At 66.8% G+C, this 112035-nt stretch carries 122 protein-coding genes and 1 pseudogene (2 of these 123 only partly in view); 60 read left to right on the plus strand and 63 right to left on the minus strand.

From position 1 onward, the window contains the following. From NCO8_RS11055 to NCO8_RS11075, 5 genes are all read right to left on the minus strand, one after another. Positions 1-1480, minus strand: the 5' portion of a protein-coding gene (locus tag NCO8_RS11055) for an ATP-binding cassette domain-containing protein (RefSeq protein ID WP_067638690.1). Its footprint begins 365 nt before the window's first position; the window shows 1480 of its 1845 coding nt (coding positions 1-1480); it begins with the start codon at positions 1478-1480; the stop codon falls past the left edge of the window. A gap of 9 nt (positions 1481-1489) precedes the next feature. Continuing rightward, the gene (locus NCO8_RS11060; RefSeq protein ID WP_067638692.1) at positions 1490-2659 is read right to left on the minus strand and encodes a type III polyketide synthase; all 1170 of its coding nucleotides are present in this window, start codon (positions 2657-2659) and stop codon (positions 1490-1492) included. Positions 2660-2728: 69 nt separating this feature from the next. After that, positions 2729-4195, minus strand: a complete 1467-nt coding sequence (locus NCO8_RS11065; RefSeq protein ID WP_133734137.1) for a fatty acid desaturase — start codon at positions 4193-4195, stop codon at positions 2729-2731. Between the two features lie 214 nt (positions 4196-4409). Then, positions 4410-5201 (minus strand): LppX_LprAFG lipoprotein, encoded by a 792-nt coding sequence (locus NCO8_RS11070; RefSeq protein ID WP_084457119.1) that lies wholly within the window; start codon positions 5199-5201, stop codon positions 4410-4412. A 225-nt stretch (positions 5202-5426) separates the two neighbouring features. Further along, positions 5427-5825 (minus strand): hypothetical protein, encoded by a 399-nt coding sequence (locus NCO8_RS11075; protein WP_067638695.1) that lies wholly within the window; start codon positions 5823-5825, stop codon positions 5427-5429. Positions 5826-6063: 238 nt separating this feature from the next. On the opposite strand from NCO8_RS11075, the gene NCO8_RS11080 reads away from it, so the two are divergent. Further along, complete coding sequence (locus NCO8_RS11080) at positions 6064-6711, plus strand: HAD family hydrolase (RefSeq protein WP_067638696.1); 648 nt, start codon at positions 6064-6066, stop codon at positions 6709-6711. On the opposite strand, the gene NCO8_RS11085 is transcribed toward NCO8_RS11080, so the two are convergent. Further along, on the minus strand, positions 6708-7979 hold the full coding sequence (locus tag NCO8_RS11085; protein ID WP_157104869.1) for an NsdA family TPR-like regulatory protein: 1272 nt from the start codon (positions 7977-7979) through the stop codon (positions 6708-6710). The genes NCO8_RS11080 and NCO8_RS11085 overlap by 4 nt on opposite strands. Positions 7980-8165: 186 nt before the next feature. Between NCO8_RS11085 and NCO8_RS11090 the strand changes: the two genes are divergently transcribed. The 3 genes from NCO8_RS11090 (at position 8166) to NCO8_RS11100 (ending at position 10305) form a co-directional block, all read left to right on the plus strand. Next, on the plus strand, positions 8166-8453 hold the full coding sequence (locus NCO8_RS11090) for a hypothetical protein (RefSeq protein WP_157104870.1): 288 nt from the start codon (positions 8166-8168) through the stop codon (positions 8451-8453). A gap of 169 nt (positions 8454-8622) precedes the next feature. Further along, positions 8623-9102: a DNA-directed RNA polymerase subunit beta gene (locus NCO8_RS11095; protein ID WP_245655310.1), complete on the plus strand. Its 480-nt coding sequence runs from the start codon at positions 8623-8625 to the stop codon at positions 9100-9102. Positions 9103-9483: 381 nt separating this feature from the next. Beyond that, positions 9484-10305, plus strand: a complete 822-nt coding sequence (locus NCO8_RS11100; protein WP_157104871.1) for an SAM-dependent methyltransferase — start codon at positions 9484-9486, stop codon at positions 10303-10305. Between the two features lie 128 nt (positions 10306-10433). Here the strand turns inward: NCO8_RS11100 and NCO8_RS11105 are convergent, their stop codons facing one another. Next, positions 10434-10772 (minus strand): hypothetical protein, encoded by a 339-nt coding sequence (locus NCO8_RS11105; RefSeq protein ID WP_067639994.1) that lies wholly within the window; start codon positions 10770-10772, stop codon positions 10434-10436. A 363-nt stretch (positions 10773-11135) separates the two neighbouring features. On the opposite strand from NCO8_RS11105, the gene NCO8_RS11110 reads away from it, so the two are divergent. Continuing rightward, complete coding sequence (locus NCO8_RS11110; protein ID WP_067638704.1) at positions 11136-11546, plus strand: DUF4189 domain-containing protein; 411 nt, start codon at positions 11136-11138, stop codon at positions 11544-11546. A 358-nt stretch (positions 11547-11904) separates the two neighbouring features. Continuing rightward, positions 11905-12081 (plus strand): hypothetical protein, encoded by a 177-nt coding sequence (locus tag NCO8_RS31255; RefSeq protein ID WP_157104872.1) that lies wholly within the window; start codon positions 11905-11907, stop codon positions 12079-12081. A 206-nt stretch (positions 12082-12287) separates the two neighbouring features. On the opposite strand, the gene NCO8_RS11115 is transcribed toward NCO8_RS31255, so the two are convergent. Beyond that, positions 12288-12518, minus strand: coding sequence for a DUF7677 family protein (locus NCO8_RS11115; RefSeq protein WP_210739952.1), 231 nt, complete (start codon positions 12516-12518; stop codon positions 12288-12290). A 182-nt stretch (positions 12519-12700) separates the two neighbouring features. Here NCO8_RS11115 and NCO8_RS11120 point away from each other — a divergent pair, with 182 nt between their 5' ends. Further along, positions 12701-13156, plus strand: a complete 456-nt coding sequence (locus NCO8_RS11120; RefSeq protein ID WP_157104873.1) for a hypothetical protein — start codon at positions 12701-12703, stop codon at positions 13154-13156. Between the two features lie 190 nt (positions 13157-13346). On the opposite strand, the gene NCO8_RS31260 is transcribed toward NCO8_RS11120, so the two are convergent. After that, on the minus strand, positions 13347-13889 hold the full coding sequence (locus tag NCO8_RS31260) for a hypothetical protein (protein ID WP_157104874.1): 543 nt from the start codon (positions 13887-13889) through the stop codon (positions 13347-13349). Between the two features lie 247 nt (positions 13890-14136). Here NCO8_RS31260 and NCO8_RS11125 point away from each other — a divergent pair, with 247 nt between their 5' ends. The 3 genes from NCO8_RS11125 to NCO8_RS31265 all read left to right on the plus strand — a co-directional run bounded on the left by NCO8_RS11125 (position 14137) and on the right by NCO8_RS31265 (position 15337). After that, positions 14137-14466 (plus strand): hypothetical protein, encoded by a 330-nt coding sequence (locus NCO8_RS11125; protein ID WP_157104875.1) that lies wholly within the window; start codon positions 14137-14139, stop codon positions 14464-14466. Next, complete coding sequence (locus tag NCO8_RS11130; RefSeq protein WP_067638711.1) at positions 14463-14732, plus strand: hypothetical protein; 270 nt, start codon at positions 14463-14465, stop codon at positions 14730-14732. The genes NCO8_RS11125 and NCO8_RS11130 overlap by 4 nt, the downstream gene beginning before the upstream one ends. A gap of 131 nt (positions 14733-14863) precedes the next feature. Further along, a complete protein-coding gene (locus tag NCO8_RS31265) occupies positions 14864-15337 on the plus strand; it encodes a hypothetical protein (RefSeq protein ID WP_157104876.1) in 474 nt (157 codons plus the stop codon). A gap of 28 nt (positions 15338-15365) precedes the next feature. On the opposite strand, the gene NCO8_RS11135 is transcribed toward NCO8_RS31265, so the two are convergent. From NCO8_RS11135 to NCO8_RS11160, 5 genes are all read right to left on the minus strand, one after another. Then, the gene (locus NCO8_RS11135) at positions 15366-15638 is read right to left on the minus strand and encodes a hypothetical protein (protein ID WP_067638713.1); all 273 of its coding nucleotides are present in this window, start codon (positions 15636-15638) and stop codon (positions 15366-15368) included. Positions 15639-15860: 222 nt separating this feature from the next. Further along, the gene (locus tag NCO8_RS11140; protein ID WP_067638714.1) at positions 15861-16427 is read right to left on the minus strand and encodes a hypothetical protein; all 567 of its coding nucleotides are present in this window, start codon (positions 16425-16427) and stop codon (positions 15861-15863) included. A gap of 610 nt (positions 16428-17037) precedes the next feature. After that, positions 17038-17418 carry a hypothetical protein gene (locus NCO8_RS11150; protein WP_067638718.1) on the minus strand — a complete coding sequence of 127 codons (381 nt, stop codon included), beginning with the start codon at positions 17416-17418 and terminating at the stop codon, positions 17038-17040. A gap of 120 nt (positions 17419-17538) precedes the next feature. Then, complete coding sequence (locus NCO8_RS11155) at positions 17539-17868, minus strand: hypothetical protein (RefSeq protein WP_067638719.1); 330 nt, start codon at positions 17866-17868, stop codon at positions 17539-17541. A 161-nt stretch (positions 17869-18029) separates the two neighbouring features. Next, on the minus strand, positions 18030-18725 hold the full coding sequence (locus NCO8_RS11160) for a TetR/AcrR family transcriptional regulator (protein ID WP_210739953.1): 696 nt from the start codon (positions 18723-18725) through the stop codon (positions 18030-18032). Positions 18726-18804: 79 nt separating this feature from the next. Here NCO8_RS11160 and NCO8_RS11165 point away from each other — a divergent pair, with 79 nt between their 5' ends. Further along, positions 18805-19710, plus strand: a complete 906-nt coding sequence (locus NCO8_RS11165) for an alpha/beta fold hydrolase (RefSeq protein WP_067638720.1) — start codon at positions 18805-18807, stop codon at positions 19708-19710. Positions 19711-19985: 275 nt separating this feature from the next. Beyond that, a complete protein-coding gene (locus tag NCO8_RS11170; RefSeq protein WP_067638722.1) occupies positions 19986-20711 on the plus strand; it encodes an aspartate/glutamate racemase family protein in 726 nt (241 codons plus the stop codon). 738 nt (positions 20712-21449) lie between these two features. Here the strand turns inward: NCO8_RS11170 and NCO8_RS11175 are convergent. Then, positions 21450-21845 (minus strand): VOC family protein, encoded by a 396-nt coding sequence (locus tag NCO8_RS11175; RefSeq protein WP_174550316.1) that lies wholly within the window; start codon positions 21843-21845, stop codon positions 21450-21452. Positions 21846-21871: 26 nt separating this feature from the next. Then, a complete protein-coding gene (locus tag NCO8_RS11180) occupies positions 21872-22528 on the minus strand; it encodes a hypothetical protein (protein WP_245655311.1) in 657 nt (218 codons plus the stop codon). 78 nt (positions 22529-22606) lie between these two features. Between NCO8_RS11180 and NCO8_RS11185 the strand changes: the two genes are divergently transcribed. Further along, the gene (locus NCO8_RS11185; RefSeq protein WP_167353270.1) at positions 22607-23185 is read left to right on the plus strand and encodes a hypothetical protein; all 579 of its coding nucleotides are present in this window, start codon (positions 22607-22609) and stop codon (positions 23183-23185) included. Continuing rightward, positions 23185-23661: a hypothetical protein gene (locus tag NCO8_RS11190; RefSeq protein WP_067638725.1), complete on the plus strand. Its 477-nt coding sequence runs from the start codon at positions 23185-23187 to the stop codon at positions 23659-23661. The genes NCO8_RS11185 and NCO8_RS11190 overlap by 1 nt, the downstream gene beginning before the upstream one ends. 117 nt (positions 23662-23778) lie before the next feature. On the opposite strand, the gene NCO8_RS11195 is transcribed toward NCO8_RS11190, so the two are convergent. Then, positions 23779-24609 carry an SAM-dependent methyltransferase gene (locus NCO8_RS11195; protein WP_067638727.1) on the minus strand — a complete coding sequence of 277 codons (831 nt, stop codon included), beginning with the start codon at positions 24607-24609 and terminating at the stop codon, positions 23779-23781. Between the two features lie 148 nt (positions 24610-24757). Between NCO8_RS11195 and NCO8_RS11200 the strand changes: the two genes are divergently transcribed. Together NCO8_RS11200 and NCO8_RS11205 are read left to right on the plus strand one after the other, a co-directional pair. Continuing rightward, positions 24758-26329 carry a serine/threonine-protein kinase gene (locus NCO8_RS11200; protein ID WP_067638729.1) on the plus strand — a complete coding sequence of 524 codons (1572 nt, stop codon included), beginning with the start codon at positions 24758-24760 and terminating at the stop codon, positions 26327-26329. Beyond that, complete coding sequence (locus NCO8_RS11205) at positions 26326-27525, plus strand: DUF7373 family lipoprotein (protein WP_157104878.1); 1200 nt, start codon at positions 26326-26328, stop codon at positions 27523-27525. The genes NCO8_RS11200 and NCO8_RS11205 overlap by 4 nt, the downstream gene beginning before the upstream one ends. Position 27526: 1 nt before the next feature. Here NCO8_RS11205 and NCO8_RS11210 read toward each other — a convergent pair whose 3' ends face one another. Next, positions 27527-28018, minus strand: a complete 492-nt coding sequence (locus tag NCO8_RS11210) for a glutathione peroxidase (protein ID WP_245655313.1) — start codon at positions 28016-28018, stop codon at positions 27527-27529. Positions 28019-28180: 162 nt separating this feature from the next. Between NCO8_RS11210 and NCO8_RS11215 the strand changes: the two genes are divergently transcribed. Further along, on the plus strand, positions 28181-29668 hold the full coding sequence (locus NCO8_RS11215; RefSeq protein ID WP_067638739.1) for an FAD-dependent oxidoreductase: 1488 nt from the start codon (positions 28181-28183) through the stop codon (positions 29666-29668). 143 nt (positions 29669-29811) lie between these two features. Beyond that, the gene (locus NCO8_RS11220) at positions 29812-31401 is read left to right on the plus strand and encodes a GMC family oxidoreductase (RefSeq protein WP_067638741.1); all 1590 of its coding nucleotides are present in this window, start codon (positions 29812-29814) and stop codon (positions 31399-31401) included. A gap of 43 nt (positions 31402-31444) precedes the next feature. Here the strand turns inward: NCO8_RS11220 and NCO8_RS11225 are convergent, their stop codons facing one another. Then, entirely contained in the window at positions 31445-31789 is a 345-nt protein-coding gene (locus tag NCO8_RS11225) for a DoxX family protein (protein ID WP_067638743.1), read from the minus strand. Between the two features lie 111 nt (positions 31790-31900). Here NCO8_RS11225 and NCO8_RS11230 point away from each other — a divergent pair, with 111 nt between their 5' ends. Then, complete coding sequence (locus tag NCO8_RS11230; protein ID WP_067638745.1) at positions 31901-32755, plus strand: sigma-70 family RNA polymerase sigma factor; 855 nt, start codon at positions 31901-31903, stop codon at positions 32753-32755. Positions 32756-32807: 52 nt separating this feature from the next. Here the strand turns inward: NCO8_RS11230 and NCO8_RS11235 are convergent, their stop codons facing one another. Continuing rightward, entirely contained in the window at positions 32808-33284 is a 477-nt protein-coding gene (locus NCO8_RS11235; protein WP_067489449.1) for an HAD-IIIC family phosphatase, read from the minus strand. A gap of 263 nt (positions 33285-33547) precedes the next feature. Between NCO8_RS11235 and NCO8_RS11240 the strand changes: the two genes are divergently transcribed. Further along, entirely contained in the window at positions 33548-34720 is a 1173-nt protein-coding gene (locus NCO8_RS11240; protein ID WP_439268638.1) for a PucR family transcriptional regulator, read from the plus strand. A gap of 59 nt (positions 34721-34779) precedes the next feature. Here NCO8_RS11240 and NCO8_RS11245 read toward each other — a convergent pair whose 3' ends face one another. Together NCO8_RS11245 and NCO8_RS11250 are read right to left on the minus strand one after the other, a co-directional pair. Continuing rightward, positions 34780-35955 (minus strand): esterase/lipase family protein, encoded by a 1176-nt coding sequence (locus tag NCO8_RS11245; protein WP_067489443.1) that lies wholly within the window; start codon positions 35953-35955, stop codon positions 34780-34782. A 307-nt stretch (positions 35956-36262) separates the two neighbouring features. Continuing rightward, positions 36263-37606, minus strand: coding sequence for a lipase family protein (locus tag NCO8_RS11250; protein ID WP_067638751.1), 1344 nt, complete (start codon positions 37604-37606; stop codon positions 36263-36265). A gap of 338 nt (positions 37607-37944) precedes the next feature. Here NCO8_RS11250 and NCO8_RS11255 point away from each other — a divergent pair, with 338 nt between their 5' ends. The 4 genes from NCO8_RS11255 (at position 37945) to NCO8_RS11270 (ending at position 40024) form a co-directional block, all read left to right on the plus strand. Further along, positions 37945-38196 (plus strand): hypothetical protein, encoded by a 252-nt coding sequence (locus tag NCO8_RS11255; RefSeq protein ID WP_067638753.1) that lies wholly within the window; start codon positions 37945-37947, stop codon positions 38194-38196. 67 nt (positions 38197-38263) lie between these two features. Then, on the plus strand, positions 38264-38746 hold the full coding sequence (locus NCO8_RS11260; RefSeq protein ID WP_067638755.1) for a DUF2599 domain-containing protein: 483 nt from the start codon (positions 38264-38266) through the stop codon (positions 38744-38746). Between the two features lie 33 nt (positions 38747-38779). Continuing rightward, complete coding sequence (locus NCO8_RS11265) at positions 38780-39436, plus strand: SDR family oxidoreductase (protein ID WP_067638758.1); 657 nt, start codon at positions 38780-38782, stop codon at positions 39434-39436. Between the two features lie 348 nt (positions 39437-39784). Further along, positions 39785-40024, plus strand: a complete 240-nt coding sequence (locus tag NCO8_RS11270; RefSeq protein WP_067638759.1) for a hypothetical protein — start codon at positions 39785-39787, stop codon at positions 40022-40024. A gap of 57 nt (positions 40025-40081) precedes the next feature. Here NCO8_RS11270 and NCO8_RS11275 read toward each other — a convergent pair whose 3' ends face one another. Both NCO8_RS11275 and NCO8_RS11280 read right to left on the minus strand, forming a co-directional pair. Then, positions 40082-40966: a Sco1979 family transcriptional regulator gene (locus NCO8_RS11275; RefSeq protein WP_067638760.1), complete on the minus strand. Its 885-nt coding sequence runs from the start codon at positions 40964-40966 to the stop codon at positions 40082-40084. Between the two features lie 18 nt (positions 40967-40984). Beyond that, positions 40985-41218 (minus strand): DUF397 domain-containing protein, encoded by a 234-nt coding sequence (locus NCO8_RS11280; protein WP_370465698.1) that lies wholly within the window; start codon positions 41216-41218, stop codon positions 40985-40987. 351 nt (positions 41219-41569) lie between these two features. On the opposite strand from NCO8_RS11280, the gene NCO8_RS11285 reads away from it, so the two are divergent. From NCO8_RS11285 to NCO8_RS11305, 5 genes are all read left to right on the plus strand, one after another. Beyond that, positions 41570-41803 carry a hypothetical protein gene (locus NCO8_RS11285; RefSeq protein WP_067638762.1) on the plus strand — a complete coding sequence of 78 codons (234 nt, stop codon included), beginning with the start codon at positions 41570-41572 and terminating at the stop codon, positions 41801-41803. A gap of 89 nt (positions 41804-41892) precedes the next feature. Then, positions 41893-42327, plus strand: coding sequence for a CBS domain-containing protein (locus NCO8_RS11290; protein ID WP_067489418.1), 435 nt, complete (start codon positions 41893-41895; stop codon positions 42325-42327). Between the two features lie 49 nt (positions 42328-42376). Beyond that, positions 42377-43606 (plus strand): heavy-metal-associated domain-containing protein, encoded by a 1230-nt coding sequence (locus NCO8_RS11295; protein WP_067640004.1) that lies wholly within the window; start codon positions 42377-42379, stop codon positions 43604-43606. Continuing rightward, the gene (locus NCO8_RS11300; RefSeq protein ID WP_067638764.1) at positions 43603-44994 is read left to right on the plus strand and encodes an alanine racemase; all 1392 of its coding nucleotides are present in this window, start codon (positions 43603-43605) and stop codon (positions 44992-44994) included. Before NCO8_RS11295 ends, NCO8_RS11300 begins: the two co-directional genes overlap by 4 nt. Beyond that, positions 44991-46298 (plus strand): pyridoxal-phosphate dependent enzyme, encoded by a 1308-nt coding sequence (locus tag NCO8_RS11305; protein ID WP_067640007.1) that lies wholly within the window; start codon positions 44991-44993, stop codon positions 46296-46298. The genes NCO8_RS11300 and NCO8_RS11305 overlap by 4 nt, the downstream gene beginning before the upstream one ends. On the opposite strand, the gene NCO8_RS11310 is transcribed toward NCO8_RS11305, so the two are convergent. After that, the gene (locus NCO8_RS11310) at positions 46299-47789 is read right to left on the minus strand and encodes a condensation domain-containing protein (RefSeq protein WP_245655314.1); all 1491 of its coding nucleotides are present in this window, start codon (positions 47787-47789) and stop codon (positions 46299-46301) included. Between the two features lie 225 nt (positions 47790-48014). Between NCO8_RS11310 and NCO8_RS11315 the strand changes: the two genes are divergently transcribed. The 3 genes from NCO8_RS11315 (at position 48015) to ligD (ending at position 50578) form a co-directional block, all read left to right on the plus strand. Then, positions 48015-48380, plus strand: coding sequence for a cold-shock protein (locus tag NCO8_RS11315; protein ID WP_067638768.1), 366 nt, complete (start codon positions 48015-48017; stop codon positions 48378-48380). 123 nt (positions 48381-48503) lie between these two features. Next, entirely contained in the window at positions 48504-49583 is a 1080-nt protein-coding gene (locus tag NCO8_RS11320; protein ID WP_208115386.1) for an ATP-dependent DNA ligase, read from the plus strand. Then, the gene (gene ligD, locus NCO8_RS11325) at positions 49580-50578 is read left to right on the plus strand and encodes a non-homologous end-joining DNA ligase (protein ID WP_067638770.1); all 999 of its coding nucleotides are present in this window, start codon (positions 49580-49582) and stop codon (positions 50576-50578) included. Before NCO8_RS11320 ends, ligD begins: the two co-directional genes overlap by 4 nt. A 1-nt stretch (position 50579) precedes the next feature. On the opposite strand, the gene NCO8_RS11330 is transcribed toward ligD, so the two are convergent. Continuing rightward, positions 50580-51278: a hypothetical protein gene (locus NCO8_RS11330; protein ID WP_067638772.1), complete on the minus strand. Its 699-nt coding sequence runs from the start codon at positions 51276-51278 to the stop codon at positions 50580-50582. 126 nt (positions 51279-51404) lie between these two features. Then, a complete protein-coding gene (locus NCO8_RS11335) occupies positions 51405-51950 on the minus strand; it encodes a TetR/AcrR family transcriptional regulator (protein ID WP_245655316.1) in 546 nt (181 codons plus the stop codon). Between the two features lie 234 nt (positions 51951-52184). Between NCO8_RS11335 and NCO8_RS11340 the strand changes: the two genes are divergently transcribed. Next, positions 52185-53615 carry an SDR family oxidoreductase gene (locus NCO8_RS11340; protein ID WP_067640009.1) on the plus strand — a complete coding sequence of 477 codons (1431 nt, stop codon included), beginning with the start codon at positions 52185-52187 and terminating at the stop codon, positions 53613-53615. A 71-nt stretch (positions 53616-53686) separates the two neighbouring features. Further along, positions 53687-54061 carry a DUF2784 domain-containing protein gene (locus tag NCO8_RS11345; RefSeq protein ID WP_067638773.1) on the plus strand — a complete coding sequence of 125 codons (375 nt, stop codon included), beginning with the start codon at positions 53687-53689 and terminating at the stop codon, positions 54059-54061. On the opposite strand, the gene NCO8_RS11350 is transcribed toward NCO8_RS11345, so the two are convergent. Further along, a complete protein-coding gene (locus tag NCO8_RS11350) occupies positions 54042-54788 on the minus strand; it encodes a thioesterase II family protein (protein WP_157104879.1) in 747 nt (248 codons plus the stop codon). The genes NCO8_RS11345 and NCO8_RS11350 overlap by 20 nt on opposite strands. Positions 54789-54809: 21 nt before the next feature. Further along, a complete protein-coding gene (locus tag NCO8_RS11355) occupies positions 54810-55379 on the minus strand; it encodes a TetR family transcriptional regulator (protein ID WP_067638776.1) in 570 nt (189 codons plus the stop codon). A gap of 109 nt (positions 55380-55488) precedes the next feature. Between NCO8_RS11355 and NCO8_RS11360 the strand changes: the two genes are divergently transcribed. Genes NCO8_RS11360 through NCO8_RS11370 form a run of 3 tightly spaced genes read left to right on the plus strand, consistent with a single transcriptional unit; the run spans position 55489 to position 58652 of the window. Further along, positions 55489-56700 carry an FAD-dependent monooxygenase gene (locus tag NCO8_RS11360; protein ID WP_067638778.1) on the plus strand — a complete coding sequence of 404 codons (1212 nt, stop codon included), beginning with the start codon at positions 55489-55491 and terminating at the stop codon, positions 56698-56700. A gap of 27 nt (positions 56701-56727) precedes the next feature. Next, positions 56728-57768 (plus strand): nucleoside hydrolase, encoded by a 1041-nt coding sequence (locus NCO8_RS11365; protein WP_067638780.1) that lies wholly within the window; start codon positions 56728-56730, stop codon positions 57766-57768. Next, positions 57765-58652 (plus strand): amidohydrolase family protein, encoded by an 888-nt coding sequence (locus NCO8_RS11370; protein WP_067638782.1) that lies wholly within the window; start codon positions 57765-57767, stop codon positions 58650-58652. Before NCO8_RS11365 ends, NCO8_RS11370 begins: the two co-directional genes overlap by 4 nt. Before the next feature lie 39 nt (positions 58653-58691). Here NCO8_RS11370 and NCO8_RS11375 read toward each other — a convergent pair whose 3' ends face one another. The 5 genes from NCO8_RS11375 to NCO8_RS11385 all read right to left on the minus strand — a co-directional run bounded on the left by NCO8_RS11375 (position 58692) and on the right by NCO8_RS11385 (position 61188). Beyond that, entirely contained in the window at positions 58692-59324 is a 633-nt protein-coding gene (locus NCO8_RS11375; RefSeq protein WP_067638784.1) for an NAD(P)-dependent oxidoreductase, read from the minus strand. 95 nt (positions 59325-59419) lie between these two features. Next, the gene (locus NCO8_RS32870) at positions 59420-59575 is read right to left on the minus strand and encodes a response regulator transcription factor (protein WP_312032649.1); all 156 of its coding nucleotides are present in this window, start codon (positions 59573-59575) and stop codon (positions 59420-59422) included. Continuing rightward, entirely contained in the window at positions 59563-60048 is a 486-nt protein-coding gene (locus NCO8_RS11380) for a response regulator (RefSeq protein WP_312032640.1), read from the minus strand. Before NCO8_RS11380 ends, NCO8_RS32870 begins: the two co-directional genes overlap by 13 nt. Further along, positions 60045-60470: a sensor histidine kinase gene (locus NCO8_RS32875; protein ID WP_312032651.1), complete on the minus strand. Its 426-nt coding sequence runs from the start codon at positions 60468-60470 to the stop codon at positions 60045-60047. Before NCO8_RS32875 ends, NCO8_RS11380 begins: the two co-directional genes overlap by 4 nt. Next, positions 60352-61188, minus strand: coding sequence for a sensor histidine kinase (locus NCO8_RS11385; RefSeq protein ID WP_312032641.1), 837 nt, complete (start codon positions 61186-61188; stop codon positions 60352-60354). Before NCO8_RS11385 ends, NCO8_RS32875 begins: the two co-directional genes overlap by 119 nt. Before the next feature lie 252 nt (positions 61189-61440). On the opposite strand from NCO8_RS11385, the pseudogene NCO8_RS11390 reads away from it, so the two are divergent. Next, a pseudogene (locus NCO8_RS11390) lies at positions 61441-62938 on the plus strand (multicopper oxidase family protein). Here the strand turns inward: NCO8_RS11390 and NCO8_RS11395 are convergent. The 6 genes from NCO8_RS11395 to NCO8_RS11420 form a co-directional block, all read right to left on the minus strand. Then, on the minus strand, positions 62932-63411 hold the full coding sequence (locus NCO8_RS11395) for an SRPBCC family protein (RefSeq protein WP_067638785.1): 480 nt from the start codon (positions 63409-63411) through the stop codon (positions 62932-62934). The pseudogene NCO8_RS11390 and the gene NCO8_RS11395 sit on opposite strands and share 7 nt — an antisense overlap. Further along, a complete protein-coding gene (locus NCO8_RS11400) occupies positions 63408-63773 on the minus strand; it encodes an ArsR/SmtB family transcription factor (protein ID WP_067638787.1) in 366 nt (121 codons plus the stop codon). Before NCO8_RS11400 ends, NCO8_RS11395 begins: the two co-directional genes overlap by 4 nt. Before the next feature lie 101 nt (positions 63774-63874). Beyond that, positions 63875-64189: a hypothetical protein gene (locus NCO8_RS11405; protein ID WP_067638789.1), complete on the minus strand. Its 315-nt coding sequence runs from the start codon at positions 64187-64189 to the stop codon at positions 63875-63877. 189 nt (positions 64190-64378) lie between these two features. After that, on the minus strand, positions 64379-65428 hold the full coding sequence (gene meaB, locus NCO8_RS11410) for a methylmalonyl Co-A mutase-associated GTPase MeaB (protein WP_210740067.1): 1050 nt from the start codon (positions 65426-65428) through the stop codon (positions 64379-64381). Positions 65429-65603: 175 nt separating this feature from the next. Next, the gene (gene scpA / locus NCO8_RS11415; RefSeq protein ID WP_067638791.1) at positions 65604-67868 is read right to left on the minus strand and encodes a methylmalonyl-CoA mutase; all 2265 of its coding nucleotides are present in this window, start codon (positions 67866-67868) and stop codon (positions 65604-65606) included. Continuing rightward, the gene (locus NCO8_RS11420; RefSeq protein WP_067638793.1) at positions 67868-69739 is read right to left on the minus strand and encodes a methylmalonyl-CoA mutase family protein; all 1872 of its coding nucleotides are present in this window, start codon (positions 69737-69739) and stop codon (positions 67868-67870) included. Before NCO8_RS11420 ends, scpA begins: the two co-directional genes overlap by 1 nt. 119 nt (positions 69740-69858) lie before the next feature. Between NCO8_RS11420 and NCO8_RS11425 the strand changes: the two genes are divergently transcribed. The 6 genes from NCO8_RS11425 to NCO8_RS11450 all read left to right on the plus strand — a co-directional run bounded on the left by NCO8_RS11425 (position 69859) and on the right by NCO8_RS11450 (position 76633). Then, entirely contained in the window at positions 69859-70548 is a 690-nt protein-coding gene (locus tag NCO8_RS11425) for a TVP38/TMEM64 family protein (RefSeq protein ID WP_067638795.1), read from the plus strand. A gap of 214 nt (positions 70549-70762) precedes the next feature. Beyond that, complete coding sequence (locus NCO8_RS11430) at positions 70763-72187, plus strand: condensation domain-containing protein (RefSeq protein ID WP_067638797.1); 1425 nt, start codon at positions 70763-70765, stop codon at positions 72185-72187. Between the two features lie 2 nt (positions 72188-72189). After that, positions 72190-73446 carry a glycosyltransferase gene (locus tag NCO8_RS11435; RefSeq protein ID WP_067638799.1) on the plus strand — a complete coding sequence of 419 codons (1257 nt, stop codon included), beginning with the start codon at positions 72190-72192 and terminating at the stop codon, positions 73444-73446. Then, positions 73443-74396, plus strand: coding sequence for an ATP-binding cassette domain-containing protein (locus NCO8_RS11440; protein ID WP_067638801.1), 954 nt, complete (start codon positions 73443-73445; stop codon positions 74394-74396). The genes NCO8_RS11435 and NCO8_RS11440 overlap by 4 nt, the downstream gene beginning before the upstream one ends. 23 nt (positions 74397-74419) lie before the next feature. Beyond that, the gene (locus NCO8_RS11445; protein ID WP_067638803.1) at positions 74420-75238 is read left to right on the plus strand and encodes an ABC transporter permease; all 819 of its coding nucleotides are present in this window, start codon (positions 74420-74422) and stop codon (positions 75236-75238) included. Between the two features lie 15 nt (positions 75239-75253). Next, positions 75254-76633 (plus strand): hypothetical protein, encoded by a 1380-nt coding sequence (locus tag NCO8_RS11450; RefSeq protein WP_067638805.1) that lies wholly within the window; start codon positions 75254-75256, stop codon positions 76631-76633. Between the two features lie 11 nt (positions 76634-76644). On the opposite strand, the gene NCO8_RS11455 is transcribed toward NCO8_RS11450, so the two are convergent. Then, on the minus strand, positions 76645-77073 hold the full coding sequence (locus tag NCO8_RS11455; protein WP_067638806.1) for a DUF779 domain-containing protein: 429 nt from the start codon (positions 77071-77073) through the stop codon (positions 76645-76647). Between the two features lie 613 nt (positions 77074-77686). On the opposite strand from NCO8_RS11455, the gene NCO8_RS11460 reads away from it, so the two are divergent. The 7 genes from NCO8_RS11460 to NCO8_RS31825 are packed head-to-tail and all read left to right on the plus strand — an operon-like array spanning position 77687 to position 85754. After that, on the plus strand, positions 77687-78736 hold the full coding sequence (locus tag NCO8_RS11460) for a 3-oxoacyl-ACP synthase III family protein (protein ID WP_067638808.1): 1050 nt from the start codon (positions 77687-77689) through the stop codon (positions 78734-78736). Between the two features lie 8 nt (positions 78737-78744). Beyond that, the gene (locus NCO8_RS11465; protein WP_067638810.1) at positions 78745-79641 is read left to right on the plus strand and encodes a hypothetical protein; all 897 of its coding nucleotides are present in this window, start codon (positions 78745-78747) and stop codon (positions 79639-79641) included. After that, the gene (locus NCO8_RS11470) at positions 79638-81284 is read left to right on the plus strand and encodes a fatty acid CoA ligase family protein (RefSeq protein ID WP_067638811.1); all 1647 of its coding nucleotides are present in this window, start codon (positions 79638-79640) and stop codon (positions 81282-81284) included. The genes NCO8_RS11465 and NCO8_RS11470 overlap by 4 nt, the downstream gene beginning before the upstream one ends. After that, positions 81281-82324 carry an NAD-dependent epimerase/dehydratase family protein gene (locus NCO8_RS11475; protein WP_067638813.1) on the plus strand — a complete coding sequence of 348 codons (1044 nt, stop codon included), beginning with the start codon at positions 81281-81283 and terminating at the stop codon, positions 82322-82324. Before NCO8_RS11470 ends, NCO8_RS11475 begins: the two co-directional genes overlap by 4 nt. Before the next feature lie 46 nt (positions 82325-82370). Then, entirely contained in the window at positions 82371-83537 is a 1167-nt protein-coding gene (locus NCO8_RS11480) for a peptide synthetase (protein WP_245655317.1), read from the plus strand. Continuing rightward, positions 83534-85615, plus strand: a complete 2082-nt coding sequence (locus NCO8_RS11485; protein WP_067638819.1) for an MMPL family transporter — start codon at positions 83534-83536, stop codon at positions 85613-85615. Before NCO8_RS11480 ends, NCO8_RS11485 begins: the two co-directional genes overlap by 4 nt. After that, entirely contained in the window at positions 85608-85754 is a 147-nt protein-coding gene (locus tag NCO8_RS31825; protein ID WP_167353271.1) for a hypothetical protein, read from the plus strand. Before NCO8_RS11485 ends, NCO8_RS31825 begins: the two co-directional genes overlap by 8 nt. On the opposite strand, the gene NCO8_RS11490 is transcribed toward NCO8_RS31825, so the two are convergent. After that, positions 85751-86443, minus strand: coding sequence for a 2'-5' RNA ligase family protein (locus NCO8_RS11490; RefSeq protein WP_067638821.1), 693 nt, complete (start codon positions 86441-86443; stop codon positions 85751-85753). The genes NCO8_RS31825 and NCO8_RS11490 overlap by 4 nt on opposite strands. A 122-nt stretch (positions 86444-86565) precedes the next feature. Between NCO8_RS11490 and NCO8_RS11495 the strand changes: the two genes are divergently transcribed. Next, a complete protein-coding gene (locus NCO8_RS11495; protein WP_067489284.1) occupies positions 86566-86907 on the plus strand; it encodes a hypothetical protein in 342 nt (113 codons plus the stop codon). Between the two features lie 26 nt (positions 86908-86933). Here the strand turns inward: NCO8_RS11495 and NCO8_RS11500 are convergent, their stop codons facing one another. Further along, positions 86934-87305, minus strand: a complete 372-nt coding sequence (locus NCO8_RS11500; protein WP_067489281.1) for a YybH family protein — start codon at positions 87303-87305, stop codon at positions 86934-86936. A 410-nt stretch (positions 87306-87715) separates the two neighbouring features. Further along, positions 87716-88477: a 3-hydroxyacyl-CoA dehydrogenase gene (locus tag NCO8_RS11505; protein ID WP_067638824.1), complete on the minus strand. Its 762-nt coding sequence runs from the start codon at positions 88475-88477 to the stop codon at positions 87716-87718. 69 nt (positions 88478-88546) lie between these two features. Between NCO8_RS11505 and NCO8_RS11510 the strand changes: the two genes are divergently transcribed. Next, positions 88547-89143, plus strand: a complete 597-nt coding sequence (locus NCO8_RS11510) for a TetR/AcrR family transcriptional regulator (RefSeq protein WP_067640013.1) — start codon at positions 88547-88549, stop codon at positions 89141-89143. A gap of 48 nt (positions 89144-89191) precedes the next feature. Here the strand turns inward: NCO8_RS11510 and NCO8_RS11515 are convergent, their stop codons facing one another. From NCO8_RS11515 to NCO8_RS11535, 5 genes are all read right to left on the minus strand, one after another. Further along, a complete protein-coding gene (locus tag NCO8_RS11515; protein WP_067638826.1) occupies positions 89192-89995 on the minus strand; it encodes a HEAT repeat domain-containing protein in 804 nt (267 codons plus the stop codon). A gap of 78 nt (positions 89996-90073) precedes the next feature. After that, entirely contained in the window at positions 90074-90460 is a 387-nt protein-coding gene (locus NCO8_RS11520) for a hypothetical protein (RefSeq protein WP_157104881.1), read from the minus strand. Next, the gene (locus NCO8_RS11525; RefSeq protein WP_157104882.1) at positions 90450-90755 is read right to left on the minus strand and encodes a hypothetical protein; all 306 of its coding nucleotides are present in this window, start codon (positions 90753-90755) and stop codon (positions 90450-90452) included. Before NCO8_RS11525 ends, NCO8_RS11520 begins: the two co-directional genes overlap by 11 nt. 107 nt (positions 90756-90862) lie before the next feature. Beyond that, positions 90863-91318 carry a hypothetical protein gene (locus NCO8_RS11530; protein WP_167353272.1) on the minus strand — a complete coding sequence of 152 codons (456 nt, stop codon included), beginning with the start codon at positions 91316-91318 and terminating at the stop codon, positions 90863-90865. A gap of 210 nt (positions 91319-91528) precedes the next feature. Then, positions 91529-92098, minus strand: a complete 570-nt coding sequence (locus NCO8_RS11535) for a hypothetical protein (RefSeq protein ID WP_067638837.1) — start codon at positions 92096-92098, stop codon at positions 91529-91531. Between the two features lie 86 nt (positions 92099-92184). On the opposite strand from NCO8_RS11535, the gene NCO8_RS11540 reads away from it, so the two are divergent. After that, a complete protein-coding gene (locus NCO8_RS11540; protein WP_067638838.1) occupies positions 92185-92907 on the plus strand; it encodes a VIT1/CCC1 transporter family protein in 723 nt (240 codons plus the stop codon). Between the two features lie 435 nt (positions 92908-93342). Here the strand turns inward: NCO8_RS11540 and NCO8_RS11545 are convergent, their stop codons facing one another. From NCO8_RS11545 to NCO8_RS11570, 5 genes are all read right to left on the minus strand, one after another. Next, complete coding sequence (locus tag NCO8_RS11545; protein WP_157104883.1) at positions 93343-93648, minus strand: hypothetical protein; 306 nt, start codon at positions 93646-93648, stop codon at positions 93343-93345. Positions 93649-94082: 434 nt separating this feature from the next. Beyond that, the gene (locus tag NCO8_RS11555) at positions 94083-94934 is read right to left on the minus strand and encodes a sterol desaturase family protein (RefSeq protein ID WP_067638843.1); all 852 of its coding nucleotides are present in this window, start codon (positions 94932-94934) and stop codon (positions 94083-94085) included. A gap of 43 nt (positions 94935-94977) precedes the next feature. After that, a complete protein-coding gene (locus NCO8_RS11560) occupies positions 94978-95742 on the minus strand; it encodes a helix-turn-helix transcriptional regulator (protein WP_067640015.1) in 765 nt (254 codons plus the stop codon). An 11-nt stretch (positions 95743-95753) separates the two neighbouring features. After that, positions 95754-96893, minus strand: a complete 1140-nt coding sequence (locus NCO8_RS11565; protein ID WP_067638845.1) for a serine hydrolase domain-containing protein — start codon at positions 96891-96893, stop codon at positions 95754-95756. A gap of 46 nt (positions 96894-96939) precedes the next feature. Beyond that, a complete protein-coding gene (locus NCO8_RS11570; RefSeq protein ID WP_245655318.1) occupies positions 96940-97731 on the minus strand; it encodes a helix-turn-helix domain-containing protein in 792 nt (263 codons plus the stop codon). A gap of 316 nt (positions 97732-98047) precedes the next feature. Between NCO8_RS11570 and NCO8_RS11575 the strand changes: the two genes are divergently transcribed. Together NCO8_RS11575 and NCO8_RS11580 are read left to right on the plus strand one after the other, a co-directional pair. Next, entirely contained in the window at positions 98048-99355 is a 1308-nt protein-coding gene (locus NCO8_RS11575) for a hypothetical protein (protein ID WP_084456933.1), read from the plus strand. Further along, entirely contained in the window at positions 99352-100680 is a 1329-nt protein-coding gene (locus NCO8_RS11580) for an outer membrane protein assembly factor BamB family protein (protein WP_067638850.1), read from the plus strand. The genes NCO8_RS11575 and NCO8_RS11580 overlap by 4 nt, the downstream gene beginning before the upstream one ends. 89 nt (positions 100681-100769) lie before the next feature. Here NCO8_RS11580 and NCO8_RS11585 read toward each other — a convergent pair whose 3' ends face one another. Further along, the gene (locus NCO8_RS11585) at positions 100770-101348 is read right to left on the minus strand and encodes a GNAT family N-acetyltransferase (protein WP_067638852.1); all 579 of its coding nucleotides are present in this window, start codon (positions 101346-101348) and stop codon (positions 100770-100772) included. A gap of 113 nt (positions 101349-101461) precedes the next feature. On the opposite strand from NCO8_RS11585, the gene NCO8_RS11590 reads away from it, so the two are divergent. Beyond that, complete coding sequence (locus NCO8_RS11590) at positions 101462-102022, plus strand: TetR/AcrR family transcriptional regulator (protein ID WP_067640017.1); 561 nt, start codon at positions 101462-101464, stop codon at positions 102020-102022. 254 nt (positions 102023-102276) lie between these two features. Here the strand turns inward: NCO8_RS11590 and NCO8_RS11595 are convergent, their stop codons facing one another. After that, complete coding sequence (locus NCO8_RS11595) at positions 102277-102780, minus strand: GNAT family N-acetyltransferase (protein ID WP_067638854.1); 504 nt, start codon at positions 102778-102780, stop codon at positions 102277-102279. A gap of 62 nt (positions 102781-102842) precedes the next feature. Further along, positions 102843-104153 (minus strand): DUF1254 domain-containing protein, encoded by a 1311-nt coding sequence (locus tag NCO8_RS11600; protein ID WP_067638856.1) that lies wholly within the window; start codon positions 104151-104153, stop codon positions 102843-102845. 312 nt (positions 104154-104465) lie between these two features. On the opposite strand from NCO8_RS11600, the gene NCO8_RS11605 reads away from it, so the two are divergent. Then, complete coding sequence (locus tag NCO8_RS11605) at positions 104466-105092, plus strand: TetR/AcrR family transcriptional regulator (RefSeq protein ID WP_067638858.1); 627 nt, start codon at positions 104466-104468, stop codon at positions 105090-105092. Positions 105093-105165: 73 nt separating this feature from the next. Here NCO8_RS11605 and NCO8_RS11610 read toward each other — a convergent pair whose 3' ends face one another. The 6 genes from NCO8_RS11610 to NCO8_RS11630 form a co-directional block, all read right to left on the minus strand. Continuing rightward, positions 105166-105510: a thioredoxin family protein gene (locus tag NCO8_RS11610; RefSeq protein ID WP_067638860.1), complete on the minus strand. Its 345-nt coding sequence runs from the start codon at positions 105508-105510 to the stop codon at positions 105166-105168. Between the two features lie 198 nt (positions 105511-105708). Continuing rightward, positions 105709-105882 carry a hypothetical protein gene (locus NCO8_RS31830; RefSeq protein WP_167353273.1) on the minus strand — a complete coding sequence of 58 codons (174 nt, stop codon included), beginning with the start codon at positions 105880-105882 and terminating at the stop codon, positions 105709-105711. A 569-nt stretch (positions 105883-106451) separates the two neighbouring features. Continuing rightward, positions 106452-106952, minus strand: coding sequence for a hypothetical protein (locus NCO8_RS11615; RefSeq protein WP_157104884.1), 501 nt, complete (start codon positions 106950-106952; stop codon positions 106452-106454). Positions 106953-107094: 142 nt separating this feature from the next. Then, positions 107095-108441, minus strand: coding sequence for a lipase family protein (locus tag NCO8_RS11620; protein WP_245655319.1), 1347 nt, complete (start codon positions 108439-108441; stop codon positions 107095-107097). Between the two features lie 323 nt (positions 108442-108764). Beyond that, positions 108765-109940: a GDSL-type esterase/lipase family protein gene (locus NCO8_RS11625; RefSeq protein WP_067638864.1), complete on the minus strand. Its 1176-nt coding sequence runs from the start codon at positions 109938-109940 to the stop codon at positions 108765-108767. Then, positions 109937-110533: a TetR/AcrR family transcriptional regulator gene (locus NCO8_RS11630; RefSeq protein ID WP_157104885.1), complete on the minus strand. Its 597-nt coding sequence runs from the start codon at positions 110531-110533 to the stop codon at positions 109937-109939. The genes NCO8_RS11625 and NCO8_RS11630 overlap by 4 nt, the downstream gene beginning before the upstream one ends. A gap of 207 nt (positions 110534-110740) precedes the next feature. Here NCO8_RS11630 and NCO8_RS11635 point away from each other — a divergent pair, with 207 nt between their 5' ends. Both NCO8_RS11635 and NCO8_RS11640 read left to right on the plus strand, forming a co-directional pair. After that, positions 110741-111421: a TetR/AcrR family transcriptional regulator gene (locus NCO8_RS11635; RefSeq protein ID WP_067638869.1), complete on the plus strand. Its 681-nt coding sequence runs from the start codon at positions 110741-110743 to the stop codon at positions 111419-111421. Continuing rightward, positions 111418-112035 carry the 5' portion of an alpha/beta fold hydrolase gene (locus tag NCO8_RS11640; RefSeq protein ID WP_067638870.1) on the plus strand. The gene runs 264 nt beyond the window's last position, so the window shows 618 of its 882 coding nt (coding positions 1-618); it begins with the start codon at positions 111418-111420; its stop codon lies off the right edge, out of view. Before NCO8_RS11635 ends, NCO8_RS11640 begins: the two co-directional genes overlap by 4 nt.

Below are 112035 nucleotides of genomic sequence, written 5' to 3' on the forward strand. Positions count from 1 at the left end.
GATGGAAATCGGTGAACACCGCGGACGAGTTCTGCCGGAACCATTCGATGTTGTCGTGGTCGATCCTCTCCCCGTTGAGCGACAACGACCCCGTGCGCGGCACATACAGACCGGTGATGATCTTGGCCAGCGTCGACTTCCCGCTGCCGTTACCGCCGACGACGAAGGTGATCTGGCCCGGCTCGAAGACCAGGTCGATCGGCCCGAGCCGGAACCCGCCCTCACCGGACTCGTCGAGCTCGGGCGGCGGACCCAAGGGCACCGGCCGTACATCGCTGGCGCCGTGGTCGACCCAGTTCTTGCCGTTCACATCGGGACCGGCGGAGGGCCGCGCGCCGGGATGCGCCGGGTGCGGAGCACCGGGGTGCCCGTTGCCCCCGCGCGGCGGAACACCGGGACGCGGCGGATGCGCCGGCATCCCGCCCGGGTGTGTGCCGGGCGGCGGTGGCACCGGCGACGGCGCCTCGGAGCGGTACACGTAGGTCACGTCCGACAGTTCGAGCTTGGCCTGTCCCACCGGCGGACGCTCGACGTAGGGCAGTTCGTCCTCGTTGTGCATCGTCGTCATCGACAGGTTCATCGCCCGGATCTTGGCAAGCGCCACGTCACCGCGCAGCAGATCGGGAATGCGGTGCATGAAGTTCTGCATCGGCATCGCCAGGAACGTGGTGACCAGCACGTACCCGAACATCGTCTCGCGCGGCAGGTCGAGCACCGCGGCGAGGACGAACAGGATCAGCGCCATCGTCGCCAGCTGCAACGCCTGACCGAAACCCTGTGCGTAGGAGAACTTCGACCCGGCGTCGGTGTTCTGGTCGCGCAGGGTGCCCGCCGAGCCGAGCAGATGCCGGTCCATGAAGTCGCGGCGGCGGCCACGGTGCAGTTTGAGTTCCTTGATGCCGAGTGTGACGGCCTGGAAGGAGCGCAGCAGCGCGTCCTCGTTCTCCCGAGCCTCACGGTAGATCCCGCGTACCCGCTTGAGAACCATTTCGACACAGGCGATCCCGACCAGCGTACCGGCCACAGTGACGGCGAAGATCGGCCCCGACACCACTGCCAGGAACACGAAGCAACCCACGATGGTCGCCACGTCGACGCAGATCGCCGGAATGGCGGTGACCGCCTGCGACAGCGAACGCACGTCCTCGGTGAGCGTCGCCATCAGACGATGCATACCGAGCCGTTCCAGGTGTTCCAGTGGAGCGGCGACGATCCCGGAGCTCAGATCGCTGCGCAACCGGTAGATGGCGTCCTGCGACAGCCGGATCAGCAGCACCTGCGAGAGCACGCCACTGACCAGGATCACCAGGCCCGTCAGCACGAACCGGGTGATCAGGTCGTCCGGCGGCGGTTTCGGCGAGACCGCCGCGTTGATCAACGTCACCAGATAGGTGTTGGCGGCGCCGCAGATCAGGCCCGCGACCACCACGGCCGCGATCCTGGCCGGCGACAGCGCGGCGAGAAAACGGAGCAATTGCATGATGGACTCTCAGCTGCGGATGACATCGAACACGATGCCCTCGAGGGTGACACCGGGCGCGAACGAGAACGCCACCCCGGTGGAAATAGGTGCCGCCGAATCGGATTCGCCGATCATGCGTTCGAGCACGAAGATCAGCGACACACTCAGCATGTTGCCGTGCTCGGCGAGCACAGCCCAGCTCGGCGCGGCCGTCTCCGGCGCGATGCCGAGCGAACGCGCCGATTCCTCGATGATGCGCGGACCACCGGGGTGGATCGCCCACAGGTCGACATCGGCCTTGTCGAGACCGTTGCGCGCCAGCACCTGCGTGACCACCGGGTCGACACCGCGGTAGATGTAGTCGGGCAAGCTCGCCGCCAGCTCGCAGGTGATGCCCGCGTCCTTCACGCCGAGCACGATGCCGTCTTCGGCGTCGTCGAACAGGTGGCTAAAGCTGTCGCGGATCACGACACTGCCGGGCGCCAGCGGCTGGTGCACCTGGTTGGCGCCGATCACCACCGCACCGCACCCGTCGCCGAAGAGGCTGTGGGTGATCACGTCGTTGACGTCGTCGTCGAAAACGGCGTTCACCGAGCTCAATTCGATGCACAGCACCATCGACTTCTTGTCCGGATGCGCCCGCACGAAGTCCACGGCGGTCCGGATACCGTTCATCGCGGCGGCGCAGCCCATGAAGTTCACGATCATCCGGTTGACCGTCGGCGACAGGCCGAGTTCCTTGACGACCGCGACGTCCACGCCCGGGGCGATGAATCCGGTGCTGGTCACGAAGATCAGCTGACCGATCTCCTCGGCCGGGTTCGCCAAACCGGCCACCGCCCGGCGGGCCACGTCGACCGCGAGCGGCGCCGCGTGCTCGAAGAACAGATTCATCCGCTCCCGGATGGTGCCGGGGCGCCTGCTGAATTCGAGGAAATCGGGTGCGAGTGGATCGATGGCCAGATGTCGGGTGTCGATCCTGGTCTTCTCGTAGATCCGGGGAATGCGCTGCCGCTGAACGGGGTCGGAGAAGAGTTCCGCCACGCGTCCGGCGTTGACAGCCTGCTCGACCACTCGCCGCGGCGAGCCCGTCGCCACGGCCTCGATCACACCGACGGTCGTGGGCGGCGTCGGCGGTAGCAGATCGTGCCCGCGATCGACGTCGGCCGTCTTCAGCGGACCGTGTGGTCGACGCACACCTTCATCAATGGAAACAGACACGGGCACAATTCCTTTCGAGACAGAGAAGACGTGGCAGCGGCCGGGTCAGACGGTTCCGATGCCGGTGAAGCCCTGCACCGTGTAGGTGACGCAGGTCTTCAACGCTGTGGGTGCGCAGTGTTCACGCACCAGTCCCCACCGGTTCTGCTTGGCCTCGTCCGAGGGCGCGAGCAGATAGGTCCGGCACAGCTTGGGAAGTCGATCACCGAAGAAGCTCTTCGCGGGCAGCCATTCGACCCCGAATTTCGCGGCTTCCTCACGCACCACGTCCTCGGTAGCGATATTGGCGAAACCGCTGCGCTGGAACGGAAGGACGTGATGGACGCGGTGCGAGCTCAAGCCCGCCGACAGGAAGCAGTCGACGTACTTGTTGCCCACCACGGTCAGGTCGTAGGCCTGCTCGAGCTGGTTGACACCCCAGTCCTCGGTCTCGGTGTGCAGTTCCTCGGTCGGCACCTCGAAGTCGTGGCTCGCGACGACCATGAAGGTGCTGATCCACAGGGTGATCACGAATTGCAGTGCCCAGGCGAGCAAGTCGCCCGCGACGGCGAAGGCCACGAACTCGGCGACCAGCAGGAACCGCATGCCGAACGATCCGATGAAGTGCGGCAGCGCACCGCGCCAGGTGCCGTACATGTCCTTGATGCCGACCTTGCGGGTGAGTCGGCAGACATCGAGCAGGCGAATGATCATGCCCGTCAACAGATGCCCGAACTTGTGCACGGTGTGGATCGGCACCCGGTACAGGCGCGGGACCTGCATCATCATGGTGAAGACGTTCTTCTTGATGTCGACTTCACTCTGGGTATGCGGGTGGTGCAGCAGGGCGTGGCCGTCGGCGGTGACGAAAGACAGTGCGACATAGTTCATGTCGAAGGCGTTCACCGCGTACTTGTTCCAGCCCTTCTGCGCGCGGTGGATCGCGTAGTGGCCGAAGCCGGCCAGCGAACTGCGCAGCAGCACCATCGCGATCACGAAGACCGGCAACGGCATCCAGCTGGTGTCGTAGAGCCGCAGACCCTGCACCGCGAAGTAGGCGAAGATCAGGAACGCGACCACGATGTCGAACAGGCGATCCATGCGCTTCAACCGCGCGGCCAGCTCCGGTTCCTTGATCCGGGCCTTCACCGCGTGCAGCAGGTCGTTCTTGTCGTCGAACTTGTACTTCGGGGTGTCGTCCCAGCTGTTGAAACCCTCTTTGAAGAGGAAATCCGGGGCATTGTTCTTCGGGTGGATGTCCTCGGGCGTGGCATTACGATTGAGGCTGTAACGCTCGATCATCCGCGCGATTTTTTCCGGATCACGATGGTAGGAACCGATGATCGAGGTGATGTCGCGGTTTTTCGTTCGGCCGATGAAGAATTCACCGCCCGGATGCTTGGAGATCCACTCGCTCAGGTCGTAGGCTTTGCCGTTATACACCCACACGTTGTTGACGGGCGGTCGCCCTCCGGGGCCGGGTGGTGGCGGGAGCTCGCGCTCCTGTTCATCAGGTCGATCATCGATCGTCATCAGTGCTTCCTTCGTGTCCGAACGGCGGTCGATGCGTGTGCCTGCCGACCAGCGTCCCGACACGTATAGTCCTTGCGGCGCCTTGCATCTCGCTGAAAGTTCTCTTATCGGCCGACCCAACGACACACCGGTCCGGGTCGGCGGAGCGGCACGATGTGCCGGATTCCGCGATCCCGGACCGGTGTGGGCTGTCGGGTGCGTGTGCGGGTGAGGATCAGCCCGCGGGCTTGACGATGTTCACCGGCTTGGCCCAGTTGGACAGGCCGACGGTGACCTCGCCCTGGTCCTTCTTCACCACGGCTTGAACCAGATTCGGGCCCTCACCGGTGGAGGCGGCCTCCGAGGGCTTGGTCGAATCCGAGGCGGGCGGGGCGACGTCCTGGATCCACACGGTGATCGGCATGGTGCCGGCGTTCTGGCCGATGCGGGGCACGATCGGGTCGATCACCGCGGCGTCGATGGTGCCGCTGACCTTGACGGTGTTGATGCCGTCGATGACCTCGCGGGCCTCGGCCTTGGGGTTCTGGATGTTGGCGATCACGTTCGCGATGCCCTTGTCCTTGTCCAGGATGACGCCCGGATCGTAGACCTTCTCGGCCGGACCGGCGGGCACGTAGCGACCGCTGACCTCGGTGTAGAGAACCTTGTCCACCACAAGGAATTTCGCCTCGGTGAACGGGTCCTCCGGCTTGATCTTGACCTTCGCCTCACCCATCGCGGCACCCGTGCCCTGGGTCTCGTTGGTGACGTCGGCCGAGACGGTTTCCACCGGCAGGTCGGGCAGGTTCTTCACGTCGATGTTCAGGTGGACGGTGCGCAGGGTCTGAGTGGTCTTGGCCGACTCCTTTACGATCTGCGCGCCGTCGGGCAGTGCGCCGGTCGGCGGAGCCGCGGTGGTGGTCGAGTCGTCGGTCGAGCAGCCGGTGACGAGGGCGGCGCACAGTGCGGCGGCCGCGACGACCGCGGTCACGGCGGACCGGCGACGCGGGGTGCGGTGCGGTGTGATGTCGATCAAGGTTCATCCCCTGGAGATGGTCGTAATTCGCTTGGTGAGGCAGCCGAAGCTGCCGTCGCCTGCGACATACTAAGCAGACCATCGGACATCTCGCGCTCCCCCGCGGTGATCGTACCCGAGGATTGCATTTTCGTGAGTTATCTAGTTGTGCTAACGATTTCGGGATCGAACAGCATCGCTGGACTCCCAGGCGGAACGCGAATGCTCTGCGGGCTGTTACCGATCAGTTCTCGGCAGAGGTGAGGTGTCGGCGACGGTTTGTTTCCCCTCGCCGGACCCGACACGACGCGGCATCATCTTCGGCCGGGTACCCCGCGCCGAATCCCCCGACCGCTTGCGCCGCGACGCCGCGAGGTCGATGACATCTGCCTCGTGTGCGGGGCTGCCGTCGACGGGATGCTGCGACTCCGCGTCGGCCGACCACGTTCCGGTCTCAGCTTGCAATTCCGCCCGGGTGACCGGGCGGGTGGGCGCCGGATCGTAGACGGGCGGTGAGTACCAGGGGCGACGACGCGGATCATCGAGGTCCTGCGGGCTGTGCCGTGGTCGTCTGGGCAGCCGGACGACTTTCGAGGCCGCGCCCTCGGCACTGGATCTGCCCTCGGTGCCCTTCACATCTACTCTCTTCCGACGCAGCGGCTGTGCTGCGCAGCGAATCGCCTGGCAACCACACAGGTGGTCTCCGCAGCCTACCGCATGCGCGACGCGTCATCGAGGCGCCCTTCGCCGGATTCCTCAATGCCCGGCGGCGACGTATTCGTGAGGTGAATAGACAGCGGCAACCAGACTTCGTTGGACCTTAGACTGGCGCCGGCAAAGTCGGCACCGCGCCGAGGTCGGAGTAGGAGTTGTGGTGATTCGGGCTGTTGTGTTCGATGTCGGCGAGACCCTGGTGGACGAGACAAGGGAGTATGGCACCTGGGCGGACTGGTTGGGAGTACCCCGCCATACCTTCGTCTCGGTGTTCGGGGCCGTAATCGCCCAAGGCCTGGACTATCGAGAGACCTTCCAAGTGTTCAAGCCGGGTTTCGATCTCGACCAGCAGCGACAAGCCCGTGCGGATGCAGGTCAGCCGGAGTGGTTCGGCGAGGACGACCTGTACCCGGATGTTCGCCCGGCACTGTCTGCTCTCCGTGCGATGGGTATCTGGGTGGGCATCGTCGGAAACCAGACGGTGCGGGCGGGTGGTCTGCTGCGTGGGCTTGACCTGCCAGCCGACTTCATCGCGACCTCTGATGATTGGGGCGTGGCAAAGCCTGATGTCGCGTTCTTCGACAAGGTTGTCGAGGTCGCCGGTTGCCCCGCAGAACAGATCATCTACGTTGGCGACCGCATCGACAACGACATAACCCCGGCCACGAAGGTCGGGATGCGGACCGCCTATATTCAGCGCGGGCCGTGGGGCTGGATTCATAAAGACCGTCAGGACGTCAAGGAGCTTTCGGACTGGCGCATTCTCAGCCTGTCCGAACTCCCTGACATCGTGAAGGCTGAGAGCTAGCCGGAGAGCGAGTTGACGGTTGTATGCCAGTCGTACAACCGCTCATCAAGTGCTCGTACCTGTGGTAGCGAGTCCCACTTGCGCAGGTCTTGTCGGACTACCTTGATCCGCTCCAAAGTCGTTGCGTACCAGTGCTCCCCGATTCCGTCCAGTGCATCCTCGAGGAAACGGCAAGCTTCTTCCGGCAGCTTTTCCAATACACAAGCGGCTGCGGCGTCAGCAAGATATACCGACCGCTGTTTGACCGATTCCGCGGGAAGCTCGTCCAGGACTTGGCGCAGTGTTACCAGCGCTTGGCGGCCGTCGCCGGCAGAGACCAAGGTGTTGGCCTTGAAGCCCGCGAGCCGTGTCGGAGAGAACCAGTCCAACCAGGGCGGAGACGGCCGATCTTGGGGGTCGTGCAGGGCATAGGACTGTTCCGCGTGCCGGATGAGATCGAGAGCCTGCCGAGTGTTGCCAAACCTGGTTTCGACCTCGGCTTCGACAGCGTCCAGCCAGGCAATCAGTTCATGGTTGCCGTTTCCTCGTCGCGCAAATGCCCGCGCCGCGCGAACACGCTCCCGGGCTTCCTCTGCCCGTTTCGTTTCGCCGGAGAATGCCGGGATAAAGGCCATATGCGCCAGGACCGCGCAGCCGAGAAGGGCATCAGCCGCTTCGTGCGCCGCCTGCAGCGCCAGGACAAAACTACTCTGAGCTTCATCTGCCTGCTGAAGGTCGAAGAACTCGAGGCGACCCGAAAGCAACGCCGACTCCGATACCGCCTTTGCCAACGCGACGGTTGCCCGGACGTCCACCTGCGGAATGAGTTCTGATCCCAGCAGCGCGTGATGAGCGACGGAGCGGTGCAGTTGCTTCGCTGGCAGCGACCAGTACCACCCACGATGCGCAACCGTGATGGCCACGTAGTTCTTCACGACAGCTGCCGGTAGCTCCGCACCGGTCAAGCCGCGCCGGGACCGCACGGCTTGAATCCGGTTGCCATTCAGCACATCTCCAGAATTTCGTCCCTCTGAACTGTTGCGCCACGGTGGCGAGAATCCGAGCTCTGTGACGGGTCGCTTGAAAAGCGCTTCCAACGCTGCGGCATGTTCTGGATGCGGCCAGGGCGGATCGTCTGACTCCCAGCGTCTTACGGTTCGAGCGGCTACCTCCAGACGGAGACCGATCGTCCGCGCCACTTCGGTCAATGCGTCGGCCAACGCCGCCTGAGAGCGGTACCCCAGCGCCTGCCGTGCCGCGCGAAGCGCCGCGTTCCCATTGTTCGCCATAGCATCCAGTCTAGTCCGCTATCAGGACAATTGACGAGGTGTCTATCCGGATGTGGCCGCTTGGTGTCCGCTTGTTTGTCCTTCTTTGGGCACTTGTCTTCGGTCAACGTTGTTGCCATGAAACCGCGCAGGTCGGGATAGCCGGCTCGCCGCGAAGCGGATACCGCGAAGGATCACGGAGGACCGATGAACGAGCCCGAACCATCGACAGACCACACGCGGATGGCCCTGACTCGTCCGCCCGACTTGTCGGCGACGACGACAAGCACCCTCGAGGATGAGGTTTTCGACGTTCTCAGGCCGGGCGGGATGTTGACCGCCGACACGATCGCTCACAACCTGAACGCGCCGAAGTGGCGTGTCGTCCGCGTACTGAACACTCTGCGGGACAAGGGCAACGCTTTCCGCAACCGGCGCGGGGAGTGGCAGCTTTCGGCCGGGAAACGCCGCCCAGAACGGCAGGTGATCCGATGAGCAGCCTCGCTCCCCCAACTCGCGGGCGTCAGCCGGCTGTGGCCGACCTTGCGGCGTTGCTCGAGGCGATGCGGGAAGCTGGATGGGTCGCTACTGCACCCAGCCCGGCCGAGGGCGCCATGCCAACCGGGGCGACCTCCCGGCCCATCGACGTGCCGGGTGGCCCCTCATGAACCAAATGTACTCTGTTCCTGCATCATTCGTTGAAACGCCCCGCGCGCGATGTGAGTTCTATCGGCGCGTGTGCTCGCTGCCGACCGTGGTCGACCCCGAGACGGGCCGGATAACGATGCGAGCAGGAATGGTCGGCGCAGTGATGATGCCTGCCGATCTGGCACGACGAGTGAAAACCGCACTCGATATCCGCGGGGTCACACCGTTGCCGATCATCGGCCACCCGCGGGCGGGAATGTGGACGTTCCTCGTGCGATCGGATATCCGACCTTCCGGCGACCCCGCCGAGGTCGCCCAGCTCTGGGCCGCGCGCGTGGTCGTGATCCGGGAAGGTGACATTGCCTTGCCGTCCCCGGTGCCGGACGCGCTGGTGGTCCGCACATGGGTCTCACCGGCTATCAGCGCCTTCCGGCCGTCCGGAGCGGTCGTCATCGAATGCGCTCGTTCGTGTCTACCCGGGCGGCACCCCCGATGAACACCGGCGGCAGGTCGCCACACCCTCATGAGCCCGATATCCGGCTTGCGGTCCAGTTCGCCAGTGTACGAATAGATTTCGTGGCCTGTCTGACGGCTGCCTTCGTGTTCGTTCAAGACATCGCCGTCCGCCGGCCTTGCACCGTCGCTGTCGTCTCCGGCCGCTGCACCGGGCTTCCGCGGCTTCCGAACGAACGCTTGTATCTACTGCCCTGACCTGCACGACCGCACCGAAACACCGACCAATCGAATGGCCTTCGCGCCGCCCCGGTGAGACCACACGACACTCACCCGGCTGGCAGCACGAAGGCGGCCCCGAAATCGAATCCCGCGATCTCCGGGTCCCAAAACTTGCCCGCCGCGCAGAAGGAAGCGACAACAAGTGAACACAACAGACCGCCCACGGCGCGTCATGTTGGACCAGTCCCGCCCCAACAGCGCTCGCGTTCACTCCGCCTTGCTCGGCGGCAAGGACTATTACCCCGTCGATGACGTGGTCGCCGAAAAGCTTGCGGGCAACAAGATCACGCCCGCGATCACCGAATCCCGCCGATTCGCCCGCCGCGCCGTCACCCATCTCCTGAACCACCACCGGGTCACCCAGTTCGCCGAACTCGGGTGCGGGTTCCCACACACCCCGAATATCCACGACATCGCAGAAGATCACACCAGCAGCGCGCGCACGCTCTACATCGACAACGACCAGCTCGCGGCCAACCACGCCCGCGCCCTGATGGCAGGGCACCACGCCCGCACCGCCGAAATCGACCTCACCGACACCACCGCCGTAGTCGAGGCCATTGCCACAAGCTTCGATATGTCGGCACCGATAGCGTTGATACTGTCCGGCACTGCCGAACTCATCGATGACGCACCGTCGATGATCGCGGCGTTGACCCACGCACTACCGGCCCGGACATGGCTGGTGCTCACCCACATCACCGCCGACGTTTTCGGCCACGACATCACATCGGCCGCGCAGGCCCTGCGCGCAGTCGGGATCGCTTACCACCCACGCATGCATGATGACATCGCGTCGATGCTCACCGGCTACCACCTACACACCCCCGGGTTGGTCGCCCCGCACCGATGGCGGCCCGAATCAATCGGATCGGACCGCTACAGTCGCGCCACCGAACCAATGCACCCCGCAGCGTGGGACCTCAGCGCTTACGCCGCCATCGGACAGCAGTGTCGGGCATGAGCCGATCCCGACCCTCGTTAACGCACGGGTCGCGGCAATAGCGGATGGGTTCGACGTGCTGCGTGCCGCCATGCAGCGCCGCCTAACCTACGACGAATACGGTCTGCGCTCGGCGCCTCCGTGCGCCGTCACCGATCGTCCGAGGACTGCGCTGCGTGTATCGCGGCTGCGACGGATAATGCATGGAGATCGACCACCACGTCTTCACCGTCTCGGCGGCCACGTTCAAAGACTGCCAACCCGATCAGGGCCAGCTCCGCAGCGCGGTCACGTAAAGCGTATTGGTCTGCGGTTTCCTCCCCGATCTCGCCGGTTTCGTCTCGATTCCAGGCGGCCACGGCTGCCTCGGCCAACTCGAGGGGCAAACGAACGGAGACCGGCTGAACCCGAGGGGCGATCCATTCACCAATAGCGACAAGCGCTTTCGAATCGTCGAGGTACCTGGTGTTCGGCTCTTGCTCGGTCATGAATGGGAGCGTATGCAGCTGATACACAGCGTGTCCAACGTTATCCTTTATCCGCCACCACCTCGGGCTCTCGGCCGACCCGGAGACCGGCAAGGGCCGAGTCTGCCGCAGCCACGGCTCTGACCCGGGCCATTCGTCGTCATCGTTGACCGCGTCCGTCTTTGCGCGAGGCGATGGCCGCCGTCGAGGGCACTCCCGCAGCCGAGGGCGACCAGATCGGCTTCGGCAGACCATCACGAACACCACAGTGCGTGATGGTCTTTGCGGTGACCCCAAGACTTGGGTCGACCTCGAGTCCATGCGCTGCGGTATCTTCCAAGCGATCGCCGCACCCCCGGTCGGCGCGCAGAGGAAGCACGCCACATGTTCAACAAATCTTTTGCGGTCGCCGCGCTCTCGGTTAGCGCTGCTGCCGTTCTTGCGGCACCGCCCGCCGCCGCCGACCCGGTCAATTGGGGCGCCATTTCCCTCAGCGTGTGGGGCAACGTCTACGCGTTTTCGATCAACCATCCCACGGAAGCCGACGCCATTCGAGCCGCCGACCAAGCGTGCAAGGGTCAAGGCATCATCGACTGCCGGATGATGGTGACGTTCGCGGACGGCTGCGGCGCAGTCGTGACGAGTCCGCTCGCGATCGTCGCAGGGTTCCCGATCGTGGGCTTCGGTAAGGGGGCGACCCCGGAAGAGGCATACGCAGACGCCACCCGCAACCTCCCCACCGGCACCGGAAGCGTCGGCTCGTTCGATCGCGAACATGCCTGCACCCACCCTTGATCCAGTTCCAGCACGCACATATCGATACTCTGTTCATTGGAAAGAAGACTGGCCAGAGCTGCGACCACACCGATCCGGCCGACCGATCCCTGCTATCAGCGCGGCCGACGCTGCGCTTCTGCTCGAGGAAACGATGTCGGTCCCCGATCACGCCGTCAGCATCGAGCTCGGCCCAGTCTTTGCGTTGGATGGCGAGCTCTTCATTCGCCGTACGCCGCTCCGGGATCGCATACTCCGCGTCGTAGTAGACCCGGTTCTCAATACTGGAGTGATAAAATCGGTTTCGCGTTGGCCAGAGCACTTGCGGAGCGCTGTCCGTCGAATATCCCCACCGCAAGGACCGTCCGCCCAGGACGGCGTGCTGGACACACTGATTGACGATTACGCCCGCACCGTCGAGAGCTTGCTCGGCACCATCCGATTCGCGGCCCAAGTGGAGATCCGACCGGACGGCTATTACGCCAATATCTGGGATGATTTCGTATTGGTCTCCCGTACGCACGTGGCTCGTCTGTCCTTGAGCGCCGCCGATTGACGACTGTCGACTGGGTCTGTGTCGATTGCACGGGCAACCGACACCATGCACGGAATCGGCAGTCGAGTGGATTCGTCAGCTGTGCTGCGGCCCTCGGGATCGCGCGGGGCGCGCGGCAGATGCAGACGTTCGAGACCGCCCGCCCTGCGGGCATTACCGTGCACTGAGCACAGGACGCGTGGTCAGTAGAGCTCGACTTCCCAGGCCTAAAGGTCTACTTCTCCCGGCGGGAGTTCGCCTTTGCAGTACTTATAGAGCCACAGTGCAGCACGGCGTTCGGCGTACTTCTCGTTGAGGGGCTCACCTTCGTCGTCGAACTCGAGAACGTTGGCGAAGATGGCGAAGCAGAGCTCCATTTGCGAAGGTGAGTTCTTCAATTCGTCCCAGTAATTGATCCCGTCCAGCATCGGATGACCGACCGATCCACGGGACACCATCCGGCGAAACGGCGAAGAGCTCCCGATGCGCCGTTACTCAGTGGATCCGACATGCGGTTGGACTGCAGAAGATGCAGTCCGCGCGCATCGTCGAGCAACGGCCCGCGTGGTAGTGTCTTGCATAACACCGTCCACATCATTCTCGGCGATGGACGTGTCGTAACTTATCCGAAAGGTTAGCGGTGTCCGTTTTTGAGCCACTGTTCATCGAGGCCGATGGGTCGCTCCTTGAGGTTAGTCATGAAATAGGGAAATACCTGGGTATGACCGTACGAATTGATGCTGATCGAGTATTTCTTGCGAGACCGGCTCGTCGTGGCGAAGGATTTATTAGCGGAAGGGTGTATGTAAACGATTTTCCGAGTCCCGATGACGGTCCGGAGGAGGTCGCTGCGTACGACAAGTACAAAATCTTATTCGACATGTGGGCGCACGACAGATCCATACAGGAGGTCGAAGCGCTCGATGTGTTTATCGAGCTATCGGCATCTGCGCCCGCGTATGCCCTCTTGCTGACGCACGACTTGCAAACGCTCGTCACGTCTTATCTTCCATCACGAGGTATTCACAATTTCCCTATAGGGACTACACCGGACTACGAGGATATCGAGGTGTGGCAGGATTGGGTGCTTAGGTAGATCTTCTGCACCTATAATCGATGATGGCCGGAATTCACGTTTATACGCAGAATTGTTTCCGTTGAACCCTGCCGCGCATGTCTGTTCATCATCGAGGGGGATGCCACCTGAAGCCGTCACATCGCTATCCATTTGAATAGACTGTGACCACTATTTGATCGCTTCATAACCCTATGCCGCTAGAGCGCCCCTACCCGACAGTGAGTGCCGGATAGTAAAGCCGCATATTTTGGATGACGTCTTCCGTTGCATAGGGGAGAATGCTTGATTCGGAGATTGTTACCGGACTCCAGCCATCAGTGCTCGCAAGGCGCGTATATAGACTATGGCGACGCTCCGGTGATCGCGTTACCGCGATGGTCGGATCTTTCAGGATGATTTCCAACTCCTTATACAGTCGAAGGTCGCGAAGTATAGGTTGATTCACCTTGATTCGGCGAACTCGAACCATGGATATTTCGTTCCAATATATACGCCCGTAAAGGCGATGGACAATGCCGTCATGGTCGACGATGAGCTCTGGACAGGCGTGGCGGATATTTTGAATCCCGTAGAGGGTGGCTGCCGTGCCGGTAATCAAGACTGCATAAAGTGCAGCATGTACGTTTTCCTCGAGCGTGATCGTTAGAATGGAAATGATGATCGCGACAATCCCCGCCGTGCACAGGAGAATGCTGATCGGATTCGCTGACGGGCCATAAACTTGCACCTCATCCGGGCCTGCGGGCTGCACAGCGTGCAGGATACACCACCGAAAGTTGCCGACCCGTTGGAGACCAAGTGTCGGACAACACTTTTCGCACGGATCATGGCCAGCGTACGATGACGGCGCCGACAATGAGCTTCGCGTACATGTTTTGACGTGGCTGGGAACAGTGCCCCGGTTTTCTCCGGGCGATGTCGCTGCACAGCGATCGCACGCTTTCCGTGGACGTCGGGACGGGCTGTGCGTAGAAGTGACGGAAGTGGGAGGAATCGCGATGAGGGATTTGGCACCGACGTCACTGTGGCGTCTTCCTGACTCCGAACTCGACAACGTTTCCCTGTTCTGGCAATGGGCGACTCTCAGCGGCGCAGTGCTGTTCTTCGTCGAGTTCCTGTGGTTTCTGACTGTATGGAACATGCTCGGCTTTGACCGGGTAGTAGCGGCGGTGGCGGTCACGGCGGGATCCGCACTGGCGCCGCCCGTTGTGCTGACGGTCGGGCGGCACAGGCACCGAGTACACGCCATGCTGGTTGGTGGAACCGCTATGAGTCTGCTGTGGCTGCTCGTGCTGCTCATCGTCGTCGGCTTGGTAGGCCACCTATGAACAAGTTGCCGGGACCGCGGTCGGGCTGGTTCGGCCCGCCGACGCTCGCCGCCCTGTCTATCGCATTGTTCGTGTACTCGGTGCTGCTGCTGATCCCGTACCTGATAGCTCTCTGGTTGGTGCTGTGCCCGCTCCAGTTGCTGACCGGATTGGGACTGCTCGCCTTCGGCGGGACCAAACGCCAGGTGGGCGTTGGCATACTTATCGCCACACTGATCGCGGTAGTGACCCTGGTCGCCTATGGCGCGCTCGCGCCCTCATCGTGAGGAGGGTGGACAATGAAGTTGCCCCAAGAACGCATTCTCTCCACAACGGCTTCTTCGTGAGGTGGAAGACTTCCGCAGTGGACATGCGTAGAGTGCGGTCTCGTGCCGAGCGGTTGAGCGGGTACCGCCGTGTGCTGGAAACCCGGGACCCCGAAACCCCGCCGGAGAGGTTGCGCGAGCTTGCTGTCGACACGGTTCGGCCGGTGCGGCTGTGGACCGCACGAAATCCGAACACCCCACCGGATGCCCTGGCTCTCTTAGTGATTGATCAGGACGGACACGTTCGGTGGAATGCGATCCTCAACCCTGGCGTGCCGACCGACGCGCTGCACCCTGCTGCGGAGCTCGAGGCCAGAATGTATGGAGATGCGTCCTTCTCGTTCGGCGAGCGGGTTGCTCACCACCCGAATGTCAGCGATGAATTGCGTGCTGAGTTGATCGAGGCCCGAACGTGCCGTCGCCCTAGAGGGTGTCCGAAGCCGTGGTTCTACGGCAACTTCTCCGAAGCCGTGGTTCTACCGCAACTTCTTCGAAGCCGCCCGACCCTGAGCGCGGCAGCAGCGGCAATCAGTTGGGGAGCGCCTAAGGCACGCTCATCGACATGAGCGCTGATAGTCGCAACGTCCGCAGCCCCTACTGGACGAGCGGTCGCTGATGCCCGCATTGCAGCTCAGCACCTGATTGATCGCGGACCAGAGCGAGCGCGCCCGACCAGACTTCCAGGTCTCCTCCTGGGAACCACGAGACATCGAAATGCGCCCCGCACATGGACTCGGAGTATTCGCTCTCGTCGAACTCGACCGTGAACGCTTCCTTGGGGCGCATCCAATAGTCCTCGCCGAGAGGCTCCAGCCTCATCGTGATCATCTTGTCGTCGAATGGATTTGTCAGTCTGAGCTTGAGCATGCGGGAAGCGTAGTGCAGTCCGAGTCCTCTGCTTATCGGCAGTTGAGCGCGTTCGTCCCCACGACCCTCGCTATGCACGCCCAGCGGCATGCCAGGACATCTCGACCGTGTCATCGCCTAGCGTCCCGGAACAAAACTCGCATCGCCGGTTGATCGGCGTCAAGACTCGCCGGTCACCGGGAAGGCGGTCCTTGTCGACCCTTGATTGATGTAGACGATCCCTCAGCGTTGCCCATGGGAATGCTTGGTACGGGCGCCCAGGAGCCGTGCCTGCTCGCCTTTCAAGAACATGAACCGGTCCCGGGTGTACTCACGAAGTTCGCGCCCAGGGAAGGGAATCAGCGATAGGTGGTCCCCATAGTTTCCCTGTGCCCAGCCCGCCGCGGTGATTTCGTATCCAGAGGTGTGCGCGCAAAGTTCGAGCAGGACACGCGGCATCTCCTTCTCGATGAGCAGGTCGGCTTTGGTCACCACCACATCGCGCATCGCCTGGATGTTCGGTATGAAGACCGCTGTTGCCCACGTACGCCATTCGGCGAGCTCGCCCTCGGTCGGCGGGATATCGTGGCGAAAGGGGTCACGACCATCGGGCCGAACGTATTTCGCCGAAAAGGTGTCATAGACCCGGCTGTTGGCTTCCATCAGCGCGAACAAGGGCCCGTAGAAGTCGCTCAGCTGAAGATTCACCCTCGTCAAGCGTGCCTGTCTCTGAGCCAGCCGCACGCTGTTGAGATATGTCGCTAGGTAGCCGACAAACGCCAACGCGACGGTCGTGATCAAGGCAGCCATACGGGTGATCGTAGGCCGGATCGCTCGATAAGACACGAACTCGGTTGGTAGTCAGCGGGTTTCGTCATCTGCCAGCCATCCGCCAGCGCGGACTCGCGTACCTCCCTAGCGCGCGGCTAAGGCGATCTGACACGCCGTAATCGGCTGTGGAGCGCGTGCCAGTCGAGGGTCGTTTCGAGCGCGGTCGTAGCGCATCGTCGTGGGGGTCGGCGTGGCGCGCGGCGATCTGCACATCGCGTAGATCGACACCGGCATCGAGCAGGTCGTGACGAAGGTGTGGCGCAGCATATGCGGATGCATGTGACGCAGCCGAACCACCGTGACTGCAGCCAGGGCGCGTAGACGCTTGGTGGCGCAGTGGCGATCCATACGTCGGCCGCGAGTGTTGAGCAGGAGCGGCCCGAGGTCACGGTCGGAAATCGCGCGGTCGATACCGCGTCCGACGGCGCAATACGAGGTCATCGTCGGCGAAGGCGACGTCGATGTCTGCTGAAGTACTCATGGATAACGATGCCCACGCACAGACGGCTACGGCTACCGGACAGCCGGAGTCGATGTCCTTTTCATCGATCAAGTAACGCTCGGGTTGCGGCACGAGCGGACATGCAGATCAGCGACGGCCATACAACACATCCGGCAGCGCGCGGGCGAACTTGCGTTGCAACCGGCGAAGTGTACGAACAGTCTCCTCGTCCCGGAGCCCGGTGGTGATCGACCACTCCACGCCAGAACCGAAAACATCGCTCGCGAAGACGAACTCGGTCGCCAGCAATGCGCGCCGCCAATCTCGCGCACTCAGCACTTCTCTCGCCTCCAACGCCAAACGCAATCGCCGCTCCTGTTCGAGCAGGTCGGCCACGCTTTCGAAGTCCATCGCGATCGCTAGATTCTCACTGCAATTCGCCGGGCCGGACCACTCTCCTAGACCCCACCACAGCAGTCGGCGCTCTTCGGTCGATAGTTCAATCTCTACTAGGTCATCTGGTTCCACCGGTTAAGGGTGAACTACCTGCACCGGAACGGCCAAAACGCACGATAATCGGCATGTACGTACGTTCGCCATCGCGCGATCACGGCAAGAGGCGGTGTTCATCTCGCGTGTGGTTGCCGGTCAGGTCAGGACAGGCGGCACGTCGCGTCGGATCACGCGAAGCTGAGCTGCTGCGATCACTCCCGGAAAGTAGTAGTGACCCTCCGGTGACAGCACAAGATCATCGGTCCGGATCCCGCGGACTTCCCACACGTCCACGGGTCCTCCGGTGTTGTTCATGCGTACGAACCAGTCACACTCGAAGTCGTTGAGCGCAAGGAAGCAGCCGGCCTGCTCGGGTCGGTGGCTTCCGGCAATGCCCCGCGCTGCGCCCATACGCCGCCAGTCCAAACCGAATCTCGCGATGGAGGCGCGGTTCAAGACTGACGTCACATGATAAGACGGCAGCACTCGCCGACCATAGCAACCGCCAGCCGGGCGTTGATCACCGCGACAAACACTGCACCTGCCGATTACGGGCAAGCCTTCTGGTCGATCGCTGCCGCCAGGGTCGTCGTCGCGGCCGTCGTGATGGCCGCTACCAGCGCATCACGACCAAGACACGTAGGCGGTCAGTCCGGTCTGAGCAACCCCTGGAGCACTCGGCGCAGCACGAGTTCGAACATGTCATCCGATGGATCTCCGTCGCGGCCCGATTCCTCGAGTGCTGCCGCGAGAAACCGGTGGCCGCCTTGCTCGGCGGTCTTGTGGAGATAGGCCGTCTGGGAGATGCGCCGCGACCGGTCCGCGGTCCGGTCACCCACCTCGGCGCGAGCAAACTGTTGTGCGAGTGCGTTCAGCACCGCGATTACCTCTAGTTTCACCGGTCCCGGCACGTCGATGCCCGCCATGGCCCGTAGCGCGCACTCGAGGTAGGCGATCCCGCGTGGTCCCACCCGCAAGGGCTCGACAGGGATGTCCAGTAGCCACGGATAATTGACGTGGGCGGTCTTCGCGCGGACCGCCAAGGCGATGAGGTCGTCGATCACCGCACCACTGGGCACCATGTCGAGATCGATCTGGCCGGCAGCAAAATCGACCATGAGGTCGAGTACATCGTCACGACCCGACACGTAGCGGTACAGCGCCGACTGGCTCACGCCGAGTTTCTCGGCTATCCGACGAGTGGAGACAGCGGCCAGACCACCCTGGTCGGCCAGTTCGATCGCGGCGGCTGTGAGATCGTCCCGGCTGTGCGCCGGGGTCGGCCCGCGCCTGCCTTCCGCGCGTTCCCACGCCGTCGGCGTCACTTTCGCGGACTGCGCCACTCGCTGTACCCCTATCGCCCGGTGTCTGTCATGCCTTATCTTAAACTGTGTTCACTGATCACAGTTTGGGAGGTTCGAGATGTCAGCCGATGCGAAATGGGGACCGCGACGATGGGCGCACAACGGAGCGGTACGCCTGGCGTTCGACGAGTTCATGCCACACGTAGGCGGAGAACCGTTGCTTATCGCCACCGGGCTTGGTGCGAACCGGCACTGGCTTCCCGACGGGTTCTGTGCGCAATTGGCCGAATTCGGTTTCGCCGTAGCGCGATACGACCAGCGTGACGGCGGTGAATCGACCCATCTGCCACCGACGGCGGTGCGGAACCCGATCACCGCGCTGCTGGCCCGGCGCGGTTCGGCCTACACCGCCGAAGATATGGCCGACGATGCCGTGGCGGTGCTCGATGAACTGGGCTGGAGTTCGGCGCATGTACTCGGTGTCTCTCTCGGTGGTGCGGTCGCCCAGCGGGTCGCCCTTCGACACCCCGCCCGCGTACGCACCCTCACCTCGGTCGATGCCATCCCGGGGGATGTCATCGGACTGCGCGCACTGCGCTACATCCGGCTGGGCACGCTTGCGAAGTTCGCCCGGGTGAACTTTCCCGACACCCGAGCGGGCGCGATCGATGCGGGCGTCGCGGTGGCGAAACTCCTCGCCTCGCCCGGTCACGAATTCGACGAGGCGGCCGTGCGCACCCGACTGGAACACAACCCCGACAGCGGAATTCACGACCAGGAGGCACAGAGCCGGCAGATCGGGGCCCAGTGGAGCGGGCCGGCGATCACCGAGATCACCCGGCCGACCCTGGTCGTGCACGGCGAAGACGATCCGCTGATCAAAACCAATGCCGCTCATGCCATCGCGTCCCGGATTCCCGGCTCTCGGCTGCTCCTTCTTCCCCGAGTCGGACACGACCTACCCGAGCACGCATGGAAACCACTGGCAGCGGCAATCCGCGAACTCGCGGACACCAACGCCTGATCCACCCTCACGCACAGAATGTCGAACCACATTCCTGGCGGCACTCGCGGCCACCATCATGTTTCCAGAACGAGCAATGTTGGCAGAGCACGGAACCGGCGTTCCCGACGTCAACCTCCGACTGCCTTCCGGGTCGGCGAACAGTCTGAAGGCCGAGTCCTCCAGCGAGTCCGGGAGGTAGCGGAGCGGTCCGCAGCGCGGTGGGCCGAAACTGATTCATCACGAACAATATTCAGAAAATAGACGGCACCATTCGTGCTGACAAGGAGCAACGTATGAGACACGTCGGGATCTTGGCGCACAGCATCGAAGGAGCGTCGCTGTGCTTGCGGACCCTCTCCCAGGAGGGCGCCCGCGAACTCGGACCGCACCAGCACGCAGATGTGACCCTGGACTGCATCGCCATGGGCCGCAGCATGCCGGCCTGGGAAGCCGGCGACCACAGTGCGATTCGAAAGACCTTGGCTACCAGCGTAGACCGCCTCGCCAAGGCCGGGGCAGAGTTCTTCGTCTGCCCCGACAACACCGCGCACATAGCATTGGAGTCCGTCGGCGACGACCTGGCCCTGCCGGGCCTGCACATCGCGGAAATCGTCGCGGAAAAGGCGGCTGCGGAAGGCTACCAGCGAGTTGGAGTGCTAGGTACCAAGTACACGATGACCGGCCCGATGTACCCGCGCGTCTTCGCGACCAAAGGGATCGCCGCCGAGATCCCCGACTCCGACGAACGCCGCTCGATCGACGACATCATCTTCACCGAACTATGCGAAGGAGTGTTCACCACCGCCTCCCGGCAGCGCTACCTCGATATCATCGACCGGCTACACGGTCTGGGCTGCGACGCCGTCGCTCTGGTCTGCACCGAGATCCCCCTGTTGATAACCCCGGACGTATCCCCTCTACCCACACTGGATTCCACCCGCCTGCTCGCCGAGGCCGCCCATCAGGTCGCCGCCGGGACACGCCCGCTTCCAACCTGGCACGGCGGCCCCCGCGACTGAGTCGCATGGTCATCGACCGGACGCGGTGGTATCGCTCCAGCCGACCGACGCTGGCTGTACAAGCCGGCAACACACGGCCCTTTTCAAGGCATTCGAGTGTAAACAGCCAATCTGAACTCACCCGATGTAGCTCGATCTGCGGACCGGATCGCCCTGCGAGGCGGAAACTCCGGCTGCGACATACATCTCGGTGAAGCTGCGATGAGCCCGGAAGTCATCGAGCAGAAGGTCCTGGAATCGGCTTGGTCTCAATGGGTCAGCAGATCGCTGCCGGAGAAAAGAATCCCGTTGAACGATGCCTCGCCACCATGCTCGGCTTCGCCTGAGTCTGGCTGAACATTCTTTCCGTTTGCCACCGCATTTCCTGTTCTGTGGCAATCTGGTGGCGTGGGCGAGAGTGAACGGGTCGGGCATGGTGGTGGAACCGATGCGATCCTCCAGAGGCTTGCGGCCAGCACGGTGGATGTCGTCGGAATAGAGGTTGCCCCCGGCCGAGGAAATGGGACTCGACCAGCAGCCCGTCCCAGGTCTCGCCTTGTCCGAGTGCTCTTCTGCTGCTCGGTGTTCATCGCTGCTTTGTTGCTGGCTCTCCTGTGCGTAGGTGTGGCCTGGTTCGGGTTCTTGATTTTTCTCTTTTAGCGGTCTGCGACGCCTTCGAACAGACCGCGATCAGGCTCGCTGCACCGGCCAGATGCAAACTTTCGAGACCGCCCGCCCGGCGGCATGTTCGGCGCCGGACTAGGCAGGGCCGCCGAGTAGATCCCACCGGTTGCCGGCAATGTCGACAAAGACCGCGACACAGCCATAGGGCTCGGACCGTGGTTGCGTCACGAACTCGACCCCAGCTGCGACCAACCGAGCATATTCGGACTGAAAGTCATCGACCCGCAGAAAGAACCCCACGCGTCCGGCAGCCTGACTACCGACTACAGCGGCCTGCCGTTCACCATCCGCCCGCGCCAGAACAATCCCGGTTTGCGCACCTGGCGGACGAACTACCACCCACCGCTTGGGTCTGCCGTCATTGGTCAACGACGGCACGTCCTCGATCAGGTCGAACCCCAACACCGCGACGAAGAACTCGATCGCCGGGTCGTACTCCTCGACCACGATCGTCACCAGCTCCAGATACATCATCTGAGCATAGGAAGCGCGGCTCATCAGCCTGCTGCTCCAGCGGTGGTTCCATCGATGATCTGCGACGTCACTGATCGGTGAATGCCGACCTCGGGTCCCGTTCGGATAATGCACGCATCGACGATTCCCACGTCGGGATCTCTGTTCGGCGAGCTGATTCGTGTGCGTGAACCCGATTCGTGCGTAACGAAGTTCAGGTGAACTCTGGATCGGCTAGCAGTACCACGCGATCGGCGGTCGGGTCGAAACCGAGCACCGGAGGCGGGGAGCCCCCCCTCTGCGCTCATCAACACGGGTTTGCCCAGTCGCCGACCGACCGCGCACAGGAAGGCGCACAGGGTGTCTACTCCCGCCTGGCCCTGCAGCTGGCGGAGGTCGACGTCGAAGTCGATCTCCGTCGCAGACCACAGACGAAAGATCACCAGCACAGCTGGGGTGGGCCAGACACGCAGCTGGGCCAGCTCCGCATCAGCAGGGCGCGATAAAATCTCCGCGGCCGATGGCAGCCGCCCCGCAATATCACCCTCGAAGTACTCCCAGGCCCAGCCCTCCGACCGGACCATGTCGAACACTGCCTGCCAATCTTCGGCCGAGGTGGAGGTGACGGACACGTCCGGAAGTGCCCCCATCAGGTTCGGGTCGAAGAAGTTTCTGACCTCGTTCCACAGCAGATCCGCCATCCCGGCATCCTGCCAGGATGGCGGATCTGGGCGCAGCTCGATTTCGTGTCCCACACGGGTGTGGACCGTAAACTAGCCATGGACGCCGCTTACGGGTCCATCGTTGGGGGAATGATGACCGCAGCTTTCTTCGCCGCGTTGGCCGGCCTGGTCGGAGTCATGATCGGGCGTTTGTGGGACACACGATCCGAATCGACTCGCTGGCGTCGTGATCAGAAGACCGCTAGTCATCAGCGTGTCATCGAACAGTTCCAAGTCACCTATGAAGCGGTTCGTGTCGTTGCTCTGACCGGCGCTGATGCCGCGTCGTTCCAAGCTCTCGTCGAGCACACTCGTTCAGGCGGGTTCGCGGCGTGGGATAGCGCAGTCGCCGCCGTGTGGCTCCACGGGTCTACCGATGTTGTCGTCGCGGTTACCCAACTGGACGAAGCCCTCGGCGCCCTGTTCACCGCCGCGACCGACCGCCGAATCCAAGACCGCACCGAGTGGAATCAGGCGCGCGAGCTAGCTGGAGCCGCATTCGAACAATTCGTCAGCGCGGCGCGCAGTGAACTGGACCTGCCGCCAGTGCCCGTACGAGTGTTTCACTCGACACAAATGACTCCTACAACCGCGCACCAACCCGCGGAGATCAACGAACAACGAGGAGCCTCTTGATGACCGCCGCACTGCTGGCGGCGTCAGCTGCTGTGGTCGGCATTGTGATCGGCCGCTTCTGGGACCAACGTGCCGAAACCACCCGCTGGCAACGGGATAAACGCGCCGACAGCTACCAGCAACTCACCGGCGCCTTCCGCACCAGCTACGACACCATTCAACAGATTGCGCTAGCCGACACACCAGATGATCACATCGCAACGATCGATAACCACGTCTGGCACGAAGCGCTCTGTAGTGTCTGGATTTACGGCACTCCAGAGGCTGTGCTGGCCGCCGCCCGCCTCGACAGAATCCTTACCCAGACGTTTACCGCCGCGAAGACCCGCCAACACAATGCAAGCGAATGGGCAGTCGCTCGCGTGCCCGCCCGCCACGGATTCGAGCAGTTCCTCGCCACCATTCGCGCTGAGGTTTCCCGCCAGGCGATACCCTTCACGTTCTACGACGAGGTCGCCTCGATCGAGCCACGCTAGTTGCTCGGCGAGGCTCCTGCTTCCGTGAATTCTACGTCCGAGAGCGCGTCGCCAGATTGCGCCGGACATTCGTAGGGTGTCGACTGATCAGTGAGGGCCCGCCGATGTCGACACTCGCTAGCGCTTCTGGCCGACCCCGCCGAGGATGCAGTGGCGGACGTCGGAGAGGGGGGTGAGGTGGGGGCCGTCGGGCCACCAGTCGTCGCAGCGGACGAGGCCGGGTTCGATCAGGGTGGTGGTGCCGAACATGGCCTGGATTTCGGTGCGGGTGCGGAAGCGGCCGCTGCCCATGGGGCTGTGGATGAACTTCTCTTCCATCTTCTTGGCCAGTTCGCTGTAGTCGGGGGTTTCGGGGTCGTGGAAGTGGGCGATGGCGATGAAGGAGCCGGCCGGGAGGGCGTCGATGTAGGTCTGCATCAGGGTGGGGGCGTCTTCGCCGAGGTAGTGGTGCAGGGTGCCGATCTGGAACAGGGCGATCGGGCGGGTGAAGTCGAACTCGGTGCGCACGATCTCGTTGCCGAGAACGTCGAGGGGCGCGAAGATGTCGGCCTCGGCGATGTGGGTGCGGCTGTTGCTCGCCAGCAGCGCTTTCCCGTGCGCCAGCACCGACGGGTCGTTGTCGACGTAGACCACGCGCGATTCGGGATTCACCCGCTGCACGACCTGATGGGTGTTTTCCGCCGTGGGTAATCCCGATCCGAGATCGAGGTATTGGTCGACACCCATTCTGGCGAGGAAGCGGCACACGCGGATGAGGAAATCGCGGTTGGCCCAGGCCAGATCGTTGACCTGCGGCGCGACGGTGCGGACCTGGGCTAGCACGGCGCGGTCGACCTCGTAGTTGTCCTTGCCGTTGAGGGCGGCGTCGTACACGCGAGCGATACTCGCTCGAGTCGTATCGACTCCGACGGGCACGGAGCTGGGGTAAGCGGCAGAAGCGTGCGACATCGGATTCCTCCGTGATTTCGGACGGGTGCCTTTCCGGAATCAGCCTAGATGATCTATTCGCTTGGTAGGGAACGTATCTCGACGGCGCGGTAACCGGGGGCTGGGCGACGGGCTCCGGGGCGGCAGTCCCTGAGCTAGGTTTGCAGGCATGCACGAGCTCAGGGCCGGGGACATGTTCGCCGGTTATCGGATCGAGCGGGTGCTCGGGTCGGGTGGGATGGGCAGTGTGTACGCGGCCGGGCATCCCCGGTTGCCGCGCCTGGTCGCGCTGAAGCTGCTGCATTCCTCGTTCGCGGCGGATCCGATGTTCCGGGGGCGGTTCGAGCGGGAGGCGGAGCTCGCGGGGCGGCTCGACCATCCGAATATCGTCGCCGTGCACGACCGGGGCAACGACGGTGGGCGGTTGTGGATCGCGATGCAGTACGTGGCGGGGTCCGACGCGGAAACCGCATTGCGGGCGGGGCCGGTGGCGCCGGAACACGCGCTGCACATCGCCCGGTCGACGGCGGCGGCACTCGACTACGCGCACGCGGCGGGATTGTTGCACCGTGATGTGAAACCGGCGAATATCCTGCTGCGCGAAGGCATTCCGGGAACGCAACAGGTGTTGCTCACGGATTTCGGGATCGCCAAGGCAGTCGACGAGGCCACCGCGCTCACCCAGACCGGTGCGGTGGTGGCGACCCTGCGGTACGCCGCACCCGAGCACCTCGACGGGCGGCAGGCCGGTCCACGCGCGGACCAATATTCCCTCGCCTGCACGCTGTTCCACCTGCTCACCGGACAACCGCCCTACACCGCGACCACGGCGGGCGCACTCATCGGCGCGCACCTCATGCAGCCGGTGCCGAGGGTTACCGAACGGGCGCCGGGCCTGCCACCTGCGATGGATTCCGTGTTCGCCAGGGCGCTGGCAAAGGATCCTGGACAGCGGTTCGGCACCTGTACCGAGATGGTCGACGCCGCACAAGCAGCACTCAGTCGTGGTGTCGCCCCGTCAACCGATCCCAGTGCACAAAAGCATCCCCATTTCAGCGGTGCACCGCTCGGCGGAAGCTCCGCACCGCATCTCCCTGCGCCCACCACACCCTCCCCGTTTGTCGACGCACAGCACTCCCCCCTGCCGACCGGCTCGAGCGCGTCTCCCGGCACATTCAGGCGAGCGCTCGTCGGATGGTCTGCCGCCGCGTTCGCGGTGATCGCCGCCGTCGTCGCCGGAATCCTCTGGTCATCCCGCGACACCACCGGCACCACCACACCCCCCAGCACCACCACCGCCGCGCCGACGACAACCACGACGGACTCCTGGGCGGCAGGTCGCCCCATCATCGCCCTGTTCCCCGATCTGCTCCCGGCCGGTCCGGACAGCACCGGATATCGGGACCTGCGGTGCAGTTTCGCGACGAAGAATCCGGATGCCCTGTGGGACAACGGGTTCAACTGCACCGACCGGGAGAAACTGGAGGTGCAGGTACTCGCCTATCCCGACGCCGCGACGGCGGACCGGTATGTCGCCTCCCTGCCGAGCGGCGCGAACGAACAGGTGCGGTCACGGTACGGCAGGCCGGTGACCGTGCGGAAGTTCAACGGGTCCGACGGGCCGTGGCTGCTGGTGCAGTTCGAGGCCGCACCCCATTCGAGCGTGTTGTTGCAGGTGTACTGGCCAGGGCACACCCATCAGGAGATGATCGAGCAATGGCTCGCCACCGCACCGCTGTGACAACACGCGTCGCCCTCGGCGCGCTCGCCACCCTGCTCGCCGGTTGCGCGACCGTCTCCGGCACCGCGACACCCGGCGAACTCGACGTGCGCAGCCTCGACGTGGGCAGCTACACGACCGCGCCCGCCGACGTGGAGATCGGTCGCACCGCGGCGGACGGCCCGATCCTCGAAGGGTTGCGGATGGGCGGCGCGGTGGTGTTTCCCCAGGATCTCGATCCGGCACTCACCTACAACTGGGGCACCGACGTGCTCGACACCCCGCGCCGCGTGGTCGACACCTCGGCCGCCTCGAACGTCAATCTGCCCACACTGGAACGGCATCGGATCATCGTCGCGTTCGACATCGCCCAGGGCAGCCGGGCCTTCGACAAGAACGTCCCCGCCATCGACACCGACGCGAAGGTGACCCGGGTGGTCCTGATGCGATTCCCCGGGGAGAGCACGGCCGCCGATGCCGCACGCGATCTGGCCGCGACCGATTTCGCGGTGAGCCCGGACAACCGGCCGGTGCCGATTCCGGGATACCCCGGCGCGCACGCACATTGGCGGCCGGGCATCAAGACGATCGGCGCGCTCTTCGCGCACGGTGAGATCGTGGTCAGCCTGTTTTTGCAGCACCCGGCCCCCGATGTGGACGCGCTGGCCCGCCGGGTCGCCCAGGTCCTCGACGCGCAGGTGCCGCTCCTCGATCAGTTCACCCCGACCGCCCCCGACCAGCTCGCCGACCTGCCCCGCGACCCAGACGACCTGTTGCGCCGCACCCTGATTCCCGGTCCGCCGAACCAGCGCATCGCCATCTCCTCACGCGAATACGCTGCGTGGACCGGCCGCGCGAGCAGGCATTACCGGGCGAGCGAACCGGCCGAACTGGCCGCCGCATGGGATCGGGGCGGTGTCGACAGCGTCGCCCACTCCTACACCACCACCCTGTTCCGCTTCCGCGACCGGGCGGGCGCGGACGCCTTCGGCACGACCTGGCGCGACACGCTCAGCGACGCGGCGCGCGAGATCCCGGGGCCGGACGCGGTGCCCGGTGCGTTTTGCGCCGAACGCCGGGCGTCCGGCAACACACCGGCGGTGGCCCGCTGCTACGTGAGTTACCGGAACTACGGCGGGTTCGTGAGCGGGCCGGAAGCGGGGGCCGTGCGCAAGCAGGCGGCAGCGCAGTACGCGCTGCTCGCCAACGCGCAGTAGTTCAGAGCTGGGCTTCGACGGCCCGCACGACCTCGGGGTCGTCCGGGGTGGTGCGCGGACGGAACCGCGCGGCCACCGCGCCGTCACGGGCGATGAGGAACTTCTCGAAGTTCCACTGCACGTCACCGGCCGCGCCCTCGGCGTCGGGGGTCTCGGTGAGCACCTGGTACAGCGGGTGCCGGTCGTCGCCGTTCACCGAGGTCTTCGCCAGCAGCGGGAAGTCGACACCGTAGGTGACCGAGCAGAATTCCTGGATCTCCTCGGCACTACCGGGTTCCTGGCCCATGAACTGGTTGCACGGCACACCGATCACGGTGAAACCGCGCTCGCCGTAGTTCTTCTGCAGGTCGACCAGGCCGCTGTACTGCGGGGTCAGCCCGCATTTCGAGGCCACGTTCACCAGCAGCACGGCCTTGTCGCCCGCCAGTTCGCCCAGCGTGGTCGGCTCGCCGGCCAGGGTCTCTACCGCGATGTCCCGAATGTTCGCGCTCACGTGTGCACCACCAGATTCTTCTCGACGTGGGTTCGATCGCCACCGTACCGGAGCCGCGAGCCGAAATCCGTGTCCCGCTGGACGGGAATTCTGTAACACGTTCTTGTTTTGTTGGCCTCCACGCGGCACCATTTCGGTACACACCCACCACCGGAGGCAGCCGTGACCGACAACAGCCCGCGTACCGACACCGTCCGGCCGCTGCGCGAGAACACCGTCGACCAGTGGGATTTCGAGGTCGACGTGGTCGTCGCCGGCTTCGGCATCGCGGGAGTGTGCGCCGCCATCGAAGCCGCGCGCGCGGGTGCGAAGGTGCTGATCCTGGAACGCACCGGCGGCTGGGGTGGGGCCGCCGCACTCGCGGGCGGCTTCGTCTACCTCGGCGGCGGGACCGCGCTGCAGCGTGCGCTCGGCTTCGACGACACCCCCGAGAACATGGCCACCTTCCTCACCGCCGCGCTCGGCCCCGGTGTCGATGCCGCCAAGATCGCCGACTACTGCGCGGGCAGTGTCGAACACTACGACTGGCTCGTGGACTGCGGTGTGCCGTTCAAGGAGGAGTTCTGGGGCGAGCCGGGCTGGGAGCCGCCGCACGACGAGGGCCTGATGTATTCCGGCGGCGAGAACGCGGCGCCGTTCCTCGACATCGCCAAACCCGCACCGCGCGGGCATGTTCCGCAGCTGGCGGACAAGAAGATCGGCGAACGCAGCGGCGGCTACATGCTGATGAAGCCACTGGCCGACACCGTCGCCGAGCTCGGTGTCGCCGTCGAATACGACACCCGCATCCGGCGGCTGGTCGTCGACGCCGACGACCGGGTGGTCGGCCTGGTCGCGACCCGGTTCGGTAAGCCGGTCACGGTCCGGGCTGCCCGCGGCGTGGTCCTGGCGACCGGCAGTTTCGCTTACGACACCGAGATGATCGACCGCTACACCCCGCAGCTGAGCGGACGTCCCGGCGCGGCCATCGAAGAGCACGACGGCATCGGCATCCGGTTGGCGCAAGCGCTGGGCGCCGAACTGGCCCATATGGACGCCAGCGAGGTCGCGATCTTCGGTGACCCGCAGATGATGGCGCGCGGCATCCTCGTCAACGGGCGCGGGCAGCGCTACATCGCCGAGGACACCTACCCCGGCCGGATCGGCCAGGCCACCCTGTTGCGGCAGGAGAACCAGGCCTTCCTGATCCTCGACGAACGATCCCTGGAGGAGGCCCTCGCCACCGAGAGTTCGACCCCCTTCTTCCGGTTCCCGCCCAAATGGGTCGCCGAGACGGTCGCCGAACTCGAAGCCGAGATGGGTCTGCCCGAACAGGCGCTGCAAACGACGGTCGCCACCTACAACCGGCACGCCGCCAACGGCAGCGATCCCCTGCTCGGCAAGAAGCCCGAGTGGGTGCGCCCGATCGAGGGCTCGCTGGCCGGGTTCGATCTGCGCGGTTTCACCGCCGGATTCACCCTCGGCGGGCTGCGCACCGATCTGGATTCGCGGGTGCTGCACGTGAGCGGGGAACCGATTCCCGGGCTGTTCGCCGCCGGTCGGTGCACCTCAGGGCTGTGTGCGGGCGGTTATGTCAGCGGGGCATCGCTCGGTGACGGCAGCTTCTACGGTCGCCGCGCGGGTCGCGCCGCGGCGGCCGGGACCTACTGAGTCCCACCGGACGCCGACTGTCAGTACGCTGCTTGCAGCACCCGGCCCGACGCCGAGTCAGGCTGTGCTCGCGGTCTTTTCACGCGGGCTCGGGTGTATCCGTGTTGGCTACGACAGATGCAGTGCAGGATCGGAGTTGGACAGTGCAAGCAGGTGGGACGTCCGCGGATTACGTGATCGTCGGCTCCGGGTCAGCGGGGGCGGTGCTCGCGAACAGGCTCAGCGCCGACGCGGGCACCACGGTCGTACTGTTGGAGGCGGGGCCCGCCGACGACGACAAGTTCGCCCATATTCCGGCGGCGTTCTCGAAACTGTTCCGCAGCGAACGGGATTGGGACTACTCCACCGAACCGCAGCCCGCGCTCGGTGACCGCCGGATCTACTGGCCGCGCGGCAAGACCTTCGGCGGCTCGTCATCGATGAACGCGATGATGTGGGTGCGCGGTTTCCGCGCCGACTACGAGGAATGGGGACTGCTGGCGGGCGAGAAGTGGAACTTCGCCTCGGCCGTCGAACAGTTCCGCAAGATCGAGAACGTGCAGGACGCGCAGTTCCCCGACGAGGGCGCGAAGGGGCCGCTGCACGTGCAGCGGCAGCGCAGCCCGCGCGCCTCCACCCATGCCTTCCTCGAGGCGGCGCGGCAGGCCGGCCACAAACTCGAGGCCGCGAATCGTCCGGCGCCCGAAGGTTTCACCCAGACCATGGTCACCCAGCGCGACGGCAGGCGCTGGAGCACCGCCGACGCCTACCTGCGGCCCGCGATGAAGCGCGCCAACCTCACCGTGCGGGCCGAGGCACTGGCCACCCAGGTGCTGTTCGAGGGAACCAAGGCCACCGGCGTCGAGTTCCTGCACGACGGGCAGACCCACGTGGTGACCGCCGCCAAGGAGGTCATCCTGTGTGGTGGCGCGGTGAACAGCCCGCAGCTGCTGCAGCTTTCGGGCATCGGTGACCGCGAACAGCTCACCGAGCACGGCATCGATGTGGTCGCCCACTCCCCCGAGGTCGGCGCCAATCTGCAGGACCATCTGATCGCCGCGCTCGGCTACAGCGTGGAGTCCGATTCGCTGTACACGGCGGAGAAGCCGCTGGAACTGCTGAATTATCTGGTGCGGCACCGGGGCATGCTCACCTCCAATGTGGGTGAGGCGTACGGCTTCGTGCGCAGTGAACCCGAGCTCGAGCACCCCGACCTCGAGCTGATCTACGCGCCGGCGCCGTTCTATCACGAGGGCTTGGTCGAGGCGACCGAGCACGGTGTGGTGCTCGGGTCCATCCTGTTGCGCCCGCGCAGCCGTGGCCGGATCGGTCTGGCCTCGGCCGACCCGACCGCCAAGCCGGTGATCGATCCGCGCTACCTGTCCGACCCCGACGGCGCCGACCTGGCCGCGCTGACCGCCGGTCTGCGGGTGTGCGCCGGGCTCGCGGGCCAGCCCGCGCTCAAGAGCACACTCGGGCCGCTGATCTACCCGCCGCAGGCACCCGATGATCTCGAGGCGACGATCGCGCTGACCATCGAGAAGTTCTCGCACACCCTGTACCACCCGGTCGGCACCTGCCGGATGGGCACCGACGCGGCCAGCGTCGTCGGCCCGGATCTGAAGGTGCGCGGTGTCGAGGGGCTGCGCGTGGCCGACGCCTCGGTGATGCCGTTGATCATCCGTGGGCACACCAACGCGCCGGCGATCTTCATCGGCGAGCAGGCCGCCGACTTCATTCTGGCCAGCGCCTGAGCCGACGGTGGTGGCGCGCCGACGTGGCACGCCACCACCGGTCTCACGCCACGGCCAGCGTCAGCGAGGCGCCCGCGAGCAGCAGATAAGGCAGCGGATAGGCCACGTGCGAGTAGCAGCGGGTGAGCAGCACGGTGATCTCGGCGCCGATGAAGTACAGCACCAATCCGGCCGCGGCGGCCACGGCCAGCGGCCGGTACGCCAGGCCCGCGAGCAGACCGATCCCGCCCGCGGCCTTGATGACGGCCAGTGGCGGCAGCGCCCAGGTGGGCAGCCCGTATTCGCGCATGTTCTCGCGCACCCAGTCGGCGCGGAACACGTCGATTCCCGAGGCGATCAGGGCGGCCAGCGCGGCGAGCACGGTGACGACGACGTATGCGGTGTTCATGGTTCCTCCGTTTTCGGCGGACGAGCGCCTCTGCCACAGTGGAGACAGCAAGGCGACGACGGCGGAGTGCCGTCTTTCCCGGTGACGACCGGCGACCCCGAAAGGTGACCGATGCGCGCGGATTCGCTCGCGCTGATGTTCGAGCAGCGCCGTGACCGGCTGCGTCGTCTCGCGCACCGGATGCTCGGTGCCACCGCCGAGGCCGAGGACGTGGTGCAGGAGGCGTGGTTGCGCCTGGCCAGGACCGACGCGGTGATCGCCGACCTGGACGGTTGGCTCACCACCGTCGTGTCCCGACTGTGCCTCGATCTGTTGCGAGCCCGCGCACGCCGCCCCGAAACCCATGCCGACGAGGTCGACCTCCCGACCACCGATGCCGGCCCGGAAGCTGAAGCGCTGCAAGCGGATTCGGTGGAGCGTGCGGTGCTGGTGGTGCTCGACGCGCTGGGTCCGGAGGAACGGGTGGCGTTCGTGCTGCACGACCTGTTCGCCGTACCGTTCGCCGAGATCGCACCGGTACTCGGACGCACCCCCGCGACGACCAAGAAGCTCGCCAGCCGGGCCAGGCAGCGGGTCAACGCGCCGGCCGCGATGAGCACGGCCGACCTCGTCGAGCAGCGTGCGGCCGTTGCCGCGTTCCTGCGGGCCGCGCGCGGCGGTGACCTCGTCGCGCTGCTCGAGGTTCTCGCGCCCGATGTGGTCCGCACCGCCGACCCGGCGGCGCTCACACCGGGGATGGCCGCGGTGGTCCGCGGTGCGCGGGAGGTGGCCGAGGGCGCGGTCGCGCTGCGGCAGCGCTCGCGCGAGGCGGTCATGGTTCTCGTCGACGGCAGGCCCGGTCTGGTGCTGACCCGGGTGGGCAGGCCGATCTTCGTGCTGACGTTCCAGGTGCGCGAGGGCCGGATCACCGCCTACGACGTGTCCGCGACTCCGGAGCGGTTCACGCTGTCGCTGCCGAGCTCATGAGTTCGGCAGTCGATGCAACTTTGCCGTCGATGTCGTCCCAAAATACCGCAGGTCAGAAGGCCGGAACCCGCGCGAACCCGAGTGGCGGAGTCGGCATCGGACCCGAACGCAGGTCGTGGCGGAAGTCGGGAAGCAGCGGCAGCATGTCGACATTGCGTGCCGCGTAGCAGCGCACCATCGGCAACGCGCGCGAGACCTCGGCGCGCTCCACGGGTTCGGCGTCGATGAACGCCATGCCCTCGAGCCCGAGCCCGAGGGTGCCCGCGATCCGCACGATCGCGGCCGACTTGCGTCCCCAGCCGATCTCGACCGCCGAGAACATGTCGTGCAGCCCGTGCCGATAGAGCGTGCGCATGGTGCGCGCGCGGTCGCCTCGGGCCGCGACGGCATGCAGCACGCCGCGGTCGCTCAACATCGTCAACGTGCGCAACGCCGGTGGGCGCGGCGCGGCGCTGGTCCCGTCGTGGACCACACCGTCCCACAGGGTTTCGTCCAGTTCCCAGACCAGACAACGGACGGCAGGTCGCATGGTGGTGCCCCTATCGGTTCGTTCCGGCGCGCTGAACTCTACAACCTGTGATGCCACCGGGACCAGCCTTGTGACGGCCCACCAACATCGGGCGGTGGACACGCGAACGTCACCCAGAACCCGGCGTTTCATTCCGGATCCTGCCTGCCTTGGCTAGGGTGAACAGGCTGGACAGCGGGGGGACAGCCGAAATCAGGCGAAGGGAACTTCAGATGTCCGTACACAATCCACCACGGCAATCGCTCACGATCTCGGGGCGGCCGATGTCGTCTCCCCTCAAAGACGTCCGGGCGTTGTCACGGCAGATGGTAGGACATTTCGTCGAGAACGTCGCGCCGTGCGGCACACTGCCGGGCGACGCCATCACGGGGGACGTCACCACCATCACCCGCATCTGCCTGGAATTCGCGGTCAGCATGCTCGACGGCCGCGACATCCCCAGCACCTTGCAGCGACTGCAGGACGCCGCCAGCGCCTGGGCCCGCGAGGGCGTGCCGATCGACACCATCCACCACTCCATCGCCGAGGGCTTCAAAATGGGCTTGGACCTGGTGGTCTCGAGCGCGTCGGTGAAGGACTACGACAACCTCGTCGACGGCGTGAAGATGGTGATGGAAATGCTCGACACCATCACCTGTCAGGTCTCGCTGGCCTATGTGCGCGAATTGCGCGGCGTGGTCAGCGAACATCACACGGCGGTGCACACCCTCACCTCCGCGCTGCTCGGCGGGCACAGCACCTCGACCATGGCCCGCGAATGCGGCATCGCCATCGCCGAGCAGTACGCCGTGCTCGCGCTGTCGATTCCGCCGCACCGCGAGGAGGCCAATCCAGCACTCGATCAGAAGGTGGTGGCCCGGCGCAAGCTGCGCCGCGTGCAGGCCGAGCTGGCCAAGCGCTGCGGTGATACGGCGCTGTCGCTGCTCAGCGTCGACGGCGGCACCGTGCTCATCCCCGCCGAGACCTTCGACCGCGACGGTCTCACCGCTCTGGTCGCCCAGCTCTCGCAGGCCGCGCAGGTCGGCATCACGGCCGCGCTGGTCGAGACGAGCACCACCGGCATTCCCGATGCCGCCGACCAGGCCCACGAACTGCTCGACATGGTCCAGCGCCTCGAGGTCACCTCGGGTCTGTACCGCTTCGACGAACTCGCGCTCGAGTACCAGCTCACCCGGCCGGGACCCGGACGCGAATTCCTCGGCTCGCTGCTCGACCCGCTCGACCAGTTCCCCGAACTGCTGGAAACCCTGCAGCGCCACATCGCCAACAACCTCAACCGGCAGCGCACCGCGCGGGTGCTGCACGTGCACACCAACACCGTCGACTACCGGCTCAAGCGCATCGGTCAGCTCACCGGTTTCGACCCCACCCAGCCGTCGGGACTGTGGTACCTGCGTTCGGCGCTGGTCGCCCGCAGCTACCGCACCACTGTCTGATCCACGAAAAAGGCGCTGCCCGGGGATGATTCCCCGGGCAGCGCCCGTTTCACTGGGGGTCAGAGGCTGCCGCCACCGCCGACCAGCCACGGGTTGAAGGTGCACACGATCTGATGACCTGGATCGATGGCATTGAGCGCGATCGACAGGGCACGCGGCGAGTACATCATCGTGAGATGGTCGGAGACGTCCTGCTCACAGCCTTCCTGCAGGGTGATGTTGCGGACGGTGGAGCCCGGGCCCTGCTTCAGGAAGGTCAGATCGTAGGGGTTGGTGACCTCGTCGTACCGGGTGCCGACGATGGTGTAGTCGATGCCGGGGACGGTGTCGCCGTTGGCGTTGAGCTGGTTGACGAAGTCCGAACCGATGGTCTGCTGGATACCGGCGTGCCCGACGAAGATCTCGATGAAGCCGAGGATGTCGATGCCCAGGTTGTTGATCATGCGGCCCAGGGCGCCGATGCCGTCGAGGCTGGTGCCGTGGTGGGTGGCGCCGTAGGTGATCAGGTTCTTCACCTTGTCGGCACCGCCGTCGAACTTCGTGTACCAGTTCGACATCGAACCGCCCTGCGAGTGGGCGACGATGTCGACTTCGTCGGCGCCCGTGGCCGCGAGGACCCGGTCGACGAACAGGGCCAGCTGATCGGCCGAGTCCTGGATGTAGCCGGTGCCCATCACGCCGGGCAGCACCGAGCCGAGACCGCCACCTTCGATCAGGTTGGAGCGACCGTAGTTGAAGGTGAAGGTGCACAGCCCGGCGTTCTTGAACTCCGGGCCCATGAACGCGTAGCCGTTGTAGGCGTTCATCCAGGTGCCGTGCACCATGACCAGCGGACGGTCGCCGTCGGCGGGCTTGCAGTTCCAGTCGTTGGCGCCGGGGGGCGCCGCGTCACCGTTGCCCAGGCCGTAGGCGAAGGCCGCGAGGAACGAGGTCTGGGCCGGGCCGACGCCGACGGTGTCGCTGGAGTAGCCGCCCGAGGAACCCGAGCTGGAACCCGAGCCGCCATAGCAGTCGCCGGAGCCGTTGCCCGAGCCGGTGCCGCTACCGGAGTTGCAGGCCGAGCCGCTGGGGCCGGCGACCGACCGGCCCGCGGCGATGATCTCGGCGAGAGCCTGCTCGGTCGGCGCGTCGTTGGGGGCCGCGCCTGCCCCTGGGCCGGTGAGCGCCACGGCGAGCGCGCTGACGCCGGTGAGCATCGCTGTCTGCAGCGTGCGTCGGCGACTGGGAGATTTCATCGTTGGCGTATCTTCCTGTGCGATTCGATAATTCGTGTCCCGTTTTTCGATCGGGAATACGAATGGCTTGTCGAAACCGCACCGAACATAAGCCCGGGAATTCACGGCATTTCGTTTCTCCGTGGGGTTCTGGGTAGTTCACCACCGGTCGGCGACGGGCCCCATGACGGCACACAGGAACTTTTCCCCACGGCGATCCCGCAGGTCGGGACGCTGATCGGGAGAAATAGTGATACTTCCCAGAACATTCGGCCGTTCACACTGACCGAGCACTGAAACACCAACATTTCGGCCGAAAAAAGGGGGCTCAGCATTCGCTGCGCGCGGGAATCCCTCGTAGCCGCTCGTCGAGCCACAGCATCGCCTCCGGATATCCGGTCACCGCACCGACGATGTGCTCGCCGAGCACCCCGCGATACACCGCGGTCGCGCCGAGTTCGCACTGTTCCTGATAGAGATTGCGCGCGCCCTCGGCCGGGATCCAGAACTCCTGCTCCCCGTTGTAAACGTAGAGCGGTGTGGCCGAACGCATGCCCTCCATCCGGGTGACCTCGTAGATCCGGGCGGCCAGGTCCGAGCGCAGGGGGTCGGCGATATTGGCGCCGACATCGATGGGCAGGTGCAGGATGCCGGGCAGCGCGAAGATGCTCACGCACTGGTCCTTCATCGCCGAGGTGGCCACCCAGCGGCCGAGATTGTTCATGGCGGCCAGGATTTCGGGCCGCTCGCGCCCGACCGCGAGGGTCGCGGCCATGAAGATGCCCGAAGCCAGATTGGCGTTCATACTGCGGGCGAGGATCTCGAAGTCGGCGGGCACCCCGCCGAGGGCGGCACCGACGATCACCTCGGCCAATTCCGGTGCGTAGGAGGCGATCAGCTTCGCCGCGCCGTGCGTGGCGATGGCGCCGCCGGAATACCCCGTCATCGCGAACGGGCTGGCGCCGTAGGTCTGCGGCTCGACATTCCTGGTTGCCCGGATGGCGTCGAGGACGGCGTGTCCGGCGACATACGGTTCGGCGTAAGCCATTCGGGGGCCCTGATGGTCGGGGATCAGGACCGCGTATCCGCGTAGCACCGCCAGCTGGGTGGTCGGCGGCAGGAACTCGGTGGCGCTCGATTTCAGCGAAAGCCCGTGTGTGAACGTGTAACCGGGTGTGCAGGACAGACCGAGCGCGTCGATGGGCAGGTTGTTCACCAGTACCGGCCGGTCGCCGGGGCCGGTCCACTCGGTGGCGGGCACGATCAGCGTCGCGGTCGCGAACGACGGGGCGCCGTGGGCGTCGGAGGTGCGGAACTTGAGCAGATGCGCGGACCGTACGGGAACCAGGGTCAGCGGGCCCGCGACGGCGGTGACGTCGCGCACCTGGACGAGCTCGCCCGGTGCCAGCTGGGCCAGGCCCTCGGGCCAGTGATCGAAGGTGGGATCGCCTACGGGAGAGGGCATTACGGCCGCCCGCAGCGCGGCGAGCTCGGCGTCGGGGTCGGTATCCGCGCCGGACGGGATCGGCGAGGGCAGCACCTGGTCGATCCAGCGTTGCAGGTCGGGCAGGATTCCCGGGGCGGCCGGGGGCTGGGGTTCGGCGGTTGCGGTGCCGACGGCGAGCGGACACAACAGCAGTAGCGAACAGAGCAGGACACGCACAGATCTCATGGCACTCACACGCCTTCGGGTGGCACATCGGACTCGTGACCTGACACCCGGCGATGCGGTACTCGAAGCCGCGGCGAAACCTCCCCTGTGCGCCGTCGTCAGTGTTCTCACGGTACGTCCCACCGCATCGGCGCACGGCCGTAGTTCCCGACTCGTGCACGCCCCGCGTCCGGATCGCAACAACCGCGCGTGCTCGATACTTCGGAGAAAGTACCGGCTCCGGACCAGGCGGTTTGTGAATTCTCCAGCCGAGTCCGGAACATGTTCTCCTTCATGGTCGCGCGCCCTACCGTCGAGTAGCAAGGCGCCTACCAGCGCCGGGGCAGAAGGAGCACGCCATGATTCCCATCGACGCGAACATTGCCGCCGCCGGTCACCCCCTCGACCACACCGACATACCGACGCGGCGGATCACCGTCTACTTCGACGGGCCCACTCCGCAGGACGCGATGGTCCTCGAATACGCCGCAACCCAGTCCGAGGCTTGGGAATTCACCACCGCCGCCGTGCACGCGGGCCTGCTGGTGACCGTCGACGGACGAGTGGAACCCGGCCTGCGCCGGCTGCCGTGCCGTTCGCTGTGGCACTGAGCCCCACACCGCCGCACTAGGCTGGTGCGGCGGTCGTGTCCCGATCGCGGGGACACAGGAGGCGCGCGTGACACGGTGGCAGTACCCGGTCGCCGTGGCCGTGCTCGCGGGACTGGCCGTGGCCGGTTGCGGTTCGCAGGAGGCCGAGCAGGCCGCGCCGGCCACCGTCGCACCGACCACGACTGCCCAGCGCACCGCCGTCACCCTCGCACCGCCGACCACCACCGTCGACCCGTACGCGGGCCTGCCGCTCATCGATGAGGTCCGCTGGACGAGCAATGTCGACGGCGCCCGCCTGCTCGTGTTCCCCACCGTGGCGGGTCGCAAGACCGCCGCACCCGGCACCGACGAGACGGCCTGGCAGGAAGTTCTCGCCCTCGACCCCGCCGCCGACTCGCCGGGTATGCGTGACCAGTTCCTGTGCCACTGGGTGTGGGCGAGGATGGTCGCGCCGGACAAGACGAGCTGGAACCTCGAACCGTGGCGACCGGCCGTCGGCTATTCGGCCACGGTCTCGGCGAACTGCAATCCCGGCGGCCCGGAACGCTGAGGTCCGCGCCGCGCGGCGAAAGGAGCACAGGTTATGCGCGTTGTCATCGCAGGCGGACACGGCAAGATCGCCCTGCTACTGGCCGGGCTGCTCACCAGAGACGGCCATCAGGTGCACGCTCTCATCCGCGATCCCGCCCAGGCCGCCGACATCACCGCGACCGGCGGTGTCCCCGTGATCCACGACATGGAACGTGACGACCCGGCCGACCTCGTCGCCGCGGTCGCCGGGTCGGACGCGGTGGTCTTCGCCGCCGGTGCGGGCCCGGGCAGCGGCGTGGACCGCAAGTACACCGTCGACCTGGGCGGCTCGGTCCAGCTGGCCGACGCGGCCGACCGAGCCGGGGTGCGCCGGTTCGTGCAGATCTCGACGATGGGCGCCGGTCAGCCGCCCGCACCGGGAACCGACGAGGTGTGGGCCGCCTATATCGACGCCAAGACCAAGGCCGAGGACGATCTGCGGGCCCGCTCGCTGGACTGGACCGTCGTGCGGCCGGGCAGGCTCACCGACGCCGAGGGCAACGGTCTGATCACGCTGGGACCACCGCCGGTCGGGCGCGCCGATGTGCCGCGCGCCGATGTCGCCGCGACGCTCGCGTCGATCTTGGTCGCCGACAATACTTTTCGGCGCACCCTCGAGGTGGTGTCGGGGCAGGATCCGATCGAGGCGGCCGTCGCCGCGATTCGATAGCCGAAAATTAACCAGGCCAATACTTTTGAGGCCTATCAACGTGCCGACAGGGTGCCGGGCACCGGCCGGCACCCACCGGTACGCCACCGAAGCGCCGGTCACGCCGCTGTTCGGCGCGAACGGTGCGCGAATCCGGTGGCGCCGAGCCGGATTCGCCGCCCAGAAGCCGGGGTGAGCACCGAATCGAGACCTAATCGATCGTGCAGATGTGCTTGCATCTGAAAGTGTCTCCGTCCTAAACTCAGGGCCGCAACACAATTCAGGGGATAGTCAGGGGAGGCCGCGAGCGGCACACCTGGGGCTATAGTTGCCTCGGGTTTGCCACTGCCTAGACACAGGGGCGTTCACATGAACCACACCACCGGCCGTTTCGGCCTCGCTGATCGCGCAGCGATCACCCACCCCTCGAGGGAAACCGCGGTCGCCTTCGTCATCGACGCCGTCGAATCCACCGGCGCCGCGACCCGCAACGATTTCGATATCGAGCGCATCGTCACCACGGCCCACGAACTGGCCGACGACTGGGACCTGCAGGTGCTGACGCCGGACACGTTCTGGCGGATCGCATCCGGCTGCATCCGCTACTGATCCGGACAGCCTGCCGCTTCCGGCGAACGGAAGCGGCACTGCGGCCCGCCCGGGGGGTCAGGCCCGCTCGGCGTAGTCCCGCAAGATGTCGCGTGAGCGGTCGGGGTGAGCGGCCTGCACGCTGAGCTGGTCCATCACCGACAGATACAGCGCGAGATCCTGCCTGCGCTCCAGATACAGCGCGCTGGTCAGTTGCTCCAGGTACACGATGTCGGGCAACTCCGGCTCGGCGAAGCGGAGAATGCTGAACGAACTGCCCGCCGCCGCGTGCCCGCCCGCCGAGTACGGCAGCACCTGCACGGGGACGTTCGGCAGCAGAGACAGTTCGATCAGGTGTCGCAACTGATTCCGGTGCACCTCGCGTCCGCCCACCGGCCGGTGTAGCACGGCCTCGTCGATGACCGCCCACACCACGGGCGGGTCGACGCGGCGCAGCACGTCCTGACGCAGCTGACGAACCTGCACGCGCCGCTCGGTCTCGGCATCGTCGAGACCGACGGTGACGATCGCCCGGGTGTACTCCGGGGTCTGCAGCAGGCCGGGTACCAATTGGGTCTCATAGGTACGGATTTGGCTCGCGGCCTGTTCTAGCCCCAGGTAGGTACTGAACCATGACGGCAGCAGATCGCTGTAGCGGTGCCACCAGCCCGGTTCGTTGGCCTGCCTGGCCAGATCGAAGAACGCCTCACGATCTACGGGGTCGGTGACTCCGTAGAGCGTGAGCAGATCACGGATATCGCGTTCCTTGAAACCGGTGCGGCCCAGCTCGAGTCGGCTGATCTTGGCGTGGGAGCCGCGGATCGCCTCCCCCGCGGCCTCGCGGGTGATGCCCTTGCTCTCCCGCAACCTACGCAGTTGCCCACCGAGCGCAATGCGCAGCACAGTGGGTCCACGGTCGACGATCGGTTGTACACGACCGATCTCGTGGGGTTCAGCCGTCATGACTCGCGATCTTACCGATCAGCAGGTCAAGTCGTCGAACTCTCCGGCCTTGGCGCCGCGGATGAATGCGTCGATCTCCGGGCGTGTGTAGTAGATGACCGCGCCGCGCGGGTCGCGCGAGTTGCGCACAGCTACCGACCCGTCGGACACGGCGGCAACCTCTACGCAATTGCCGCTGGCGTTGCTGTACGTGCTCTTACGCCAGGCGTGGTCGGCGGGCCGTTCGCGCTGATCATGGTGCATTGCGGACATGCATTACTCCCTGTTCTCGTGTGATGTCCATCGGAGTGAAAGTTGCAGATGCACGCACAAACGTTCTTGCATCCGCTTTGCGCGATGCGGACATTAACACGCAGCCCGCGGTTGCGCACCGGTCGGTACGTACTCGCACCCAGGGGGCGCGTGGCGTTCGCAAAGTGACGTCCAGTCCCCTGAATTCGCAAGGGCCACAGAGCCATCGGCCGCCGAAACGCCCCGAATGAGATCTCCGATGTGCTTGCATCTGCAATCACCGCGCCCATAGACTCGGGGCAAGATCAACCCCGGGGCCCGCTCGTCAAGAGCTGGGGCAGGCCCGGGCCCACCGGACACGAGGGGCCTGCGATGAGCATTCCGTATCGACCACCCCGCCGGGTCTCGGCCGGCACCGCCGGGCTCGAGCTCCCGCGCAGCCTCGCGGCAGAGGTAGCGCCGGTTTCCGCGTGTAGCGACGAGCCCTACGGGCTCACCTATCGGCAGGCTCGCGAGATGCTGCGTCAACACGACATCCACGGCCCGCAGTGCCGCCAATGGCTGGCCGCGGCGGCCTATCTGTCTGCGGGCCTGGACGACGAATAGCGCGGTCGTAACGTCTTCGTGCTGGTCACAGCGGTAAAAGCGGGGCATGCTTGGAGACGGACGGTCGGCGCGAGCACAGGTGGCGGCGTATGCGGATTGCGGAGATTCTGCGAAGCAAGGGCACAGCGGTAGCGACGGTGCCACCGGACACCACCGTGCGCGCACTGCTGACGGTGCTGGCCGAACGCAATATCGGTGCCGTGGTCGTCTCCCCGGACGGTGCGACGATCGAGGGCATCGTGTCCGAACGCGACGTGGTTCGCCGCCTCGCCGTGCACGGCGCCGAACTGCTCGACCGGCCGGTCGCCGAGATCATGACCGCCCGGGTACGCACCTGCGGCCCCGACGACCACGTGTCCTCGCTGCGCGACGTGATGACCGAGCACCGCATCCGGCACATGCCGGTGGTGAGCGAGGACCGGTTGATCGGCATCGTGAGCATCGGGGACGTGGTCAAGAGCGAGATCACGGAACTGGCCACCGAACGCGAGCAGCTCGTCGACTACCTGCAGGGCAGGTACTGATCGTCGCGCTCGCGGCCGAAAAGCGTTGTCCGCGCGTATCGTTGACGAGGTGCACCCCGCGCAGCAGTACGACCGCCGTGTCGCTTCGCAGGTCCTCGCCCGGCTCGCCGCGCCCGGCGTGTTCGCGGGCATCGAGACCACGCCCACCCTGATCGCCTTCCGCGCGCGGGTTTTACAGCCAGAGCCCGGCGGGCGGCTCACCCAGTCGCAGCGGATGTATCTCGAGCGCTTCATGCGACCGTGCCGCCCGGAGCAGGTGACCAGCGCGACGCATCGCATCACCTGGACCGACAGCGCGGGCATTCCCAATACTGCGTACTACCGCCGGGACGGCGCGGGACCAGAGCTGGCTGTGGTCGCCAGGGAAACCGTACTGGCACTGTGGGATTCATTGGCTCGATCGGGTCTGCCGGAGCGGGCCGCCGAGCTGAGCGAGCACGAACGGGCGGTGCTGGCGGCGACCACCACCGACCACGAACCGCACGAGATCTTCCGGGTCGGCATCGAAGCCACCGGGCGGGCCCTGGTCCAGCACGGTCTCCTCGCCGCCGACACCCCATATCGCGGTATCGCCGAATTCGCCTGCGGAATGCGTGATTCGGGGATCTTCGCGGCGGTGGCGACGCGGTGGTTCTGGGAGTTGCAGGCCTCCACCTATCGGCGGGGCATGATCCCGGTCCGCTTCACCACCTCGCCCGATGGCACCGTGCGGTACACGCCCGAGTCGGTGGCAGCACTGCGGGCGATGAAGGAGGCGACCATTGCCGACGCGCACGCGGTGATGCGCAAGGCGACCACCGAGGAGGGCCTCGATGTCGAGCAGGCGGTGGCCAAGTACCACGACGACCTCGATCTGATCTCGCGGCAGTACGCGCTGCTGCCGCCCGGAACCGGGCCGACGTGTCTCGCGGCGCCACCGGGTGCGGACGGGTCGTCGGTGCTCGGCGCGGTCGCGAATCAGTTCGTCGAGACGTTCGTGGCGCTCTCGGAGCTCGTAGAGGTCGTCGAGGACGTCACCGAGGTACCGGCCGGTGGCGAGCCGCTCGCCGACGACAGTGTGTTCTCGGTGCCGGACATGAGTTGCCGTCACTGTGTGCGGACCATCGGCGCCCTGCTCGAGTCGATGGATGTTCCCGTGCTCGAGATCGATCTGGCCACCAAACGGGTGATCGCCCGGATCCGCAGCCCGCGCCATCGGTTACGGGTCTTCGAGGCGTTGCGCGACGGCGGGTACAACCCGGTCGACGAGGTGCCCTCGCCCGGCACACCGGTGGAATGACCCCGCCTGCTGTCCCCGCTGCCCTGCACCCGGTCGTGGCGGCGTTCCTGGCGGACCGGGCGGCGGTGCACGCGGCGCTGGAGCGGTTCGGATCACCGCTACACCTGGTGTTCCCGCAGGTGTTCGACGACAACCTCGCGGCGCTCACCGGAGTGCTGGACAGGGCACGGTGTCGGTCGCGGGTCTACTACGCGCACAAGGTGAACCGGTCCGCGGCCTTCGTCCGCTCGGCCGCACGGGCGGGGATCGGTATCGATGTCGCGTCCGGGGCGGAGTTGCGGTCGGCGCTGGAGGCGGGCTTCGCACCCGATCGTGTCGAGATCACCGGACCCAAGGGATCGTCACTGTTGCGGGCGGCCGTGGCGGCGGGGGTGACGATCAATGTCGACAATCTGTGGGAGCTGGCGCGTATCGCCGAACTCGCCGACGCGCGAGTGTCGGTGCTGCTACGTCTTTCGGGTTTCCCGGGGAGTGCGCCGAGCCGGTTCGGCATCGATCTCGGCGAAGTGGGAGAGGCGTTCGATCTGCTCGCCCGGCACCCTGATCGGCTGGCACTGCTCGGGGTGGCCTTCCACCTCGATACCGCGTCCACCCAGGAGCGGGTACGGGCCGTCGGCGAGTGCCTGACGGTGATCGAGAGGGCCTACGCGCGCGGGTTCACGCCGTCGGTGCTCGATATCGGTGGTGGGCTGCGTCAGGTCTTCGTGGCCGACCCGGCCGCCTACGACGCCTACGATCAGGCTTTGCGGGCCGGATTGCTCGGCCACGGGCCCGCTCTGCACTGGGGCACGGGCAGTTTCGGCTATCACGTCGCCGACGGTGCCGCACACGGCACGCCGGTGTTCCACAAGTACGCCAATACGGAATCGGCCACCGAGATCCTGACCGAACTGCTCGACGCGCCCCTGCCAGGGCATGGTGGCCGGGCGCTGAGCGCGGTGCTGGCGGACAATCTCCTCGACCTGTGGCTGGAACCCGGCAAGGCACTGGCCGATCGCGCGGGGATCACTGTGGCCCGGGTCGAATTCGTGAAGCGGGCGGGGACCGGGGCGACGCTGGTACACCTGGATCTGAGCCGCGACACCGTCACCGCGGCCGACCAGGAGGTGCTCATCGATCCCCTCGTGCTGTCCGAGCCCGGCGAGTCCGCGCCCGCCGGAGTGTTCTTCGCCGGTCATCTGTGCTTGGAACGTGACCTGGTGACCCAGCGGCAGGTGCGGGTGACACGGATTCCAGACCCCGGCGACCCGGTGGTGTTCCCCAATACCGGGGCCTACCACATGGATCTGTCGGCAGCCAACGCCGCCATGCACCCGACCCCACCGAAAGTGGCTGTGCTGCATCGTGACAGCCGATTCGAGCTGTGCGACGACGAGGTGTGGCGATGATCTACTCCCACATCACCGAGCTGATCGGCAACACTCCCCTGCTCCGCCTCGACCCGCGGGTGCACGGGCTGGCGGGAGTCGAGTTGTACGCGAAACTGGAGTCGCACAATCCGTTCGGGTCGGTGAAGGACCGCATCGCCTGGTCCATGATCCGCGACGACATCGAGGCGGTGGCGGCAGGCGGGCAGTCGTTCATCGAGGCATCCAGCGGCAATACCGCCAAGGCGCTGCGGGTGCTCGGCGCGCTGCACGGGGTTCCGCTGCGCGCGGTCACCAACCGCATCCGGGTCACCGAGGTACGCCAGTTGCTGCAGTTGCTCGGCACCGACATCGTGGAGCTACCCGGCCTGTCCGAGTGCCCCGATCCGCATGCGGCCGACGATGTTTCGGCCGTTATCGAGCACACCACCGGGCAGGCGCCCGAGCGCTGGTACCACCCGTCCCAGTACACCAACGAGCGCAATGTCGAGGCCCACCGCGACGGTACGGGTGCCGAGATCGCCGCCGACCTGGCCGCGGCGGGTGTCGAACACCTCGACTACCTCGTGGGTGGGCTCGGCACCACCGGCTCCACCCGTGGCACCGCCACTGCCCTGCTGGCCGGCCATCCGGCGCTGCGCACGATCGGTGTGGTGTCGGACCGTTTCGATTTCATCCCCGGCATCCGCTCCGAACGCGAGATGTGGGATGTGGGCCTGTTCCGCCCGGATTTCTACCACGACATCGTCACCGTCGACTCCGCGACCGCCATCGACGCCACGCTCGATCTGGCGCGCGGATACGGCGTGCTCGCGGGTCCGACCAGCGGTGCGGGCTATGCCGCCGCCCTGCGCACGCTCGCCGACGCTCCACGCCCCGGGGACCGCCCGCTGGTCGCCGTGCTCATCGTCTGCGACCGGCTCGAGCCGTATCTGTCGTATTTCGCCAAGCGCCGACCCGACCTGTTCGGTGCGCCCGAGGCCCCACCACCACCGGACGCCGGCTCCGCACCGACGCTGACACCTGCGGAGCTGGCCGAGCTCGACCGCACCGGCCGCCCGACGGTCGTCGACACTCGCGGTGCGATGGCCTACCGGGTCGGCCACATACCGGGTGCGATCAACCTGCGCGACGATCAGCTCGACGACATGCTCGGCCAGGGGATGCCGTTCCCGCGCTCACGGCCGGTCGTGTTCGTGTGCCCGGTCGGAGAAGCGTCGCTGCGTTTCGCGGCCTCGACCCGGCAGGCCGGATACGAGGCCTTCAGCCTGGCGGGCGGGGTGGTCGCCTGGCGCGACGCGGGGTTGCCGCTCGAACGTGGCTGATCAGACCAGCGCCCGCATCGCCCGTCGTGGCGACGGTGCCCGGCCCGTGGTCGCCAGCAGCGGCGGCAACGGGCCACGGTAGCCGTCGGCGAGCAGCGCGACCACCGCGCGGAACCGGTCGACGAAACGTGCGGCGACGGCGGGGTCGAAGCGAGTGAGGGGATACAGAAAGGACCCGTCGATCCCGGCCGGAGCGCCGTGGGCTTCGTAGTGCGCGGTCAGGCCGAACTCGAGATCGTGTTTGGCGCGCACCACCCCGGTCGGCACGTCCGTGATCGAGAACGAGCGCGCGGCAGACGGTTCCGTTCGCGTCGACTTCTGCAGGATGAGCGTCGCCTGGAACAGTGGCAGCGCGGCGTCCTGCGGCAGGCACCGCTTCAGTCGCGGATTCGGAGTGTCGGGGTGGGCGTAGGCGGCCAGCGCGATCCGGCGGACCTGGTCGATGAGTTCGTCGACGTCGGCCGCCCGGTCCAGGCGCACCCGCATCAACACGTCATCGGAGAAGTTGCCGACCAGGTCGTCGAGCAGTCGGTGGTCGCGGCCCGAAACCGCCGTCGCGACAGTCACATCGGCACAGCGGGCGAACGCGCCGACGGTCACCGCGAACGCCGCCTGCAGTACCATGAACAGGCTCGCCCGCCGATCCTGGGCCAGCCGCAGCAGACCCGCGTGGGTGGTGGCGTCGAAGGCGAGGGGGATCAGCGCGCCGGCAGCGGGGTCGCCAGGCGGCGCCGACTGTGGCAGCGCCGGGAATTCGAGCAATGCGGGCCTGCCCGCCAAAGCATTGGCCCAGTACCGCAATTGGTGGGTGGCCCGGCTCCACTCGTCGGTGAACTCGCCCAGCTGGGCGTGTTTCCACAGCGTGTAGTCGGTGTAGGTGACCGGCAGCGGCTCCCAGCGCGGGGCCGTGCCGGTGCGGCAGGCCAGGTAAGCGGTCACGAGGTCGCGGGTCAGCGGAGCCATCGACCGTCCGTCGACGGAAATGTGTTGCACTACAAGGGCCAGGACGATGTCGTCGGGCGCGAGGACGAACAGCCGGGCCCGCAGGGGCAGATCGCGGGCCAGGTCGAACGGCCGCGCCGCCAGATCGGCGATCGCGGCGCCGAGAGCATCCTCGCCGACGTGTCGCACCGCGATGTCGAGCACGACCTCGGCCGGGTCGAGCACCTGCTGAGCCGGCCCGTGCTCGGTCACCGGGTAGCGGGTCCGCAACGGTTCGTGCCGCGCGACCAGCAGCTCGAGGGCACCGCGCAGAGCGCCCACATCGATATCGGCGCCACGAATGCGCAAGGCGCGCGCCACATTCCAGTCCGCCGAACGTCCCTGTCGCGCCGCATGCCACATGCGCTCCTGCGCGGGCGCCAACGGCACGTGCGCGGGCCGGCGGCGGGGTTCGAGCGTCACCACGGGCGGCGCCGGGAAACACACCGCCTCGGCCCGCGTCGTCGCCACCGCGACACCGCGACCGAAACCCCCCGACCTGATCCCCACACCGGGATCCACCACAGACCGCCAACCTCCACCCGTCTCGAAACAGATGTGGGACGCTAACGAGCCGATGTGAACAAACAGTTACCGCATCGTGACCAGGCCTGGGCCACCCCGCACCGGGCCGTCGCCGACTATCCACTTTCCGGAGAAAACACCCAAAAGCCGCGTTAGAGTGGGCGACGGGAAAGCGGAGCGAGGAGCTGGTCGGTGTCTGTCGGGAAATTGGTGTCTTTCGATGGTTCGCGGGGTTTCGGTTTCATCCGCCCCGAAGACGGTGGGCCCGATGTGTTCGTCCATGTCAACGACATCGGTCTCGACGAGGACGAACTGCGCCAGGGCAGGCTTTTCGAATTCGAGGTCACCGAGGGCGATCGCGGTCCCAAAGCCGTCAACCTGACCGCCGCCGGGCACAGCGCCCCGAGCGGCCGCAGCCGCAAGGGCGGAGGCGAACGACTCGGTTCCGAGGAAATGCGCAGGCAGATCACCGAACTCCTGCTCGAGGCCTCGCCCGCCCTCACCGCCGCCGAGATCATCACCATTCGCGACCGGTTCACCACCTTCGCCGACGAACACGGCTGGCTCGACAGCTGATCCGAACGCGCTGATCACGCTCCGCGTGTGTGTCGGTCCCCCGGCCTACGATCGCAAGGCAGCGATTAATCGCGTGCGCTCGCGACGTCGATACGGGTGACAGGAACCCGCGAGGAGGATCGGATGGATCTACCGGTGATGCCGCCAGTGCGCCCGATGCTGGCCAAGTCCACACCGTCGCTGCCCCGCGAACCCGGGCTCAGCTACGAACCCAAATGGGACGGCTTCCGCTGCATCGTCTTCCGCGACGGCGACGAACTCGAACTGGGTTCGCGCAACGATCGTCCGCTCACCCGATATTTCCCCGAATTGGTCGACCTGCTCAAAGCGGCACTGCCACAACGGTGTGTGATCGACGGCGAGATCGTGGTGGTCACCGAGAACGGGTTGGATTTCGACACACTGCAGCAGCGCCTGCATCCGGCAGCGTCGCGGGTGAACAAGCTCGCCGTCGAGACTCCGGCCAGTTTCGTCGCCTTCGATCTGCTCGCCAACGGCGATCGCGATCTCACCTGTGAACCGTTCTCCGAACGCCGCCGGGAACTGGAGACGCTGCTGCAAGCCGCTCCCGGCCGCATTCATCTCACCCCCATCACCCAGGACCCGGACACGGCTCAGGACTGGTTCACCCGGTTCGAGGGCGCGGGTTTCGACGGAGTGATGGCCAAGGCCGACGACCTGGCGTACATGCAGGACAAACGGGTGATGCTCAAGATCAAACACGAACGCACCGCCGATTGCGTGGTCGCCGGATACCGGATGCACAAGGACGGCGAAGGGGTCGGCTCGCTGCTTCTCGGACTTTTCGACGACAAGGGCAACCTGCACCACGTGGGTGTCGCGTCGAGTTTCACCGCCGCCCGGCGCCGCGAATTGCTCGGGGAGCTGGCACCGTTACGCGAGAACGCGCTGGTGGACCACCCGTGGCGCGACTGGGCCGACGCGGTGGCCCAGGCCAATGCCGACGGCAAGATGCCCGGCGGGGTGAGCCGGTGGACCGGCGGCAAGGACCTGTCGTGGGAACCGTTGCGGCCCGAACTGGTCGCCGAGGTGCGCTACGAACACGTGCAGTCGGGGCGGTTCCGGCACGGCGGGCGGCTGGTCCGGTTCCGGCCCGACCGCACGCCCGAATCGTGCACATACGCCCAGCTCGACGAGGTGGCCCCGGCCGAACTGGACGCGATCTTCGGGGTGCGGTCATGAGCGCGGGGGTCGAGATCGAGGTCGACGGGCGCACGCTGACCATCAGTCATCCCGACAAGGTGTACTTCAGCAAACGCGGTGAGACAAAGCTCGACCTGGTGCGCTACTACCAGGCCGTGGCCGAACCCCTGCTCGGTGTCATCGGTGACCGGCCGCTGCTGCTCGAACGCTATCCCGACGGTGCCTCCGGCAAATCGTGGTTCCAGAAGCGGGTCCCCAAGACCGCGCCGGACTGGTTGCAGACCGTCGAGGTCACCACACCGAACGGCACGACGAGCGACGCGCTGGTCGCCCACGATCTGGCGCATGTGCTGTGGGCGGTGAACCAGGGCTGTCTCGGGTTCCACGTCTGGCCCAACCACGTTGCCGACCTGCGGATCGCCGACGAACTACGCATCGACCTCGACCCCTCGCCCGGCATCACCTTCGACGATCTGCGCGGCGCCGCCGTGCGCACCCGCGAACTGCTCGCCGAACTCGGCATCGACGCCCTCGTCAAGACGTCCGGCTCACGCGGCCTGCACATCTACGCGATGCTCGAACCCCGCTGGGACGGCTACCAGGTGCGCGCCGCGGCCGTGGCTCTGGCCCGCGAACTCGAGCGCCGCTTCCCCGAGGAGATCACCGCCCAGTGGTGGAAGGAGGAACGCGGCAGCCGGGTCTTCGTCGACTACAACCAGAACGCACCCCACAAAACCGTGTTCGGCGCCTGGTCTGTACGCCCCAAGGTGGGCGGCCAGGTGTCCACCCCGATCGCCTGGGACGAACTCGACACCATCGTCCCCGACGAACTCACCCTCGCCACCGTCCCCACCCGACTGGCCGAACGCGGCGACCCCTGGGCCGACCGCACCCCGCAGTCGATCGAACCGCTCCTCACCATGTCGGAAAAGGACATGGCCGCAGGCCTGATGGACGCCCCCTGGCCACCCCAATACCCGAAAATGCCCAACGAACCACCCCGCGTCCAGCCGAGCCGAGCAAAGAAGGACTGACCTACTCGGTCCAGGGGACCCAGCTGCCGGTGCCCGCTTTGCCTTCGCAGACCAGGGCGTGGTTGTCGGTGGTGCGGCCGGTCTTGTCGACCGACGGGTCGCAGGGCTCGCCTTCGGTGTAGTAGGAGCCCGCTACGCGGTGTGGGCCGGACCAGGTGTGGCCGTTGCCGGAGCGCAGGCACAGCAGGGTGGCGCCGTCGGCGGCTACGCCGAGCAGGCCGACTTGTTCGGACTGGCAGGGTGTGCCTTTTTGCACCACACTCGCGGCGGGCTGGCTCAGGACGGGGGTGGATCCGACCGATGTCGGGGCGCCGACCGACGGCACCGCCTCGGTGGTGGTCACCGCCACCGGTGTCGTCGCCGCCTTGCTCGCCAACGCAGGCATCTCGAGTTCCAGTCCACCGAAGAGCACCATTCCGGCCACCGCCACCGCGGCGACCTCGGCGATGCCGAGCAGCAGCGCGAGCATCGCGATCCCCCGCCCACGCGGATGCCCGTACGACAGCAGGGCGAAGACGATGGCGATCGGGAACAGCAGGACGAGGGCCGCGGCCAGTGCCACCATCGCGTAGGGATTCACCCGTGGCTGGTCGTCGCGTGCGGAGTCCTCTGCGGTGGCGTGCGGCCAGCGCTGGCCGTTCCAGCGCCGGTCCTCGAACTCCTCATCGGGGTCGTCGTTCCACTGCTCGTATCGTGCCATCAACCCCGGGTCCCTCTCGATCTCCCCGGCCGCGGAAACGAAACAGCGTGCGGCGCGGGGTTACGCGAAGAGGATAGGGACTCGCGGCCCGCCGGGCAGCGCAACCGGGAAAGAGTGGGCTAACTCCTAATCGGCCGGGGACGACTTCACATGGGGGATCGTGCGATCGATGAGGGTGAGCAGGGTGTCGGTGAGCAGTCGGTGCACCTGGGGGCGGGTGAGTGTGCCACGGGTGAGCCATTCGCGTCCGGCCACTTTCACCATGCCCGCATAGGAAACGACCAGTGCGCGCAATTGTGCATCGTCTGCCATATCGGAGCGGCCGATCATCAGCAGCATGCGTTCCGCGGCGGCATCGTCGGCCTGGTCGAGGATCTGCTGCACCTCGGGGTCGTCTCCCACTCCTTCATGGCTGGTCACCTTCACCCAGGTGCTGCCGTGTTCGGCGATGGTGTCGAGCAACCACGACACGATGGCATCGACCCGTTCGACCGGGCTGCCCTGCGGGATGGACACCTTCTCGAGGCGGGGCAGCGTCACCATCCGGCGGACAACGGCCAGGTAGAGGTCGCGCTTGTTGCCGAAGTAATGGTTGATGAGCCCGCGCGCGACCCCGGCACGCTGGGCGAGTTCCGCGGTCGACACCGCCGCGTACGGGCGTTCACCGAACATCTCGATGGCACATGCCAAAATCTGCGCCCGACGCTCGTCGGGTTCGAGCCGGCGCCTGCGTGGCGGGTCTGCTGTGTCGGTGTCGAACGGGGAAATCGGGGCGCTCCGTCGGGTTCTGCGGCCGCCGCAGGGTTGCGGAGGCGGTGCACAACGATACCCAGCGGGTCCGTCGCACGGCTAATGAGACAATATTTCCGACCACCGCTCCCGCACGAAGGAATGCCGCACTCCCCGATGGCCGAGAAGACGATCGATCCGGACGAGTTGGCAACCTGCCTGCGGGTGCTCGAACAGGCCGGGCAGCTGGAAAAGGAACACCCCGATTCGATCGCGGTGCAGCGCGCGGTGGGCCACATGTTCAAAAAGCTCAAGCAGCGCCGCAGAATCGAGGCAAGACAGCAGGTCGCCGAAGCCGACCGCGCCGTGATCGCCGCGACCGCGACCGGTTCGCCGCAGCGCATCGACGACGAGACCGCGGGCATCCCGATCAAGTCCGCCGCCGACGGCGAAACCGCGGGAACGCTCGTGCGGGCACGCCCCTGCTACATCTGCAAGCAGCGCTACACCCAGGTCGACGCCTTCTATCACCAGCTGTGCCCCGAGTGCGCGGCGTCGAGCCACGCCAAACGCGACGCCCGCACCGACCTGTCCGGCAAGCGTGCGCTGCTCACCGGTGGCCGCGCCAAGATCGGCATGTACATCGCGCTGCGGCTGCTGCGCGACGGCGCCCACACCACGATCACCACCCGGTTCCCCAACGACGCCATCCGCCGCTTCGCCGCGATGGAGGACAGCGGCGACTGGCTGCACCGGCTGCGCATCGTCGGGATCGACCTGCGTGACCCGGCCCAGGTGGTCGCCCTCGCCGATGATGTCGCGGCGCAGGGCCCGCTCGACATCCTGATCAACAACGCCGCCCAGACCGTTCGCCGTTCGGCCGGTGCCTACAGCGCGCTCGTCGAGGCCGAGTCCGCGCCGCTGCCCGTCGGCATGCTGCCGGAGATGGTCACCTTCGGCAAGACGATGCAGGCGCATCCGACCGCGCTCACCGCCTCGCTCACGCCGTCACTGTCGGCTGTCGACGTCGCCGAATTGGCCCTGGTCGCGGGCTCGGCGACGCCGGAGCGGATCGCGGCGGGTGTGGCCATCGACGCCGGTGGGCTCGTGCCGGATCTGGCGCACACCAACAGCTGGGTGCAGACCGTCGGCGAGGTGGACGCCACCGAGCTGCTCGAGGTGCAGCTGTGCAATTCGGTGGCGCCGTTCATCCTGGTGTCGCGGCTGCGTCCGGCGATGGCGGCGGCGCCGGGCAGGCGCAAGTACGTGGTGAACGTGTCGGCGATGGAGGGCCAGTTCAGTCGCGGCTACAAGGGCCCCGGTCACCCGCACACGAATATGGCCAAGGCCGCGTTGAACATGCTCACCCGCACCAGTGCGCTGGAGATGTTCGAGTCCGATTCGATCCTGATGACCGCGGTCGACACCGGGTGGATCACCGACGAGCGTCCGCACTACACCAAGGTCCGTCTGGCCGAGGAGGGCTTCCACGCTCCCCTCGATCTGGTCGACGGCGCCGCCCGCGTCTACGACCCGATCGTGCAGGGCGAGAACGGCGTCGACCTCTACGGGTGCTTCTTGAAGGACTACCGGCCGTCACCCTGGTGATCACCTGGTCGATGCCGAACCGGAATGTTGATCATGATTCCGATCGGCGGGCGGCCGCTTAATCTGGATATGTGCCGTTCCGGGTGTTGGCCGATCTGATCGCCGTCACCCACGTCGCGTTCATCGCGTACGTGGTCGCCGGCGGTTTCGTGGCGTGGCGGTGGCCGCGCACCATCGGTGCCCACCTGCTCGCCGCGTCCTGGGGTTTCGGCACCATCCTCATCGGTTTCGACTGTCCCCTGACCTACGCCGAGAACTGGGCCCGCGCTCGTGCGGGCGTTGCCGGCCTCCCCGAAGCCGGTTTCATCGACCATTACCTCACCGGCGTGATCTATCCCGACAGCGCCCTCGGGCTGGTCCGGGCGGTGGCCGCGACCGCCGTCCTGGTCTCCTGGCTGGGCTACCTGCGCCTGCACCACCGCTCGGTCACGTCAGACACCGCGTGATTTCCTCGGCGACCACACCGGGCTCGTCGTCGAAGTAGAAGTGCCCACCGGGGAAGGTGTGCAGGCTGAACGGTCCATCGGTGATCGTCTGCCACTGCTCGGCCTGAGCTCGGCTCGTGGTGGGATCCTCGGTACTGACGAAGGCGGCCACCGGGCAATCGAGCACCGGGCCCGGCCGGTGGCGATAGGTCTCGACGGCCTGGTAGTCGGCGCGGACACCGGGCAGAACCAGGTCGGCCAGGCTCGGCTCGGTGCGCAGCAGCCGCACCGGCGCCGGATCGGCGGCCAGGCGCTCCAGGTTGTCGATGAGGTCGGCGTCGGAGGCCTTGTGCAGGAGTCCCGTCTCGACGAAATCCGGTGCGGGACGGCCGGAGACGATCAGTTCCCGCACCGGTTGCCCGCCTGCCGCGAGCCGCCGCGCCACCTCGTAGGCGACGGTGGCGCCCATGCTGTGACCGAACAGGGCGCGCGGAGCGGGTGGCTGCCGCAGCAGATCGGCGGCGATGCGGTCGGCCAGCTCGTGCAGGTCGGTGATGAGCGGGTCGCCGAGGCGGTCCTGGCGCCCCGGGTACTGCGCGGCGAGGACCTCGATGCCGGGACCGAGGTGGCGGGCGAGGTCGCGGTAGAAGGCGGCGGACGCACCACCGGGCGGGAGGCAGACCAATTGCCTGCGCCGGGCCGCATCGAGACGTAGCGCCCGAATCCATTGCGTTGCAGCAGTGTTCACTCGCACTGTTCCCTTTCCCGGTCAGCTGCCCGCGAGGGCGCGCACGGCGGTCGACAGCTGGTCGCCGTCGAGAAGAGTTTCGCCGGGCTTCAACAGCCACAGCACACCGAGGCCCTGCGCGAGGACGAAGTACAGGCGGCCGATGGCTTCGGCCTGCGCTTCGTCCAGGTCGGGATGGGCTGCCCGGAGATCGGCCGCGAGATCACGGTAGGCCTCGTCGAGCTGGTCTCCGAGCTGGGAGCGCGCTTCTTCGGAGCGCACGATGCGGACGATGTTCTCCAGGCTGGCCAGCATCGCCTCGTGGTTGTCGGCGAAGACCGCAGGCATGCCGTTCCACAGGCGGGCGAGACCGGACAGCGGTGAGCCGCCCGCACCTTCCTCGATGAGTCCGCGCATCCCCTCCCCCAGCGCGTCGCCGAGCGCCTCACTGAGCGCCTCGGTGACCAGGCGATCCTTGGAGCCGAAGTGGTAGCCGATGGCGGCCAGGCTCACCCCGGCGGCGGCGGCGATATCGCGTGCGGTCGCCTTGGCCACCCCGCGCTCCATGATCACTTTGCGCGCCCCGGCCAGCAGATCTTCTCGATTGCCCATGACGGCGAGACTACCCGACCGTCTTAGACATTTGTACTAGACATCCGTGCAAACCTCTGTTAGACATTGGTCTAAGACATTCGTTCAAGTTTTCGAGGCGGGACACACTATGACCTCTACTGCACTGCACGTTCTGGTCGCCGGCGGCGGCATCGCGGGCAATACGGTCGCACTCCAGTTGCTGCGCAAGGGCATTCGCACCACAGTGGTGGAGCGGGCGGCGGTCCCCCGGCCCGGCGGGCAGGCGGTGGATCTGCGCGGACCGAGCAAGGAAGCCGTCGAACGCATGGGGCTGATGGAGGGCATCCGCAAGTACCAGCTCGACGAACGCGGGATGGCCTATGTCGACGGTGACGGTCGCGTCTATGCCCGTATGGCGATGGAGGACTTCGACGGTAAGGGCGCCGTCGCCGATATCGAGATCACCCGTGGCGATCTCAATCAGGTGTTGCTCGACGCGGTCACCGCAGCCGACAACGGTCACCTCGACTACCGCTACGGCGACTGGATCGAGCGCGTCGAGCAGGACGACACCGGTGTGGACGTCACTTTCGCCTCGGGCGAGACCGGGCGCTTCGATCTGGTGATCGGCGCCGACGGCGTGCATTCGGCGACCCGCCGCCTGGTGTTCGGCCCGGAAGACCGGTTCGTCACCAACCTCGGCGCCTACGGCGCGTTCTTCACGATGCCGACACCCGCCGACGCCGAACCGGGCTGGTTCGCCATGCGCCTGCTGCCCGGCACGATGGTCGGCATCCGGCCCGACGGCGACCCGGCCACCGCGAAGGCCATCATCATGGTGCGCACCGGCATCGATCCCGCCCTGCGCCGCGACCCCGAAGCCCAGCGTTCACTGCTCCGAGAAGCTCTCCGTGACACGGGCTGGCGGGCCCCGGAGATCCTGGCCGCGATGGAGACCACACCGGACTTCTACTTCGACGACCTCGCCCGCGTCGACGTGCCCGAACTGGCCGTCGGCCGGGTCACACTGGTCGGCGACGCGGGGTATTGCGGTTCTCCGCTGACGGGCATGGGCACCGCGATGGCGATCGTCGGCGGGTACGTGCTGGCCGCCGAGATCGCCGCCACGCCGCACGATCTACCCGCCGCACTGCGCCGCTACCAGGACACGATCACCCCATTCCTGGCCAAGGCCAAGGAGATTCCCGGTGGCGGCATCGACATGATGGTGCCGCGCAGTGCCGTGATGACCCGGATGATGCGGGTCAGTGTGCGGCTGCTGACATCGCGGCCGATGCGCCCGCTCACCGCGAAACTGTTCTTCGCCGACAACGAGGACTTCGCCCTGCCGCGCTACTGAGTGCGGGCGCCTGGTTACTCTCGGAACGTGGCGCAGCCGATCATCCTCGACGTCGATACCGGGATCGACGACTCCCTGGCCATGCTCTATCTGCTCGCTTCACCGGAGGCCGAGATCCTCGGGATCGCCGCCACGGCGGGCAATGTGCCTGCCGCGCAGGTGGCGGCCAATACGCTCGCCGTGCTGGATCTCGGCCGGGCACCCGAGATCGAGGTGGCGCTGGGGGCGGCCGAACCGCTGGCGATACCGCTGCGCACCACCGAGGACACGCACGGTCCGCAAGGGCTCGGGTACGCCGTCCTGCCGCTGTCGCCACGCGAGGTGTCGGAGCGGTCGGCGGCGCGGATGTGGGTGGATTTGGCGCGTGCGAATCCGGGTACGGCGATCGGGTTGTGCACCGGCCCGCTCACCAATCTGGCACTGGCCTTGCGGATGGAACCCGAGCTTCCCCGGCTGTTGCGCAGATTGGTCGTGATGGGTGGGGCGTTCAATCACCCCGGCAATACGACGCCGACCAACGAGTGGAACATCCACGTCGATCCGGAAGCGGCCAAGGAGGTGTTCGACGCCTTCTCCGCCGCACCGCCGGATCGTCGCCCGCTGGTGTGCGCGCTCGACATCACCGAGAGAATCGAGATGCGGCCCGAGCATCTCGTCCTGCTGGCCGAAGCGGCGGGTAATGCCTCGCCGGATCTGGTCGCGGCGGGCCATCCGGTCGAATGGCGTTCGGCCGCGACCAATCCGATCGTGCGGTACCTCACCGACGCGGTGCGCTTCTATTTCGACTTCCACCACCAGTACGACCTGGGGTACCTCGCGCACATGCACGACCCGTTCGCCGCCGCCGTCGCCCTCGATCACACGCTGGCGACCACCCGGCCGGCGACCGTCGACGTGGAACTGGCGGGCATCATCACCCGGGCCACGACCGTGGCCGACTGGGCGGGCATGTGGGGCCGGGAACCCAACGCCGACATCGTGATCGACACCGACCCGGCCGTGTTCTTCGACCGTCTCGTCACCCGCGTCGGAGCGTTCGCGCGACGCCTGTACCCGGAGCACTCATGACCATCGATACCGTCACCTATCTCGCCGACTTCCGCCGCAGGCTGGAGCTGCCCGCGATCGTCGACGTGCACACCCATTTCATGCCCGATCAGGTGATGCGCAAGGTGTGGGCCTACTTCGACACGGCGGGCCCCCTCACCGGCCGCCCCTGGCCGATCACCTATCGCGACGACGAACAGGTGCGCCTGAAAACGTTGCGCGACTTCGGTGTTCGGGCCTTCACCTCCTTGGTGTACCCGCACAAACCGAACATGGGTGAGTGGCTCAACGAGTGGACCGCCGAGTTCGCCGCCCGCACCCCCGACTGCCTGCACACCGCCACCTTCTACCCCGAACCCGACGCGCCACGGTATGTGGCCGACGCGATCGAGCGCGGTGCGCGAATCTTCAAGGTGCACATCCAGGTCGGCGCGTTCTCCCCGCTCGACCCACTGCTCGACCCGGTGTGGGCGATCCTCGCCGACACCGGCGTCCCCGTCCTCATCCACTGTGGTTCGGGCCCCGCCCCCGGCGAGTTCACCGGCCCCGACCCCATCGCCGAACTCCTGCGCCGCTTCCCCACCCTGCGCCTGATCATCGCCCACATGGGCACCCCCGAATACCGCGAATTCCTCGACCTGGCCGAGCGATACCCGCAGCTCTATCTCGACACGACCATGGTCTGGACCGACTTCAGCGAGGCAGGCGCCCCCTTCCCCACCGACCAAAAAGACCGCCTACCCGCTTTCGGCCACCGCATCCTCTTCGGCAGCGATTTCCCCAACATTCCTTACCCCTACGCCGAGGCCGTCGCCGCTCTCGAACGCCTCGACCTCGGCCACGACTGGCTCCGAAAGGTGTGCCACGACAACGCCGTCCACCTGTTCGACCTCGACGCGTCCTAGTCCTTCCGTGCTGTAAAGAGCCAGTCCAGGCGATCGCTGCTATCCACCCGCGGCGACTGTGAACCGAGTGCGACGGTGGGCGGGACGCTCGGCTTCGTCGAGCAGTGCCACCGCGAAGTCCTCCATCGAAATCCAGGATCGGCCGTCGGCGTCGACCAGAAGGTCATCGGCGCCGACCCGGTAGTTGCCCGTGCGCACGCCCGGATTCAGTTCGGCCGGTGGGCTCAGATAGGTCCAGTCGGCGGTCGTGTGCGCGCGGCAAGCAGCCAGTTGCTCCGCGCACGCCTGCGCGATGGCTGCCAATTCCGCGGGGAATCCCGATGTTTCGTGCAACGTGGTGCCCACGCCTGGCACCAGCAGCGTTGCCGCGCCGCCGACGACAAGCAGCCGGACACCACTGCGCGCGACGCCGTCTAGCATGGCTGCGGCGACGACCGGCAGTTCCGGTTCACGCCCCGGAGCAGGACGAGTGGCGGCGACCACGACGTCTTGTCCCGCGCTGAGCGCTTCGACCTCGTCCGCGTTCGCGGCATCGCCGATACGCACCCGCACGCCGTCGGGCATATCCACAGCCCGGCGCACGACCGCGGTGACGTCGTGTCCGCGTGCGATCGCCTCGGACACCACCCGGCCACCGACCGCTCCGCCCGCCCCGAACACCGTGATACGCATGATCAAACCTCCTGTGTGACAGCTCGTCTGCCTGACACAGGAAATATATCTCAATGTTGATCTAATCAATGATGAGGTATCTCACCATTGAGATATCAAGGCAACTTGGAGGCGTAGACCGCGAGGCGGACGCGGTTGTCGGTGCCGGTTTTGTCGAGCAGGTTGGTGATGTGGGTTTTGACGGTGCTCACGCCGAGGTGGAGGCGGTCGGCGATCTCCTGGTTGCCGTGGCCTTCGGCTACCAGGCGCAGGACGTCGCGTTCGCGGGGGTGAGGTCGGGTGGGGGTGAGGGGGTTTCGCGTGGGGTTGTCAGTGCGCGGGTGACGAGTCTGCGGAGCAGGGTGGGTGAGAAGAGGAGGTCGCCTTCGACGGTGCGGCGGATGGCGTCGAGGAGGACGGTGGGGTCGGTGTCTTTCACGAAATAGCCTGTGGCGCCTGCGGACAGGGCGGGGAACAGGTGTTCGTCGTCGTCGAAGGTGGTCAGTACCAGGACCTTCGCCCGGGGGTCGGTGGTGAGAATCTGCCGCGTGGCGCCTATGCCGTCGAGGCCCGGCATGCGCAGGTCCATGATCACCAGGTCGGGGCGTAGTTCGGTGTGCAGGCGGACCGCTTCGACGCCGTCTGCGGCTTCACCCGCAACGGTGATGTCGTCGGTGTCCTCGATGAGCATCCGCAGTCCGGCCCGGATCAGGCGCTGGTCGTCGGCGAGTAGTACGCGGATCACTCGTGTCCTCCTCGAGGCCGGTCCGGAAGGTGGGCACGCACGACCCATCGCTGGTCCTCGGCGGCGGCGGTCAGTGTGCCGCCGGCGAGCTCGGTGCGCTCGCGCATGCCGACGATGCCGTGGCCGGGCGTTGTCGCGGCATTGTCGGCGCCGCTTACGACAGTCAGGGTGATGCCGTGGTCGTTCCGATCGATCGTGAATCGCACCGGCACAGCGTGATTGGCGTGCTTCATAACATTGGTGAGTGATTCCTGCACCAGCCGGAGCAGGGTGAGCCTGCGGATGGCATCGAGCCCATCCAGGTCACCGACGGTCGCCTCGACAGTGAATCCGGCGGCTCGTACGCGTGCGACGGCGGCGTCGATCTCCGCACCGACGGCGTCGGGCTCGACCAGCGCCACCTCCCCCCAGCGCGGGATCACGGAGGACCGCGAGCAATCTGCGGATGTCGCCCAGCGCGTCGGTCGCGGTGGCGCGGACGTCGTCGAGGACCGCCGTGATCCGCGGATCTGCTTGCCGCACAACGTGACCGGCCACCGAGATTCGCAGGATGATCGACGCCATGTGGTGGGCCACGACGTCGTGTAGTTCCCTGGCCATCGCCGCTCGTTCGTCGAGGCGGGTGCGTGCTTCGGCGTCGGCGGCGCGCAGTCGCAGATTGTCGGCCAGTTCGCGTTGCCCGCGCAGGTACAACCCCAGCAGCAGCGGCAACCCCACGTAGGCGACGCCCTCGACGAGGGTGGAAGCGCGACCGATGGATGTGTCGTGCAGCCCGATCCACCCGAGGACAACCGCTGCCGCCCACCCGCCGGTCGCGAGGACCACGGCCGAGCGCCGGTCGGTCCGGGCGACGACATCGACCAGCGCCACGGCCCCGAGATACGGCACCAGACCGGCAACACCCCACGCCTCGGTCCGAAACATGGGGACCGCCAGCGCTGACAGTACGAGCGACACCGCCAACGGCCACCGCCGCCCCACAGCGAACACCACCGCGGCGCTCATCGCGAGCACCCAATAGTGCACGGGCACGCGGAACTGACCCGGGTACGTGCTGGCCGCCAGCAGCACCGGGACCACAGCCACCGGCAGCCACCGCAGCAGGCGGCGCAGGTCAGGGCGAGCACGCACATCGATCACGCTCCCACCGTATGCGTCGACCGCGGAAGGCCGGACCGCCCGCAACCACGACACACCGGGCCGTCCGCCGCTACACGTCGCCCTCGAGCCCGGCGGCATCGCCCTACAGGTGGCGAGGGTCTTCGGAGACCGGCTAGCAGATCACAGGAAGGTGCGCAAGGGTCGGGCGGGCGGAATTTCCGGGCGGTGGTCGGGCCGGTGGGCTGAGTCGGGCGCGGAGGAACCGGGCGAAGCTGGGGTTCCCCCTCAGAGATGGAGTTGCCTGTGGTTTCGCGACGAGGATTCCTCGCCGGCTTGGCTCTTGCCCCGGTCGTGTATGCGGCCGGGTGTTCGGTTCGGCCGTCGGTTTCGGCCGCAAACGGCACTCGTCCGCTGCCGATCCCGCCGCTCGCGCCGTCGTCGGTCGGTGCCGACGGTGTCCGGCGCTTCACTCTGCGCGCCCAGGCGGGCTCGACCGAGGATGTTGCGCGGGGTCTCGACGCCTACCTGGGGTTACAGCGCATCGGTGCTCGGCCCGACGGTGCGGGCGCGGCGGGGTGAGCGGGTCAAGTTCGCGATCAGCAATGCCCTGCCCGAGGCGACGTCGGTGCATTGGCACGGCATGCACCTGCCCGCGAAGTTCGACGGTGGACCGCATCAGATGATCGCGCCGGGCGCGGTGTGGACGCCGAGCTGGACGGTGCAGCAGCAGGCCGCGACCCTCTGGTATCACCCGCATCCGCACGGTGCGACGGAAAAGCATGTGCACCGTGGTCTGTCCGGCTTCTTCCTCATCGATGACGATGCCGCCGATGCCCTGTCCCTACCGAAAGAGTATGGGGTGGACGATATTCCGCTGGTGATCCAGGACCGCCGGTTCACCGCCGACGGCGCGGTGGACGAGTCCGATCCCACCGATGTGGGCCTGCTGGGCGACACCATCGTCACCAACGGCATCGCGGGCGCGCACCTGCGGGTCACCACCGAGCGGGTGCGTTTGCGCGTCCTCAACGGCTCCTCGGGCCGGCTCTACAACCTCGCCCTCGCCGACGGCCGGGCTTTCCACCTGATCGGCACGGACGGCGGCCTGCTACCGAAAGCTGTTGCGCTGGACCAGCTCCAGCTCAGCCCCGGCGAACGCGCCGAGATCGTGATCGCGCTGCGACCCGGCGAGAACACCACACTGCGGTCGCTGCCGATCACCGACCGCGCGGGCATCGACCGTGCCGCCGAGTTCGGCTTCGACGACACTTTCGACATCCTCGCCCTCCAGGCCGCCGAAACCCTACGCCCCAGTCCGTCACTACCCGAGTCTTTGATCCCGATGACCGCACTCGCCGCCGCGACGACCCCGGCGACACGGTCCTTCGACCTGCAGTGGTTCATGATCAACAACCAGCGCATGGACATGAACCGCATCGACATGACCATCCCCGTGGACACCACCGAGGTCTGGTCGGTGCGCAACAAGGACAACTGGCCGCACAACTTCCACGTCCACGATGTGCAGTTCCAGATCCTCACCGTCGACGGAAAGGCCCCTCCCCCAGCGCTATCCGGCTGGAAGGACACCGTCTACACCAGCTCCGGCTCGACCTACACCCTGGCCATGCGCTTCGCCGACCACACCGACCCCACCTACCCCTACATGTTCCACTGCCACCTGCTCCATCACGAGGATCAGGGGATGATGGGCCAGTTCCTGGTCCTCGCCCCGGGACAGCGGCCCGCGCCGATGGCCATGGACATGGGCGCGAAGGGGCATCACTGAACCTGGGCCGCAGTGGCGAGGTAGCGGGCGAGGTTCTCGACCAGTTCGCGGGTGCCCTCTTCACGCTGGGCGCCGGTGTCGAATCCGTCCAGGTGGGCGCCGAATTCGACGAGGGTGAGCTTGGTGCCGGTGCTGGTCGGTTCGAATTCCCAGGTGGCGACCGAGGTGGAGATATGGTCGCCGTTGATCCACATGTCGTAGGTGTAGACGAGGCGTTCGTCGTCGACGATGTCGGTGTAGGTGGCGACGAAGCGGGAGGTCATCTTCCCTTCGAAGGTGCCCTCGTTGACCTCCTGGCCGCCGACCCGGAAGTCCAGGGAGACCTCACCCTGCTCCCAGCCTTCCTCGCCACCGAACCAGCGGCTCTTGATCGCGGGGTCGGCGAAGGCCTGGAAGGCGACGGACGGCGCGACGGGCACCTCCCGCTCGATGGTGAACTGGGCGTGCTTGACGGAACGGGTCACGGTGTTCATTGTTGTTCTCCTTCTGAGGATTTCGCGGTTTCGGTGAGCAATGCGGTCAGCCGGTCGAGCTGCCGTTCGGCGGGTGGACGCTGGCGCCCCAGCCAGTCGATCGCGGACCCGAAGGCACCGGGAACCAACTGGTAGGTGCGCACGCGCCCGACCTTGGCCGAGGCGACGATCCGCCCCGCTTCCAGGGCTTTGAGGTGCTGCACGATCGTCGGCATCGCGACGTCGAAAGGCGCCGCGAGTTCGGAGACCGACGCGGGTCCCCGCGTCAGCCGTTCGACGATCGCCCGCCGAGTCGGATCCATGAGCGCCCGGAAGACATCGTCGAGTCTCCCGTCCGCTTCACCGCTCGAATACTTAGGCACATACCTAAGTATTCACACGGACACCCCCTCGCGCAACCCCTGGGCAAGAAAACCCACCGCGGTCCGCGCGGTGGGTTCCGGAAGACCCTTGTCGAGTCAGGTCAGGCGAGGCGGGCCATGAAGAGCCCACAGAGTGCGATCGCGCTGTTCAGCCGCTTCCACAGGCGCACCATCGCGAGCTCGAGGATGATGCCGATGCGATCGGCGCAAGTGGTGGCCTCTGCCAGCGCCATCCGGTCGTAGACCAGGTCCGGGTCGCTGAGAATCTCATCAAGGCGCAGTCCTGACATCGCCTGATCAGTCGTGAGACCGAATTCCGGCAACCAGGTGAGCCGCCACCGGCCGTCTCCCCCGAGAACCGCCTGTTCGGGGGTCTTGTCGCTACCCATGATCCGATTCGTGCGGTAGATCGCCATCACTACCTCCTCGGCAGTCGCTTGCGGCGTCTACCTTCCAGCATCCACGGAAATCGAGGCAGACAACAGCTGGCGAATGGAGTGGCAACGGAATATCATCCGCGAACTTCGAGGTGAAACCCCATGAACCCCAGCGGACACCACCCCGATAGGCAAGCCTTACCATTGACAGCTACCGCGGGGCGATCGTCAACTCCGGTCGAATGCCGCGAGAATCTCCTCGGCGGCGAGAGCGGGGGTGAGCTCCCCGGCGCGAACAGCCGACTCCACCTGCGCGCGAACCTCTTTCACGCGCGGATTCTCGGTCAGACGGCGCAGGATCTGGTCGTGCACCATGGTCCAGGTCCAGTCGACCTGCTGACGACGGCGCTTCTCGGCGAACTCCCCCGCCTCGGTGAGCACCCGCCGATGTTCTAGCACGGTGTCCCAGAACCTGTCCAGCCCGAGACCTTCCAGCCCACTCATGGTGAGCACCGGCGGTTTCCACAGGGCGTCGTGCGGGTGGATCAGCCGCAGCGCGCCCGAGAGTTCACGGGCGGCGCTCTTGGCTTCCATCTCGTGCTTGCCGTCGGCCTTGTTGACCGCCACCACCTCGGCCAGCTCGAGCACACCCTTCTTGATGCCCTGCAACTGATCTCCGGTGCGGGCCAGGGTGAGGAAGCAGAACACGTCGACCATATTGGCTACGGTCACCTCGGACTGCCCGACGCCGACGGTTTCCACCAGGATCACGTCGTACCCGGCCGCCTCGAGCAGCACGATGGTCTCGCGGGTGGCCTTGGCCACGCCGCCGAGCGTGCCCGCCGTGGGCGAGGGCCGGATGAACGCGTCGGCTTCCAGGGACAGCCGCGCCATCCGGGTCTTGTCGCCGAGGATCGACCCACCGGTACGGGTCGAGGACGGGTCGACGGCCAGCACCGCGACCCGATGCCCCTTGCCGAGCAGATACATGCCGAGCGCATCGATGAACGTCGACTTGCCCACGCCCGGAACGCCGGTGATCCCGACCCGGTTCGACACCACCGCACCGGCTTCCCCGCTCACCCGCAGCAGCAGCTGCTGGGCGAGTTCGCGGTGATCGGACCTGGTCGACTCGACCAGCGTGATCGCCCGGGCCAGCGCGGCGCGCTGACCGGCGCGGATACCGTCGGCGAGCGCGTCGACGTCGATGGTGCGCGGTGTCCGCGCCACGGCTCGTTCGCCGTTGCGGGGTGCCCCGACACCCGCCGTGGTGCCCAGGCGGGGATGCCCGCCCTGTGCGGCCTCGTTCATGTCCGTGTCCCTCCGACCGGCACCGGTCCGCGCTGCCGCCGGCCCGATGCCTCCACCGTGTGCCCGTCACCCACCCACACCGGCAGGCCCGAACCCGCTGCGCCGCAGGCACATTCGTCCGTGGCGCAGCGGGCCGGCCACATCATGCCGGGGTGTCGCCCCCGAGCTCGTGGCCGAGCGAGGCACCGAGCTTGCGCAGCAGGTCGATCGCCGCGTCGGCGATGACGGTGCCGGGCGGGAAGATCGCCGCCGCGCCCGCTTCGTAGAGCTCGTCGAAGTCACCGGGCGGGATGACGCCGCCGACGATGACCATGATGTCGGGGCGACCGACCGAGGCCAGTGCCTGCCGCAGGGCGGGCACCAGCGTGAGGTGACCCGCGGCCAGCGAGGAGACACCGACGATGTGCACGTCGTTGTCGGCCGCCTGGCGCGCCACCTCTTCAGGGGTCTGGAACAGCGGGCCCACATCGACGTCCATGCCGAGGTCGGCGAAGGCGGTCGCGATCACCTTCTGGCCGCGGTCGTGCCCGTCCTGGCCCATCTTGGCGACCAGGATGCGGGGGCGGCGGCCCTCGGCCTCGGCGAACTCCTCGACCAGCGCGATGGCGGCACCGATGTTGGATGCCTTGCCTGCTTCGTCACGGTACACACCGGACAGGGTACGGATCTCGGCCTGATGGCGGCCGTACACCTTCTCCAGCGCGTCGGAGATCTCACCGACGGTGGCCTTGGCGCGGGCGGCGTCGATCGCCAGCGCGAGCAGGTTGTTCTCCATGCCGCCCTCGGAAGAGGCTGCCGCCCGGGTCAATGCGGCCAGCGCCTGTTCGACCGCGACCGGGTCACGTTCGGCGCGCAGACGTTCCAGCTTCTCGATCTGCTCGGCGCGCACCCGCGAGTTCTCGACCTTGAGGACCTCGACCTCGTGGTCCTCTTCGACCTGGTACTTGTTGACGCCGATCACCGGCTGCTGCCCGGTGTCGATCCGCGCCTGGGTGCGGGCGGCGGCCTCCTCGATGCGCAGCTTCGGAATGCCTTCCGAAATCGCCTGCGCCATGCCGCCGTGCGCCTCCACCTCGGCGATGTGGGCGCGGGCCCGCTCGGCGAGCTGGTGGGTGAGCCACTCGACGTAGTACGAGCCGCCCCACGGGTCGATCGGGCGGGTGGTGTTGGACTCCTGCTGGATCAGCAGCTGGGTGTTGCGGGCGATGCGGGCGGAGAAGTCCGTCGGCAGCGCGAGGGCTTCGTCGAGGGCGTTGGTGTGCAGCGACTGGGTGTGGCCCTGGGTCGCGGCCATCGCCTCGATGCAGGTGCGCGCCACATTGTTGTAGGCGTCCTGGGCGGTCAGCGACCAGCCGGAGGTCTGCGAATGGGTGCGCAGCGACAGCGATTTCGCGCTCTTGGGCTCGAACTTCGAGACCAGCTCGCTCCACAGCAGGCGCCCGGCGCGCAGCTTGGCGACCTCCATGAAGAAGTTCATGCCGATGGCCCAGAAGAACGACAGGCGCGGCGCGAACTTGTCGACGTCCATGCCCGCGGCGATGCCCGCGCGGATGTACTCCACACCGTCGGCCAGGGTGTACGCCAGCTCCAGATCAGCTGTCGCACCGGCCTCTTGGATGTGGTAGCCCGAAATGGAGATCGAGTTGAACTTCGGCATCTTCGCGCTGGTGAAGGCGAAGATGTCGGAGATGATCCGCATCGAGGGCTTGGGTGGGTAGATGTAGGTGTTGCGGACCATGAACTCTTTCAGAATGTCGTTCTGAATGGTTCCGGCCAGCTGCTCGGGCGTAACGCCCTGTTCCTCGGCGGCGACGACGTAGAGCGCCAGGATCGGCAGCACCGCACCGTTCATGGTCATCGAGACCGACACCTGGTCGAGGGGGATCTGGTCGAAGAGCTGGCGCATGTCCAGGATCGAGTCGATCGCCACACCGGCCATGCCGACGTCACCTTGGACGCGCGGGTGGTCGGAGTCGTACCCACGGTGGGTGGCCAGGTCGAAGGCCACCGACAGACCCTTCTGACCCGCCTGCAGGTTGCGACGGTAGAAGGCGTTGGAATCCGCGGCCGTGGAGAAGCCCGCGTACTGGCGGATCGTCCACGGCTGGTTCACGTACATCGTCGGGTAGGGACCACGCAGGAACGGCGCGACACCGGGCACCGTGTCGAGCGGATAGCCCTCCGCGACAACGGCGTCACGGTCGGCCTTGGTGAACACCGGCGGCACGTCGATGCCCTCCGGGGTGGCCCAGGTGAGCTGGTCGGCGGTGGTGTGGTTGGCCGCGGCCGCCTCGGCCACGAATTCCCGCACCTGATCCGCGTCCACGGCGGCGGGCTCGGGCGCCCGCTCGGTGAGCGGCACCTCGGCGAAACTGCCGATGCGGTGCTCGATATCGGATGTGGTCATCAGGCTCCCACCTTCTCCAGCAGCTGCGACAGGACCGCGACCGCGTCGATGCGCAGACTCAGGAATCCGTCGGGACGCTGCGTCCCGCTGTAATGCTCGACGGCCTTCTCCGGCCCGGCCAGCAGCACCGTCTCGATCCCGGCGCCGCGCAGCGCCTCGGCCGCCGCGCCCGCCTCCTCGCCGTAGCGCTTGTCCGCACCACACAGCACCGCGATGCGCGCACCGGAACCGGCTGCGGCAGCGGCGATTCCCTCGACGGCGAGGGGTCCGGGGTTCACCGACTCGATGCCGCCGGAGGCAAGCACGTTCGCGGTGAAGATGGTGCGCGCGTTGTGTTCGGCCACCGGGCCGAGCGCCACGATCAACGCCTTGGGCCGCTCACCGTTCACCGCGAGGTAGGCGTCCGAGCGGTTGCGCAGGGCCTCGAACGCGGCACCGTAGCGCACCAGCGACGCCTGTTCACGCGCCTGCTCCGACAGCGGCGCCTCGGCGAGGTTCGGGAACTCGTTGACACCGGTGACGGCGGTCTTGCGATGCGCAATGTCGGCGGCGCGCGCGGCGGCGGTCTCGGCGACGCGCGCGGCGATCAGGCCGGTGTCGAGCGCGGCCGGGTAACCACCGGCGGCCTCGATTTCCTGCATGAATTCCCAGGCCTTGGCGGCGAGTTCGTCGGTGAGCGACTCGACATACCACGAACCGGCACCGGGATCCTGCACGTGACCCAGGTGGGATTCCTCGAGCAGCAGCAGCTGGATATTGCGGGCCATGCGCTCCGAGAACGACTGTGACACACCGAGTTCGCCCGCGGGTAGGGCGGAGTCGAACGGCTGCACGGTGACCGAATCGGCCCCGCCGACACCGGCACCGAACGCGGCGAGGGTGGTGCGGAGCAGGTTCACCCACGGATCGCGCTGGGTCATCATGGCCGAGGAGGTGACCGCGTGCTGCGGGGCGGCACCGAAAGCGGGCGCACCGCACACCTGGGCCACGCGCGCCCAGAGACGGCGGGCGGCGCGGAACTTCACGATGGTGGCGAACTGGTCGTCGGTGGCCGCGTAGCGGAACTCGAGCTGACCGAACGCATCGGCGATGTCGACGCCCGCACCTGTGAGTGCGCGCAGGTAGGCCAGACCGGCGGCGATCGAGGCGCCGAGCTCCTGCGCGTCGGCGGCACCGGCGTTGTGGAAGGCGGTGCCGTCGACGGTGATCGCGCGCACCGCTTCGGGACGGGCGATCGCGCGACGAGCCAGCGCGACGGCCTGCTCGACATCGAGGTCGGCGTGACCGGTGAAGGCATCGGTGAGCGGCGCGGCGCCCAGGCCGACCCGGATCTGGGTGCGGTCCTCGAGCTGGTAGCCGTCGAGCACCTCGAACACCTGCTCGGCGGCCGCGCTCACCTCGGCACCCGCGACCAGAGACAGCGGCGCGAGTTCGAACAGCACCCCGGACAGGGCGGTTGCGATCTGCGTCACCGGCACGCCGTGGTCGCCGACCCCGAGCGAGACCGCGCTGACGCCGTTCTCTAGCCCGGTGAGGATGGCGCGGTTGGTGCTCGCGGCGTCGGCCGAACCGGCGAAGGCGCCGACGAACCAGCCGCGCTGCGGGTCGCGGGTGGCGTCGCCGCCGCGCACGAACGGGAACGTGCCGGGCAGCGGCTGCTCGGGCAGCTCGTCGCGGCGGGTGTAGAGCGGGGCGATGGTGAGCCCGTCATAGGTGGTCTCGTCGAGCAGATGCTCGGGCTCGGTGGGCAGCTCGGCGATATCGACCCGTCGCGCCTTGGCCAGCACGCCTGCCACACCCTTGCGCCAGGCGGCGTACTCGGGCACCGGATCCGGTGCGAGACCTGCCCCTGCCTCTGAACCAATCGGCATAGCTGCTGTTCTCTCCTCCGTCACGGCGAACCGGGATGTGTCCGGTTCGCCTCCGATGCTATCTGTGACATCGTGTCCACCCACTGGGGCCATCCCCTACCGACCGGTACGCTGTCGCGGTGCTCCAGCTGATCCGCTCCCCCCGACTGCTGCTGACCCTGGCCGGGTTGGCGGCCCTGTTCGTGGTGGCGATGCTGGTTCCCCTTCCCGGCCCACAGCAGGTCAGGGACTGGGCAGGCGGCGTGGGACCGCTGCTTCCCCTGCTGTTCTTCCTCTTCTACTCCCTCGTCGCGGTCGCGCCGGTACCGCGCACCGTACTGACACTCACCAGTGGGGTGCTGTTCGGTCCGCTGCTCGGGTCGGTCATCGCCCTCGGGGCCACGGGCGTGAGCGCCGGTCTCGCCCTGCTCGGAGTGCGGGCGATCGGCCGGGCGCGAGTCGCCGAGCACCTCACCCATCCGGCGGTGCGGGCGGTCGACCTGCGACTGGCGCAGCGCGGCTGGCTCGCGGTGGCAGCGCTGCGGCTCATCGCGTTCGCGCCGTTCTCGGTCGTGAACTACTGCTGCGGATTGTCGTCGGTGCGCTTCACCCCGTACCTGCTCGCGACGGTGGTCGGCTCGGCGCCGGGGACCATCGCGACGGTCGTGCTGGCCGACGCGCTGACCAGCGGCACGCACCCGGCCGCGATCGCGGTGTCGCTGGTGTGTCTCGCCTTCGGATTGCTCGGTCTGATCGTCGATGCCCGGATGCCGGTCGTTGCCCCGGAAACCGATGCCCCCTACTCCAGGGGCATGGTGTCGCGCCGGTGATCGATCACAATTGAGAAAGTGATCTTCTTCACATCTGGAAGTTGTGACTAAGCCGTCTTTCAGAATTCTCACAGAGTTATAGACTCCGGATAGCCCAGGGTTCGCCAGCTACATCCGGTGCGGGATCCAGAGCAACACCCGGTGTCGCGTCCCGTCTTCACCGCTTCCATTCACCGCCGTTCTCGGCACGTTCTCCACCATGAGGTGACCCGGCATGGAATACACCCATCTCTCCGATTTCCGCATCCGATCCGGCGATCTGTCGATCTGGACCCCTGAGCTGATCTCGCCCGACTCCTGGCACGACGACGAACGGCCGCTGGCCAGCGTCCACGCCCAGTACCTCGGTTTCCTCGATCCCGACGACCCGCAGCCCGGCCGTGGCCGCTGGATCGGCACCATCTTCGAGATGGACGCCCCGCTCGACGAGCGAGCCTGGGCACGGACCCTCGAGTTGTGGCACGACCGTCATGAGGGTTTCCGCACCACGGTCGCACCCACCGGTGACGGCGACTACCACCGCATCACCACCGCGCCCGGCACCGTGCGCGTCACCTCAGCCCCGGTCGCCGATCTCACCGACGGTGAACAGATCAACGAATTCCTCTGCGATGTCCTGGAACTGCGGCTCTCTGCCCTGGTGTGGCCGCACCTGCTCGTCGCGACGATCGCCCACGACACCGACGACTTCACCGTGCTGGTCGGCGCCGACCACTCCGTACTCGACGCCTACTCCCAGGCCGTGCTGATCCTGGAACTGCGCACCCTCTACACCGCCGTCACCACCGGCGGCGAGATCCGCGACTCCTCGACATTCGGCAGCCCCGCCGATTTCGCCGCCGTCGAGCGCGCCGCTGCGGAGGAACTCACCCCCGACGCCCCCGCCGTGGCGGTGTGGCGGGATTTTCTCGGTGCCCCCGGTTCCCCGATGCCCCGTTTCGGCGCGGGCATGGTGGCCGAACTCGACGGTGAGCACGCCCAGCCGAGCGTGTCGCGCACCCTGCTGACCATCGCCGAACTCGAGGAGGTGGAGGCCCGGCTGGATCAGCTCAAGCACCGGCTGTCGGTCACGGTGTTCGCCGCGCTGGCCGTGGCCTGGCGAGAGGTGTTCGGCCAGGACCGGTTCCGCACGGTGATGCCGATCGCCACCCGGCCCGACCTGACCTGGCTCGAGTCGATGGGCTGGTTCGTCAATGTCGTACCCGTCGACATCACGCTGCCCTCGGGCGCCGACATGGCCGCCGCGCTCACCGCCACCCGGGCCTCGCTCAAACGCGCCCATATCTGCAACGACGCCTCGTGGGGTCGCTCGCTGGCCATGGTCGGTGCGATGGAAGGCCCGACCTTCGGCGCGTCGTTCCTCGACATCCGGATGCTGCCCGACTACGAACTCGTCGCCGACCTGCGCGGACGGACCCTGCGCGCGGTGTCGTACTCGACCGAGGAGGTGTACTTCTGGGTGGTGCGCGGCCCCGAGGGCCTCTATGTCTCCACCCGGTATCCGGCGGGTCTGCCCGCCGAGGTGATGGACCGCTACCTCACCGAATTCGCCCGGGCCATGTACGCGGTGACCACGATCGCCGCGCCCGCCGCGGCCGCCCCGGCCGCCGACGTGCCGGCGGCATTGAGCGCGAGCTGACCATGCGTGCGCTGCTGGCCTTCACCGGAAGCAGGGGCGATGCCCAGCCCGGCATCCTCCTCGCCCGCGAGCTCATCGCTCGCGGGCACGCGGTGACGCTCGCGCTGTCGCCCAACCTCGTCGAGTTCGCCACCGGCCACGGCATCGCCGCGGTCGGGTTCGGGTGTGACAGCGCCGAACTGCTGCGCACCCAGCACGCCGACCGGCGCTTCCGTAGCGCCAGCCCGCGTCAGCGGATGCGCGCGGTGCTGGACCTGCAGCGACGCGGTGTCGCGGAGGCGGTGCGTGACCTGCTCGCGCTCGCCCCGGGGCACGACGTGCTCGTCACCGGCATGGCGGGCGAGGAGGCGGCGGAGAAGGCGGCACGGCACGTCGGATTGCCGTTGGCGGCAGTGCATTTCTTCCCGATCCACCCCAGCCGGTCGGTGCCGGTGGTGCCGACCGGCTGGGGGCGGCGGGTGCCCGGTGCGCTCAACCGCCGGATCTGGTCGGGTCTGCGGTGGGCGCGTGACGCCGCCCTGGCCGAGCCGCTGTCCGAGTCCGGGCTCGTCGAACATCCGCTGCCCGATCGGGTGTCGGTCCAGGCCTATGACACCGACCTGTTTCCCGGGCTGGCGGCCGAGCTGCCCGAACAGCATCCGGTCACCGGATTCATCGTGGACAGCGACGGATTCCTCGGTGCCCCAGCCGATCCCGCGTTGGCGGCCTGGCTGGTGGCGGGACCCGCCCCGATCTATGTCGGTTTCGGGTCGATGACCGTCGATGATCCCGCCGCTCTGGTCCACATGGTGCGCACCGTGTGCGCGCGGCGCGGGCGGCGACTGCTGCTCGCGGCGGGCTGGGCCGGGATCGAGCCGGAGCTCTCGCCCGAGGTGGCCGTCGTCGAGCAGGTCGACCACGCGACGGTGTTCCCGCGCTGCCTGGCGGCCGTGCACCACGGTGGCGCCGGGACGACCGCTGCCGCGCTGAGAGCCGGTGTGCCGCAGGTCATCTGCGCGATCCAAGCCGATCAGCCGTATTGGGGGACGGCGCTGTCGCGGCTCGGCCTCGCCGCGACGACCCGCGCCGCCGCATTGGACGCCGATCGCCTCGACGCGTTGCTCGACGCGGTCGCCGAACCGCAGGTGGTGGCCCGGGCCGCCGCGTACGCGGTCGGCTTCCGTGACGACGGCCTGGCCCGCGCCGCCGACGAGGTGGAAGCCCTTGTCCCCCTGTCTGTTCCGACACCCCAGTTCGACCACGCCGGGAGGCCGCAGTGAGCGCCGACATCGCCGTCCGCACCAGCGGTCTCGGCAAGTCCTACGGCGATTTCACCGCCGTGGGCGCCATCGATCTCAGCATCGCGGCCGGATCGGTGTTCGCCATGCTCGGCCCCAACGGGGCGGGCAAGACGACCACGGTGCGCATGCTGGCCACCCTGTTGCGTCCGGATCGTGGCAGCGCCGAAGTGTTCGGCTACGACGTGGTGCGCGATGCCACGGCCGTCCGGTCGATGATCGGGCTCACCGGCCAGTACGCCTCCGTCGACGAAACCCTCACCGCCGCCGAGAATCTGCGCCTGTTCGGCCGGCTGCTCGGATTGTCGCGGCGGGCCGCCGCCGCTCGGGCCGACGAGTTGCTCGAGGAGTTCGAGTTGTCGGCGGTGGCGCGGCGCAGCGTCAGCGCGTTCTCCGGTGGGATGCGCCGACGCCTGGATCTGGCGGCCACGCTCATCACCGTGCCGCCGTTGATCTTCCTCGACGAGCCGACCACCGGGCTGGACCCGCACACCCGTGACCGCACGTGGGGCATCGTGCGCGGGCTCGTCGAGCGCGGCGCGACCGTCCTGCTGACCACCCAGTACCTGGAGGAGGCCGACGCGCTGGCCGACCGGATCGCGGTGATCGATCGCGGCAGCCTCGTCGCGGAAGGCACTGCGGCCGAACTGAAGTCGTCCATCGGGGAGCAGGTGCTGCGCCTCGACATCCCCGACACCGCCGACCTGCGCCGGGCCGAGGCGCTGATCTGCGAGCTCACCGGCGAGGTGCCCGAGGGGTCGTCCACCGGGACGCTCACCGTCGCCCTGCCGGAGGTGGGAACGGGCGCCGACATCGTCGCCGCCTGCCGCGCCGCGGGCATCGAGCTGCGGGGATTCGCCGTCGACCGTCCCGACCTCAACGAGGTGTTCCTGTCGTTGACCGGCCACGCGACCTCCGCCGACGCGGCATGACCGCCCTTCGTGAAAGCACCGCAATGACTCTCACCACCGAGAAGACGACCACCCAGGTCGTGCGCGCGCCGCGCGTCACCAGGGTGAGCCCGTTCGCCGCGCTGCAGCATTCGCTGATGATGGCGTGGCGTGGGCTGCTGACCTTCCGGCACAGCCCCCAATTGCTCTACGACGCACTGCTGTTGCCGATCGTGGGGCCGGTGCTGTTCGGCAATATCTTCGGCACCGCCATCGCGGGCAGCATGGCGGCGTATCTGCCGATCATGATTCCGGGTGTGCTGGTGCAGATCGTGCTCACCTCCTCGGTGGCCACGGGTGTGCAGCTGTCCGAGGACATCCATTCGGGGGTGTTCGACCGGTTCGTCGCCATGCCGATCGCCCGCTCGGCACCGGTTGCGGGCGCATTGCTGGCGGGCATGGTGCGCTATCTGCTGGCCGCGACGACGGTCGTGGTCGTGGGCTTTGCCATGGGCTACCGGCCCGAGCACACGGCCGGTTTCCTCGCGGGCGCGGTGCTCGTCGTCTTCGCCACCACCGCCATCAGCTGGTTGTTCGCCTTCATCGGCGCGACCATCGCCCGCCCGGCCGCCGTGCAGGGCATGTGCATGCTCGTGCTCACCTTCCTCGGTTTCGCGTCCAACGCGCTGGTGCCCGAGGAGGCGATGCCCACCTGGATGCGCCACGTCTCGGACCTGAACCCGGTGTCCTACCTGGTGTCGGCGGTGCGGACGCTGGCCGCCGAGGGCACGATCGGCGCCGACGCCTGGTGGTCACTGGTGGCCTCGGTGGTCGTGGTCGCCGTTTTCGCGCCGCTCACCGTGCGCACCCTGCGTTCCCGCTGATCAGGAGATTCCCCGATGACCGTCACCTCGCCCGTCGTCCCGGTCGCCACCACCGGCCTCAACCGGATCACCGCCGACGACGACCTGTTCTTCAAACTCCACAGCCTCTACCCCAACGCCCTGGTCAACCAGCTGGCCTACCGGTTCGACACCGCCGTCGGCCGGGAGTCGTTGCAGCGCTGGCACGCTCATCTGGCCACGGGTTTCATCGCCCGCCGCGTGCGTACCACCCGTTTCCCGATCGCGCGCGCCCACTGGGAGCCCGCCACCGAGTCGCTGCCGCTGCGATGGTCGGACACCCCGATTCCCGACGACGCCGTGCTCGACTGGTTCCTCGAGCAGGCCGCGGTGGAATTCGACCCGGCCCGGGGACTGGTGTGGCAACTGGCCGGTGCCCCGACCGAATCCGGTGGCACGGTGGTCACCCTCGTCGCCTCCCATGTCGCCTGCGACGGCGGCGGCATGATGCACGCGATCGTCGACTCGCTCGACCGCCTCGGGCGCGGTGAGCAGCCCGACCGCGACGCGAGCGCGGGCCGACTGGTCGGGCCGGTCGCCGGGCCCGGCCGGTTGGCCGCCGACCTCGCCGACGCACGCGCCCAGCTGCGCGCGGTGACACGAGGTGTGCGCGCGGCACGGCGGGCGCGCGGTGTGAGCGAACCGGCCCGCAATCCGCGTCCGGCCCAGCCCCGGCTGCCGCATGCCGACACCTGGCAGGCCGCCGACGCGATCGTGCAGCTCGACCTGGCCGAGTGGGACGCCGTCGCCGCGGCGCACGGCGGCACAACCAATGGCCTGTTGATCGGCGTCGCCGTCGGTCTGCTCGGTCGCAGTGGCCGCATCGCTGACGGAGCCGAAGTGCGCGTGGACATTCCGCACTCGATGCGGGAGGTCGACGACCCCCGCGCCAACGCGACCACCGGCCTGCCGATCAGCGTCGCCTACCGCGCAGGCGCCCGCACCGACCTGCCCGCGGTGCGCGCGTCGCTCAAGGCCGCCGCCCTCGCCTACCGCGATCCGGCGACGATTCCGCCGATCCAACACCTGCAGCCGGTGCAGATGCTGCTGCCGAAGGTGGTGCTGCACAAGTTCGCCCGCACCGCCAAGGCACCGGAATGCCTGTGCACCAACATGGGTCGCACCGCGCAGAACATCGCGGTGCTCGACGGTCATCGCGCCCGCGACGTGATCATGCGTCCGGTAGTGAATCCCGGCCCGGTGGAGTTGTTCCGCCAGGTGGAGGTCGGCGTGAACCTGGCGTTCTCCTGCGACGACGACACCGTCACCCTGGTGGTCACCGGTGCCGACCCGGACCGTTTCCCGAACCGGGCCGCGCTGCGCGAGCTGCTCAGCGCCGAATTCGCCGATTGGTCGTTGACACCCCGCTTCTGGTGAGCCGGGAGGGTTCAGGAGGCCTCGTCGACCAGTTCCGCGGCTTCGGGCTTGCTGATGCGCAGCGTGAAGCGGAAACCGCAGTCGGATTCGAGCGAGCCGGATTGTCGTCCGGTTCGTACCGCGCTGCGTACCTCGATGCCGACATCGAGGTCCTCGAATCCGGCGTAGAAGTCGCCCGCCATCCAGAACTCGGTGTGCGCGGCGGTGCGGCCGGCCATGACATCGTCTGCGCTGGGACAGAATTCGGCGCGGCGCACGCAGATCGGACTGCGGCCGTCTGTGCAGGGCGCCAGATAGAGGACAACCGGGCCGTGCATCTCGGTGAGCAGAGCGAGCACGTCACTCGCTTCGCCGGTGGCCTCGATCGCGCGATGACGGTGACTTCCCCAGTGGGCGTGGAGATCTCGGTCGCGGTGTACGGACCCGGCACGGTTACCCATGGTGCGCTCCTTGCATGTCTCGACGGTGTTCGGTGCACACTATCGGTGCGCGAGGTTGGTCCAACGTTGGTACGCCCCGTACCTTGCCGAACGACTGCCCTCACCTCCGGCCGCCCACCCGCGATTTCGCCGATTTCGTCAGTGCCTGCCCTTCTTCGGCGACCATTCCGCGCAGCGATATTCGGGCGATGTTCGCGAAACCAAATCGCCTCCGATGTTTTCGGCGCGAGAAACAACTTCCGAAACAACAGCGGCCATTCCGTCACCCGCACCGACGTGAAGTCCCTCACGCCACACCTGACAGCCCGGGTGCCCCGAATCGTGGGCATCCACACCGGCCGATCGATAGCTGACAACTTGCCGACAGGCACCTGCGCGAAGTCTCTGATGTCGAAAGATTGAGGAATATCGGCAGTCTCGGTGCATTTGCTGTGTAACTTCACCATTGCCACCGGCAGATGTCTGGATGGGATCCAGCCCGGCTCGCGCCGCGAGCCAACCCTCCGCGACCGCCGACGCCGCCCCGCGAAACCCGGTTACTTTCCGGTAGTGTCCGCTCGCATCGGCCCCCACCACGGTCACCGGCGACCCTTTTCGACTGTCAGGAGTTTTCGTGTCGCATTCGCGTTTCGAATCCATCGGTGCGTATCTTCCGTCGAATATCGTCTCGACCGAGGAATTACTTTCCCGGCTCGCCACGCCGCCCGCTTTCGACCTCGAAAAGATCACCGGCATCAAGGAGCGCCGGTTCCGCGACACCCGGCCCGACAGCCTCGAGGACTCCTTCACGCTCGCCGTGAACGCGGCCCGCGACTGTCTCGAGCGCTCACGCTACGGGGCGGGCGAGCTCGAGGTGATCATCTCCTGCTCGATCACCCGCAGCAACGAGGGCACCCGCATGTACATGGAGCCCTCCTTCGCCTCGACCATCGCCAAGGAACTCGGCGCCGAGCGTGCCATCACCTTCGACGTGTCCAATGCCTGCGCGGGCATGCTCACCGGCACCTACCTGCTCGACCGGATGATCCGGGCGGGCGTGGTGCGCAACGGCATGGTGGTCAGCGGGGAGTCCATCACCCCGATCGCCGAGACGGCGGTCAACGAGATCTCCGAGAAGTACGACCTGCAGTTCGCGTCGCTCTCGGTCGGTGACTCCGGGTGCGCGGTCGTGCTCGACCAGGCCGTCGACGATGCCGACAAGATCCACTACATCGAATTGCTCACGGCCGCAGAGCATTCCCACCTGTGCCTCGGCATGCCGAGCGACAAGTCCTCGGGTGTGGCGCTCTACACCGACAACCGCAAGATGCACAACGAGGCCAGGTTCCAGCTGTGGCCCGACGCCCAGGGCGAGTTTCTCGCCGCACAGGGCCGCACCTTCGCCGACGAGGAATTCGACTACATCATCCACCACCAGTTCGGTGCCGCGGCCGTGCCTTTCATCAACGCGGTGGCCGCCCGCGAGTTCGGCGCCCCCATCCCGCCGGACCTCAATGTGATCGAGAAGTACGGAAACACCTCGACCACTTCGCATTTCATCGTGCTGCACGATCAGCTCGAACAGGACGGCATCGAGGCAGGCGCGAAGGTTCTCATGGTCCCCGCCGCCTCGGGCGTCGTCGCGGGTTTCCTGTCCACCACCATCTCCTCCCTGAAGGTCTGAGGTTCGTCATGGGCGTGCGTATCCGAGCCACCGGTACCAGTCGGTCGACCGACACCCACAGCATCGTCGAGCACAGCGGGCGCGCGGCCCGTAACTGCCTGGAGCAGGCCGGGATCCGGCCCGACCAGGTCGGTGTGCTCATCAATACCGGCATCTTCCGCGATTCCAACACCGTGGAACCCGCCGTCGCCGCGATGATCCAGAAGGCCGCGGGGATCGGCCTGGACTACGGCAAGAACGACCCGCGCACCTTCTCCTTCGATCTGATGAACGGCGCGACCGGCGTGGTCAACGCGGTGCAGGTCGCGGGCGCGATCCTGGCGACGGGGACCGAGCACGTGCTGATCGTCGCGGGCGACACCCATCCCTCGCTCACCCGTTCGCGCGCGGATGCCGAATTCCCCTATGCCACAGCCGGTGCCGCGTTGCTGCTCGAGCACGTCGAGGGCGCGGAGGGCTTCGGACCCGTGCACACCGTCACCGCACCCGGCACGCCGGCCGGACAGGCCTACGTCGACACCGCGACGATGGGCACCGTCGGGCGCAGCCTCATGACGGTGGAACGCGAACCCGATTTCGAGGACCGGGTCCTGGCGGTCGCGGCCGAGGCCGGTCGCGCGGCACTGGTCGAGGCGCCGGACGCTCGCGTCGCGCTCATCGCCTCCACCCCGAGCGCGCACTTCCCCAAGCGCCTCGCCGACGCCCTCGGCCTGGACCAGAATGCCGTGCGCACACCGGATCTCACCGACGGCGACCCGCACACCGCCGCGCTGCCCCTGGCCTACGCGCGCGCCACCGAGGACGCCTCTCTCGATGGGTTCACCCACATTCTGTTCGTCGGTGCCGGTGCCGGTCCGTCGGCCGCGGCGACCCTCTACCGGCTGCCCGAGGAGCACCTCGCGTGACCACCGCGACCTACTGGGCCACGATCGACCGCTTCCGCGAATTCGCCCGCACCGAACCCGATCGCCCGGCGGTGATCTACCCCGACGGCACCACCGCCGACGGCATGCCCGACTACCGGCGGGTCACCTACCGCGATCTCGACCGGTGGTCCGACGCCATCGCCGAACACCTGACGAGTTCCGGTGTCGGCAGCGGCACCCGCACCATCGTGCTGGTGCTGCCGAGCCCGGAGCTGTACGCGATCCTGTTCGCGCTGTTGAAGATCGGCGCGGTGCCGGTGGTGATCGACCCGGGCATGGGTGTGCGGCGCATGGTGCACTGCCTGCGCGCGGTCGAGGCCGAGGCGTTCATCGGGATCCCGCAGGCACACGCGCTGCGGGTGCTGTTCCCGCGCAGCTTCCGCCGGGTGCGCACCACCCTGACCGTCGGCCGCCGCTGGTTCTGGGGCGGACCCACCCTGCAATCGTGGGGCCGCACCCCGGCGGGTCTGCTGCCCGACCGTGCGCCCGCCGCCGAGGACGACCTGCTCATCATCGGTTTCACCACCGGAAGCACCGGCCCGGCCAAGGCGGTCGAACTCACCCACGGCAACCTCGCCGCCATGGTCGAGCAGGTGCACGCCGCGCGCGGGCACCTGCCGCCGGAGTCCTCGCTGGTCACCCTGCCGCTGGTGGGCGTACTCGACTTGCTGCTCGGTTCCCGGTGTGTGCTGCCGCCGCTGATCCCCAGCAAGGTCGGTTCCACCGATCCGGCGCACGTGGTCGACGCGATCACCAAATTCGGGGTGCGCACGATGTTCGCGTCGCCGGCCGTGTTGATCCCGCTGCTCGCCCACCTGCGCGCGCACCCCGTCGAACTCGACTCCCTGGTCAGCATCTTCTCCGGCGGCGCGCCGGTGCCCGCGTGGTGCATCGCCGGGCTGCGCGAGGTCTTGCGCCCCGATGTCGAGATCTTCGCGGGCTACGGTTCCACCGAGGCGCTGCCGATGACGACGATCGAATCGCGGGAATTGCTCGACGGCCTGGTCGAACGGGCCGCGAACGGTGAGGGCACCTGCATCGGACGCCCCACCGACAATGTCGAGGTGCGCCTCGTCGCCGTCACGGACGCCCCGATCGAGAATCTCGCCGACGCCGAACCCACCGACCGAATCGGCGAGATCGTCGTAGCCGGACCCAATGTGAGCACCCGCTACTACTGGCCCGCCGAGGCCAATGCACTGGGCAAGATCGCCGATGGTGACCGGGTCTGGCACCGCACCGGCGACCTGGGCTGGATCGACGAGCAGGGCCGCGTGTGGTTCTGCGGGCGCAAGAGCCAGCGGTTGAGCACCACTGCGGGGCCGATGTTCACCGTGCAGGTCGAACAGGTCTTCAACGCTGTACGTGGTGTGTCGCGCACGGCGCTGGTCGGTGTCGGCCAACCCGGTGCGCACCGGCCGGTGCTGTGTGTAGAACTGGAGCCGGGTGCCGATGCGGTGGCCGTCGACCTGCGCCTGCGCGACCGCGCCGCCGCGTTCGACACCGCCGCACCGATCACCGATTTCCTCATCCACCCCGGCTTCCCGGTCGACATCCGGCACAACGCCAAGATCGGCCGCGAAGAACTCGCCCGTTGGGCAACGAAGAAGCTGAGCTCATGAAGATTCTCGTCACCGGCGCGTCCGGATTCCTCGGCGGCGCCATCGTGCGGGCCCTGGTTGCCGACGGTACGCACGACGTATCGATCCTGGTGCGGCGCACCAGTGTGCTCGACGACCTCGGCGCCGCTCGCGACGCCGTCACGATCGTCGAAGGCGACCTGACCGACGCCGACTCGCTGCGCCGCGCCGCCGACGGTGTGGACGCCGTCATCCACAGCGCGGCCCGCGTCGACGAACGCGGCACTCGAGCCCAGTTCTGGGTGGAGAACGTGCGCGCCACCGAACTGCTCCTCGACGCCGCCCGCCGCGGCGGTGCGCACCGATTCGTGTTCATCTCCAGTCCCAGTGCCCTGATGGACCGTGACGGCGGCGACCAGATCGACGTCGACGAGTCGCTGCCCTATCCGCGCCGCTACCTCAATCACTATTCCGAGACGAAGGCGACGGCCGAACAGGCTGTGCTCGCCGCGAACACCGCCGAATTCAGCACCGTGGCCTTGCGTCCGCGCGCGATCTGGGGTGCCGGTGACCGGTCGGGCCCGATCGTGCGGTTGCTCGCCCGCACCGCCGACGGTGCCCTGCCCGACCTGTCGTACGGCCGGACGATCGAGGCGTCGCTGTGCCATGTGGACAATATCGTCCACGCCTGCCTGCTCGCGCTGAGCGCCGAGAACATCGGTGGCAAGGCGTATTTCATCGCCGATGCCGAGAAGACCGATGTGTGGGGGTTCCTCGGTGAGGTCGCCGAGGGGCTCGGCCTCCAGCGGCCGACGCGCAGGCCGAATCCGCGTGTCCTCGCCGCCGTTGTCGCGGCCATCGAGGCGGTGTGGCGGATTCCGGCCGTCGCGCGGCGCTGGTCGCCGCCGCTGTCGCGCTACGCCGTCGCCCTGATGACCCGCACCGCCACCTACGACACCCGCGCGGCCCGTGCGGACCTCGGCTACCGCCCGGTCGTCGACCGTGCCACCGGCCTGTCCACCTTCTCGGCCTGGCTCGACGACCAGGGCGGCATCGAGTCGCTCGCCGGGCACCTGCGGTAAAACCCGAGAGGCAATCATGAACGGCGACTCCGTCTTCCGTCGACCCGTGACGACCACCGAACGCATGTATTTCCCCATGCGCACCCTCGCCCCGCCCTTTCTCATGCAGCTCGTCGTGCCGGGTGAGGGCACGATCGACCCGCAGCGCTTGCGCCAGGCAGTTGCTGCGGCGGCGGACGTGACACCGGGCGCGCGGCTGCGCAGGCAGGGCGATATCTGGGTGGACAGCGGCATCGCCCCCGCCGTCCGGGTGGTGGACGACCACGAATTCTGTTATCCCGCACTGGAATCCGATCCGGTACTCACCAGCGACATCGGGCCGACCCCGGATGCCACCGTCGAGGTGCTGCTGCTCACCGCGACCACACCGACCCTGGTATTCCGCGTGTTCCACGGCGTGATGGACGGTATGGGCATGGTGCTGTGGGCGACCAATGTGCTGCGCGCGCTGCGTGGCGCCGACCCTGTTCCGCAACCGGACCCGGTGGCCGATCAGCAACTTGTCGACCGGGTCGGTGCGCCGGGCAAGCCGACTCCGATGATTCCGCGCTACCGCAGCGCCGTGGGGCGCGGCAGGCAGCGGCGCGGCACCGCCCGGCATCTGCTGCGGCACCGGCGCGTACAGGCCGCGGGACCCGGTGCGCTGGCTCGTGTCTGCGCCCTGCTGGCCGCCGAGACCCCGGGAACTTCCCGGATCATGATGCCCGTCGACCTGCGCCGTCACGATCCGGCGATGCGCTCGACCGCCAATCTCGCGCTGCCACTGTTCCTCGACATCGCACCGGGCCAGGACTGGACGCAGGTCAAAGACGACATCAAAGCCGGGCTCGCGCAGCGGCGGGAACTGAATCAGCTGGCCAACACCCGCATCACCCTGGTCCCGGACCCGGTCAATCGGGCAGTGCTGCGGACGACGAACTGGCTCGGCGCGCGGCTGGGCCGCAACCTGGCCTCGGCCACCGTCTCCCACATGGGCCGATTCACCTCCGACGACCTCGCGGTCCCCGGTTTCCGGCCCACCGGCCTGTTCGTGCTCCCCCAGCACAGCGTCGCCATGCCGTTGCTGTTCGGCCTCACCGAATTCGACGGCCACACCGAGCTCACCGTGTCGGCCCGCAACGGTGCCGGGATCGAAGCACGGCTGGAAGCCCTGCTCGACCGGATCGTCGCGATGCTGGAAGCCGAACTACCCGTGGTGGATTCGGCGCGGTGACCACACTCGCCCGGTTCGTCACGGCCCGGCCGCGCACCGTCCTCGCCGTGGTCGTGGTGTTCATCGGGTTGTGCGCCGCATACGGTGCGACGGTGACCGAACGCCTCAGTGCGGGCGGGTTCATCGACGGCGGCAGCGAATCCGCCCTGGTCGACCGCTTCGTCACCGAACAGCTCGGCCCGCAGAGCCCCGATGTGGTCGCGCTCTACACCGCACCCGAGGGACGCACGATCGACGAGATCGGCCCGCAGGTGCGCACCGCCGTCGACCGCATCGACCCGGCGCTGCTCGCCCGGCCCGTGGAGAGTTACTGGTCGGCAGTGGTGCCGCGCAAGAACTTCCTGGTCTCCGAGGACCGCAGGCACGCGGTGGCCGTGGTGTACACCGCCGGTGACGACACCGCCCGCATCGCCGCCTATCCCGCTGTCGCCGAGGCCCTGCGGGTGCCCGGTGTCGAAACCCGGCTGTCGGGCTACAGCGCGCTCAATGCCGAGATCATCGACCGGTCCCAGCGTGATCTCGTTGTGGCCGAGTCGATTTCGCTGCCGTTGACACTTCTGGTGTTGGTGCTGGTGTTCGGCGGCATCGCGGCGGGCGCATTGCCGGTGGTGGTCGGCATGCTCGCCGTCGGTGGTGCGCTCGGTGCCATCCGATTGCTGACCGAAGTCACCGAGGTCACCACTTTCGCGGTCAATATCGCGTCCCTACTCGGGCTCGGCATGGCCATCGACTACGGGCTGTTCCTGGTGAACCGGTTCCGCGAGGAATACGGTGCGGGCGGGGATATCGGCGCCGCGGTCGGCCGGACGATGGCCAGTGCCGGTCGCACGATCGCTGTGTCGGCGGCGCTGCTGATCTGCGCGTTCGCGGGCACCTTCGTCTTCCCGCAAGCCGTGCTCCGCTCGCTCGGTATCGGCGCGGTGGCGGCGGTCGCATTGGCCGCGGCCCTGTCGCTCACGGTGCTGCCGGCGTTGCTCGTGCTCTTCGGCGCCCGCGTCGGGCGCGCGAAACCGACCACACGCACCGAGCACTTCTGGGGTCGGGTGGTCGACGCGGTGCTACGCAGGCCGGGAACGGTGACGATCGCCGTCGGCGCGATCCTGCTCGTCCTCGCCGCACCGCTGGCCGGTATCCGCCTCGGCGAGATCGACCACCGCGCCTTGCCCGCCGACAGCCCGATGCGTCACACGGTCGAGGAGCTGACCGCACAATTCCCCGCGGCGGCGAGCGGGGCGACGGTGCTGCTGCGCGGTCTGGACGGCCCACCGCAATCGGCGGCCGTGTCGGGCGCGCTCGACGCGATCGGCGGCGTCGCGGGTGTCGACGATGTCGTCCAGGTGGGACGCGACGACGATTTCGTCGTCCTCCACGTCTTCCTCACCCACGCCGACCGCAGTGAAGAGGCCATCGCCGCCGTCCGCGCCATCCGCGAGCTGCCCGTACCGGGCGCCACCACGGTCGAGGTAGGCGGTGACACCGCGGCCACCCTGGACAGTGTGGACGCGACCCTGGATCGGCTGCCGCTGATGATCGCGGTGATGGTGCTGGTCACGATGGTGCTGCTCACCGTGGCGTTCCGCTCGGTGATCCTGCCGCTCAAAGCCGTGGCCATGGCGTTTCTCAGCTTGGCCGCCACTTTCGGGGTGCTCACCTGGATCTTCGTCGGCGGTCACGGTGCGAGCCTGCTCGGCATCAGTCACGGGCCGCTGCCGGCGGGCATGACGGTGCTCATCATCGCGGTGGTTTTCGGGTTGTCCACCGATTACGAGGTGTTCCTGCTGTCACGGATGGCCGAGGCGCACCGCGCGGGCGCGGACACGGCGACGGCGGTGCGCGTCGGCACCGTGCGGACGGCCCGGGTCATCACCGCCGCCGCCGTGTTGCTCGTTCTGGTTACCGGCGCGTTCGCGCTGTCACCGCTCACGCCCATGCGTCTGCTGGGCATCGGCATGATCATCGCCCTGATCCTCGATGCCACCCTGGTGCGCATGCTGCTGGTTCCCGCCCTGGTCCAGCTCATGGGACCGGCGAACTGGTGGTTGCCGCGACTATCGTGGAGGCGTGGGCATCATGGGTGAAATGTTTCCTGGCAAGAAGCTGCAGCACGAGGGCAGCGGTGACAGCGACGGCCAGGGCCGCGAACCCCACCTCGATCTCGACCTCGACGCCGGTGTCGTCCGTCTGACGGCACCGGAGGCCGAGCCGACCGAGGACTAGCGCGGCGAACCGGCCAGCGCGGTCCCCGCACCGAGGCGTTCGAGCAGCGGATGCGGGTCGCGCGACAACTCGGCGGACACCACTTCCGACCAGTCGTACCGGCCGTTCTCGCACACCAACTCGACCAGCGACAACGACGAGACCGTGTCGTCGAGGGTGAAGTCGGCGAACCCGTCGGCGGCGAGCGCGTTCTCGATCTCGCCGACCGGCACCGGTGTCTTCGTGTAGGCCAGCGCCAGGTACGGGAGCAACGGCTCACCGAACTCGGGAACACGCTCCCGGATCCAGACGTCGGTCAACGCGCGGGTGAGGTCCTCACGGACACGCAGCAACTCCTCGGGCAACGCGATGGGTAATCGCACCCCGTCGGCGGCGACCACCGGCGGGCCGAAGGTGATGGGAAACGGCGCGTGCTCGGCGAGCAGGCTGCGCGAACCCTCGACCAGACGGGCCAGATCGACGCCCTTCACCCCGTCGACGAAGCCCACGCCCTGCACTTCCACCCGCAGACGCGGCGCGTCGACTTGTTCGAGACCGGGCACCCGCGCCACAGTAGGGGCGAAGATCTCCACGAGCTTGTCGGCGACGGGCTGCGTCGGCATCACCTGCCAGTCGTAGAAGGAACGGCCCGGGGTCCACCCCGGCCGCCACCACCAGCGACTCGCCGTCGTCATCGCGCTCATGTCCATGTCTCGCACCTCCGCCTGCGATGCCTGGCTACCCTCTCGGTAAAGAACTACCCCGCCGAGATCACGGACCAACCCGACGAGACCGATCCGTTGCCGGTTCGAATCCCGATTACACTCATCGCATGTCTGTTCGACGGCGGATCACGCTCCTCGCGTTCGCCCTGCTGCTCCCCCTCTCCGCCACCGCCTGCACCGTCACCGGGCCGGGAACCACCTCCGAATGCACCGTCAGCGGTTGCACCGTGACCTTCGACCGAGGCGTGAACGCCAAGGCGTCGGTACTCGGCATCGACGCCGAACTGGTCGCCGTGAACGGCAATATCGTCACCCTGCGCATCGGCGGTCAGGAAGTGACCGTGCCCGCCGGGGAATCCCAGCCCGCGCAAGGGATGGACGTGCGCGTCAGCGAGGTCACCGACGAGAAGGTCGTCGTCGTGCTCTCCACCGGCCTCAACCAGAACTGACGCACCGAAACGGTTGTGCGCCACGCTCATCCGAGCACGTTGGGTTGATCGAGGATCCAGCGCCATGTCCCGTCGGGCTGCCTGCGCGCCACTTCGACGGTCGCCCCGGTACCGCCGGGCAGTCGGGAGGACGTGAGCGCGAGGTCGCCCGCGCGTAATGCCGGTGCCTGCGGGCCGGGCTGGAACACCGGACGGTCGGCGACGAGCCGGGCGTAGGCGGCCCTGATCTCCTCGATCCCGGTGGCGACAACACCGTCGGGCAACGCGAGTACCGCGTCGCTCTCGTACAGCTCGACCAGGCCGTCCACATCGCCGGCGTTCAACCGTTCGACCACCAGTCTGCTCAGATCCTCCGGGCGCCTCGCCCGTTCCCTGGCACCCTCGATACTGTCGGTCATCGTCACCCTCCTCGACTCGGGTTGTGCGCCAACGGTAGCGCCGGGGTACGACACAAACCCGCCCCGGAAACCACGAAACCCCCGAAAACCCAAGGGCCTTCGGAGGTTTCGTAGACAAATATGGTGTATCAGCCGATCACAGCGGCGGGAACCCCGACGATCCGGTCGCCATCCAGTTCCAGAACTCCGCAGCGCGGTTCGTCACCAAAGCGATGACGTCGAGGACAGTGCTTCCCATTGTCTTCCTTCATCCGAACGAACACTCTTGCGTCCTCACCATAGCAACCGGCTTCGAGTGCACAACGTTGTGATAACGGACAGATGACAACGCACTTCGCTGAACAACGTCGAGGCGAACCGCATCCGGCCACGCAGACGTCGCGGCCGGATGCCTTGCGGCACAGTCCGACTCAGCGCGGGGCCATGCGGATGGCGCCGTCGAGGCGGATGGTTTCGCCGTTGAGCATCGGGTTCTCCACGATGTGGCGGGCCAGTGCGGCGAACTCGGCCGGCTGACCGAGGCGCGAAGGGTGCGGGACCTGGGCGCCGAGGGACTGCAGGGCCTCCTCGGGCAGCGTCTCGAACAGCGGCGTGCGGAACAGGCCGGGCGCGATGGTGACGACGCGGATCTTGAAGCTCGCCAGGTCGCGTGCGACCGGCAGGGTGAGGCCGACGATGCCGCCCTTGGACGCCGAGTAGGCGGCCTGGCCGATCTGGCCGTCGTAGGCGGCGACCGAGGCGGTGTTGATGATGACGCCGCGCTCCTCACCGACGGGTTCGGTGGCCGACATGCGTTCGGCGGCCAGCCGGATCACATTGAAGGTGCCGACGAGGTTCACGTTGATCACCTTGGTGAAGTCGGCGAGCGGGAAGGCGCCCTTCTTGCCGACCGTCTTGATCGCGTTGCCGATTCCGGCGCAGTTCACGGCGATGCGCAGCGGGGCCAGCGATTCGGCGACATCGAGTGCCGCGACCACCGCCGATTCATCGGTCACATCCGCGGCCGCGAAAGCCGCACCCTCGCCGAGTTCCTTGGCGATGGCCGCGCCGTTGGACGAGGGCAGGTCGACGATGACGACCTGGGCGCCCTTGGCGTGCAATTCCTGCACGGTCGCCAAGCCGAGGCCCGACGCGCCGCCCGTGACGATCGCGGACGAGTTGACGAAATCCATACTTTTCTCCTGTTTCGGTGACGGCCCACCGATATTGACACACTTCGCCAAAACTGTTTGGCTTTCGCCGTGACCCAGCCAGCCGCTCGCCGTCCCGGCCGCCCCTCCGTGCTGGACACCGCGGCCGTGTCCGCCGGTGCGCTGCGGTTGTGGACCGAGCGTGGGTTCGCCACCACCGGCTGGAACGAGCTCGCCGAGGCCACAGGCGTGAGCACGCGAACCCTGTTGCGACACTTCGCGTCCCGATCCGACATCGCCTGGATCGGTGTCGCACCGGCGACGGAGCGGCTGCGTGCGACACTCGCCGGGGCCGCCGCCGAGGAGGCGCCCGCGGTGGTGGTCAGGACCGCGATCGTCGAATCGGTGTCGCGCGATCCACGGATCCAGGAGCTGGCGCCGGATTGGCTGCGGCTGATCTCGTCGGAGCCGGAACTGGCCGCGACCGCACCGCGGATCTATCGACCGTGGATCGATACGCTCTCGGCCTACCTCGCCGATCGGCTGCCCAACTCCCCCGCCGCCATCTGCCGGGCCATGGCGACCGCCTACCAGTCCGCCACCTTCGCCGCGCTGATCGAATGGGCGGAGTCAGGGGCGCACGGTGACTGCGCGGATTCGGTGGATCGGATGCTGCGCTGGATGGACCCGCACTTGCCGCGGAGCTGACCTGCTCGCGGGAGAACCGTGCGGGACCGGCGCCGACGTGCCGGTCGATCAGGATTCGCGGGCGGCGATCGCGGCCTGGATGCGGCGCAGTGTGCGCAGGCCCTTCTTCGCGGCAACGCTCACCATGCCGTCGAACACCGTCGAGCCGCGGTCGGAGGCCATCAGCCGTTCCAGTGTCGGCACCGCGCGGTCGTCGCCGGTCGAGCCGAGGGCGACGGCCGCCCAGTAGCGCTGGTCGGGGTCCTCGCTCGCGGCGGCTTCGATCAGTCGCGGAATGATCTCCGGGGCGAATTCGGACAGTGCGCTGGCGATGTAGCCGATGCGGTAGTAGCGGCGGTTCTCGAATTCGTCCCAGAGGGCGGCCAGTGCAGCGTCGCCGCCGATCATGCCGAGGGCTTCGGCGGCACGCTCGCGCATTCCGCTGTTCGAGTCCCTCAGCAGGGGCACGAGGGCCGGAACCACCGATTCGTCGCCGAGCACACCCAGCGCGATGATCGCCTGGTCGCGGGCGATGTCTTGCGGGTGGTCGAGCATCGCGACCAGTCCCGGGACCGCGTCGTGGAACCCCAGGGCAGCACAGCCCATCGCCGCCCACGCCTGGCAGTTGTAGCGGGTGTCTGCAAGGGAGGCGAGCAGCGGCTCGCGCAGAGTGTCGTCGCCGAAGAGTCCAGCCCGATTCAGCGCCCGGCTGTACAGCGACCGGTGGTAGTCGGGATAGTCCCGCACGAGCGCACGCAGAGTTTCCGCCACCGATGCGTCACCCTTCTCGGTTCGCAGCAGCAGCTGCCGCAGGTTCTCCTCGCGAGTATCGAGGTCACCGTCTTTGAGGAGTCGCGCGTCGGCTGGGTTCACCGCCCAACGGTACCCGGTGGCAAGCCCCACCTGACCACCACGCGTATCTCGCGAACCCCTTGCTCGTCAGCCCGTCTGTCACGGTTGCTCGAGAGGACCCCAATCCAGGGCGTCGACCGTTTCGCGATCGCCTTCGAGCCAAGCCCACAGGATCTCGACGAGTTGTGCCTCGTCCCGGATGACAGTGCGCCTGACCTCAGGGGGTGCGTCCGACAATTCGAGGTCGTAGTCGTCAGCGCCGTTGCGGTAGGTCTGGATGAATCCTGGTTGATCCTTGCGCGACACGACCATGAAGGTGTTGCCGAACTGCAGAGGGATACAACCCACCCAGTACTGGAGGTGCTCACGAGTGAGCGTCGTCAAGTCCCAGCCGCCGACGCGCACCTCGAGGTCTCGATGCACCACCGGCACCGGGTCGGGGAGCTGGTCGGCCCATGGGCCGTCGACGCGTGGATCAGAAATCATCTTCGTGCTCCCACCCGAAGCGCACCCGCGCATGCGGCACCAGCTGCGTCGCCCGCGTCGTGAGCCGCCGCTCGAAGTCGGCCTGCCACCGGAAGAACCCGGCGAAGATCACCTTGTGGTCGCCGGAATCGGCGCACACGGCAAGGTCGTCCCCCTCGCCCCGCATACTCACGAACACTTCGTCGTCCAACCGCTCCGCCCGCACGACCTCGGTCAACAACGTGGTCATCCCCACCTGCTCCCGATCGTCGCGCAACCCGGAGATCTCCACGAAGACACCGACATTCACAGACACGCCACGGACTCTAACCACATCCGGTGACAGCCGCCGCGCGGAAGGCCGTGCCCTTTGCCCGTGACCGGGGTCGATCTCGACTTGTGCTGCGGCCCAGCATTATCCGTTCAGTCGATGTATCCAGGCGCGAACTCGTACCGGAACCAGTTGCCGTCGAACGGCTGGTAATAGGCGTGGGCCCTGCGCTGCTGTGTGTCATCGGGTGGGTTCGTTCCCGGCGCGAAGTACGCGAGGCCGTCGGTGTCACTTCGTTGTCCGATGGCGAAGGCGCACGCTCCGTCGCTGTCGCGACGCACCGCATCGACTCGGAACATGCCGATCCACCGCGGATCTCCAGCAGGCTCGCAGACCTGGGCCGCGGCAGTCATCGCGTCTTCCGAGACGCGCCACGCGATCCGCTCGGGAAGGTTGTTGACCTCACCGACGAACCCGCAGAAGACCAGCAGCGGCTGGACCGCGACCAGCATCAAACCGCGAGGTGTTGTCGGCGCGAACCCGATGACCAGATACACCCACCAGATCGAAAGCCCTACCAGAACAACCCATCCAACCGACCACACCATCGGATCAGGTGACGTGGCTTCCACGACAGACACGACGCCGACAACGAAACCTGTGACGCACGCGCTGATCGTCAATCGCCTCGACCACGGCCTCGAACCTCGCCAGTCGTGCCGTTGAAGCTCCCGTATCGTCGCCACGCCCGGACCCTACCGCGCACCCGAGATGCCCGGAGGCTCAGCCGAATTCCCGTGGACAGGCAGCGGAGGAAGTCAGTCGTGCAAGATCGGTGTGCTGTAGCGGTACCAGTTCGGGGCGAAGCGCTCGTACACGTGTTCATAGGGGCGCGGCGGTCCGCTCGGCGGTGTCGATCCGGGAGCGAAGTAGGCGACACCGCCGTCGGTGGGGTAGATCGCGAAAATGCACCCGCCGTCGTATGGATAGACGTTGTCGACGTGCATCACACCGAACCAGGTCGCCCCACCCTTCGCGCACACCTGCGCAGCACGCGTGAACGAATCTTCGGACAACCACCAGGCGAGCCGGTCCGGTACTCCCGAAAACACCAGTGCTACACCGATCCCCACCACGAGCGGAGCGGTCACGACAGCCCGATACTCGCGATACTTCGCGCAACCGATCGGGGCGAGAACCATCCACGCCACCCCAGCCGCGAGCAGCACAGCACCCGCCAGCAGCAGAGCCATCAAGGTGTAGTCGGTGACCACCTCGAACAACAACACCGCGATCCCGAAGCACGACGCCACAGTTGTCGCACGCATGACGTACTGCCATGTTCGCGATATCTCGACCGCCTCCGACGACACCCCCGACTTCGTCATGCTCGACAGCCTAGACACGCCAAGACGTCGGCCACGTCGAAGTCTTCGTGAACCAGCGGTGCGACGAGCTCGTTTAGGCTGATCGGGTGCAGGACTCGCCGACCGACACCCACCCGCACGAACCCCATGCCGAGGGCCTCGCCTCCCGGCTGAACTGGCTGCGCGCCGGGGTACTCGGCGCCAACGACGGCATCGTCTCCACCGCCGGACTGGTGGTCGGTGTCGCGGCGACAACGAACGACAGCACGACGATCCTCGCCGCGGGCGTGGCCGGACTCGTCGCGGGCGCGATCTCGATGGCGGCCGGTGAGTACGTATCGGTGAGCACTCAACGCGATTCGGAGAAGGCGCTGCTGGCCAAGGAACGGCGGGAACTGGCCGACTTCCCCGACTACGAACTGGCCGAGCTCACCGAGATCTACCAGGCCAAGGGCCTGAGCCCGACAACCGCGCGCAAGGTAGCCGAGGAACTGACCGCCCACGACGCCTTCACCGCCCACGCCGAAGCCGAACTCAAACTCGACCCGAGCGAACTCACCAATCCATGGGCCGCCGCAGGCTCCTCAGCGATCGCGTTCACCTGCGGAGCACTGCTCCCCCTGCTGGCGATCGTGCTCCCGCCGGCACAGTGGCGGGTGCCGGTGACCTTCGTGGCAGTACTCGTAGCGCTCGCGCTCACCGGGTCGCTGAGCGCGCGACTCGGCGGAAGCGCGCGAGGCAGAGCAGTGCTGCGGGTCGTCGTCGGCGGCGCACTGGCCATGGCAGTGACCTACGCGATCGGCACGCTCACCGACACCCTCGGCGGCTGAGCGGTCAGGGGTCGGGCGGAGGTCGAGTGTCACGGGTGACCGTCGCGTCAGCACAGGTCCGTACTCGAGGTTCATCGGCGGATACCCGACACCGGGCCACACCCGGGGCTCCAAGAGCGCGGATGTTCACCGGCAGGTTCTCGTCCACCACGATGTGCTGACCATCACGATCATCAGTGCGTGTTTCGGCATAGTCCTTACGCGCCGCCGTACTCGCGCTCGGCGGGTGGCGCGGTGTAGAAGAACGTCTGGGACAAACGAACGCGGCCCGCGGACCAGTTTCCGGTCAACTTTGACCAGCTGCCTGAGCCGGTAGTCGACGGTGTTGGTGTGCACGTGCAGCCTGATTGTCGGGATTGCCGGACCTGAGAGATTCGACAGGGTCACCCGAGTTGTCTTGCATGTTTCCTTGCGATTCGCGCCCGCGTCGGCGATTCAGGAGACGACCAGCCGTTGTTGACGGCGCTGGTAGGACGGCGGATCCGTCGTGATCAGATCGCACCGGGTTCGCACCCATGCCGGGTTGTTCTGAATATGTCGATACGTGGGAGTGATGGCCACGGCGATCTGGTGGGTCTCGATGTAGTCGAGCAACGACTCGAGGTCCATATCCGGTTCGACGATGGTATGCACGATCCGGAGACCGTGCGCGGTGGCGATGTCGAGCGCTCTGGCACGGGCGGCGCTCAGGATGCCGACGAGTTGCAGCCGGTCGACGACGAAGACGGCGTTGTCGTTCATTCGATCCTCCTCGCGGTTCCCGCCGTACAGGCCTGGCAACATCGGAGTTTCCGGATGGCGGGTCAATCCAGTAGACGCCGCTTCGATCGCTCGGAAAACTATGTCTGGAAACTCCACAGCTTCGAGGAAAAATTCTTGAGAATCTCCCAGCGCCTACTGGGTAATTACACCTTCGCCCATGCCATACCGGCAGATCATGTTCGCGATCGGATTCGATTCAGAGACAAAGCAAGGGCTGATCCGATGTGAACTCTCGCAATATACGGACCAGGTCACCTGCAACAACCCGCACGATTCGTATCGTCACAGACGCAGCCTTCGGGCGGCCGGTACCAACGCCGCGAACAGACTCGCCCGCAGCACGGATCGCCCTTCCACCCTGCGGGTGAGTTTGTCCGACCCCGCGCAGAGGTCGCGGTCACGCTGTCTGCTGCTCAGCGAGTGAACGGTTTCGCGAGTTGGGCGAGATAGCCGCTGGGGTAGTCGGGTTCGGCCGCCATACCGAGATCGGCGCTGGAAAACCGTCGGCCCGGGTCGTAGCTGTAGGTGCGCAGCAGGTGATCCCAGACGAGGGTGAACAGCCCGAAGTTGACGTCACCGATGCCTGCCCATTTGAGGTGGTGGAAGCGGTGGCCTTCGTTGAGCGCCAGAACATATTTCAAGGGGCCGACGCGATAGTCGGCATTGGAGTGTTGCAGCAGCAGTTGCACCGCCACCGCCAGTGACAATGCCGCCGCGACCGGGACGGGGATCCCCGCCGCCAGCAGCGGGGTGACTCCGGCGGTCATCTCGATGGTCTGATGCAGCGGGTGTTTCATGAGGCCGTTGAGCCCGTAGAACCGTTGCACACTGTGGTGTACCGCGTGGAAGCGCCACAGGATCGCGACCTTGTGACTCGCGTAATGCGCCAGAGTGATCCCGAAGTCGGCGACGAGGATCGCGACCAGCACCTGGGCGACGAAAGGCCAACTGCCAGGCCAGATCCCGTCGCCGGGGATCACCGCGGCGAGCACCGGGATAGCGGCGACGCTGCCCAGGACCACGGTTTCGTTGACGACACTGTGCGCGGTGTCACGGCCGAAATCACCGTGGGAGGTATTCCAATCCGCCCGGTACGGCAGGAGCGCCTCGGCGGCGAACGACACAGCGACAGCGATGCCGAGCAAGGCGAGCAGCCAAAGTTTGTGGGCGCCGGTGGCGGCCACGGCGATACCCGCCCCGTTGATGCCGATCAGCATCAACGGGGCGTAGCCGTAGCGAATGAGTGAAGCAACGAGTGCGGACATGGATTCAGCGTCGCGCCCCGGTACCTGTATCGGCTTGAAGAAATCAGCTGACCTGTGCCGGTGGCGAACGCCATCCGGTGGCGATGAGTGCTTCGGTCGGGGTGATACCGATCAACTCCCGACACGTACGGGTCAGGTGTGCGCTGTCGGCGAACCCGGCCGCGTAGGCGGCCTCGGTCAGCGAACCGCCCTCGCGCACAACCGTGAAACCGCGCTGCAGCCGAGTCCAGCGCCGCCACGCCGCATATCCCGAGCCGACCTCGGCGGTGAACACATGCGCGAGCCGACTCGCCGACATCCCCACCCGGGCAGCGAGTTCGACCAACGACGGTGGTCCCCCTGGCCAACCGGCCGCGACGCGCAGTGCGTCGGCGACCGCCGGATGCGAGCGCCGCCGTGCAGCGCCGAGCGAATCGAGCGAGTTCTCGGGTGAACGCGGGGATGCCGCGGTGACCCAACTGGTGGCGGCTTCAAAGGGCAAGCCGGCCAAACGGGCCAGCGCGGCGCGCGCGGTGGCGGAGTCGGGATCGAGGAAGGCCGCGAACCCGGATGTTCCGGGTTCCGCGGTGACCTGGTGGACAACACCGGGCGGGATGATCGCCGCCGTGGCGTGCGTTGCCTGCCCCTGCGCATCGGTGAGAACGAGGCCACCACGGGCGACGAACAACACCTGGACCGCGGCATGGGCGTGCCGGTCGGCGTCGCCGATCCGGCCGGTGAACGCCATGAATCCAGGCGTAAACACCGCATCACCGCGCCACCGCGCAGCCGACTCCGCGACGTGCGGCGGCGCGGTGACCCCTGCCATGATTCGCACCTTCAGCGCGGTGACGACCCGGGGCGTCCGCCGGTCAGTGTTCGCAGGAGAGCAGCGAAAGCGTCATCGATCGCGTGCGGTTGTGGGCGGCCCGACGGCGCCAAGGTGTTCCAGCGCTGGAGATTCAGCGCGACAGAGGCTTGGCGGGTTCGGTCGGCGCTGGTCAGTGAGATGGCGCCACCACCCCAGACCGAGCCGTCGTGACCCCAGAAGGTGCCACGGCCTGGAACCTCCATCCGGTGCAGCCCAAGCCCGTAGTCGACGGTCTTGCCTTCGAAGGAGATCACCGCGACCGTACGCTGCATCCGTTCCAGCATCGCGCGGCTGATGATCTCACCGGCGAGGAGCAGATCGAAGAACCGGTTGAGGTCGGCGACGGTCGAGATCAGGGACGCCGACGGGCCCACCCACGACATGTCGTAAACGCTGTAGTCGCGCGGCGGGTCGATCATGCCGAACCACGCTTCGTAATGCTGGGAATGCGGCCCGTCGATCTCGGGACCAGCGGGCAGTTCGGTATCGCGAAGACCGGCACGTTCGATGACATTTCGGGTGATGAACTTCTCCGCCGAAGTCGCCGTGACCGACTCCATCAGCCGACACAGCAGCAGGTAATTGGTGTTCGAGTACACCCCTGGCGGCTTGCCGGGGACACCGACCGCGGGTGCGGCGACGCCCAACCCGATCAGCTCGTCCCAGCTGAACTTGCTGAACCTGTTGTCGTCCAAGCTTTTCGGTGTCGTCCTCGCCAGATCGGGGAACGCGGCCAGCGACGGGTAGGCGTGTGGGAGGTATTCGGCGAGACCACTGGTGTGGTTGATCAGCATCTCGACCGTGATCGCCGCGCCGCGCTCACCCGGGACCAAATCCGGCAGATAGTGGCCGATCGGCGTATCGAGCCCGATCTCGCCGGCTTCGACCAGCTGCAGCACGGCCGCGGCGGTGAACGTCTTGGTGATACTGCCGACACGATGTCGCATATCTGCCGTCACCGGACGACCGGTGGCGAGGTCGGCGACCCCCGCAGCGCCGCGCCAGATCTGCTCACCGGCTCGCGCTTCGGCGAACACTCCCGGCACTCCGGCGCGATGCACCGCCTCGAGTGCGGCCTGTAGTTCGTCGGGATCAAAAGAATTACTCATGGCAGATGTCCTCTCGCGGTCGTCGCCTCGGCTGAGGCGAACACCACTATCGGCCGAGCGGACCCGTCGAGTATTGAGAAAATGTTCCCCACGCCCGGTGGCGGTAGCGCGCGATATCCGGCAGATAACGCGTGGCGAGCACCCCGGGTGTGCTGCCTGCGAAGATGGACACGTCACGGTGCAGATGCGCCTGATCTGCGTAGCCGCCATCCGCGGCGACCTCGGCGGCGGACCGACCCGCCAGCAAACCGTCTACCGCACAGCGGAATCGGACCAGCATTGCCGCACGTTTGGGGGTCAAGCCGATCTGCGACTCGAACCTCGACCAAAGACGTTTACGGCTCCACCCGCACGACTGGGCGAGGTCGGCGACGCGTACCTGCCCACGGGCGGCGAGTATGTCGTTCCAAGAGGCGACCACTTCGGAATCCGGCACGCGGCGCAGATCACTGTGCGCCAGAAACGATTTCGTCAGAGAGAACCGCTCATCCCAATCCGTGGCAGCGGCAAGTGCGGCCCGCAGATGGCGAGCCGGTCGACCCCACAGCTCCTCGGCACCGACCACGCCTGAACCCAGATCACGCGGGCTGACGCCCAAGAGCGAATAGGCGCGCACCGGCGACATACGGATCTCGATACACTCGGCTCGCGCGCAACGAACGCGCATCGCCGCGAGCGCGGGTCCGGCGACGAGTCCGGTCAACCTCTGCCGCCCGACGCCATCGTCGACCACGAGCTCGGTATCTCCGAAGTGGATCACCACGGTGACCGCCGGCGCCGCCGCGACGCGCAGGTCCAAGCCCTGCCCGATGCGGAAGCCGAGGATCGCTGCTCCCACACGCCCACCCTCGGACGGCCTCGCGAAATCCCATCCGGTGCCACCGAACTCCATTGCTCCCACCCAACCAGGCTAGTGACGTCCACGACCATCTGGTCGGTCCACCCGATCCCGGATCCCCGCACCCGGCGACGGACTCCCAGCCGACACCGCGCCGCCGAGCCATGAACGCGACTGTCCATTTGTTGCCACAGACCTCGATCACCTGTGCCTGTACGAGCTCATCGGGCCGGGACAGGGTGAACCGGAATCTTCTACGCTCTGAGCCATCCGGACAGCGCCCGCGTATTGTCCGAGCCGTTCCCGAGGAGGCCGGATGCCGGACAAGACGCCTACACGCGCGATAACGGGGTGGACCGTTGCCCTGTGGAGCTTCACGGCGGTGGCCGGTGGGGTGATCGTCGGAGGGCTTCTGCACGAGCCGGAACCCGAGCTCACCACCGCGCCGCCCACCACCACTGTTTCCGTCACGCCCGAGGCAGAGCTGCCGACGCCGGTCCGGGTTCGACCGTCGGTGACGTTTCCGACGCAGATTCCGGGCTGTTCGAGTGTCGAAGCGCCGTCGTCCGACGAGACGTACGGCGCGGTTTTCGGCCCCGGCGAATACGACAATCCAGCCTATCCGTGGTTCTCCGGACGGAAGGCTGTCGCGATGTCGACGGCGCTGCGTGCCGCGCTGCCGACCGATGTGACGGTCGGATTCGGGTCGCCCGACCGATCACTGCTGTTCGAACCGATCCTCGGGGAACCCGACAGCCCGTTCGGTGGATTCACTGGTGCGGGAGCGGACCTGCGGCGCGGCGCGGGTGCCGGGTCGCTGTGGGTCACCGTCGAGCAGTCCGAAGAACCGGTCCCGGCGTGCACGGCGGGTTGGCTCGACGAGCGACGAACCATGCCGGACGGTTCGACCGTCGACCTGCACGACACCTGGGAGGAGCTCGACGGTACCCGGACATTGTCACGCAGCGCCCAAGCCTATCGTCCCGACGGCAGCCGGATCATGGTCATCGCCACCGACGCGCCGTCCGGGTCGATGCCCACCGGAACCGTACCGCTCACCAAGGACGAGCTGGTCGCGATCGTGCTCGCCGACGGGCTCGGTGTCGGCGATCCGATTCCGCCGGGCACGATCGAACCGCCGCCGCCTTGTCATGTGCGAGTGGACAATTCGCCGACACTGGACGAAGCGGTGGCAGCACGGGTGAACGCGGCGCTGGCCGGTGCGCTCGACGGGATCAGCACGGACCGCCCGCTCGGCGACATGCGACCCGACGACTTCGGTCGGGGCGGGCTGTGTCAGACGGTTCGGGTCACGACGCCGGGGAAGCCATCCACGCTGACCGTGTCGATCGCCTCAGGACAACCGATGCCGAACACTGAACCCGAGCATGGCGGCTCCACACGGACCAGCGCCGACGGCACCGTGATCGAAACCCGCGAGGACTACTTCACCACCGCCGATCAATCCGGGCGCACCGCCGACGAATTCGTGCGGACCGTCGTTCTCACCAAACCGGACGGCACCCGCATCGACGTCACCTGCCGAGCGGAACGGCCGTCGTCACCGATGCCGTTCGAACATCTCGAAAAGATCGCTCTCGCACCGGGTTCGGTGACGCCGTGACAACGCCGGGGCTACGTGGGCTGATCGTCGCCGCTGTCGCCGCGCTCGTCACCGGCATCGGGGCGGTGGTGGTGTTGTCGCAACCCGCCGATACCACTCGCAAGATCACCGGCACCAACAGTGCCGCACCCGGTTTGGCCTGGTCGGTGAGCGCGGCCGAGTTGTCCGGGTCAGCAGATGCGGTCTTCCGCTCGCCGGTGTTCGGCACCGAATTCGATTCCGGCAGCTCCGGTTTCGTCGCGACCGACGACATCCTGGTGACCGTGGTCGGCACCGAGGACGCCTCGACCCTGTACGGCATCGATGCATACGACGGGAGCATCCGCTGGCGTGCGCCCGCCGCCGATCTCGGTGGTTGCGCCGACGTGCCCGTCGACGGGCACCTGGTGTGCTTCACGGGGTTCAGCGCCGACGGTACGGCCGTCGTCGGCTACGACCTGTCCACGGGACAATCGACACGCACCCCGATCGACTGGTCTCCGTTCGCGATCGCCGCCACCCAGGACCGGGTGTATCTGGTGGAGGGCAATGCGGAAGACGATGACGTGCGGGTGCGAGCGGGCACGCTGCAGGACCCGGATCGGTTCTGGACCACCCAATTCGCGCTGGGCGGCGCCTGGGAGGACGTGTTGATGGACATCATCATCGACGTCACGCACGGCCAGGGCGTGCTCGCGCTAAGCAGCGACCTGGCAGGCTTCGCCCTCGACACCGGTGCGACCACCTGGACCACCACCCGCATGGGCTGCGGCTGGTCGAGCGCCCTCGCGGGTGCGCTGGTGCGGCGCGTCTCCTGCGACACCGGCACCGACATCCTCGACCGCAGCGGCAAGCCACTGCCGACGACCGAAACCCCCGGCCGCACCCTGCTCGATCACCCCGCCGACGACACGATCCCCGTCGTCCTCGGCAACCACGCCTACGACCGCCGCACGGGCGCCACCGTGTGGACCTCCCCCGACCTGGAGGCCACTTCCACCTCGACCCTGGTGGCCGTCGTCGACGACACTGCCCTCCTGGCCGACCCGGAAGCCCAAACGCTGACAGCTCTCGACATGCACACTGGCCACCGCCGCTGGCAACGCCCTCACTCCACCCCCATCGAAACCGTCGCCACCACCACCGACTCGATCGTCATCACCCACCCCACCGGCCTCACCGCCCTCGACCCCACCACCGGCGACCCACTATGGGACATCCCCTTCCGCGCCATCCACTCAGACCCCTACGCCCTCACCGCGAACGGCACGCCACTGTCCCAGCCCGACGACCGCCTCGTCTACGTCAGCGCACGAACAGCCATCGGCCTACGCCCGCTGCCCTGACAACACACAGCTCCGAAACGAGCAGGGTCGCGGCTGTTGGGTGATCCCGCGACCCGTACTGCGACATCGGCCTCGCCTGGCACGGCTCGCTAGGCCCCGCGGCGGTGCATTCGCCACACGGACAGGCCACCATCGAGCGTGATGTGGTCGACCACCGAGAACCCGAATCGTTGATACAGCGGGAGGTTTCGTTCGGTCGAGGTATCCAGCCAACAGGCATGTCCAGCTCGATCGAGTTCGGTGAGGCCGTGTTTCATCAGCGCCGTGCCGAGGCCGGCCCCCCTGGATTGTGGTGTGGTACCGATGGTGGCCAACAGCCAGGCGCCGTCGGGCACCGGCAGCGTCGACATTCGTTCCTCGGCCGCCATCAGGTGGTCCAGTCGGTCGCCGTGCAGGTCCGCGATTTCGGCCGACACCGCCGCGCTCGGCGCTGGGGTGTCGGGCGGCAGGAAAGCGATCACGCCATGGCCGGTGGTGTCGATGTAGGCGCTCCCGTACGGAAGCGCCATGTGCTCGAGATAGATGCGCTGTAGCGACGAGATGCGTTGTAGGTGATCGTCTTCCGCGACGCACCAATTCGTCCAGGGGTAGTCGACGAAGGCCTCGCCGAGTACCTGCGCGGCGCGGTCGAGGTCTGGGGTGGACAAGGGGCGGATTGCAATGGACATAGCCAATTTGTACCCATGTACAAATTGCCTGTCCAGTCCATTTCCCGCTCGCGTACGATCGCACCCTGACGTTCGGTGTCCGAGGCCGAACGACACGTGCGATGGAGAGATCGATGGCTTATCTGGCCCGCGCCGCGCGCCGTCAATCGATCGTCGAGGCGGCAGCCGCGGTGGTGGCACGAGATGGACTGAGCGCGGTGACGGCGCGCACCGTCGCGAGCGAGCTCGGCGGCTCACAAGGACAGATTCACCATCACTTCTCCTCGACCGACGAACTCGCCGCCGATGCGTGGCGGCAGTACGCGGCCCACGAGATAGCGGCCTACCAGCACGCAATCCTCGACCTCGAGCCGGCCGCCGCGCTGACACTGTTCTTCTCCGACCTGGTCGGCGACGGCGAGGGTCACGCACTGGCTCGTTGGGCCGAGGCCGGTGCGCACGCCCAACTGCGCGGCCCGGTCGCGAGCAGCTATGTCGAAACCCTCACGCAATTGACCGACGTCCTCACGACCGTGCTGTCGCGTGCCGTCGCCGATGCGACCCAGGCGCGAGCGGCCGCCGCCCGCCTGCTGATGCTCGGTGTCGGTCTCGCCGGAATGACCCGGATCACCGATGACCCGGCGGTGCCGGTCCGCACGGTCATGGCTTCCGCGATTCGCGCCGAAATCCCCTGACAGCTGCCTCGGGGCCTCGCGGTCAGGGGCTCCGCTGCCAGTTGATGTGACGCAGTGACTCGGTCGCGAACTGGGGTGCGTCAAGTTGATGGCAGTTGTTGCCGTCGGGTTCTGCCAGATTGCTGGCGAGGATCGGCTCACAGCGAGCGGGGAGGCGCATCAGATGTCGGAGTATCTGGCCACGTGCGGATTCGCTGAGTCTGATGAGGGGGTGGAACTGTTGGGCTCGGTTGGGAGGATCCGGGCGAGCATGATCATGTCGCGGTTGACCCATCGATGCGGTGGTAGCGGCTCAGCATTCCTTCGCGGACGAATCCGCAAGTGTTGCAGACGGTTTGGGACGCTGTGTTGCCGGGCTCGATGAGAGCCTCCAGGCGGATGAATCCGAGCTCAGTGCCGAGTTCGGTGAGCAGGGCGACCGCGGATTTGGCGTAGCCGAGGCCGCGGTGGCGATCAAGAATCCAGTAGCCGATGTTGCCGCGGCGGGTGCGCTTGTGGTTGGCGGTGGCGCTGATCTGGCCTGTCGCTGCTGGGGTCGGTGCGGCCGGTGATCGGTCGTGGAGGCCGAGGTGCCGGTCCTCGGCGGCGAATGCGTAGGCGCGGACGGATTCATAGGTGACGGCGGCGTGGTGTCGGTCGAGGGCGGCCCCGAGGTTTCCGGAGTCACGTCGATCCGACGAGCGGAAGCGCGGGGCCTGATGGTCGTCGGCCCTCTGTGCCCGAGCCGCACGGCACGACGGTGAGGGCGCGCGACTCACCCTCGTCCGCACACCCCCCGCCGTTGTCGCGGTGCGGGCACCCGGCACGGGTGAAGGCGCTGTTATGACGTTTTGTGGACCGGCGGCGGGGTCCAGGTTCCGTCCAAGGCTTCGGCGGCGGGCGCGTAGAGGCGCAGGGTGATGCCCAGCGGGCCGGTGGGCGCGGGCAGCCAATTCGGTTCGCGGTCCGGGCCAGGGTTCTTGTGCGAGATGTAGATGTCGAGCGATCCGTCGTCGTTGTAGTTCAGCCGATCGCGGTCGCCGAGGGCGTAGCGGTCGAGTTCGTTGGCAATCTGGAAACCCTCCAGGTCATACATCGTGACCGACCAGAACGCCCCGACCGGTGGCAGTTTCCCGGCATCGAAGTGGAGCATGTAATCGTTGTCGCCGACGAGCGGGTTGCCCGCGGCGTCACGAACCAGCAGCGGGTAGATCGCGTCCTCGGCGGGGTTGGCACCGAGCCCGACCAGGGTGACCGCCGACCTGCGGAAGTAGTCGTTGCCGTAGACGCCGATGGTGGACAGGACGCTCATCCAGCCGTCGGTGGGCGGGATCATCGTGGTTCGTGCGGCGAGCAGGTCGGTGCGCGCGGCACTGACGCCCGCGTCGATCTCGGCGAGTTCGGCGGTGGAGAACCGATTCGCGTCGAAGTCCTGGCCGGCAACGATACCGAGTAGTGAGATCCGGGCGAGGATGGAGAAGTCGGTCGGGTGAGCGGGCACCGTCTTCAATACGGTGGCAGCGTGGCCGAAGAACTCCGTCGGGGTCATCTCGTTGACCCTGCGGAGCGGTTCGATCTCGCTGACCAGGGCAGGATCGGGTGTGAAGGGCGGCCGGTCGCCGAGTTCGGTGATCTGTAGTCCGGCCTGGAACTCGTTGACCGATGTGTAGTCGTCGGGGCCGTTCGCCTGAGTTCGCCCGATCACCCACACGATCGGGGTCGGCGCCTCGATCACCGGGATGCCCGCGGGCACCTGCCCGCGATAGCTCGGCCCGACGACGACATAGTCCTGGGCTTCGGTGCCGGTCGTGCGCTTGCCGGGGGTGGCGAACGCATCCGTCCAGGCGTCGAGCATCGGCATCATGTAATACCGGCCGTGGCTGTCGGGAATGTGGATCTGGACCGGACCGTCGGTGAGGTCCAGCCACGCCGACGAGTAGAGGGTGTCGAAGTTCGGACGGACGACCGCGCGGAAATCGACATCAGGCAATTCGAGCATGTGGTGGAACTGGTTCGGCGGTCCGAAGCCCGGGGTCGAACCGACCGGGGAGTTCGTCTGCTGACGGCGAGTGACATCCATCGTCACCAGCGAGTACAGGTAGACATACGCCTCGTAGCTCAAGGTTCGCAGATCGCTGGACAACACGCTCATTACGCCTCCATTGCAGATGATCCGGTGAGGGTCGGCCGCATCCATCGTCGGTGTCGGGACCGCGAGAAACATCACCCAGAGGGGATGAATCGAGTGACGTGTCCGCGCCGTCGTCAGCTTCTGGCAACTTCGAACCGGGCACAGCGAGACCTGCCTCTACCGGTCGGCGAATGGTCACCGAACGTCGGGTGGGGTCGTGACCGGCCACCGTGGAGCTTGCGTGGATTCCGGTCCTCGCCCCATTTCAGGCAATCATCACCGTCACTAGACTTGCCGACGCTGAGATCGCCACCGGGCTCGAGGAGGATACGGGTGCCGCCCAAATCGAACAACCGACGGCGCCCCACCCAAGACCGCGCCAAAGCAACACGCGAGGACATACTCGACGCCGCAGCAGCATTGTTCGGCGAACGCGGCATCACCGACACCTCCACCAACCGCATCGCCGCCGCTGCCGGGGTCAGCATCGGCACCGTCTACCGATACTTCCCCGACCGGGCGACGATCGTCGAAGAACTTCTCACCCGCATCCAGAACAACATCGAACGACGCTTCACCGAACGCGTCCACGACCTCTCCCACACCCCGGTGCAACAACTCGTCTCGGGCGTCTTGGCGGCCATCGTCGACGAAATGGTCACCGACGTCCCACTCGTACGCGCGCTGATAGCCGGGTTGAACTTCTACAGCAGCGGCATGCCCGAGCTCGAAGTACGCCTACGCCTGCTGGTCAAAATGCAGATCATCCAAACTCTCGGACCCGGCGACGACGACGAGTACGACGTGCTGACCATCACCATCATCAGCGCGTGTTTCGGCATCGTCCTGCGCACCGCCGTACTGGAGGACAGGCGCGTACGCGACGAGGTGATCGCGACGACCGCCCGACTGGTCGCGGCATTCGCCGACACCGAGATCCAAGCCCGCGCAACCGGTTGATTTCCCAATGCGACACGGCGATTGGGCCTGAGGCCGCGAAGGCCGCAACCGGTGTCATCCAGGCGTGACCCGGTCACGACCGATGACCGAACGCGACAGACATGTACTCGGCGAAGTAGGTAACCAGCTCCCGATGCGTTCGGGTGCCCACGATCCGGTCCCTCAGCTCACCGTCGGTGAATATCAGAATGGTAGGCAGGGCGGTGATCCGATAGTCCTCGACCACCCTCGACCAGTCGTCGTACTCCATTGTCGCGCAAGAAATCGACCGCCCGTGGGTTCCGGCGAATTGCTCGAATACCTGTCTGATCTTGTGCGAATTCGGGTCGCGACCGCCGTGAAACAGCACCGCAAATAGCGGGTCTCGGCGTTGCACGATCTGGCGAAACGTGGTTGCGTCGGCAATTGTTTCGATCATTGTGCCCATACTCCATTTACCGGTCCCTACACACCCTCGGCCGGATGACCGCCGCCCCTCTCCCACAACCACGAAGGACGGGCCCGGCGACGACGATCGACCCCGGGCCCCTCCGAACACTGTTTCGTGCCGGTGGTCAGAGCGAGGGACCCGCGCGATCCCACGCTTCGCCACCGAATCACGAGTTCAGCGAACAAATCACAGGCAGAAGCCGACCTCGAGCGGACCCAAGTGGATGGGCAAGCACACTTCCACCGAGCCGGACACCGGAGCAGCCGTCGGAGCCTCCGCCGACGCCACGCCGGCGCCGATCGCGGTCGCCGACATTGCGATCGCCGCCGCCGCCAGCGGCCGATAGATTCTGGAACTCATACTGCCATCCTCGATAGTGCGATTGTGATGCGTCCCATGAGCGGGACCGGTCACATCAGATCATGACCCACGAGTAATGTCACGCTTACAGAAATAATTCGCACTACGAGGCTGGGTATGCGCAGCTCGTTCGACCAGAAGCCACTCACAGGCTAATTTCTCAGCCAGAACACACTTATATATCAATGGAACTCGGAGGCATGTGCTCGAGTTTTCACAGCACGAGTCCGACCTGAAATATTTTGATATGAATTCATAAACTTTAACGGGAACCTTTGTAGGTTACTCCATCGGTATATCACCGGGATAGAACAGCCATGTCCGAATATACAAACTTGCGGTCGACTCGTTCACGCGGTTAACCAACGAAAATCGGATTGTGCCCTGCGGATAGTCACGCGCAGGCGCCTCCGAACCCCACCATCCCGTGAACGGCCGATCCCGTCGCTGACCGCGCGTCGTCGTGCGAAGCTCTCACCGGACGCCCCCTCAACCTCAGTCGCCCAGCATGACCAGCTGCTCCGTCACACACGCCAGGGAGGCAGTCATGACCAGCTCCGCGAGGCGGTTCATCTGTCGGACCTGGTCCAGGTCCGGTACTCGGCCTCGCGGGACGGGGTGCCGTTCCATGGATGGTCCAGGAAGTCCTCGTCGCGTACTTCGGTCCGTCTCGGGAGGTGGGCGCAGACGCAGGTGATGGTCAAGGTGGCTGTGCGGGAGCCGAGTTCGTCGGCTTTGAGGTCGTGAGCCAGGTCGGTGGCGACCGGGAGGAGGTCGTTCATTGTCGCCGTGCCGGGCAGGCAGAGCTCGAGGTACAAGTCGACCGAGCCCGGTCGCTCGGCCGACAACGCCGATCTTCCTGCCGCTATACGGACATCCGGTGGGAGGCGGGTGCGCTGCATGAACTTCGACAGGTCGAATCCGGCGATCGTCTGTGGGCCGGTCACGAATTTGCCCTGGCACGCCAGAACGGTCTGCGGCGGCTCGGGTGGGGCGGTCTCGTCGGATGTTTGACAGGCGGCCATCAGCGCCGCCGCGACGATCCAGATCAAGGCTGTCGCGCGTCTCATCGGGAATCAGGCTAGCTGTTGCGGGTCATGACCGTATAGGCAGCGCCACCCACCCCTGACCACGCAGCGACCGCCGAAGCCTTCGGCACCGATCTCATCGACCCGCCACGCTGGCGAGGGCGCTGCGATTGTCGGCAGAAGCCTAGGCCGCTTTCTCTACCGGGTGAGGTCCGCGCGAAGCGATCGGCGCACCGATCAGCGGCCGCCCGGTTGCGACCGCCAGCGCGGTACCGACCACCCCGATCAGTCCGCGCAGACTCGGCGCTGAGATGCTCGATGACAGCACGGTTCGTGTGCTCGGTGGCGCCAACGGATTGGCAGCGATACGGTCCGACAACCAGCCCAAACTCATCGGGGTCGACAGCGGAAGCAACGTGAAGTGGTCACTCATGCGGTCGCGTACGTAGGTGACGTGGGTGCCCGCAGCCCGGTACCGTTCGACCTGCTCGTCGACACTGCCGCAATGGATCACCTGATCATCGACCGGCTGCATCACCAGCAGCGGACAGGCAGGGGCGGACAAACCCAACCGCAGATCGTCGAGCACCGCTCGGATCTTCGGCTCGGCGAGAATCTCGTCGAGCGGACGCCGTAGGTGCTCGTCGAAACTCTGCCCCGACATCCGCAGCAGCGCGACAATCGGCGGAAGTTTCTCGACGGCTGCCAGCAACGCCTGTCCCTCGGGCAGAATATCGGCGTCGAGGGCAGCGTCGAGGTCCGGATACAGCCGACGCAGTGCCGCCACCACCATCAGCGGAAAGCCGGAGAATCGACTGCCGTGCAGGCGAAGAAACACTTCACCGGGATCGCCGACCGGTGCGCCGAGCACCGCACCCACCAGGTTCAACTCGGGCGCGTAACTCGGAGCCATCTCGGCGGCCCACGCAGTGGCCATGCCACCACCGGAGTACCCCCACAACGCGATCGACGTCCGCGGATGCAGGCCGAGCGGCATGAACGACAGCGCGGCCCTTGCCCCGTCCAAGCTGCGATAGCCCGGTTCCCGCGGCGCGCCGAAACTTCCCTTCATACCGCCGTGATCAGCGATACCGACCGCCCAGCCACGCCGGAGCGCATTCGCGATCAGCGGCCATTCGAGCCGGGTGATCGAACCCGGCGCCCGCGTATGGTGGCGCAACACGTAGGACGGCGCACAACGCTCGGTCACCGAGTCGATTGCGGACTGGAACAACAACAGCGGACGGTCGGGGTCCGCGACAGCCCCAGCCGGGAGCACGACGGTGGTTATCGCGATCTCCGCCCGCCCGAAAAGGTCGTTGCTGCGGTAGGCCAACTGCCAGGCTTGGACCTGCTGCCGGACCGATCCGAACAGTGACAGTTCGACTCGCCTGCTCCGAATCAACGAGCCCGGTGCGTAGGCGGCGATATCAGCGGGACAGCGCATGAAGGGGTCGAGAGAGGGGAGCTGCGGGACGTCGCGGTGCGCTTCGGTACTACCCGGCACCGGCGAATGTTCAGTTTCGGACACGATTTCAGGGTCTTCCCGGGTTCGACAGACGAGCTGTGCGATATCGAAGCCCGGGTCCACAGACCCCATCTCACAAACGGCCGAAGGCGACCTTGCCCACTACCGAGCCTAGGCAGCTCCCACCCACTTCGTGCGCAGCAGGACACCAATTGTGTTACCTCGCATCAGTTTCGGCACACAGGTTGTATCCCGACGCAGCCTCTGTCCCTGCTGAGCAATCGCCGAAAACCCGTGGGTATCGGTTGGTCGAGCGTTTTGGGTTCAGCATCTGAAGGGTGACGCTCTGCGTGAGACGTCGGGCACCATCGACCCCGCCACAGGAGCTAGTGGGTGGCGGCCGCTGGGTGCCGAGCCTTTCTGAACACCCCTCCTGGCCCGAATACGTTGTCCGCGAACCGTTGTCCTATGAGGGCGTGTGTGTCGGTGTCCGGGTGCAGGCCGTCGGGAAGTGGATGGCGCTGTGCGTCGCGCCGGCCGTAGAGAGTGCGACCGTCGAGGTAGTGCAGGTTCGGGTCCTCGGACCTGCTGTCGATGATCTCCGCCAAGGCGTCCCGAACGACCCCAAGGGTCAAGCGGCCCAAGGTGGTATCACCCTTCTTTCCGGTCGCGATGAACTGCACGGAGTCGGTGCCCAGCGTGGTCGGATCGATCGCACCGGGGCCGGGGGTGTCCTCGTGGATCGGGCACTGGATGGGCGAGATCAGCAGCAGCGGCGTGACGGGGTGGCCGTCACGGATGGTGTCCAGGAAGCCGTGAACGGCGGGAACGAAGCTGCGCAGCCGCATGGAGTCGTGGTTCACCACATTGATTCCCAGCTTGACACTGATCACGTCCGCTGGAGTGTCACGCATGTGGCGCGCCATGAACGGATCCACGAGCGCGCTGCCACCGAAGCCCAGGTTGCGCAGCTGCGCGCCACCGCGCAGCGCCGCGACGACAGGCCAGATGCGAGTGGGGCTCGTGGCGTTGGAGCCCTGACTGATCGAGCTGCCGTGGTGTAACCACAGCGGACCGCTCGGCGGTGCGGGCTGCAGTGGGGCGTCGGACCGCAGTGCGATCAGATCGATCTGTTCGTTGTGCGGGAGCCAGATCTCGACCGTTTTCTCGCCGGGCCCGAGAGCGTTGATGGTCACGAGTTCAGGAGCTCCCGGCACGAACGTTCGAGTGCCGGTGTGCGGGTCCATCTCGATGGTGTCCCCGCCGGTGAGGACGTGGGAATGGTGGAAGACGTCATCGACCACCACGTCGATGGCACCGCGGGCGCGAGTCGCGCCGCGGTAGCTGACGCGGGTGGCGTGCACTTGCATACCGATGTCGACGCTCGTGGTACGCACGGCGACTCGGACCCCGGAAGGCTGCGCTTCCACGAGGGTGAGCTGTGGATCGGCGAACCGCTCTCGGATCGGTCGGGGAAGTCTGTGGGGACGTACGCCGCGCTCGGACGATTCCAGTTCTACTGCGCCGCGGATCAATTCATCGGTGAGCTGGGTGGTGATCATGGAGTTGCTCTCTCGCGGGCAGTGCCGCGGTTGTGCCAATGGGCGAGGAGGAAGTCGAGGGCGTCGATCAGTTCCGGCCACGACTGCTCCGCCGGTGGCATGCTGTGGGCGAAGTTCCCGCTGCGTTCGAGGTTCAGAAATCCGCTCAACGCGCTAGCCATGATGCGGGTGGCGTGAACCCGATCGGGGACGGGGATGTCGTAACCGAGCAGGACGGCGTCGGTCACCTGCACGATGCGGCGTGCGGCGCCCGAATCGACGGCGGCCTGTCCTGCCCGTCGCTGCAAGGACGCCCATCGGCCTGGATGTTCGGTCGAGTACTCACGGTGCGCCGTCGTGAAACCCACCAGCGCATCCTTCTTCGACCGACCGGCTATGGCGTCGCCGATGTTCGCCGCGAGTTCGCCGAGCGCCAGGGCGGTAATGCCGTCCCGGAGGTCGGCGAGGTCTTCGACATGCGAGTACAGGCTGGGCGTTCGCACGCCGAACGATCGGGCCACGGCCGCGAGGCTCAACGAATCGAAACCGGACGCGTCGGCGAGTTGCGCGGCGCGCTCTGTCACCACCGATCGATTCAGGGGCACTCTGTCCATGGCTAACATCCTATCATCATTAGGCAATCACCTACGGTCATTAGGGTCACCGCCAACGCGGTCGTCCCTCACCGCTTCCCGCTTGACAGCTGGACGCAGGCGCGGACCCATCCGGACGTCCAGGAGGGCAACCATTCTTCAACCGCCCGAAGTCTTGCCCCGCGTAGTGACCGTCTGACAGGATTGGGTCACTACCTAGGAGCGCACATGCCCCGACCTCTACTTCCCGACCGCCGGCGGCGCATCCTTGCCGCAGCACAGCAACTGCTGCTGGACAAGGGATGGCCCGCAACGACGGTGTCGGCGATCGCCGCTCGGGCGGGTATCGGCAAAGGTGCCGTTTACCTGGAGTTCCCGGACAAGCCCGCGATCCTCGCCGCGGTCCTGCACGACCGGATGCGGCAGTTGAGCGCCCAGGTGCATACCCGGGTCGTCGAGACCTCGGACCTCGTCGATCTGCCGGCGGTCTACCGGTTCGGGGTCGAGGCTCTCCTCGCGGACCCGGTGATGTGCGCGCTGTACACCGGTGATCAGAACGTGCTCGGCGACTACGTGCACACCGTCACAGACGACCGCTATCTGCAGCGCCAGGACTGGCTCGGCGACTATATCGCTCGCCTCCAAGACTTCGGCGTCATCGACGCGACGATCCCCGCCGACACCATCACCCAGGTACTCAGCGTGTTCACCGTCGGTCTGGTCCATGCGCCGGGAACGCTCGGCGCCACCAGCGCGGAAATGCTCTCTGCCGCAGTGGGTCTGTTCGCTGATCTCGTCGGGCGCGGTCTCGCGACCGGTCTCCCCACCGATCCCGAAGCAGCGCGTGCAGCGCAGCTCGAATTGCTCGGACGGCTGGAAACCCAACTCGATCCGCAGGAGCCGCCATGACCGACATTTTCGACACCTACACCGACGTGACCGTTGCCGGTGGCCCGGTGCGGCTCTATCGCGCAGGCGATTCCGGCCCGCCGCTGCTCCTGCTACACGGCGGCATGCTGGACACCGCCCGGGGTGTATGGCGCCGGATCGTGCCCGACCTCGCCGTCGACCACCGCGTCTACGCCATAGATCTCCCCCGCCACGGCAACAGCCGCCCCTGGCAAGGAGTCCTCGACGACACTTTCTACCGGCGGTTCCTCCACGAGCTGCTCGACACCCTCGACCTGCCCCGAGTGGCGATCATCGGTATCTCACTCGGCGCGGGCGTCGCGACCGGATATGCCTTGGACCATCCTGAACGAGTCACCGCCCTGATCGCCATCGGCCCCGGCGGGATCGGCGCCGAACGCACAGCACAATTCCTCACCTGGTTACTCATCCGCACTCCCGGCGTCCTGCGGCTCACCAGCCGCTACCTGGCGCGACATCCCGCTTCGATCCGCAAGTCGATGATCAGCACCCTCACCGCGGGCGCGAAGACCCCCGATTTCGACACGATCGTCGAGCTGGCAACCGCCGAAGCCGTAGCGAAAGCCGAACACGACGAACCGGTCCTCGACGAC

The organism is Nocardia coubleae NBRC 108252, assembly GCF_001612805.1.
Lineage (GTDB): Bacteria > Actinomycetota > Actinomycetes > Mycobacteriales > Mycobacteriaceae > Nocardia > Nocardia coubleae.

Excerpts from the sequence above, each read along its gene's own strand:
- NCO8_RS11065 (WP_133734137.1), bottom strand. The coding sequence starts at position 4,195 with ATGACGATCGATGATCGACCTGATGAACAGGAGCGCGAGCTCCCGCCA.
- NCO8_RS11085 (WP_157104869.1), bottom strand. The coding sequence starts at position 7,979 with ATGGCGAACAATGGGAACGCGGCGCTTCGCGCGGCACGGCAGGCGCTG.
- NCO8_RS11090 (WP_157104870.1), top strand. The coding sequence starts at position 8,166 with ATGAACGAGCCCGAACCATCGACAGACCACACGCGGATGGCCCTGACT.
- NCO8_RS11095 (WP_245655310.1), top strand. The coding sequence starts at position 8,623 with ATGAACCAAATGTACTCTGTTCCTGCATCATTCGTTGAAACGCCCCGC.
- NCO8_RS11105 (WP_067639994.1), bottom strand. The coding sequence starts at position 10,772 with ATGACCGAGCAAGAGCCGAACACCAGGTACCTCGACGATTCGAAAGCG.
- NCO8_RS11110 (WP_067638704.1), top strand. The coding sequence starts at position 11,136 with ATGTTCAACAAATCTTTTGCGGTCGCCGCGCTCTCGGTTAGCGCTGCT.
- NCO8_RS11115 (WP_210739952.1), bottom strand. The coding sequence starts at position 12,518 with ATGGTGTCCCGTGGATCGGTCGGTCATCCGATGCTGGACGGGATCAAT.
- NCO8_RS11125 (WP_157104875.1), top strand. The coding sequence starts at position 14,137 with ATGAGGGATTTGGCACCGACGTCACTGTGGCGTCTTCCTGACTCCGAA.
- NCO8_RS11130 (WP_067638711.1), top strand. The coding sequence starts at position 14,463 with ATGAACAAGTTGCCGGGACCGCGGTCGGGCTGGTTCGGCCCGCCGACG.
- NCO8_RS11135 (WP_067638713.1), bottom strand. The coding sequence starts at position 15,638 with ATGCTCAAGCTCAGACTGACAAATCCATTCGACGACAAGATGATCACG.
- NCO8_RS11140 (WP_067638714.1), bottom strand. The coding sequence starts at position 16,427 with ATGGCTGCCTTGATCACGACCGTCGCGTTGGCGTTTGTCGGCTACCTA.
- NCO8_RS11165 (WP_067638720.1), top strand. The coding sequence starts at position 18,805 with ATGTCAGCCGATGCGAAATGGGGACCGCGACGATGGGCGCACAACGGA.
- NCO8_RS11170 (WP_067638722.1), top strand. The coding sequence starts at position 19,986 with ATGAGACACGTCGGGATCTTGGCGCACAGCATCGAAGGAGCGTCGCTG.
- NCO8_RS11175 (WP_174550316.1), bottom strand. The coding sequence starts at position 21,845 with ATGTATCTGGAGCTGGTGACGATCGTGGTCGAGGAGTACGACCCGGCG.
- NCO8_RS11180 (WP_245655311.1), bottom strand. The coding sequence starts at position 22,528 with ATGGCGGATCTGCTGTGGAACGAGGTCAGAAACTTCTTCGACCCGAAC.
- NCO8_RS11185 (WP_167353270.1), top strand. The coding sequence starts at position 22,607 with ATGGACGCCGCTTACGGGTCCATCGTTGGGGGAATGATGACCGCAGCT.
- NCO8_RS11190 (WP_067638725.1), top strand. The coding sequence starts at position 23,185 with ATGACCGCCGCACTGCTGGCGGCGTCAGCTGCTGTGGTCGGCATTGTG.
- NCO8_RS11195 (WP_067638727.1), bottom strand. The coding sequence starts at position 24,609 with ATGTCGCACGCTTCTGCCGCTTACCCCAGCTCCGTGCCCGTCGGAGTC.
- NCO8_RS11200 (WP_067638729.1), top strand. The coding sequence starts at position 24,758 with ATGCACGAGCTCAGGGCCGGGGACATGTTCGCCGGTTATCGGATCGAG.
- NCO8_RS11225 (WP_067638743.1), bottom strand. The coding sequence starts at position 31,789 with ATGAACACCGCATACGTCGTCGTCACCGTGCTCGCCGCGCTGGCCGCC.
- NCO8_RS11230 (WP_067638745.1), top strand. The coding sequence starts at position 31,901 with ATGCGCGCGGATTCGCTCGCGCTGATGTTCGAGCAGCGCCGTGACCGG.
- NCO8_RS11235 (WP_067489449.1), bottom strand. The coding sequence starts at position 33,284 with ATGCGACCTGCCGTCCGTTGTCTGGTCTGGGAACTGGACGAAACCCTG.
- NCO8_RS11240 (WP_439268638.1), top strand. The coding sequence starts at position 33,548 with ATGTCGTCTCCCCTCAAAGACGTCCGGGCGTTGTCACGGCAGATGGTA.
- NCO8_RS11245 (WP_067489443.1), bottom strand. The coding sequence starts at position 35,955 with ATGAAATCTCCCAGTCGCCGACGCACGCTGCAGACAGCGATGCTCACC.
- NCO8_RS11250 (WP_067638751.1), bottom strand. The coding sequence starts at position 37,606 with ATGAGATCTGTGCGTGTCCTGCTCTGTTCGCTACTGCTGTTGTGTCCG.
- NCO8_RS11255 (WP_067638753.1), top strand. The coding sequence starts at position 37,945 with ATGATTCCCATCGACGCGAACATTGCCGCCGCCGGTCACCCCCTCGAC.
- NCO8_RS11265 (WP_067638758.1), top strand. The coding sequence starts at position 38,780 with ATGCGCGTTGTCATCGCAGGCGGACACGGCAAGATCGCCCTGCTACTG.
- NCO8_RS11270 (WP_067638759.1), top strand. The coding sequence starts at position 39,785 with ATGAACCACACCACCGGCCGTTTCGGCCTCGCTGATCGCGCAGCGATC.
- NCO8_RS11275 (WP_067638760.1), bottom strand. The coding sequence starts at position 40,966 with ATGACGGCTGAACCCCACGAGATCGGTCGTGTACAACCGATCGTCGAC.
- NCO8_RS11280 (WP_370465698.1), bottom strand. The coding sequence starts at position 41,218 with ATGTCCGCAATGCACCATGATCAGCGCGAACGGCCCGCCGACCACGCC.
- NCO8_RS11285 (WP_067638762.1), top strand. The coding sequence starts at position 41,570 with ATGAGCATTCCGTATCGACCACCCCGCCGGGTCTCGGCCGGCACCGCC.
- NCO8_RS11290 (WP_067489418.1), top strand. The coding sequence starts at position 41,893 with ATGCGGATTGCGGAGATTCTGCGAAGCAAGGGCACAGCGGTAGCGACG.
- NCO8_RS11300 (WP_067638764.1), top strand. The coding sequence starts at position 43,603 with ATGACCCCGCCTGCTGTCCCCGCTGCCCTGCACCCGGTCGTGGCGGCG.
- NCO8_RS11305 (WP_067640007.1), top strand. The coding sequence starts at position 44,991 with ATGATCTACTCCCACATCACCGAGCTGATCGGCAACACTCCCCTGCTC.
- NCO8_RS11320 (WP_208115386.1), top strand. The coding sequence starts at position 48,504 with ATGGATCTACCGGTGATGCCGCCAGTGCGCCCGATGCTGGCCAAGTCC.
- ligD (WP_067638770.1), top strand. The coding sequence starts at position 49,580 with ATGAGCGCGGGGGTCGAGATCGAGGTCGACGGGCGCACGCTGACCATC.
- NCO8_RS11330 (WP_067638772.1), bottom strand. The coding sequence starts at position 51,278 with ATGGCACGATACGAGCAGTGGAACGACGACCCCGATGAGGAGTTCGAG.
- NCO8_RS11335 (WP_245655316.1), bottom strand. The coding sequence starts at position 51,950 with ATGTTCGGTGAACGCCCGTACGCGGCGGTGTCGACCGCGGAACTCGCC.
- NCO8_RS11340 (WP_067640009.1), top strand. The coding sequence starts at position 52,185 with ATGGCCGAGAAGACGATCGATCCGGACGAGTTGGCAACCTGCCTGCGG.
- NCO8_RS11355 (WP_067638776.1), bottom strand. The coding sequence starts at position 55,379 with ATGGGCAATCGAGAAGATCTGCTGGCCGGGGCGCGCAAAGTGATCATG.
- NCO8_RS11360 (WP_067638778.1), top strand. The coding sequence starts at position 55,489 with ATGACCTCTACTGCACTGCACGTTCTGGTCGCCGGCGGCGGCATCGCG.
- NCO8_RS11370 (WP_067638782.1), top strand. The coding sequence starts at position 57,765 with ATGACCATCGATACCGTCACCTATCTCGCCGACTTCCGCCGCAGGCTG.
- NCO8_RS11375 (WP_067638784.1), bottom strand. The coding sequence starts at position 59,324 with ATGCGTATCACGGTGTTCGGGGCGGGCGGAGCGGTCGGTGGCCGGGTG.
- NCO8_RS11395 (WP_067638785.1), bottom strand. The coding sequence starts at position 63,411 with ATGAACACCGTGACCCGTTCCGTCAAGCACGCCCAGTTCACCATCGAG.
- NCO8_RS11405 (WP_067638789.1), bottom strand. The coding sequence starts at position 64,189 with ATGGCGATCTACCGCACGAATCGGATCATGGGTAGCGACAAGACCCCC.
- scpA (WP_067638791.1), bottom strand. The coding sequence starts at position 67,868 with ATGACCACATCCGATATCGAGCACCGCATCGGCAGTTTCGCCGAGGTG.
- NCO8_RS11420 (WP_067638793.1), bottom strand. The coding sequence starts at position 69,739 with ATGCCGATTGGTTCAGAGGCAGGGGCAGGTCTCGCACCGGATCCGGTG.
- NCO8_RS11430 (WP_067638797.1), top strand. The coding sequence starts at position 70,763 with ATGGAATACACCCATCTCTCCGATTTCCGCATCCGATCCGGCGATCTG.
- NCO8_RS11435 (WP_067638799.1), top strand. The coding sequence starts at position 72,190 with ATGCGTGCGCTGCTGGCCTTCACCGGAAGCAGGGGCGATGCCCAGCCC.
- NCO8_RS11445 (WP_067638803.1), top strand. The coding sequence starts at position 74,420 with ATGACTCTCACCACCGAGAAGACGACCACCCAGGTCGTGCGCGCGCCG.
- NCO8_RS11450 (WP_067638805.1), top strand. The coding sequence starts at position 75,254 with ATGACCGTCACCTCGCCCGTCGTCCCGGTCGCCACCACCGGCCTCAAC.
- NCO8_RS11455 (WP_067638806.1), bottom strand. The coding sequence starts at position 77,073 with ATGGGTAACCGTGCCGGGTCCGTACACCGCGACCGAGATCTCCACGCC.
- NCO8_RS11465 (WP_067638810.1), top strand. The coding sequence starts at position 78,745 with ATGGGCGTGCGTATCCGAGCCACCGGTACCAGTCGGTCGACCGACACC.
- NCO8_RS11475 (WP_067638813.1), top strand. The coding sequence starts at position 81,281 with ATGAAGATTCTCGTCACCGGCGCGTCCGGATTCCTCGGCGGCGCCATC.
- NCO8_RS31825 (WP_167353271.1), top strand. The coding sequence starts at position 85,608 with ATGGGTGAAATGTTTCCTGGCAAGAAGCTGCAGCACGAGGGCAGCGGT.
- NCO8_RS11490 (WP_067638821.1), bottom strand. The coding sequence starts at position 86,443 with ATGGACATGAGCGCGATGACGACGGCGAGTCGCTGGTGGTGGCGGCCG.
- NCO8_RS11495 (WP_067489284.1), top strand. The coding sequence starts at position 86,566 with ATGTCTGTTCGACGGCGGATCACGCTCCTCGCGTTCGCCCTGCTGCTC.
- NCO8_RS11500 (WP_067489281.1), bottom strand. The coding sequence starts at position 87,305 with ATGACCGACAGTATCGAGGGTGCCAGGGAACGGGCGAGGCGCCCGGAG.
- NCO8_RS11505 (WP_067638824.1), bottom strand. The coding sequence starts at position 88,477 with ATGGATTTCGTCAACTCGTCCGCGATCGTCACGGGCGGCGCGTCGGGC.
- NCO8_RS11520 (WP_157104881.1), bottom strand. The coding sequence starts at position 90,460 with ATGATTTCTGATCCACGCGTCGACGGCCCATGGGCCGACCAGCTCCCC.
- NCO8_RS11530 (WP_167353272.1), bottom strand. The coding sequence starts at position 91,318 with ATGGTGTGGTCGGTTGGATGGGTTGTTCTGGTAGGGCTTTCGATCTGG.
- NCO8_RS11535 (WP_067638837.1), bottom strand. The coding sequence starts at position 92,098 with ATGACGAAGTCGGGGGTGTCGTCGGAGGCGGTCGAGATATCGCGAACA.
- NCO8_RS11545 (WP_157104883.1), bottom strand. The coding sequence starts at position 93,648 with ATGAACGACAACGCCGTCTTCGTCGTCGACCGGCTGCAACTCGTCGGC.
- NCO8_RS11555 (WP_067638843.1), bottom strand. The coding sequence starts at position 94,934 with ATGTCCGCACTCGTTGCTTCACTCATTCGCTACGGCTACGCCCCGTTG.
- NCO8_RS11560 (WP_067640015.1), bottom strand. The coding sequence starts at position 95,742 with ATGGCAGGGGTCACCGCGCCGCCGCACGTCGCGGAGTCGGCTGCGCGG.
- NCO8_RS11565 (WP_067638845.1), bottom strand. The coding sequence starts at position 96,893 with ATGAGTAATTCTTTTGATCCCGACGAACTACAGGCCGCACTCGAGGCG.
- NCO8_RS11575 (WP_084456933.1), top strand. The coding sequence starts at position 98,048 with ATGCCGGACAAGACGCCTACACGCGCGATAACGGGGTGGACCGTTGCC.
- NCO8_RS11585 (WP_067638852.1), bottom strand. The coding sequence starts at position 101,348 with ATGTCCATTGCAATCCGCCCCTTGTCCACCCCAGACCTCGACCGCGCC.
- NCO8_RS11590 (WP_067640017.1), top strand. The coding sequence starts at position 101,462 with ATGGCTTATCTGGCCCGCGCCGCGCGCCGTCAATCGATCGTCGAGGCG.
- NCO8_RS11600 (WP_067638856.1), bottom strand. The coding sequence starts at position 104,153 with ATGAGCGTGTTGTCCAGCGATCTGCGAACCTTGAGCTACGAGGCGTAT.
- NCO8_RS11610 (WP_067638860.1), bottom strand. The coding sequence starts at position 105,510 with ATGATCGAAACAATTGCCGACGCAACCACGTTTCGCCAGATCGTGCAA.
- NCO8_RS31830 (WP_167353273.1), bottom strand. The coding sequence starts at position 105,882 with ATGAGTTCCAGAATCTATCGGCCGCTGGCGGCGGCGGCGATCGCAATG.
- NCO8_RS11615 (WP_157104884.1), bottom strand. The coding sequence starts at position 106,952 with ATGAGACGCGCGACAGCCTTGATCTGGATCGTCGCGGCGGCGCTGATG.
- NCO8_RS11625 (WP_067638864.1), bottom strand. The coding sequence starts at position 109,940 with ATGATCACCACCCAGCTCACCGATGAATTGATCCGCGGCGCAGTAGAA.
- NCO8_RS11630 (WP_157104885.1), bottom strand. The coding sequence starts at position 110,533 with ATGGACAGAGTGCCCCTGAATCGATCGGTGGTGACAGAGCGCGCCGCG.
- NCO8_RS11635 (WP_067638869.1), top strand. The coding sequence starts at position 110,741 with ATGCCCCGACCTCTACTTCCCGACCGCCGGCGGCGCATCCTTGCCGCA.